The sequence below is a fragment of the Enterobacter sp. BIGb0383 genome, from assembly GCF_003751845.1.
Taxonomy (GTDB): domain Bacteria; phylum Pseudomonadota; class Gammaproteobacteria; order Enterobacterales; family Enterobacteriaceae; genus BIGb0383.
This window is the reverse complement of sequence record NZ_RJKQ01000001.1, coordinates 1-113,418: the sequence shown is the minus strand read 5'-3', so window position 1 is coordinate 113,418 and position 113,418 is coordinate 1. Positions and strand designations below refer to the sequence as shown.

Annotated in this window: 122 protein-coding genes and 1 pseudogene (1 of these 123 only partly in view); 24 read left to right on the top strand and 99 right to left on the bottom strand. The window is 51.2% G+C overall.

All coding sequences use genetic code 11. The annotated features are described in order from the left end of the window. The 5 genes in view from astE to EDF81_RS00570 are tightly spaced (at most 9 nt apart) and all read right to left on the bottom strand, a layout consistent with a single transcriptional unit that may run on beyond the window. Positions 1-847 carry the 5' portion of a succinylglutamate desuccinylase gene (astE, locus tag EDF81_RS00590; RefSeq protein ID WP_123345298.1) on the bottom strand. Its footprint begins 128 nt before the window's first position, so only the first 847 of its 975 coding nucleotides appear in the window; it begins with the start codon at positions 845-847; the stop codon falls past the left edge of the window. 9 nt (positions 848-856) lie between these two features. Next, positions 857-2,182 (bottom strand): N-succinylarginine dihydrolase, encoded by a 1,326-nt coding sequence (astB, locus tag EDF81_RS00585; RefSeq protein ID WP_123345296.1) that lies wholly within the window; start codon positions 2,180-2,182, stop codon positions 857-859. Then, positions 2,179-3,657 (bottom strand): succinylglutamate-semialdehyde dehydrogenase, encoded by a 1,479-nt coding sequence (gene astD / locus EDF81_RS00580; RefSeq protein WP_123345294.1) that lies wholly within the window; start codon positions 3,655-3,657, stop codon positions 2,179-2,181. The genes astB and astD overlap by 4 nt, the downstream gene beginning before the upstream one ends. Next, positions 3,654-4,688: an arginine N-succinyltransferase gene (astA, locus tag EDF81_RS00575; RefSeq protein WP_123345292.1), complete on the bottom strand. Its 1,035-nt coding sequence runs from the start codon at positions 4,686-4,688 to the stop codon at positions 3,654-3,656. Before astA ends, astD begins: the two co-directional genes overlap by 4 nt. After that, entirely contained in the window at positions 4,685-5,905 is a 1,221-nt protein-coding gene (locus tag EDF81_RS00570) for an aspartate aminotransferase family protein (protein WP_123345290.1), read from the bottom strand. The genes astA and EDF81_RS00570 overlap by 4 nt, the downstream gene beginning before the upstream one ends. 390 nt (positions 5,906-6,295) lie before the next feature. Here EDF81_RS00570 and xthA point away from each other — a divergent pair, with 390 nt between their 5' ends. Further along, positions 6,296-7,102, top strand: a complete 807-nt coding sequence (xthA, locus tag EDF81_RS00565; protein ID WP_123345289.1) for an exodeoxyribonuclease III — start codon at positions 6,296-6,298, stop codon at positions 7,100-7,102. Positions 7,103-7,104: 2 nt separating this feature from the next. Then, complete coding sequence (locus EDF81_RS00560) at positions 7,105-7,512, top strand: pyrimidine (deoxy)nucleoside triphosphate diphosphatase (RefSeq protein WP_123347631.1); 408 nt, start codon at positions 7,105-7,107, stop codon at positions 7,510-7,512. Here the strand turns inward: EDF81_RS00560 and EDF81_RS00555 are convergent. From EDF81_RS00555 to EDF81_RS00545, 3 genes are all read right to left on the bottom strand, one after another. Further along, on the bottom strand, positions 7,478-7,735 hold the full coding sequence (locus EDF81_RS00555; protein WP_404851461.1) for a DUF1496 domain-containing protein: 258 nt from the start codon (positions 7,733-7,735) through the stop codon (positions 7,478-7,480). The two genes, EDF81_RS00560 and EDF81_RS00555, sit on opposite strands and share 35 nt — an antisense overlap. 72 nt (positions 7,736-7,807) lie before the next feature. Then, on the bottom strand, positions 7,808-8,353 hold the full coding sequence (locus EDF81_RS00550; RefSeq protein ID WP_148049891.1) for a hypothetical protein: 546 nt from the start codon (positions 8,351-8,353) through the stop codon (positions 7,808-7,810). Positions 8,354-8,375: 22 nt separating this feature from the next. After that, complete coding sequence (locus tag EDF81_RS00545; protein WP_148049890.1) at positions 8,376-8,708, bottom strand: hypothetical protein; 333 nt, start codon at positions 8,706-8,708, stop codon at positions 8,376-8,378. A gap of 308 nt (positions 8,709-9,016) precedes the next feature. On the opposite strand from EDF81_RS00545, the gene gdhA reads away from it, so the two are divergent. Then, complete coding sequence (gene gdhA, locus EDF81_RS00540) at positions 9,017-10,360, top strand: NADP-specific glutamate dehydrogenase (RefSeq protein WP_123345282.1); 1,344 nt, start codon at positions 9,017-9,019, stop codon at positions 10,358-10,360. Between the two features lie 33 nt (positions 10,361-10,393). Here gdhA and EDF81_RS00535 read toward each other — a convergent pair whose 3' ends face one another. From EDF81_RS00535 to EDF81_RS00525, 3 genes are all read right to left on the bottom strand, one after another. Then, the gene (locus tag EDF81_RS00535; protein ID WP_123345280.1) at positions 10,394-12,349 is read right to left on the bottom strand and encodes a DNA topoisomerase III; all 1,956 of its coding nucleotides are present in this window, start codon (positions 12,347-12,349) and stop codon (positions 10,394-10,396) included. Between the two features lie 4 nt (positions 12,350-12,353). Then, the gene (gene selD / locus EDF81_RS00530; RefSeq protein WP_123345279.1) at positions 12,354-13,397 is read right to left on the bottom strand and encodes a selenide, water dikinase SelD; all 1,044 of its coding nucleotides are present in this window, start codon (positions 13,395-13,397) and stop codon (positions 12,354-12,356) included. A 177-nt stretch (positions 13,398-13,574) separates the two neighbouring features. Then, positions 13,575-14,126 (bottom strand): NAD(P)H nitroreductase, encoded by a 552-nt coding sequence (locus tag EDF81_RS00525; RefSeq protein WP_123345277.1) that lies wholly within the window; start codon positions 14,124-14,126, stop codon positions 13,575-13,577. A gap of 162 nt (positions 14,127-14,288) precedes the next feature. Between EDF81_RS00525 and sppA the strand changes: the two genes are divergently transcribed. From sppA to pncA, 3 genes are read left to right on the top strand one after another with little or no spacing between them, the layout of a single operon-like run. Continuing rightward, complete coding sequence (gene sppA, locus EDF81_RS00520) at positions 14,289-16,145, top strand: signal peptide peptidase SppA (RefSeq protein WP_123345275.1); 1,857 nt, start codon at positions 14,289-14,291, stop codon at positions 16,143-16,145. Between the two features lie 59 nt (positions 16,146-16,204). Next, positions 16,205-17,221: an asparaginase gene (gene ansA, locus EDF81_RS00515; RefSeq protein ID WP_123345273.1), complete on the top strand. Its 1,017-nt coding sequence runs from the start codon at positions 16,205-16,207 to the stop codon at positions 17,219-17,221. Between the two features lie 10 nt (positions 17,222-17,231). Next, positions 17,232-17,873, top strand: a complete 642-nt coding sequence (gene pncA, locus EDF81_RS00510) for a bifunctional nicotinamidase/pyrazinamidase (RefSeq protein WP_123345271.1) — start codon at positions 17,232-17,234, stop codon at positions 17,871-17,873. A 39-nt stretch (positions 17,874-17,912) separates the two neighbouring features. Here the strand turns inward: pncA and EDF81_RS00505 are convergent, their stop codons facing one another. Further along, positions 17,913-18,188 carry a YeaC family protein gene (locus EDF81_RS00505; protein ID WP_123345270.1) on the bottom strand — a complete coding sequence of 92 codons (276 nt, stop codon included), beginning with the start codon at positions 18,186-18,188 and terminating at the stop codon, positions 17,913-17,915. Between the two features lie 42 nt (positions 18,189-18,230). Beyond that, positions 18,231-18,644: a peptide-methionine (R)-S-oxide reductase MsrB gene (msrB, locus tag EDF81_RS00500; RefSeq protein ID WP_123345268.1), complete on the bottom strand. Its 414-nt coding sequence runs from the start codon at positions 18,642-18,644 to the stop codon at positions 18,231-18,233. 341 nt (positions 18,645-18,985) lie between these two features. On the opposite strand from msrB, the gene gapA reads away from it, so the two are divergent. Next, positions 18,986-19,981, top strand: coding sequence for a glyceraldehyde-3-phosphate dehydrogenase (gapA, locus tag EDF81_RS00495; RefSeq protein ID WP_123345266.1), 996 nt, complete (start codon positions 18,986-18,988; stop codon positions 19,979-19,981). A gap of 80 nt (positions 19,982-20,061) precedes the next feature. After that, complete coding sequence (locus tag EDF81_RS00490; RefSeq protein ID WP_123345264.1) at positions 20,062-20,946, top strand: D-hexose-6-phosphate mutarotase; 885 nt, start codon at positions 20,062-20,064, stop codon at positions 20,944-20,946. 45 nt (positions 20,947-20,991) lie between these two features. Here the strand turns inward: EDF81_RS00490 and EDF81_RS00485 are convergent, their stop codons facing one another. The 3 genes from EDF81_RS00485 to EDF81_RS00475 all read right to left on the bottom strand — a co-directional run bounded on the left by EDF81_RS00485 (position 20,992) and on the right by EDF81_RS00475 (position 23,406). After that, positions 20,992-21,846 (bottom strand): aldo/keto reductase, encoded by an 855-nt coding sequence (locus tag EDF81_RS00485; RefSeq protein WP_123345262.1) that lies wholly within the window; start codon positions 21,844-21,846, stop codon positions 20,992-20,994. A 91-nt stretch (positions 21,847-21,937) separates the two neighbouring features. Further along, positions 21,938-22,687, bottom strand: a complete 750-nt coding sequence (locus EDF81_RS00480) for a MipA/OmpV family protein (protein WP_123345260.1) — start codon at positions 22,685-22,687, stop codon at positions 21,938-21,940. Positions 22,688-23,184: 497 nt separating this feature from the next. After that, positions 23,185-23,406 (bottom strand): DUF2188 domain-containing protein, encoded by a 222-nt coding sequence (locus EDF81_RS00475; protein ID WP_221180799.1) that lies wholly within the window; start codon positions 23,404-23,406, stop codon positions 23,185-23,187. Between the two features lie 887 nt (positions 23,407-24,293). On the opposite strand from EDF81_RS00475, the gene EDF81_RS00465 reads away from it, so the two are divergent. Beyond that, positions 24,294-25,256, top strand: a complete 963-nt coding sequence (locus EDF81_RS00465; RefSeq protein WP_123345259.1) for a hypothetical protein — start codon at positions 24,294-24,296, stop codon at positions 25,254-25,256. Between the two features lie 23 nt (positions 25,257-25,279). On the opposite strand, the gene EDF81_RS00460 is transcribed toward EDF81_RS00465, so the two are convergent. Genes EDF81_RS00460 through EDF81_RS00445 form a run of 4 tightly spaced genes read right to left on the bottom strand, consistent with a single transcriptional unit; the run spans position 25,280 to position 26,902 of the window. Next, complete coding sequence (locus EDF81_RS00460) at positions 25,280-25,573, bottom strand: hypothetical protein (protein ID WP_123345257.1); 294 nt, start codon at positions 25,571-25,573, stop codon at positions 25,280-25,282. Then, entirely contained in the window at positions 25,570-25,881 is a 312-nt protein-coding gene (locus tag EDF81_RS00455; RefSeq protein ID WP_123345255.1) for a hypothetical protein, read from the bottom strand. The genes EDF81_RS00460 and EDF81_RS00455 overlap by 4 nt, the downstream gene beginning before the upstream one ends. Beyond that, entirely contained in the window at positions 25,881-26,465 is a 585-nt protein-coding gene (locus tag EDF81_RS24000) for a hypothetical protein (protein ID WP_260232626.1), read from the bottom strand. The genes EDF81_RS00455 and EDF81_RS24000 overlap by 1 nt, the downstream gene beginning before the upstream one ends. Next, the gene (locus EDF81_RS00445; protein ID WP_123345254.1) at positions 26,462-26,902 is read right to left on the bottom strand and encodes a hypothetical protein; all 441 of its coding nucleotides are present in this window, start codon (positions 26,900-26,902) and stop codon (positions 26,462-26,464) included. The genes EDF81_RS24000 and EDF81_RS00445 overlap by 4 nt, the downstream gene beginning before the upstream one ends. A 37-nt stretch (positions 26,903-26,939) precedes the next feature. Between EDF81_RS00445 and EDF81_RS00440 the strand changes: the two genes are divergently transcribed. Beyond that, complete coding sequence (locus EDF81_RS00440) at positions 26,940-27,386, top strand: glycoside hydrolase family protein (RefSeq protein ID WP_123345252.1); 447 nt, start codon at positions 26,940-26,942, stop codon at positions 27,384-27,386. Positions 27,387-27,398: 12 nt separating this feature from the next. On the opposite strand, the gene EDF81_RS00435 is transcribed toward EDF81_RS00440, so the two are convergent. The 23 genes from EDF81_RS00435 to EDF81_RS00340 form a co-directional block, all read right to left on the bottom strand. After that, entirely contained in the window at positions 27,399-27,671 is a 273-nt protein-coding gene (locus EDF81_RS00435) for a hypothetical protein (protein ID WP_123345250.1), read from the bottom strand. Between the two features lie 37 nt (positions 27,672-27,708). Continuing rightward, on the bottom strand, positions 27,709-28,269 hold the full coding sequence (locus EDF81_RS00430; RefSeq protein WP_260232625.1) for a hypothetical protein: 561 nt from the start codon (positions 28,267-28,269) through the stop codon (positions 27,709-27,711). Positions 28,270-28,357: 88 nt separating this feature from the next. Continuing rightward, positions 28,358-28,657 carry a hypothetical protein gene (locus tag EDF81_RS23845; RefSeq protein ID WP_148049889.1) on the bottom strand — a complete coding sequence of 100 codons (300 nt, stop codon included), beginning with the start codon at positions 28,655-28,657 and terminating at the stop codon, positions 28,358-28,360. Between the two features lie 43 nt (positions 28,658-28,700). Continuing rightward, positions 28,701-31,910, bottom strand: coding sequence for a fibronectin type III domain-containing protein (locus EDF81_RS00425; protein WP_123345247.1), 3,210 nt, complete (start codon positions 31,908-31,910; stop codon positions 28,701-28,703). After that, positions 31,911-32,303, bottom strand: a complete 393-nt coding sequence (locus tag EDF81_RS00420) for a DUF6950 family protein (protein WP_123345245.1) — start codon at positions 32,301-32,303, stop codon at positions 31,911-31,913. Then, a complete protein-coding gene (locus tag EDF81_RS00415; RefSeq protein ID WP_123345243.1) occupies positions 32,293-32,928 on the bottom strand; it encodes a DUF2163 domain-containing protein in 636 nt (211 codons plus the stop codon). Before EDF81_RS00415 ends, EDF81_RS00420 begins: the two co-directional genes overlap by 11 nt. After that, on the bottom strand, positions 32,928-33,485 hold the full coding sequence (locus EDF81_RS00410) for a hypothetical protein (protein WP_123345242.1): 558 nt from the start codon (positions 33,483-33,485) through the stop codon (positions 32,928-32,930). The genes EDF81_RS00415 and EDF81_RS00410 overlap by 1 nt, the downstream gene beginning before the upstream one ends. Before the next feature lie 127 nt (positions 33,486-33,612). Next, positions 33,613-36,054 (bottom strand): hypothetical protein, encoded by a 2,442-nt coding sequence (locus EDF81_RS23995; RefSeq protein ID WP_184999436.1) that lies wholly within the window; start codon positions 36,052-36,054, stop codon positions 33,613-33,615. Then, a complete protein-coding gene (locus EDF81_RS00400; protein ID WP_260232624.1) occupies positions 36,041-36,406 on the bottom strand; it encodes a hypothetical protein in 366 nt (121 codons plus the stop codon). The genes EDF81_RS23995 and EDF81_RS00400 overlap by 14 nt, the downstream gene beginning before the upstream one ends. Positions 36,407-36,438: 32 nt before the next feature. Further along, positions 36,439-36,735 (bottom strand): hypothetical protein, encoded by a 297-nt coding sequence (locus tag EDF81_RS00395; protein ID WP_123345240.1) that lies wholly within the window; start codon positions 36,733-36,735, stop codon positions 36,439-36,441. Positions 36,736-36,789: 54 nt separating this feature from the next. After that, entirely contained in the window at positions 36,790-37,242 is a 453-nt protein-coding gene (locus tag EDF81_RS00390; RefSeq protein ID WP_123345238.1) for a hypothetical protein, read from the bottom strand. Positions 37,243-37,300: 58 nt separating this feature from the next. Next, entirely contained in the window at positions 37,301-37,678 is a 378-nt protein-coding gene (locus EDF81_RS00385) for a tail fiber assembly protein (RefSeq protein ID WP_123345236.1), read from the bottom strand. A 1-nt stretch (position 37,679) separates the two neighbouring features. Then, positions 37,680-40,094, bottom strand: a complete 2,415-nt coding sequence (locus EDF81_RS23840; protein WP_148049888.1) for a hypothetical protein — start codon at positions 40,092-40,094, stop codon at positions 37,680-37,682. A 10-nt stretch (positions 40,095-40,104) separates the two neighbouring features. Continuing rightward, the gene (locus EDF81_RS00380) at positions 40,105-40,497 is read right to left on the bottom strand and encodes a hypothetical protein (RefSeq protein WP_123345235.1); all 393 of its coding nucleotides are present in this window, start codon (positions 40,495-40,497) and stop codon (positions 40,105-40,107) included. Then, positions 40,497-40,823, bottom strand: a complete 327-nt coding sequence (locus tag EDF81_RS00375) for a hypothetical protein (RefSeq protein ID WP_123345233.1) — start codon at positions 40,821-40,823, stop codon at positions 40,497-40,499. Before EDF81_RS00375 ends, EDF81_RS00380 begins: the two co-directional genes overlap by 1 nt. A gap of 10 nt (positions 40,824-40,833) precedes the next feature. After that, a complete protein-coding gene (locus EDF81_RS00370; RefSeq protein WP_123345231.1) occupies positions 40,834-42,717 on the bottom strand; it encodes a phage major capsid protein in 1,884 nt (627 codons plus the stop codon). Continuing rightward, entirely contained in the window at positions 42,659-44,185 is a 1,527-nt protein-coding gene (locus EDF81_RS00365; protein ID WP_123345229.1) for a phage portal protein, read from the bottom strand. The genes EDF81_RS00370 and EDF81_RS00365 overlap by 59 nt, the downstream gene beginning before the upstream one ends. Beyond that, the gene (locus tag EDF81_RS00360) at positions 44,185-44,733 is read right to left on the bottom strand and encodes a hypothetical protein (protein WP_123345228.1); all 549 of its coding nucleotides are present in this window, start codon (positions 44,731-44,733) and stop codon (positions 44,185-44,187) included. The genes EDF81_RS00365 and EDF81_RS00360 overlap by 1 nt, the downstream gene beginning before the upstream one ends. 9 nt (positions 44,734-44,742) lie before the next feature. Next, on the bottom strand, positions 44,743-46,647 hold the full coding sequence (locus EDF81_RS00355; protein ID WP_123345226.1) for a terminase gpA endonuclease subunit: 1,905 nt from the start codon (positions 46,645-46,647) through the stop codon (positions 44,743-44,745). Then, entirely contained in the window at positions 46,562-47,125 is a 564-nt protein-coding gene (locus EDF81_RS00350; protein ID WP_260232623.1) for a hypothetical protein, read from the bottom strand. The genes EDF81_RS00355 and EDF81_RS00350 overlap by 86 nt, the downstream gene beginning before the upstream one ends. A gap of 165 nt (positions 47,126-47,290) precedes the next feature. Next, positions 47,291-47,659, bottom strand: coding sequence for a hypothetical protein (locus tag EDF81_RS00345; RefSeq protein ID WP_123345225.1), 369 nt, complete (start codon positions 47,657-47,659; stop codon positions 47,291-47,293). A 38-nt stretch (positions 47,660-47,697) separates the two neighbouring features. Further along, on the bottom strand, positions 47,698-48,138 hold the full coding sequence (locus tag EDF81_RS23835) for a hypothetical protein (RefSeq protein ID WP_148049887.1): 441 nt from the start codon (positions 48,136-48,138) through the stop codon (positions 47,698-47,700). A 63-nt stretch (positions 48,139-48,201) separates the two neighbouring features. Then, entirely contained in the window at positions 48,202-48,621 is a 420-nt protein-coding gene (locus tag EDF81_RS00340) for a hypothetical protein (RefSeq protein ID WP_123345223.1), read from the bottom strand. A 152-nt stretch (positions 48,622-48,773) separates the two neighbouring features. On the opposite strand from EDF81_RS00340, the gene EDF81_RS00335 reads away from it, so the two are divergent. Genes EDF81_RS00335 through EDF81_RS00325 form a run of 3 tightly spaced genes read left to right on the top strand, consistent with a single transcriptional unit; the run spans position 48,774 to position 50,920 of the window. Continuing rightward, positions 48,774-49,487, top strand: coding sequence for a hypothetical protein (locus EDF81_RS00335; protein WP_148049886.1), 714 nt, complete (start codon positions 48,774-48,776; stop codon positions 49,485-49,487). Positions 49,488-49,535: 48 nt separating this feature from the next. After that, positions 49,536-50,300 (top strand): hypothetical protein, encoded by a 765-nt coding sequence (locus tag EDF81_RS23830; protein ID WP_148049885.1) that lies wholly within the window; start codon positions 49,536-49,538, stop codon positions 50,298-50,300. Further along, the gene (locus tag EDF81_RS00325; protein WP_123345218.1) at positions 50,300-50,920 is read left to right on the top strand and encodes a hypothetical protein; all 621 of its coding nucleotides are present in this window, start codon (positions 50,300-50,302) and stop codon (positions 50,918-50,920) included. Before EDF81_RS23830 ends, EDF81_RS00325 begins: the two co-directional genes overlap by 1 nt. Before the next feature lie 70 nt (positions 50,921-50,990). On the opposite strand, the gene EDF81_RS00320 is transcribed toward EDF81_RS00325, so the two are convergent. The 4 genes from EDF81_RS00320 to EDF81_RS00310 form a co-directional block, all read right to left on the bottom strand. Beyond that, positions 50,991-53,882 carry a DEAD/DEAH box helicase family protein gene (locus tag EDF81_RS00320; protein ID WP_123345216.1) on the bottom strand — a complete coding sequence of 964 codons (2,892 nt, stop codon included), beginning with the start codon at positions 53,880-53,882 and terminating at the stop codon, positions 50,991-50,993. Between the two features lie 40 nt (positions 53,883-53,922). Next, the gene (locus EDF81_RS00315; RefSeq protein WP_123345214.1) at positions 53,923-54,204 is read right to left on the bottom strand and encodes a hypothetical protein; all 282 of its coding nucleotides are present in this window, start codon (positions 54,202-54,204) and stop codon (positions 53,923-53,925) included. Beyond that, positions 54,201-54,350, bottom strand: a complete 150-nt coding sequence (locus EDF81_RS23990) for a hypothetical protein (protein WP_184999435.1) — start codon at positions 54,348-54,350, stop codon at positions 54,201-54,203. Before EDF81_RS23990 ends, EDF81_RS00315 begins: the two co-directional genes overlap by 4 nt. Positions 54,351-54,869: 519 nt before the next feature. After that, positions 54,870-56,813, bottom strand: a complete 1,944-nt coding sequence (locus tag EDF81_RS00310) for a recombinase family protein (RefSeq protein ID WP_123345212.1) — start codon at positions 56,811-56,813, stop codon at positions 54,870-54,872. Between the two features lie 78 nt (positions 56,814-56,891). Between EDF81_RS00310 and yeaG the strand changes: the two genes are divergently transcribed. The 3 genes from yeaG to EDF81_RS00295 all read left to right on the top strand — a co-directional run bounded on the left by yeaG (position 56,892) and on the right by EDF81_RS00295 (position 60,761). Then, a complete protein-coding gene (yeaG, locus tag EDF81_RS00305; protein ID WP_123345210.1) occupies positions 56,892-58,826 on the top strand; it encodes a protein kinase YeaG in 1,935 nt (644 codons plus the stop codon). A 64-nt stretch (positions 58,827-58,890) separates the two neighbouring features. After that, positions 58,891-60,171 carry a YeaH/YhbH family protein gene (locus EDF81_RS00300; protein ID WP_123345209.1) on the top strand — a complete coding sequence of 427 codons (1,281 nt, stop codon included), beginning with the start codon at positions 58,891-58,893 and terminating at the stop codon, positions 60,169-60,171. A gap of 95 nt (positions 60,172-60,266) precedes the next feature. Continuing rightward, positions 60,267-60,761 (top strand): YbaK/prolyl-tRNA synthetase associated domain-containing protein, encoded by a 495-nt coding sequence (locus EDF81_RS00295; RefSeq protein WP_123345207.1) that lies wholly within the window; start codon positions 60,267-60,269, stop codon positions 60,759-60,761. Here EDF81_RS00295 and yoaI read toward each other — a convergent pair. Then, positions 60,758-60,850, bottom strand: a complete 93-nt coding sequence (yoaI, locus tag EDF81_RS24170; protein ID WP_404851434.1) for a small membrane protein YoaI — start codon at positions 60,848-60,850, stop codon at positions 60,758-60,760. The two genes, EDF81_RS00295 and yoaI, sit on opposite strands and share 4 nt — an antisense overlap. 218 nt (positions 60,851-61,068) lie before the next feature. On the opposite strand from yoaI, the gene EDF81_RS00290 reads away from it, so the two are divergent. After that, the gene (locus EDF81_RS00290) at positions 61,069-61,515 is read left to right on the top strand and encodes a DUF441 domain-containing protein (RefSeq protein WP_123345205.1); all 447 of its coding nucleotides are present in this window, start codon (positions 61,069-61,071) and stop codon (positions 61,513-61,515) included. Here EDF81_RS00290 and EDF81_RS00285 read toward each other — a convergent pair whose 3' ends face one another. Next, a complete protein-coding gene (locus EDF81_RS00285; RefSeq protein WP_123345203.1) occupies positions 61,516-62,304 on the bottom strand; it encodes a helix-turn-helix domain-containing protein in 789 nt (262 codons plus the stop codon). It abuts the gene before it with no gap. Positions 62,305-62,412: 108 nt separating this feature from the next. On the opposite strand from EDF81_RS00285, the gene EDF81_RS00280 reads away from it, so the two are divergent. Then, complete coding sequence (locus tag EDF81_RS00280; RefSeq protein ID WP_404851459.1) at positions 62,413-63,591, top strand: CynX/NimT family MFS transporter; 1,179 nt, start codon at positions 62,413-62,415, stop codon at positions 63,589-63,591. A 39-nt stretch (positions 63,592-63,630) separates the two neighbouring features. On the opposite strand, the gene EDF81_RS00275 is transcribed toward EDF81_RS00280, so the two are convergent. Then, positions 63,631-64,338: a CTP synthase gene (locus EDF81_RS00275; RefSeq protein WP_123345200.1), complete on the bottom strand. Its 708-nt coding sequence runs from the start codon at positions 64,336-64,338 to the stop codon at positions 63,631-63,633. A 184-nt stretch (positions 64,339-64,522) separates the two neighbouring features. On the opposite strand from EDF81_RS00275, the gene EDF81_RS00270 reads away from it, so the two are divergent. Then, a complete protein-coding gene (locus tag EDF81_RS00270; protein WP_123345198.1) occupies positions 64,523-65,032 on the top strand; it encodes a DUF523 domain-containing protein in 510 nt (169 codons plus the stop codon). Beyond that, positions 65,019-65,363 (top strand): DUF488 domain-containing protein, encoded by a 345-nt coding sequence (locus EDF81_RS00265; protein ID WP_123345196.1) that lies wholly within the window; start codon positions 65,019-65,021, stop codon positions 65,361-65,363. The genes EDF81_RS00270 and EDF81_RS00265 overlap by 14 nt, the downstream gene beginning before the upstream one ends. Here the strand turns inward: EDF81_RS00265 and EDF81_RS00260 are convergent. Beyond that, positions 65,349-65,654 (bottom strand): hypothetical protein, encoded by a 306-nt coding sequence (locus EDF81_RS00260; RefSeq protein WP_123345195.1) that lies wholly within the window; start codon positions 65,652-65,654, stop codon positions 65,349-65,351. The two genes, EDF81_RS00265 and EDF81_RS00260, sit on opposite strands and share 15 nt — an antisense overlap. Before the next feature lie 75 nt (positions 65,655-65,729). Continuing rightward, positions 65,730-65,975, bottom strand: coding sequence for a DUF333 domain-containing protein (locus tag EDF81_RS00255; protein ID WP_123347626.1), 246 nt, complete (start codon positions 65,973-65,975; stop codon positions 65,730-65,732). Between the two features lie 289 nt (positions 65,976-66,264). On the opposite strand from EDF81_RS00255, the gene EDF81_RS00250 reads away from it, so the two are divergent. Next, the gene (locus tag EDF81_RS00250) at positions 66,265-67,296 is read left to right on the top strand and encodes a diguanylate cyclase (protein ID WP_123345193.1); all 1,032 of its coding nucleotides are present in this window, start codon (positions 66,265-66,267) and stop codon (positions 67,294-67,296) included. A gap of 44 nt (positions 67,297-67,340) precedes the next feature. On the opposite strand, the gene EDF81_RS00245 is transcribed toward EDF81_RS00250, so the two are convergent. From EDF81_RS00245 to EDF81_RS00235, 3 genes are all read right to left on the bottom strand, one after another. After that, entirely contained in the window at positions 67,341-67,601 is a 261-nt protein-coding gene (locus EDF81_RS00245) for a hypothetical protein (protein WP_123345191.1), read from the bottom strand. Positions 67,602-67,627: 26 nt separating this feature from the next. Further along, a complete protein-coding gene (locus EDF81_RS00240; protein WP_123345189.1) occupies positions 67,628-68,641 on the bottom strand; it encodes a LacI family DNA-binding transcriptional regulator in 1,014 nt (337 codons plus the stop codon). 153 nt (positions 68,642-68,794) lie between these two features. After that, positions 68,795-70,678, bottom strand: a complete 1,884-nt coding sequence (locus EDF81_RS00235) for a beta-glucoside-specific PTS transporter subunit IIABC (protein ID WP_123345187.1) — start codon at positions 70,676-70,678, stop codon at positions 68,795-68,797. A gap of 270 nt (positions 70,679-70,948) precedes the next feature. Between EDF81_RS00235 and EDF81_RS00230 the strand changes: the two genes are divergently transcribed. Continuing rightward, positions 70,949-71,053 (top strand): YoaK family small membrane protein, encoded by a 105-nt coding sequence (locus tag EDF81_RS00230; RefSeq protein WP_123347625.1) that lies wholly within the window; start codon positions 70,949-70,951, stop codon positions 71,051-71,053. An 87-nt stretch (positions 71,054-71,140) separates the two neighbouring features. Here the strand turns inward: EDF81_RS00230 and EDF81_RS00225 are convergent, their stop codons facing one another. Then, a complete protein-coding gene (locus tag EDF81_RS00225; RefSeq protein WP_260232621.1) occupies positions 71,141-71,746 on the bottom strand; it encodes a hypothetical protein in 606 nt (201 codons plus the stop codon). A gap of 135 nt (positions 71,747-71,881) precedes the next feature. Here EDF81_RS00225 and EDF81_RS00220 point away from each other — a divergent pair, with 135 nt between their 5' ends. Continuing rightward, on the top strand, positions 71,882-72,274 hold the full coding sequence (locus EDF81_RS00220) for a GFA family protein (protein ID WP_123345185.1): 393 nt from the start codon (positions 71,882-71,884) through the stop codon (positions 72,272-72,274). Between the two features lie 109 nt (positions 72,275-72,383). On the opposite strand, the gene EDF81_RS00215 is transcribed toward EDF81_RS00220, so the two are convergent. The 21 genes and pseudogenes from EDF81_RS00215 to EDF81_RS00115 form a co-directional block, all read right to left on the bottom strand. Continuing rightward, positions 72,384-72,980 (bottom strand): tail fiber assembly protein, encoded by a 597-nt coding sequence (locus EDF81_RS00215; protein WP_123345183.1) that lies wholly within the window; start codon positions 72,978-72,980, stop codon positions 72,384-72,386. Continuing rightward, the gene (locus EDF81_RS00210) at positions 72,980-73,873 is read right to left on the bottom strand and encodes a phage tail protein (RefSeq protein WP_123345182.1); all 894 of its coding nucleotides are present in this window, start codon (positions 73,871-73,873) and stop codon (positions 72,980-72,982) included. The genes EDF81_RS00215 and EDF81_RS00210 overlap by 1 nt, the downstream gene beginning before the upstream one ends. Before the next feature lie 12 nt (positions 73,874-73,885). Beyond that, complete coding sequence (locus EDF81_RS00205) at positions 73,886-74,467, bottom strand: YmfQ family protein (protein WP_123345180.1); 582 nt, start codon at positions 74,465-74,467, stop codon at positions 73,886-73,888. Further along, complete coding sequence (locus EDF81_RS00200) at positions 74,458-75,516, bottom strand: baseplate J/gp47 family protein (RefSeq protein WP_123345178.1); 1,059 nt, start codon at positions 75,514-75,516, stop codon at positions 74,458-74,460. Before EDF81_RS00200 ends, EDF81_RS00205 begins: the two co-directional genes overlap by 10 nt. Beyond that, positions 75,503-75,928 (bottom strand): phage GP46 family protein, encoded by a 426-nt coding sequence (locus EDF81_RS00195; RefSeq protein ID WP_123345176.1) that lies wholly within the window; start codon positions 75,926-75,928, stop codon positions 75,503-75,505. The genes EDF81_RS00200 and EDF81_RS00195 overlap by 14 nt, the downstream gene beginning before the upstream one ends. Then, positions 75,928-76,458 carry a phage baseplate assembly protein gene (locus EDF81_RS00190; protein ID WP_404851457.1) on the bottom strand — a complete coding sequence of 177 codons (531 nt, stop codon included), beginning with the start codon at positions 76,456-76,458 and terminating at the stop codon, positions 75,928-75,930. The genes EDF81_RS00195 and EDF81_RS00190 overlap by 1 nt, the downstream gene beginning before the upstream one ends. Positions 76,459-76,488: 30 nt before the next feature. Then, positions 76,489-77,526: a phage baseplate assembly protein gene (locus EDF81_RS00185; protein ID WP_123345173.1), complete on the bottom strand. Its 1,038-nt coding sequence runs from the start codon at positions 77,524-77,526 to the stop codon at positions 76,489-76,491. Continuing rightward, positions 77,523-78,827: a DNA circularization protein gene (locus EDF81_RS00180; RefSeq protein ID WP_123345171.1), complete on the bottom strand. Its 1,305-nt coding sequence runs from the start codon at positions 78,825-78,827 to the stop codon at positions 77,523-77,525. Before EDF81_RS00180 ends, EDF81_RS00185 begins: the two co-directional genes overlap by 4 nt. Before the next feature lie 62 nt (positions 78,828-78,889). Continuing rightward, positions 78,890-80,782: a phage tail tape measure protein gene (locus tag EDF81_RS00175; protein WP_123345169.1), complete on the bottom strand. Its 1,893-nt coding sequence runs from the start codon at positions 80,780-80,782 to the stop codon at positions 78,890-78,892. A gap of 120 nt (positions 80,783-80,902) precedes the next feature. Next, complete coding sequence (locus EDF81_RS00165) at positions 80,903-81,190, bottom strand: phage tail assembly protein (protein WP_123345167.1); 288 nt, start codon at positions 81,188-81,190, stop codon at positions 80,903-80,905. Continuing rightward, on the bottom strand, positions 81,190-81,546 hold the full coding sequence (locus tag EDF81_RS00160) for a phage tail tube protein (RefSeq protein WP_123345165.1): 357 nt from the start codon (positions 81,544-81,546) through the stop codon (positions 81,190-81,192). The genes EDF81_RS00165 and EDF81_RS00160 overlap by 1 nt, the downstream gene beginning before the upstream one ends. Beyond that, positions 81,546-83,042: a phage tail sheath subtilisin-like domain-containing protein gene (locus EDF81_RS00155; protein WP_123345164.1), complete on the bottom strand. Its 1,497-nt coding sequence runs from the start codon at positions 83,040-83,042 to the stop codon at positions 81,546-81,548. Before EDF81_RS00155 ends, EDF81_RS00160 begins: the two co-directional genes overlap by 1 nt. After that, positions 83,039-83,203 (bottom strand): DUF2635 domain-containing protein, encoded by a 165-nt coding sequence (locus EDF81_RS00150; RefSeq protein WP_123345162.1) that lies wholly within the window; start codon positions 83,201-83,203, stop codon positions 83,039-83,041. The genes EDF81_RS00155 and EDF81_RS00150 overlap by 4 nt, the downstream gene beginning before the upstream one ends. 8 nt (positions 83,204-83,211) lie before the next feature. Then, complete coding sequence (locus EDF81_RS00145) at positions 83,212-83,769, bottom strand: hypothetical protein (RefSeq protein WP_123345160.1); 558 nt, start codon at positions 83,767-83,769, stop codon at positions 83,212-83,214. Positions 83,770-83,782: 13 nt separating this feature from the next. After that, positions 83,783-83,947, bottom strand: a complete 165-nt coding sequence (locus EDF81_RS23985) for a hypothetical protein (protein ID WP_184999488.1) — start codon at positions 83,945-83,947, stop codon at positions 83,783-83,785. Next, positions 83,916-84,194, bottom strand: a complete 279-nt coding sequence (locus EDF81_RS00140) for a hypothetical protein (protein ID WP_123345158.1) — start codon at positions 84,192-84,194, stop codon at positions 83,916-83,918. The genes EDF81_RS23985 and EDF81_RS00140 overlap by 32 nt, the downstream gene beginning before the upstream one ends. Continuing rightward, positions 84,191-84,802 carry a glycoside hydrolase family 19 protein gene (locus EDF81_RS00135; protein WP_123345156.1) on the bottom strand — a complete coding sequence of 204 codons (612 nt, stop codon included), beginning with the start codon at positions 84,800-84,802 and terminating at the stop codon, positions 84,191-84,193. Before EDF81_RS00135 ends, EDF81_RS00140 begins: the two co-directional genes overlap by 4 nt. Beyond that, complete coding sequence (locus EDF81_RS00130) at positions 84,799-85,083, bottom strand: phage holin family protein (RefSeq protein WP_123345155.1); 285 nt, start codon at positions 85,081-85,083, stop codon at positions 84,799-84,801. The genes EDF81_RS00135 and EDF81_RS00130 overlap by 4 nt, the downstream gene beginning before the upstream one ends. Beyond that, a complete protein-coding gene (locus tag EDF81_RS00125) occupies positions 85,070-85,453 on the bottom strand; it encodes a phage holin family protein (protein ID WP_123345153.1) in 384 nt (127 codons plus the stop codon). The genes EDF81_RS00130 and EDF81_RS00125 overlap by 14 nt, the downstream gene beginning before the upstream one ends. 86 nt (positions 85,454-85,539) lie before the next feature. Beyond that, the gene (locus EDF81_RS00120) at positions 85,540-85,875 is read right to left on the bottom strand and encodes a ferredoxin (RefSeq protein WP_184999434.1); all 336 of its coding nucleotides are present in this window, start codon (positions 85,873-85,875) and stop codon (positions 85,540-85,542) included. Positions 85,876-86,346: 471 nt separating this feature from the next. After that, positions 86,347-86,706 (bottom strand): annotated as a pseudogene (locus EDF81_RS00115) (antiterminator Q family protein); the annotation flags it as partial. A 117-nt stretch (positions 86,707-86,823) separates the two neighbouring features. On the opposite strand from EDF81_RS00115, the gene EDF81_RS00110 reads away from it, so the two are divergent. After that, entirely contained in the window at positions 86,824-87,531 is a 708-nt protein-coding gene (locus EDF81_RS00110) for a S24 family peptidase (RefSeq protein WP_184999433.1), read from the top strand. Positions 87,532-87,584: 53 nt separating this feature from the next. Here EDF81_RS00110 and tssJ read toward each other — a convergent pair whose 3' ends face one another. From tssJ to tssC, 22 genes are all read right to left on the bottom strand, one after another. Beyond that, positions 87,585-88,130: a type VI secretion system lipoprotein TssJ gene (tssJ, locus tag EDF81_RS00105; RefSeq protein ID WP_123345149.1), complete on the bottom strand. Its 546-nt coding sequence runs from the start codon at positions 88,128-88,130 to the stop codon at positions 87,585-87,587. Then, on the bottom strand, positions 88,108-89,193 hold the full coding sequence (gene tssG / locus EDF81_RS00100; protein ID WP_123345147.1) for a type VI secretion system baseplate subunit TssG: 1,086 nt from the start codon (positions 89,191-89,193) through the stop codon (positions 88,108-88,110). Before tssG ends, tssJ begins: the two co-directional genes overlap by 23 nt. After that, positions 89,157-90,911: a type VI secretion system baseplate subunit TssF gene (gene tssF, locus EDF81_RS00095; protein ID WP_123345145.1), complete on the bottom strand. Its 1,755-nt coding sequence runs from the start codon at positions 90,909-90,911 to the stop codon at positions 89,157-89,159. Before tssF ends, tssG begins: the two co-directional genes overlap by 37 nt. 76 nt (positions 90,912-90,987) lie before the next feature. Beyond that, positions 90,988-94,116 (bottom strand): ImcF-related family protein, encoded by a 3,129-nt coding sequence (locus tag EDF81_RS00090; protein WP_404851433.1) that lies wholly within the window; start codon positions 94,114-94,116, stop codon positions 90,988-90,990. A gap of 277 nt (positions 94,117-94,393) precedes the next feature. After that, positions 94,394-95,539 carry a hypothetical protein gene (locus EDF81_RS00085; protein WP_123345142.1) on the bottom strand — a complete coding sequence of 382 codons (1,146 nt, stop codon included), beginning with the start codon at positions 95,537-95,539 and terminating at the stop codon, positions 94,394-94,396. Further along, a complete protein-coding gene (locus EDF81_RS00080) occupies positions 95,536-95,802 on the bottom strand; it encodes a PAAR domain-containing protein (protein WP_123347622.1) in 267 nt (88 codons plus the stop codon). Before EDF81_RS00080 ends, EDF81_RS00085 begins: the two co-directional genes overlap by 4 nt. Positions 95,803-95,815: 13 nt before the next feature. Next, positions 95,816-98,305 carry a DUF2235 domain-containing protein gene (locus EDF81_RS00075; protein ID WP_260232620.1) on the bottom strand — a complete coding sequence of 830 codons (2,490 nt, stop codon included), beginning with the start codon at positions 98,303-98,305 and terminating at the stop codon, positions 95,816-95,818. Next, a complete protein-coding gene (locus EDF81_RS00070) occupies positions 98,296-98,829 on the bottom strand; it encodes a DUF3304 domain-containing protein (protein ID WP_123345140.1) in 534 nt (177 codons plus the stop codon). The genes EDF81_RS00075 and EDF81_RS00070 overlap by 10 nt, the downstream gene beginning before the upstream one ends. 62 nt (positions 98,830-98,891) lie before the next feature. Next, on the bottom strand, positions 98,892-99,047 hold the full coding sequence (locus EDF81_RS24165; protein ID WP_260232677.1) for a DUF3304 domain-containing protein: 156 nt from the start codon (positions 99,045-99,047) through the stop codon (positions 98,892-98,894). 2 nt (positions 99,048-99,049) lie between these two features. Further along, a complete protein-coding gene (locus tag EDF81_RS00065; RefSeq protein ID WP_260232619.1) occupies positions 99,050-99,409 on the bottom strand; it encodes a DUF3304 domain-containing protein in 360 nt (119 codons plus the stop codon). Between the two features lie 58 nt (positions 99,410-99,467). Next, a complete protein-coding gene (locus EDF81_RS00060; RefSeq protein ID WP_123345138.1) occupies positions 99,468-100,007 on the bottom strand; it encodes a DUF3304 domain-containing protein in 540 nt (179 codons plus the stop codon). A 63-nt stretch (positions 100,008-100,070) separates the two neighbouring features. Beyond that, on the bottom strand, positions 100,071-100,589 hold the full coding sequence (locus EDF81_RS00055) for a DUF3304 domain-containing protein (RefSeq protein ID WP_123345137.1): 519 nt from the start codon (positions 100,587-100,589) through the stop codon (positions 100,071-100,073). Between the two features lie 63 nt (positions 100,590-100,652). Further along, positions 100,653-101,171: a DUF3304 domain-containing protein gene (locus EDF81_RS00050; RefSeq protein ID WP_123345135.1), complete on the bottom strand. Its 519-nt coding sequence runs from the start codon at positions 101,169-101,171 to the stop codon at positions 100,653-100,655. 62 nt (positions 101,172-101,233) lie between these two features. Then, entirely contained in the window at positions 101,234-101,770 is a 537-nt protein-coding gene (locus EDF81_RS00045; RefSeq protein WP_260232618.1) for a DUF3304 domain-containing protein, read from the bottom strand. A gap of 84 nt (positions 101,771-101,854) precedes the next feature. Further along, on the bottom strand, positions 101,855-104,467 hold the full coding sequence (locus EDF81_RS00040; protein ID WP_123345133.1) for a DUF2235 domain-containing protein: 2,613 nt from the start codon (positions 104,465-104,467) through the stop codon (positions 101,855-101,857). A 159-nt stretch (positions 104,468-104,626) separates the two neighbouring features. Beyond that, the gene (locus EDF81_RS00035; protein WP_260232617.1) at positions 104,627-105,397 is read right to left on the bottom strand and encodes a DUF4123 domain-containing protein; all 771 of its coding nucleotides are present in this window, start codon (positions 105,395-105,397) and stop codon (positions 104,627-104,629) included. A gap of 16 nt (positions 105,398-105,413) precedes the next feature. Next, positions 105,414-107,786, bottom strand: a complete 2,373-nt coding sequence (locus EDF81_RS00030; RefSeq protein ID WP_123345131.1) for a type VI secretion system Vgr family protein — start codon at positions 107,784-107,786, stop codon at positions 105,414-105,416. Between the two features lie 178 nt (positions 107,787-107,964). Next, positions 107,965-108,456 carry a type VI secretion system effector Hcp gene (hcp, locus tag EDF81_RS00025; protein WP_123345130.1) on the bottom strand — a complete coding sequence of 164 codons (492 nt, stop codon included), beginning with the start codon at positions 108,454-108,456 and terminating at the stop codon, positions 107,965-107,967. Positions 108,457-108,461: 5 nt separating this feature from the next. After that, positions 108,462-110,177, bottom strand: coding sequence for an OmpA family protein (locus EDF81_RS00020; RefSeq protein ID WP_123345128.1), 1,716 nt, complete (start codon positions 110,175-110,177; stop codon positions 108,462-108,464). Next, on the bottom strand, positions 110,174-110,863 hold the full coding sequence (tssL, locus tag EDF81_RS00015; protein ID WP_123345126.1) for a type VI secretion system protein TssL, short form: 690 nt from the start codon (positions 110,861-110,863) through the stop codon (positions 110,174-110,176). The genes EDF81_RS00020 and tssL overlap by 4 nt, the downstream gene beginning before the upstream one ends. Further along, positions 110,860-112,203, bottom strand: a complete 1,344-nt coding sequence (gene tssK / locus EDF81_RS00010; RefSeq protein WP_184999476.1) for a type VI secretion system baseplate subunit TssK — start codon at positions 112,201-112,203, stop codon at positions 110,860-110,862. The genes tssL and tssK overlap by 4 nt, the downstream gene beginning before the upstream one ends. A gap of 9 nt (positions 112,204-112,212) precedes the next feature. After that, positions 112,213-113,418 (bottom strand): type VI secretion system contractile sheath large subunit (gene tssC, locus EDF81_RS00005; protein ID WP_123345122.1); only part of this gene is annotated, 1,206 nt, incomplete at its 5' end.

Here is a 113,418-nt window from a genome sequence, read left to right as displayed (position 1 = left end):
GCGTACCGGCACAAAACGGGGTGAAGTTGAGGGTGTCATCGGACATATGCAGGCGAAAATCCTCGCTCGATCGCGTCAGCTGTTGCACCACCCGATAACGGATCGGCGCGGTCACTGCGCGACGTTCCATTTCCCCCGCCAGCAGCGCGGCCAGCGCCAGCTGAGTGGTGGCAAACTGATGCAGATCGTTGTGACCAAACGGCAGGGCTTTACCCAGCTCGAGCGTGCAGGACAGCGCCGAGAAGCGTTCAGCGCTAAAATGACTAAAGGTCCCGCCGGGACTCTGATGGAACACCAGCGCCTCCAGGCCCGCGCTGCCGAGCCAGTTCAGGAAGCCTTCATCCCAGGGCGACTGTCGCGCAGGCAGTACGCCAAAGCGTGGATGGAGTGAGCCACGGATCGCCGTATGCAGATCCAGATGCCAGCGCGGGCCATCGCTTTCCGGTGCAAAAAAATGCCCGACGTGCGCCTCCAGCCGGGCCGCACGGGCCGTCTCTTCGCAGGGCGGATACTGCTGCCAGCGCTCGCCGAACATGCGATTCATATCGTGCTGTAAATGACGCTTTCCGGCCCGCATCGCCAGCGGATTACCGAAGATCACCAGCAGCCGCAGATGCAGGGGCTGGGTACCGGCGAAGAGCGCCGACAGCAGCCTGTCGACCATCTCTACCGGGGCCGTTTCATTCCCGTGTACGGCAGCGGAGAGGACCAGCGATCCCTCCGCAGGCTGATGCGGGATGAGCAGCAGCACCCCTTCTTCGAGCCACTGCCAGTGAAACTGCGCCGTCTCACCGGATAGAGGATGCGGTGCGACGCCGGTCAGCGTCAGAGCCAAAAAGTTTTCCACGGTGACTCCTTAACGCTGAAAAGGGTAAACCGACCCCAGCCTGAGTATTTGCGTTAATGTATCCAGCGCTTCACGCCCTTCATGCAGCAGCCGGGGATCGGCCAGGTCGGCCTGGGTCAGCCGATCCCGGTAGTAGCGTTCCACCCAGTTATTGAGCGTATTAAAGAGTTGATCGTTCATCATTAGCGCCGGATTAAGCGCCCGCTGCTCGGCGTCGTTAAGCACCACCCGCAGACGCAGGCAGGCCGGTCCCCCGCCGTTAGCCATACTTTCGCGCAGGTCAAAAACCCGCAGTTCATTAATGGGATTGTCCGCCGCCAGGAGCTCATCAAGATAGCCCCGCACGCCCGCATGCTCTTCCGCCTCCTGAGGCAGAACCAGCATCATACTGCCGTCGGCTTTGCTTAATAGCTGGCTGTTAAAGAGGTAGGTTCTGACCGCCTCTTCCACCGATACTGCCCGCGTCGGTACCACGATTGGCATAAAGCCTGGCACCCGTTCCGCCAGCGTCTCCAGCAGCGCAGGCTGTCCGACAAAGGCCTCTTCGTGGCAGAAGAGCACCTGACGGTTACTGACCGCAATAACATCATTGTGAAAAACACCCTGGTCAATCACCGCCGGGTTTTGCTGGGCAAAGACAAGCTGGTGCGGATTGACCTGATTCAGCCGCGCCACCGCGCGGCTGGCTTCAAGGGTCTGGCGGGCCGGATAGCGCGCCGGACGCTGCGGCCCGCCCTCTTCCCGACCGTAAATAAACAGCTGGACGCCTGGCTGACCATACTCCCCGCCCAGGCGATTGTGGTTTGCCGCCCCTTCATCGCCGAACATCGCCACCTGCGGTAGCGCGGAGTGGACGCTAAAATAGTCGCGGTCGGCAAAAATCGCCCGCAGCAGCGCTTCCGTTTCCGGGGCCTCAAGATGACGGTGGAACTTGTTATTCAGGTTAGCAACGGTGAAATGTACCTTGCCGTCCAGGGCATCGGCAGACGGGCAAACGGTGGCGGCGTTTGCCACCCACATGGACGAGGCCGAACTGACCGCCGAGAGCAGCTCCGGAGCCTGGGCGGCGGCTTTCGCCAGCACCTGTTCGTCACTGCCGTCAAATCCCAGCTGGCGAAGCGCCGCGATATTAGGCCGTTCCAGAGGCGGGATCACCGCCTGCAGAAAACCGGCGTCGGCCAGGGCTTTCATTTTCAATAACCCCTGCTTCGCCGCCGTTTTCGGGCTGGAGACCTGAAAACGATGGCGGGTGGAGGCCTCGTTACCAAAGGAGAGCCCGGCATAATGGTGCGTCAGCCCCACCAGCCCGTCAAAATTCACTTCGCGGGCGCTCATGATGGTTCCTCATGGCGAAAATCGAGTCCGGGACTGAGCGTCACCGGCAGAGTCAGAGACGGCGTTTCAAGGCTCGCCATCGGCCAGGCACAGTAGTCGGCGGCATACCAGGCGCCGGGACGATGGTTGCCGGACGCGCCTACCCCGCCAAAAGGCGCGGTGCTGGCGGCACCGGTCAACGGTTTATTCCAGTTGACGATCCCGGCCCGGGCCTCCAGCAGAAGCTGGTCGAACTTTTCCCGCTCGGCGGAGATGAGCCCGCAGGCCAATCCGTAGCGGGTGGCGTTAGCCTGGCGGATGGCATCATCGAAATCGTCATAGCGCCAGACGCCCAGCAGCGGCCCGAAGACCTCTTCATCGGCAACGGTGACGCCAGCGGGAAACTCAACGATCCCCGGCGTTAAGAGTGACGTCCCTGCCCGCAACAGTTTTGGCTCAAGCAACGTCGTTCCACCGGCCTCAACGTAGCGACGCCAGGCATTAACCACCCGCTGTGCAGCCGGTTCAGATATCAATCCCCCGAGGAAAGGCTGAGGCTCTGCGTCCCACTCGTCGGGCAGCAGACGAGCAGAAATCTCCCGCAGTCGAGCCAGGAAAGCATCGCCTTTTTCGCCGCGTTTAACCAGCAGGCGACGGGCGCAGGTGCAGCGCTGACCGGCGGTAATAAAAGCAGACTGAATGGTAAGATGGACCGCGGCATCGATATCCTGCGGCTCATCGACGATCAGCGGGTTGTTGCCGCCCATCTCCAGGGCCAAAATTTTCTCCGGCTGGCCGCCAAGCTGGCGATGCAGCTGATAGCCGGTCGCGGAGCTCCCGGTAAACAGCAGACCGTCGATTTCCGCCAGCTCACTCAGGGCCTGACCGGTTTCCCGCCCGCCCTGGAGCAGATTAAGCACGCCGGGCGGCAGCCCCGCCTCTTCCCACAATCTGACCACGGCTTCGCCGCTCCAGGGCGTCAGTTCGCTGGGTTTAAACAGAACCGTGTTTCCGGCCAGCAGCGCCGGAACGATATGACCGTTCGGCAGGTGGCCAGGAAAATTATAGGGGCCAAAGACCGCCAGCACGCCGTGGGGCCGGTGGCGGAGGGTCGCTGTGCCGTCTGGCATATCATTACTCTGCTCGCCGGTGCGGCTATGATAGGAACGTACCGAAATGGTCACCTTATTGATCATCGCCGCCACTTCGGTGGCCGCTTCCCAGCGCGGCTTGCCGGTTTCACGGGCGATAATATCCGTCAGCGTCTCTTTATCGCGGCCCAGCAGCGCGGCGAACTTCTCCACAATCGCCTGACGTACGGTAAAAGGCCGACGCGCCCAGTCCTTAAAAGCCCCACGGGCTGCGTGGCCCGCCAGCGCTACCTGCTCACCGCTCGCGGCTCTGCCCTGCCACAGAGTATCGCCGCCCACCGGGTTCGTTTTGCTTATCTCAGCGCCCTGGCCAGTTACCCAGTCGCCGTTAATCCATAGCGTCATACTTTTTTCTCCTCGGGGCACAGGCGCACCAGACGTACCGGGTCGCCAGCGTGACATTTCAATGCATCCAGCTGTGCTGCCGTCAGCACCAGACGTGTGGCCTGCGGATCGGCCTGTATCAGCATGGCGCGAAATTCCTGATACCGCTCATTGGCCACCAGACAGGTCGGCCATTCACCGGGAGCGGGCTGGCCTTCCGCCGTCTCCACCAGCCGGCTTTTGCGAATGGCGCGAACGCGGTCGATGTCGCACTCCAGCGTCGGGCCGCCGTCGAAAATATCGACGTAGTTACAGTAACGAAATCCCTCTTTCTCCAGCACCGCCCGCGCGGGCGCGGTCTGCGGATGGACCTCACCGATGACTGCGCGGGCCTCCTCCGACAAAAAGTCGGTGTAGATCGGATGCTTCGGCATCAGCTCGGCAATAAAGGCCTTTTGTCCCGTGCCACACAGATAGTCCGCCCGGGAAAATTCCATTGAGAAGAAGCGGTTGCCCAGACTCTCCCAGAACGGCGAATAACCGTGCTCGTCGATAACGCCGCGCATCTCCGCCACCACTTTTTCATTAAAGCGGTCGCGAAAAGCGGCCATAAAGAGAAAGCGCGATTTTGACAGCAGATAACCGTTGCCCTCCTTGCGCCAGTCCGGATCGAGAAACAGGGTGCAGAGTTCACTGCTGCCCGTGTGATCGTTACTCAGAAAAAGCGTAGGCAGTGCGTTGTAAACATTCAACTCTTTCGACGCATGGACCAGGGTGCCGACGCGGTAGTTGTACCAGGGATCGTTCAGGCCAACGGCCACTTCGACGGCACAAATCCCCACCACGCTGCCGCTGTCGGTCTCTTCCAGCACAAAGACATAGCCCTGCTCGCTTTTCTCAAGGGTGCCCTGCCAGGTTTGCAGAGCACGCTCGATGCGGGCAGAGAGCGTCTCCCGGTCAGCCGGAAGCGAGGTCAGCCCGCCGCCGGTTTTTCCGGCCAGCGCCAGGAGTCCGTCGAGATCGTCTCGTGCCACCGGACGGATCACCATCATGATGTTTCACCCTCAAGGAAACGTTCACAGGCCCGGGCGAAGCGCGCCAGCCCTTCGCTGACCTCCTGCTGGCTGATATTCAGCGCCGGCGCAAAGCGCACCACGCTGGTCCCGGCAATCAGAACCATCGCCCCTTCTTCCGCCGCCAGCTGGCTTATCTGTTTGGCCTTCCCGGCATACGCCGCGTTCAGTTCGCAGCCAATCAGCAGACCCATACCGCGCAGAGTTTTAAACAGGCCGCAGCGCACATTGATGGCCTCCAGCTGCTCAATAAACCACTGGTGCCGCTGCTTAACGCCGTCCAGCATCGCAGGAGTATTGATGGTGCTCAGCACTTCCCCCGCCACCGCGCAGGCCAGCGGATTGCCGCCGTAGGTGGTGCCGTGGGTGCCCACGGTCATTACGCTGGCGCATTTTTCCGTCGTCAGCAGCGCCCCGATGGGGAAACCACCGCCCAGCGCTTTAGCGGTAGAGAGCACATCCGGCACCACTCCGTAGTGCATATAGGCATACAGCTCCCCGGTGCGGCCGACGCCGGTCTGCACCTCATCGAAAATCAGCAGGGCCTGGTGGCGATCGCACAGCTCGCGCAGCCCCTTCAGAAAGGCAGGATCCGCCGGAACAACGCCGCCTTCACCCTGCATCGGCTCGACAATCACCGCACAGGTGTCGTCATTGATCAGCTCGCGGGCAGAGTCCAGATCGTTAAAGACCGCGTGACGAATATCCGGCGGCAGCGGCGCAAAGTCCTGCGAATACGCAGGCTGACCGCCCGCGCTGACGGTAAAGAGCGTCCGACCGTGGAAGGCGTTGCGAAAGGCAACAATGCCGCTTTTCTGCGGCCCGACGTGGTCATGGGCATATTTACGCGCCAGCTTCAGCGCCGCCTCATTGGCTTCAGCCCCGGAGTTACAGAAAAACACCCGTTCGGCAAAGGTGGCGTCAATCAACTGCTTCGCCAGCCGCAGCGCCGGTTCATTGGTATAGCCGTTGCCGGTATGCCAGAAGCGGGATGCCTGCTCGCCAAGAATACGACATAGCCCCGGATGGGCATGTCCCAGGGCGTTCACCGCGATCCCCCCGGCAAAATCGATATACTCCTTGCCCTGCTGATCCCACAGGCGGGAACCTTCCCCGCGAACCGGAATAAAAGGTGCTGGCGCGTAGACGGGCATCATCCATTCATCGAAATTTTTACGAACCACAGGCTGGGACATAGGCACCTCTTCCGGTAAACAAAAGGTTGATTAAATGTTAATTAAAGTGATTGTTTCGCTGTAAATGTAGATTGCACAGTTCGTGCCAGCCAGCGAAAAAAGTGCATAACGAGAGGTGAGGAACGGAAAATCAACGGGTTAAACCCTATCGCTATTCACTTTAATTGCATAAAAAGTGAATATTATTATCAACGACGTGATTTACAGGGCAAATAAGAGAAAGGTTATTCATTGATAAAATATAATTCTGGAGTTGTGATCGCTCGCGGGATTTAACGGCAAAAAGCGCACCATGACGGCGCGTAACGCCACATAACAGTGCAGCAACAGCCATCCGGCGCAATTTCTGCTACCATCCCTGCACTATTCACCTGCAATGTGGAAGCGACCATGAAATTCGTCTCTTTTAATATCAACGGCCTGCGCGCCCGTCCTCATCAGCTGGAGGCGATTGTCGAGAAGCACCAGCCTGACGTGATCGGCCTGCAGGAAACCAAAGTGCATGACGATATGTTCCCGCTAGAGGACGTCGCGAAGCTCGGTTACAACGTGTTCTATCACGGCCAGAAAGGCCACTACGGCGTGGCGCTGCTGACCAAAGCGACGCCTGTTTCCGTGCGTCGCGGTTTCCCGGACGATGGCGAGGAAGCCCAACGCCGCATTATCATGGCCGAAATTCCGTCCCCCCAGGGCAATATCACCGTGATTAACGGCTACTTCCCGCAGGGCGAGAGCCGCGACCATCCGCTGAAATTCCCGGCGAAAGAGCTGTTCTATCAGAACCTGCAAAACTATCTGCAAAATGAGCTGAAGCGGGATAATCCGGTGCTGATCATGGGCGATATGAACATCAGCGCCACGGATTTGGATATCGGGATTGGCGAAGAGAACCGCAAGCGCTGGCTGCGCACCGGTAAGTGCTCCTTCCTGCCTGAAGAGCGTGAGTGGATGGATCGCCTGATGAACTGGGGCCTGGTGGATACCTTCCGCGCGGCGAACCCGGGATCCACGGACCGTTTCTCCTGGTTTGACTACCGTTCTAAAGGGTTTGATGATAACCGCGGCCTGCGTATCGACCTGCTGCTGGCCAGTCCGCCATTGGCAGAGCGCTGCATCGAAACCGGTATCGATTATGATATCCGCGCCATGGAAAAACCGTCGGATCACGCGCCGGTATGGGCCAGCTTTAAGCTGTGAGCCTGAAGATAATCGACGTCGTCGCCGCGATTATTGAACGCAACGGGCTGATCCTGCTGGCGCAGCGGCCAGCCCATGCGGATCAACCCGGCCTGTGGGAGTTCGCTGGTGGAAAAGTAGAGGCCGGAGAAACCCAGCCTCTGGCCCTGGCCCGCGAACTGCGCGAGGAGCTGGGCATTGATGCCCGGCCCGGGCGTTACGTGGCCAGCTGCGAGCGCGAGGTGTCGGGAAGGGTTATCCGTCTCCACGCCTGGCGGGTCAGCGATTTCGACGGCACCCCGGTCAACCACGAGCACAGCGCCCTGGTCTGGTGCACGCCACAGGAGGCGTTAGACTACCCGCTGGCCCCCGCCGACATTCCGCTGCTGGAAGCCTTTATGTCGTTACCCGACGCCACATCAGCGGATTAGTCCCCATCACGTTCGGATCGCGCTGGCACTGCAGCAGAATACCTTCCATCTTGATGACCGCACCTTCAGAGTAGTTCTGATTCTGATAGATACAGCACTGCTGGCAAGGCTGCGTTGTCTGGCCGCCGGAGTTAAACACTTCCGGCGGCACATTAACCTCAACATTGGGCTGACGATTGGCCTGCACCCCGACGGACAGCACCGCCAGTAACCCCGCAATCATAATCCGGTACATACGCTTACTCTCCTGAATCATTCCTGATGTTAACTATAACGGTCATTGCAGGCCTGGCCTTTAATTTCTTAGCAGAAGATCAGGGTGAAAGACCACGAGTTTACCCGTTTTTTTAAGTCCGCAGGGATAACCACCGGTTGCATACGCATGATAGAGCCTCTCCAGAAAGGTCTCGGGCCTGTTCCCGAGGATATAGCGCTGGAGAGACACCTGCATTAACTGGTACCAGGCCTCGCCGGCCACGGAAAAGTAAAAGTCATCAAATTCAGAGGCGCAGTGCCTGACTCTCTTTTTACGGTACGCCAGCGTTTTTTGATAATGCGCCGCCGTGTATCTCTCCTCAATATCACCCAGAGAGGCAAAGGCTTCATCAAAATGCGGGTCAAGGCTGAATTCAGCGACGGCATTACCGATTGCATCTTCCCAGACCGCAAATGCCTCGTGCGGATTTTGCTCCACGGAAAGCCTCATTGCCATTTTCAGGTCGTCGATAAATTCAAAACAGTCATCACAGCGGCTATGAGGTAAAACGCCCTGCATAAATCCCTCCTCCAGCGCCAGTCTGACAGGCTGGAGCACCCACACCTGCCCGGATAGTGCTTTCAACGGCAACGCCCTTCTCTTGTATTTAACATATTGGCTTAAAATCGCCGCTTACGGCGACTATTCCAATTGAGGTAATCCCAACAATCGTCGCATGATTACTCCATAAATCCAGCTCATCATGGATTGCTCCCGTAATGATCCACTGCCTGCCGAGGGTCTGAGCATAGGCAATTATCTCCACCACGGCGGCTGGCCATTCGCGGGCTTCGGCTCTGACAAGAAACCTCATATCCCCCCGACAACCGATATTGCAATCGCCATATTGCACGTCTAATAATTTTTTAACTCGCCGCGCTACTTTCTCTTTTGCGGCAGATGAACCTGCATCGGTAAAGAAATCAAAATAGATATCCAAAATAACCTTTGCGTCCTCATTGTTTTTTTTTAGTTTTCTGCAAAACCCGCTGCAGGAAGAAGGCATAGTACACCGAACGGCATCGCCTTCAGCCTACTAAACCTGCCAGCTTGCGCATATACGACAGGGTAAACCAATCCCACATCATCTGTTTTAGTTATAAATCCGCCCGGATAATGAATTTTCCTTTCTGGCGGATTTTTCCTTGCCTTACGCCACCTTGCCAGTGTTATAGTCGAAAAAGCGCGCAAAAAAGCGACGCATTCATCATAAAAACACATCCAACATCATACGAGACGCTTATAGTTATGGACCAAACTGCCTCCCTGGAATCATTTCTAAACCATGTTCAACAGCGCGACCCGCACCAGAGCGAGTTTGCGCAGGCGGTACGCGAGGTGATGAGCACCCTGTGGCCGTTCCTTGAAGAGAACCCCCGTTACCGGCAGATGTCCCTGCTTGAGCGACTGGTCGAACCCGAGCGCGTGATCCAGTTCCGCGTGGTGTGGGTCGATGACCGCAATCAGGTACAGGTTAACCGCGCCTGGCGCGTGCAGTTTAACTCCGCCATCGGACCTTATAAGGGCGGAATGCGTTTCCATCCGTCGGTGAATCTGTCGATCCTGAAATTCCTCGGCTTCGAGCAGACCTTTAAAAATGCGCTGACCACCCTGCCTATGGGCGGCGGCAAAGGCGGCAGCGATTTCGATCCCAAGGGCAAAAGCGAAGGCGAAATTATGCGCTTCTGCCAGTCTCTGATGACCGAACTCTATCGCCATCTCGGCCCGGATACTGACGTTCCCGCGGGCGATATCGGCGTGGGCGGACGCGAAGTCGGCTTTATGGCCGGGATGATGAGAAAACTCTCTAATAACAGCGCCTGCGTCTTTACCGGTAAAGGCCTGTCGTTTGGCGGCAGTCTGATCCGTCCGGAAGCGACCGGCTATGGCCTGGTCTATTTCACCGAGGCGATGCTTAAGCGCCACGGCCTGAGTTTTGAAGGTCTGAAAGTGGCGGTGTCCGGCTCCGGTAACGTTGCCCAGTTCGCCATTGAGAAAGCGATGGCCTTTGGTGCGCGCGTGATTACCGCCTCTGACTCCGCCGGTACGGTCGTGGATGAGAGTGGCTTTACGACCGAAAAACTGGCGCGTCTGACCGCGATTAAAGAGAGCCGCGATGGCCGCGTGGCGGACTATGCCCGCGAATTCGGTCTGACGTATCTTGAAGGTCAGCAGCCCTGGTCGGTGCCGGTAGATATCGCCCTTCCCTGCGCCACGCAGAACGAGCTGGACGTTGACGCGGCGCAAACGCTGATTGCCAACGGTGTTAAAGCCGTCGCCGAAGGCGCAAATATGCCAACCACCATCGCCGCAACGGATCTGTTCCTCGATGCGGGCGTGCTCTTCGCGCCGGGTAAAGCGGCTAACGCCGGTGGCGTAGCAACGTCCGGGCTGGAGATGGCGCAGAACGCAGCGCGTCTGAGCTGGAATGCGGAAAAAGTGGATGCCCGACTGCAGCATATTATGCGGGATATTCACCAGGCCTGCGTGGAGTACGGCGGCGAAGACAAACAGACCCACTATGTACGCGGCGCGAACATCGCGGGCTTTGTCAAAGTTGCCGACGCGATGCTGGCCCAGGGCGTAATTTAATCTTCCGAGCCGGGCTGCAGCGCGCAGCCCGGTTTACAGGGAAGGTGTCGCCTCATCGCCTGCCGGAGACGGCGGGCTTTTTTTCGCCCGGCTTTTCCCTTTAAACGGTTTTTTCTTGTCACCGCCGCCCGGCGCAACAAGACCACGGAACTGACGGACGGGCGTACTGCGCGCCATCTGGATAAGTTCATGCAGCGTGCCCACCAGCGGCTGCATAAAGTCCTGATAGCGGGACTGTTTCTCGCTGATTTGTGTCAGCACCGACTCCCAGTGGGCCGTCATATCCGGCCGCGCCGCCATTTCCGGCAGGGAATGGATTAACGCCCGCCCGGCGTCGCAGGAGTGAATATAACGTCCTTTTTTGGTCAGAAAACCGCGCTTAAACAGCAGTTCGATAATCCCGGCGCGGGTCGCTTCCGTCCCGAGTCCATCGGTGGCTCGGAGGATTTTTTTCAGCTCTTTGTCCTGCACAAAGCGGGCAATACCGGTCATCGCCGACAGCAGGGTGGCATCGGTAAAATGACGCGGCGGCTGAGTCTGTCGCTCCACCACTTCACCTTTCTCGCACAGCAATTCATCGCCTTTGGCAACAACAGGCAGCGGCGTACCGTCGTTGTCTTCGTCACGCTCCTTGCTGCCCAGCAGCGCTCGCCAGCCCGCTTCGGCCAGAAAACGCGCTTTGGCAATAAAGCGCCCGTTGGCGATTTCCAGATCTATCTGGCATTTGCGGAAGACCGCGTCCGGACAGAACTGCATTAGATACTGACGGGCCACCAGCTCATACACTTTTGCTTCGTTATCGGTCAGATTCACCTTTGCGCTACGCGCCGTCGGAATAATGGCGTGGTGGGCATCGACTTTTTTATCATCCCAGCAGCGGTTGCGGATTTCCGGATCCACCACCGGCTGCGGCAGCAACGATGCCGCATGAACACCAATCGCGTTCAGCACCGCATGACGCCCGGCGAAGTGTTCTTCCGGCAGATAGCGACTGTCGGAACGCGGATAGGTGATAAGTTTATGGGTTTCATACAGCTTCTGGCAGATATCCAGCACGTTCTGGGCGCTAAAACCGTAACGTTTTGCCGCTTCAATCTGCAGCGTGGAGAGGGAAAACGGCAGCGGAGCCGTTTCCGAATCACGCTTGTCATTATAGGCCGTCACCATCGCAGGCTGGCCGGCGATACGGTTTACGACATGGTCGGCGAGAGGACGATGCAGTAACCGCCCCTCTTCGTCCTGATAAGGCTCACAGGCTTCGCTCGGCTGCCAGAGGGCGACAAAACGCTCGTCCGCAGGCGTCACGATATGCGCTTTCACGTCGAAGAAGTCTTTGGCGACGAAGTTCTCGATCTCTTCGTCGCGACGCACCACCATCCCCAGCACAGGGGTCTGCACGCGCCCGACCGACAGCACGCCCTGATAGCCTGCGTTGCGCCCCAATAAGGTGTACGCACGGGTCATATTGATCCCGTAGAGCCAGTCGGCCCGGGCACGCGCCAGCGCCGACACGCAGAGCGGAATAAAATCGTTGTTAGGACGCAGGCGATCGATCGCCCGCTCCACGGCCTGAGGATTGAGGTCGTTAATCAGGCAGCGCTGCATCTGCTGGCGTTTTTCCACAGGCAGCTGTAGGTAGTCGATCACCTCATCCACCAGCAACTGACCTTCACGATCCGGGTCACCTGCATGGACCACTTCCGAGGCCTCGCCCAGCAGACGTTTAATCACGTTGAGCTGTTTAGCGACCGACGGACGCGGCTGGAGCTGCCACTTCTCCGGGACAATGGGCAGATCCATCAGGTTCCAGCGGGCATAGCGGCTGTCATAGGCATCGGGCTGGGCCTGCTCAAGCAGGTGCCCGATACACCAGGTCACCACCTGGCCGTTTCCGCACTCAATATAGCCGTCGCCGCGACGGTGCGGCTTGGGCAGCACATCGGCAATGGCACGGGCCAGGCTGGGTTTTTCCGCAATAAACAGCCGCATCGACTTAACTAATCTCAATCATCGGTCGACCTGCACGGGCTTCAACCAGTTCACCGATGGCGGTGAGCGTGACGCCTGCACCTTCGGCTGCTGCCATAACGGCGTCTTCGGATTCCGGCGAGACGGCCAGCAGCAGGCCGCCGGAGGTTTGCGGATCGCACAGCAGATTGCGCACCGCGTCCGGCATATCGCCCATCAGATGGCCGTAGCTGGCGAAGTTACGCTGGGTTCCCCCCGGCACCGCGCCGAGCGCAATATACGCTTCCACCCCCGGCAGCTTAGGGACGTCGTCGAAGCAGACACGGGCCTGCACGCCCGCGCCCTGGCACATTTCGCTCAGATGCCCCAGCAGGCCAAAGCCGGTGACGTCGGTCATGGCTTTGACGCCCTCCAGTTCGGCGAAAACGGCACCGGCCAGATTCATCTGGCACATCACTTCCGTTGCCAGGCCCTGATGCTCGGGTTTGAGCAGCGATTTTTTCTCGGCGGTGGTCAGGACGCCAATGCCCAGCGGTTTGCTGAGGAACAGTTTGCACCCGGCCTCAGCGGTACTGTTGCGCTTCACCCGCTCGGTCGGCACCACGCCGGTCACCGCCAGGCCGAAAATCGGCTCCGGGGCATCGATAGAGTGCCCGCCCGCCAGCGCTATACCGGCCTGACGACAGGCAAAACGCCCGCCCTCGATCACCTCACGGGCGATTTCCGGGGCCAGGGTGTTGATCGGCCAGCCGAGAATCGCAATCGCCATAATCGGCTTACCGCCCATCGCAAAGATATCGCTGATGGCGTTGGTCGCGGCAATACGGCCAAAATCAAAGGGGCTGTCGACTATCGGCATAAAGAAGTCGGTGGTGCTGATAACCGAAGTGCCGTTACCCAGATCGTAAACGGCTGCGTCGTCGCGGGTTTCATTGCCGACAAGCAGGTTCGGGTCGATAAACTTCGCCTGATCGCTGTGCAGGATGGTCTCCAGCACTTTGGGGGAAATTTTACAACCGCAACCGGCTCCGTGGCTGTATTGCGTTAAACGAATAGCGTGCTCGCTCATGGACATCTCCTGTCATTGCAATCCGGGCGGCTATGTTACCGCCGACGCTGCCGGGTGGTAAGTCATAGTGTCTTAAATCCAGCGTCTTTGCTCAGTAACTGCGCGATTGCTCGCCCTTTTTCGTCGACAAACGCAAAACGGCCCTGATTCAGCGATCGGGGCCGCGGACAGACGTAATCAGAAATGCGAAACGAACGGCGAACTGTCGGGCACGCTGACGGTGGTGGAGGCTTTCAGCTGGGGCGTACCGAGATAGAGGAATCCGACGATTTTATCCTGCTCGCGGCACTGCAGGCCCGCACGAACCCCCTCACTTTCCGTGAGCGGTCCGGTACGCCAGATCCCGTTGAAGCCCTGGGCCACGGCGGCCATTTGCATCGCCATCACCGCACAACCCGCGGACATCTCCTGCTCCCAGGCGGGGACTTTCGGGTTATCAACAATCTTCGCCACTACGGCAATGATCATCGGCGCACGGAACGGCGCATTACGCGCTTTATCAATGGCTTTCTCATCCTGACCGCTCTCAACGGCTCCGCGGGAGAGCAGCTCGCTAAAGCGCTCCCGGCCTTCACCTTCAATCACCCAGAAATGCCAGGGCTGGAGCGTGCCGTGATCCGGCGTGCGCATGCCGGCCTGGAGGATATTCTCCAGCTGTTCGCCCGCCGGGGCAGGCTCGGCAAGACGGGAGGCGCTGCGGCGATTCACCAGCAGTTCAAGTGCGTCCATTTGTTAACTCCTGTTATTCAATTTGCCCACGAAATTAACACGGGCTGGGATTTTGTTACAGCCTTAGCGGCGATTCCTGCTGACAAGGCGTCGCGGTATATTTAGGATAGCTTCACGATTTCGTCCAGGTTGACGATACCCATACAGTTTCAGGGAGAATACATGCGAACCCTTTGGCGATTTATTGCCGGATTCTTTAAATGGACATGGCGCCTGCTTAATTTCGTTCGCGAGATGGTGCTGAATTTGTTCTTTATTTTTCTGGTGCTGGTTGGCGTCGGTATCTGGATGCAGACGTCCACGGGCCAGACCGAGCACAGCACCCGGGGCGCCCTGCTGCTGGATATTAGCGGCGTGGTGGTCGACAAGCCCTCCAGCAGCAGCAAGCTGGGCGTACTTGGCCGTCAGCTGCTCGGCTCCAGCTCCGATCGCCTGCAGGAAAATGCCCTGTTCGATATCGTGAACACGATCCGCCAGGCGAAGAACGATAGCAACATCACCGGCATCGTGCTGGATCTGAAGAACTTTGTCGGGGCCGATCAGCCCTCGATGCAGTATATCGGCAAGGCGCTGCGCGAATTCCGCGACGGCGGCAAGCCGGTCTATGCGGTCGGCGACAACTACAGCCAGAGCCAGTACTACCTCGCCAGCTTCGCCAATAAAATCTGGCTCTCACCGCAGGGTGTGGTCGATCTGCACGGTTTCGCTACCAACGGTCTCTACTATAAATCGCTGCTGGATAAGCTGAAGGTCACGACCCACGTGTTCCGCGTCGGCACCTATAAATCCGCCGTTGAGCCGTTTATCCGTGACGATATGTCTCCCGCCGCCCGCGAAGCGGACAGCCGCTGGATCGGCGAGCTGTGGCAGAACTATCTCACAGCCATTGCAGCCAACCGGCAGATCCCGGCTCAGCAGGTGTTCCCGGGCGCGCAGGCAATGCTTGAAGGCCTGAGTAAAGTCGATGGCGATACGGCCCGCTACGCGCTGGACAACAAGCTGGTCGACGAACTGGCCAGCCATGCGCAGGTTGAGAAAGCGCTGAGCAAGCAGTTTGGCTGGAGCAAGCAGGATAACGACTACAGCGCCATCAGCTACTACGATTACGCCCTGAAGGCCCCGGCGGAACTGGGTAGCGGCATCGCCGTCATCTTCGCTAACGGTGCCATCATGGACGGCGAAGAGACCCCGGGCAACGTTGGGGGCGATACCTCCGCCGCGCAGATCCGCGAGGCGCGTCTCGACCCGCAGGTGAAAGCGATTGTGCTGCGCGTTAACAGCCCGGGCGGCAGCGTCAGCGCCTCCGAGATGATCCGCGCCGAACTGGCCGCTGCCAAAGCGGCGAATAAGCCGGTTGTGGTGTCAATGGGCGGTATGGCGGCCTCAGGCGGGTACTGGATCTCCACCCCGGCAAATTACATTATCGCCAACGCCAGTACGCTCACCGGCTCCATCGGCATTTTCGGGGTGATCAATACCCTGGAGAATACTCTCGGCTCTATCGGGGTGAATACGGACGGGGTGGCCACTTCGCCGCTGGCGGATATCTCCGTCACCAAAGCTCTGCCGCCGGAAGTACAGCAGATGATGCAGCTGAGCATTGAGAACGGCTACAAACGCTTTATCGGCCTGGTGGCGGATGCCCGTAAGAGCACCCCAGAGCAGGTAGATAAAATTGCTCAGGGCCACGTCTGGACCGGGCTGGATGCGAAAAATAACGGCCTGGTCGATAGCCTCGGCGACTTCGATGATGCGGTGAAGAAAGCCGCAGAGCTGGCGAAGCTGAAGCAGTGGCATCTTGTCGGCTACCAGGACGAGCCTACCTTCCTGGATCGCGTACTGGACAGCATGACCGGCTCCACGGTTCGCGCCATGCTTCCGCAGGCGATGCAGGCCTGGCTCCCGGCACCGCTGGCGGAAGCCGCCACGGTGGTGAAGGCGGAAAGCGACAAGCTGGCGGCCTTTAACGACCCGCAAAATCGCTATGCATTCTGTCTGACCTGCGCCAATATTCGCTAACTTCTCTCCCCTCCACACCGGAGGGGATTTTTTTCATTGATGTCTGACTGATAGTTACCATGCAAAAGAAATCGATCTACGTGGCCTACACCGGCGGCACCATCGGGATGCAGCGTTCTGAACACGGCTATATCCCGGTCTCCGGCCATCTGCAGCGTCAGCTGGCGCTGATGCCTGAATTCCACCGTCCGGAGATGCCGGACTTCACTATCCATGAGTACGATCCGCTGATGGACTCCTCGGATATGACGCCGGAAGACTGGCAGCATATCGCCGACGATATTAAAGCCAATTACGATAACTACGACGGCTTTGTGATCCTTCACGGCACCGATACCATGGCGTTTACCGCCTCGGCGCTCTCGTTTATGCTGGAGAATCTGGGCAAACCGGTAATTGTGACAGGGTCACAAATCCCCCTGGCCGAGCTGCGCTCCGACGGACAGATCAATTTGCTCAATGCGCTCTATGTCGCGGCGAATTACCCTATCAACGAAGTGGCGCTGTTCTTCAATAATCGGCTGTTCCGCGGTAACCGTACCACCAAGGCCCACGCCGACGGTTTCGACGCCTTTGCGTCACCCAATCTGGCCCCGCTGCTGGAAGCCGGGATCCATATTCGCAAACTGGGTACGCCGCCCGCCCCGCACGGCGAAGGCGAGCTGATTGTGCATCCCATCACCCCGCAGCCTATCGGCGTGGTGACCATCTATCCGGGCATTTCTGCCGACGTGGTACGCAACTTCCTGCGCCAGCCGGTGAAAGCGCTTATTCTCCGCTCCTATGGCGTCGGCAACGCGCCGCAAAATACCGAGTTCCTTAAGGAATTGCAGGAAGCCAGCCAGCGCGGGATCCTGGTGATCAACCTGACCCAGTGTATGTCCGGCAAGGTCAATATGGGCGGCTATGCGACGGGCAATGCGCTGGCTCATGCGGGCGTGATAGGCGGGTCTGATATGACCGTTGAAGCCACCCTGACCAAACTGCACTATCTCTTAAGCCAGGATCTGGATATCGACGCCATGCGCCAGGCGATGGTATCTAACCTGCGCGGCGAACTGACCCCGGACGAGTAAGGAGAAGAGGATGAAACAGCGTGCGCTGCTGCTGGTCGATTTACAGAATGATTTCTGCGCCGGTGGCGCGCTGGCGGTCGCCGAAGGCGACAGTACCGTTGAGGTGGCGAATACGCTGATCCGCTGGTGTGCCGCACGCGGCGAGCCGGTGGTGGCAACCCAGGACTGGCACCCGGCTAACCACGGCAGTTTTGCCAGCCAGCACGCGGTTCCCCCTTTTAGCCAGGGCGAACTTGACGGCCTGGCGCAAACCTTCTGGCCCGATCACTGCGTGCAGCACAGCGAAGGCGCTGAGCTACACCCTCTTCTGGAAACGTCAGGGATCGATTTTATCGTCCACAAAGGCGAGAACCCGGCAATCGACAGCTACAGCGCGTTCTTCGATAACGGCCAGCGCCAGCAAACGGCCCTTGACGGCTGGCTGAAAGCACAGCAGGTGAACGAGCTGATCGTGCTCGGTCTGGCCACTGACTACTGCGTGAAGTTTACCGTGCTGGACGCGCTTAAGCTTGGCTATCAGGTGAACGTGATTACCGACGGCTGTCGCGGGGTTAATATCCAGCCTGGCGATAGCACCAGCGCCTTTATGGCGATGTCCGCCGCCGGAGCAACGCTCTATACCCTGGCCGACTGGGTGGAAACCCAGGCGTAATCTGTGCAGGTCCTCTTCATCTGAAGAGGACCTGTGCCGTCAGGATTTGAAGGTGGCGATCGGCTTCGCCACAATGCCAAACTCTTCTTTCAGCTGCTGCTTACTCTTCATCACCATCTGACCCTGAGTGTCGATGGTCATATGCTGGGCATCGGTGTTATTGCGCGCCTGCCAGAGCATCACCAGCTGCAGACAGTTCTCTTTTTGTTCCGCCGTCAGCGCGACGCCGTCGGGCCATTTACCCAGCTCAACCGCCGTTGCCAGACGCTGATAAACGTCCTCTGTCATCCCTTCGATCAGGCTCTCAAGACTCATGGTGTCAGCCGCTCCTGTGGAATAATTTGCTGAATCGTTTCTTCAGCCTTTAACCTGCTCGCCGTTGTCGTCATCGGTAAAGCTCATCGACGCCGAATTCACGCAGTAGCGCTCCCCTGTCGGCTGAGGACCGTCCGGGAAAACATGCCCCAGATGCGCATCGCAATTGCTGCAACGGATTTCGACCCGCTGCATCCCATGCGTGTAGTCATTAATGTAACGAATAGCGTCATCGCTGACCGGCTCGTAGAAGCTCGGCCAGCCGCAGCCAGAGTCGTACTTGCTCTGGGCGTTAAACAGCGCCGCATCGCACACCAGGCAGTGGTAGACGCCATCGCGCTTGTTATGCAGCAAACGCCCGGTAAACGGGGGTTCTGTCCCTTTGTTCTGGGTGACGTAAAACTGCATTTCGCTGAGGTTTTTTTTCAACTCATCGGGGGAAGATTGATTAGCCATATGCTCACATCTCGCGTTTTATACACTCACATATCAGGCGGGATTCTAACAAATTTTTAACAGTGCCGTGCTAACTTTTGTTCTAAACTTAGTAGTCGCAAAAAGGCAGCCGGTTAATTGTGATCTGGTTCACAATTTAATCTCAGCCAGTCTTTAAAATTCCGGGCGCAGCCCCCATGTCGCGGATAGCCCAATGGAATAGTGAGGCGAGTCAGTCGTGCAAAGGTTAGACAGAGGATTGATTTGTCGCAATGATTGACACGATTCCGCTTGACGCTGCGTAAGGTTTTTGTAATTTTACAGGCAACCTTTTATTCACTAACAAATAGCTGGTGGAATATATGACTATCAAAGTAGGTATCAACGGTTTTGGCCGTATCGGTCGCATTGTTTTCCGTGCTGCTCAGGAACGTTCTGACATCGAAATCGTTGGTATCAACGATCTGTTAGACGCAGAGTACATGGCTTACATGCTGAAATATGACTCCACTCACGGTCGTTTCAAAGGCACCGTAGAAGTGAAAGACGGCCACCTGGTTGTTAACGGTAAAACCATCCGTGTCACCGCTGAGAAAGATCCGGCTAACCTGAAGTGGAACGAAATCGGTGTTGACGTTGTTGCTGAAGCGACCGGTATCTTCCTGACCGACGAAACTGCACGTAAACACATCACTGCAGGCGCGAAGAAAGTTGTTCTGACTGGCCCGTCCAAAGACAACACGCCGATGTTCGTTAAAGGCGCTAACTTCGAGAAATATGCTGGCCAGGACATCGTTTCCAACGCATCCTGCACCACCAACTGTCTGGCACCGCTGGCGAAAGTTATCAATGACAACTTCGGTATCATCGAAGGCCTGATGACCACCGTTCACGCAACTACCGCTACTCAGAAAACCGTTGATGGCCCGTCTCACAAAGACTGGCGCGGCGGCCGCGGCGCAGCTCAGAACATCATCCCGTCTTCTACTGGTGCCGCTAAAGCAGTAGGTGTTGTACTGCCAGAACTGAACGGCAAAATCACCGGTATGGCGTTCCGCGTTCCGACTCCGAACGTATCCGTTGTTGACCTGACCGTTCGTCTGGAAAAAGCAGCGTCCTACGAAGAAATCAAGAAAGCAATCAAAGCGGCTTCTGAAGGCCCGATGAAAGGCGTTCTGGGTTACACCGAAGACGACGTTGTTTCTACCGACTTCAACGGCGAAATCTGCACTTCCGTGTTCGATGCTAAAGCAGGTATCGCACTGAACGATCACTTTGTGAAACTGGTTTCCTGGTACGACAACGAAACTGGCTACTCCAACAAGGTTCTGGATCTGGTCGCTCACATCTCTAAATAATTGAGATGAACACCGATTCAAAAAGAGCGACTCCGGTCGCTCTTTTTTTTTAAACATTTGTAGAGACAGAGGATTGCATAATGATTAATAAAATTTTTGCACTTCCGGTCGTCGAACAGCTTACGCCCGTACTTTCCCGGCGCCAGATGGACGAACTGGACGTGATCGTGGTTGAACATCCGCAGGTTAAGGCATCCGTTGCCCTTCAGGGCGCACATCTGCTCTCGTGGAAACCGGCCGGGGAAGAGGAAGTACTGTGGCTGAGCGGCAACACCCCGTTTAAAGACGGCGTCGCCCTGCGCGGCGGCGTACCGATCTGCTGGCCGTGGTTTGGCCCGGCCGCTCAACAGGGTCTGCCCGCGCACGGTTTTGCCCGTAACCTGACCTGGTCCCTGAAAGCCCATAACGAAGATGATAACGGCGTGGTGCTGACCTTTGAACTGCTGAGCAGCGAGGCGTCACAGAAATTCTGGCCGCACGACTTCACCCTGTATGCCCGCTTTAAGCTCGGCAAAACCTGTGAAATCGAGCTGGAAGCCCACGGCGAGTTTGAAACGACCTCCGCGCTGCATACCTACTTTAACGTCGGTGATATTCAGGCGGTAAAAGTCAGCGGCCTCGGCGATCGCCTGATTGATAAGGTGAATAACGCGAAGGAAGATGTGCTGGCTGACGGCGTGCAGACCTTCCCGGACCGCACCGACCGCGTCTATCTGAACCCGGAAGCCTGCAGCGTGATCCACGATAGCGCCCTGCAGCGTAAAATCGAGGTGATCCACCACCACCATATTAACGTCGTGGGCTGGAACCCGGGCCCGGCGCTGTCGGCAAGCATGACCGATATGCCGGACGACGGGTATAAAACCTTCGTCTGCGTCGAATCCGCCTGCGCAACCGCACCGCAGAAAACCAGCGCTGACAAGCCGTCACGCCTGGCCCAGACGATCCGCGTCGCTAAACGCTGATCCTCTGCCCGCCCTCACCCGTTCAGGGTGAGGGTTACTCTCTGCTTACACCACGTCAAGCGGCGTTTTACGGTTCGGCGCCGGGAATGCGGCATCAAGACTTGCACGCTCTTCCGCACTCAACGTAATCGCCAGCGCGGCCGCGTTTTCTTCCACGTGTTTGATGCTGGACGCTTTCGGGATCGCCATGACGCCCTGATGGCTGATAACCCATGCCAGCAGGATCTGTGCGGCAGACGCCCGGTGAGCATACGCAACCTTATTGACCACGTCGTTATTCAACAGGCCGCTGCGCAGCCGACCGGCCTGGGCCAGCGGGCAATAAGCCATAACCGGCATGTGCTGCTGCTGACACCAGGGCAGCAGGCTGTACTCAATCCCGCGTGAGGCGAGATGATAGAGCACCTGATTGGTGGCACAGACATCGCCGCCCGCAACCTGCATCAGCTCCTGCATATCGTCATAATCGAGATTGGAGACGCCCCAGCGGCGGATTTTGCCCTGATCGACCAGGGTTTCCATCACCTCGACGGTTTCGGCCAGCGAGTAGCCCCCGCGCCAGTGCAAAAGGTAGAGATCCAGATAGTCGGTTTTCAGGCGGTGAAGGCTGGCTTCACAGGCGGCAATCGCTTTTTTACCCCCGGCATTCCACGGGTAGACTTTAGAGACCAGAAAAGCCCGGTCGCGCAGCCCCTGTAACGCCTCACCGACCACCTCTTCAGCACCGCCGTCGGCGTACATTTCGGCGGTATCCACCAGCGTCAACCCGAGGTCAATACCTGCCCGCAGGGCGGTCACTTCGGCCCGACGCTGACCGGCGCTCTCCCCCATATACCAGGTGCCCTGACCGATGGCGGGCAGCGCAATATCTCCACTAAAACGAATCGTTTTCTCTGTCATCTCATCCTCCTGCGACACTCGCTCCACCGTAAAACAAAACAGGGCGTAACGCCCTGTTTGAATGCACGGAATGCACTATGAGAATGCACAGTTAGAAACTGTAGGTGACTCCGGTTGAAAGCAGACCGCTCCAGGACTTATCGACCATCGGGCTGTCTTTAATTTCATCGGAGAGATGGGTATAACGTGCGGTACCGTAGACGCTCCAGTCGCCCAGGAAGCGGTAGGTCGCCGTCAGCTCCAGGTACGGATTCCAGCCGCTGTCCGCATCATAGCTATTCAGACCGCTGCGGCGGGATTCTGAGCCGGAAACACCATAGTAGTAGTCGTTCTGCTTGTCGCTGTTCCACTCAACACCGATGCCCGGCGTTAAGGTCAGGCCGCCGTTGGTATAGCTATAAAGCCATGCCAGATCCCAGACGAAACCGTTGCTGTTATCGAGCACGTCGGCCAGCACCGCGGTACGCAGGAAACCATATTGTTCCGTGGCATGAGTATAAGAGAAGCCAGCCATTGCGGTGCTTTTACGGCGATCCAGCTGACGCAGCTGGCGGTCATCGCTGTCGCCCGGCTTAAAGTGCATCGGTGAGTAAGCGGCCATAATAGAGAGCTTATCGCTCTGGTCATTCCACAGGTAGTAACCGCCCGCCAGGCCGCGGAACCAGAAGCTATCCCCTTCGTAGTTAACAACCGGGACGGGATACAAGTCGTTATCGTATTGTTTGTAGGGGTTTTCAACAATACCGATACCGGCTCCCAGCGTAAATTTACTTTCCGCCTGCGCAATCCCGACAGACGTCGCTGCCGCAACAGCTAAAGCCACAAGTTTGAATTTGTTCACAATCCTTTTCCCGTATCAAATAATCAGCGTCTCAAGTTTAACCGCGGTTTACCTTCAACCCAAAAATATTTTACCGATAACTTACATTGCGAAACCCTTCATTCTCCCGCGCCGGGATGACGCTCCCGTGACGGCCCGATGACAGCCTGATTAAACCCGCCGCAGCGGTATTGCGCATATATGGGAATTTATGGATGAGTTATTGATATGTCATTGAAATTAGTTTTGACCAGCATGCAAGTTTTGCAAATGCCATCTACGCTTAATTTTAAGAAGGTGTATCGCCGACCGGGCCCATGTTTCTCCCTCAACAACCTGGCATAAGGGTTGCTGGATGATGCGTATCGCCGTTCGGTTATCTCTTCCGGGAGCCTCCACTATTCATACGAACGGCTCTTTACCTGTGCTAAAAAACGAAAGGACGCATACAAAAATCAATGGGAACATTTGTGAAAAGACAAAAAAGAGGCCATAAGCCTCTTTTGTCATAATGAGCATTAACCTTTCGGTGGGTAAGGATCCTTCCCATGTGAGTCGCTATCTCGAATCTGTCCGTTAGGGCGATGAATAACTAATTCGTTCCCCTGATTACGAGAAATAACTCGCCCAGCATCTATAGCTTCTTGCTGAGTACTGTGAGTTGAAGTCACTCTTCCGTTGCCTGCACCTCTGACAGCCCATTGCCCGTTGTGAGGCACTACATGTTGGTTTTTACCCATAATGTTACTCGCTACATGAAGTACACCATATGGTGTCACCTTTAATTATAGACACTATATGTTGCGTTACGCTTGCTTGAAATCACATTTTTAGTACTCAACTGTCACTACCTCACAAATCATCGTTGTACCGTTCCAATCATCTTTGTAGATACTGATGTCGATACCGCAACCAGGATGGAATGTGTAACCGTATCATTCACGAACTTCTGGTGCTTAGATGTCTGTACTGAAGGGTCATATTACCTATGTCCAGAGTACTTAAGCCCTGCTGAACCCTGATGTACTATCCGTACCCCATATGAGGCAAAGTTACTGGCATGTTCAATCATCTTGTACTCAAACTCACTTCCCTTGAAACGGCCTGTATACGCTTCTGATGTATTGATCTTACCGAATGGTGGATTCCCATAAGCAACATCATAGAAACGGTCTGATGAGTACTGAATAGCGTCACAAGTGATCCACTCCGCCTCAGGTAGTACCTTCTTTCCAATCATCACGTATCTAGGGTTAAGTTCGACGCATGTAATGTCCGTAGGATTACTTTGGATGTGCTGGTAGTAACTGAGACGATCGGTACCCTTACGCAGTGCAATACCGTCACCTGTACAGCCTGCATCAAGTATGAAATCCCATGCAAGCATTTCAGGTGTGAAGAAAGCACCAATAGCCCCGACCCCATCGCCATTTGTAGTTGTTGAAGATAGACTCTTTATTGTCTTGCGTTAGTTGCTTATCAGAGTGGATTAGACACATCACCTGAATGTGTAATGCTGATTCCTTTTGAGTAATTCTTGTCATAAGATACCCTTTCACAGTAGTTGCACGGGTATTTATGAAATAATAGTAAAATCTCAATACACTTAATAGAGGAAAACTGAATTATGAATACAATAAAGCTGGGAGGCAATATTGGGATTATTGGAACACAATCTATCTCAAAAAGTAAACATGGTGACTCCACAAAAATTGAAATTATATCATCTGGTATTTCTCAAGCATACAAAATCCCTTCCGTCATTGTATTTTGCGAGGATAAGGTTGCAGAAGAATTAATTGCCAACGCTCTTAGCCATAAGGACATGAACGTAGGCTCTTTTAAATTCAGACGCTGCGGCTCATGGTCTAACATAATTGTATCGTTGGCAGGATGCATTCTCTACTCAGAGGAATTAATAAAATCTGGAAACACTAAAGCATTGGAAGTAATAGGAGTAATTGATGGTGACATAAGTGCTAATGACATACAACAGGTAATATCAGAGACATACGAAGGGGATTTTATTCCTGAGCAATTAAAAAACATAACTAATGCAATAAGCAGTCGCATAACCAGCTTTAAAATACCAAATGATGTTTTATCTAAAAGAAACACCAGAGGAAAACCTGAACTGAATTTAAAAAATATGGTGGAAGAGATTACTTCAGAAATGACTAAAAAACCTTTTCATAAAAGGGTTGAAGAGTTGAAAGGATATTTGGAAATAGCAAAGGATGACAACAACAAAAAACACATAGAGTTTGAGCTGGATGATATTTATAAGGAAATAGATGAAACACTAGAAATCATAAACATTTCAAAAAAAATCGCAATCCATGAAAGGGATGGAGTATTTAATTATCACCCATACTTCAAAAAGCTAGAAAAAGAAACCAATAATACATATTACATAAATTACAATTACACTCACCATCCAATTTTCTTAGTATACAAGATAGTATCTAAGTTTAATACAGAGCGTTGGGAGGAATACATAACCCCTGTCACTGAATTTTTAAAGTCCGTGGCAAAAAGACAGCAAGATACTTTTAGTCACAACACTTATAACAATACAGAAATAGATTAAGGAAAGCCCTGGTGGGCTTCCTCTTAACTACCACCTACCATAATCAATAGTACTTGCAACAATTGCCCCAATGGTACTTGTATAACCACGATACCAAAGGCATCAAGTAGCGGTACTATGATCCAGTTGTAAAGAATGATTAGCGTTAGTACAAATCCAAGAGCATTACGCCAATGGAAAGATACCTTTTCTATCTCTTCTTTGTTTACTTCAATTTGCCCTTCGGCATTAGTCTTTTTAATATCCTGTTCAATAGTTTTCTTCTTAACGAAGAAATCCATACCAGTTTTAATTAAATCTAGGATTATACTTATCATTCTACTATTCCTACACAATACGCCCAAATGTGTTTACCTTTTATAAAAAGCTTTTTAGATTCGATTAGGTAAACATCAATCTCTTCTTCTCTTAGTTTCCATTTCATAATGGTTCCTTCAGTAAAACTCTGCGACTTGTCATAGCAGACATTCATAAAGCAGTTTACTGTTAAACCTTCATTCTTTAGTATCTTCTGGAATTTCTTACCTAGAAAACACTTATTGATAGGCATACTATTAGCTATTGGTGTTTCACCACCTAGAGTAATGTATGCTGTTTGTTCTTCATAATGTCGTTCAAAATTCATTAACCATTCCTTAGTTTAAATGTACCGCGAATATCTGATAGTATCAGTACTGCCCCTTGTTCTGCTTTTTCATAGAAGTCATAGATCAATTGACGACGCTTTGATTCCTTCACACCAATGATACGTTTAGTGCGTTTCTTTGTGTCTTTCTTACTGGTATCGATCAATCTCTTCTTACCACCACTTTCAACAATGATATATCGCTTCTTAGATAAGTTATTTTTCAACCCAGAAATGTTACCCTGTTTAGTTAAACGGGCTGATGAAGTTGGTATAAATTTACCGAGTGATTTTGGTTTAACTAGTACTTCGTGTAGGTAGTTGGCTTGTACATCCTTGATTAGAATACTTGCACGTACACTACTTTTACCTGTCTTTTTAAATGTGAATAGTACAGAACGTTGTGTAAACGATACTGGACCTCTATCAACTGCATTATTCATATCAGTTTGCATCTGTACCGATAATGCCCTTGCCCTGGTAATAATTTCCTTCTGGAATTGATTACCTAACTTTTGACCAGAACGGTTAAGGTACTCCTGAGTTGTTCGTGTACCCGTTACTGTTGTCCTTACTCTAATCATGATAATTCCTCAATAATTTCCTGTAGTATATTGAATAATTCAATTCTATTTTTGGGCAATCTCGCCTTACACATGATAGCTTTATTGAGATTATCAGGATGAAGTCCAAAGAATGAAATCAATGCTGTTTCTACTATTGTTGCTTCCGCATCAGTCTTGAAACAATAAAGAATGTATTTCTCATAATCTTCACCTGCATCAATCATTGCATTAACGCTTTTACTACTACCTGTGTATGTAGGCCAGTTGGATGATTGGGTAGTACTTTTCAATTTGGCTATGTCGCGTAAGCCCTTATAAACCTGTTTTTTGCCTATATAATAACTACCATCATCAAACTTGATTACATAAACAAAACTTGCATATCTCCCACTTTCTACTTCATCTAGATTCCAGTTATCAGGATTATGCATATTCCAATTCTTATTAATTCTCATAAATACCTCTGAGTGTATTTATGAAAAGGAATTAATAATGAACCTACAAACAAGATTAGAAATATATGAAGGTACTAAAGAGTACCAACAAAAATTAGGTTACTTCCGACAAGGGAAGTTTTGGACTTATCAAGACAGCTTAGGATTTGAGACTATTGGTTATGGTCATCTAGTACTACCCGGTGAAGATTTCAGTAATGGATTAGAACCAATGGATGCTGGATTACTTCTGGCAAAAGACATTGAAAAGGCAAAAGCAGGTGTACGTTCACTGGGGCTAACAGTACCTACTGATTGGGAAGAATTTCTAGTAATAATGGTATTTCAATTAGGGTTAGGCGGAGTACGCAAGTTCCGTAGAATGCTTGAAGCACTTAAAGTACAGAATTACTCTGAAGCAGTACGACAGGCTAAGGATAGTCTTTGGTATCGTCAAACACCTAATCGAGTTAATGATATGATTAGACAACTAATCAACAAATAATAAAAGGGGCAATTAAGCCCCTTTTTTATTTTCTAAGATTGTTAGAATACGTTCAATTTTCAAATCGAGTTGGTGTATCTGCACCTCTAGATTTTTAAGTGACGTTTTCATTTCATCTTGTTCTTCTTGTAATCGTTCAATCGCACTATCATGTAAAGCTAAAGTTTTTTCAACATCAGACATACGGTCAAGTAGATCATTAGTATCTGATGTTCTATCTCTAAAGATTACCCACATAAGACCTAAACCAGCAATTACACAAGTTAATATAGTCCATACGTCCATTATTAATACCCATTATAATTATTATATAGTATTTATATTAATAACCAGTAAAGGATGCTATTGCTATGTTTAATCCATTACTACCCATTGCTTGAGTATAATTCTTTTGTAATTGATTAACATACTGTAATGAAAATGAAGTACTAGAATTCCTTCGAATTAGTATCCCCGAATAACCTACCCTATCACCATCGTCTGATAAGTTACCGGGGCATTGGCTTACGCAAATCCACGGATTAGCAAATGATGTATTGAGAGTAATAGCAGTACCTAAATTATGCGTTGGTGGTACTGTAAAGAAATCGCGTATACGTGGCATTGTACCAGCACTTGCAGCAGACCAGACCAAAGTACCGTTAGCATCATATGTATCAAGATAACCAGATACGATTGGTGTAGTGAAATCTGAAAACATAAAACGCCCAGTACCGGGATCGTACATATTCGCCCCCGGGAAGTTATAACGTCCGTCTACTGTTGGTTGAAACCAGATTAGCCCAGATGTAGGGAAGAAGTTTGCTTGCATAAATCCAAGAGTACTACCATTCCCAAAAGCACTATCGATTGAATAATAACCTCTGTCAGTAATAGTACCCATATTAGTCATTCTACTGGTTACAATTGACTTATTCGAAGAATCAATAGTCAAAAACCCCTTCGAATTATAAAGTTGAAATCCCGACATATTATTCACCGTACTTATATATATCAAAAGTTATAGTTTGTGGGTACGTTCCAGTTGTTGGTAGGTACTGAACCGCAAACGATTCATTTCCTGGAATACAATAAAATATATTGTTTGATGTAATTGTTAATCTCTGTACTGCTAACCAACCATTAACACGCATTCCGGGAAATGCAATATTCCATGATGTTATGTTTGGAGTAACATTAAGAGTACGTGTACCCATGTAACGCATATTATAATCACCAATATCAACGACCATTACACCGTTAGCATCCCAGCACTGTAATCCCTGTGCCATATCATTTCCTTTTAGTTAAGTGGGCATTACTCGCCCACTGTTATTACCACAACCCCATTCTTACACGTAGGACATTATTATTATCCCATATTTGAATGATGTTATTATTAATCGTCATTCGACCAGTACCACCAGTACCGTTAATTTGAATACTGCCAGCTTTATCAATCTGCCATCCTGATGTATTATTAACGAAGTTATTACTTTGTAGATTACCTACTTTAGCATTAGTGATTGCACCATCTACTACATTCAAGGTATTTACCGATCCATTCGCTAATTTTAAGTTTGTTATACTGGCATCCTGAATTAATCCAGTACCGATACTTGCTTGCCGTATGATTGCCGTATTTAGATATACCGAACCATCAACTAAAGAGAATGGAGGTGCTGAACCCGCCGTTACACCATCAGATGGTGTTATGATGAATTTATCAGCAGTGAAATATATTGCACTATTACTAGCTGGACCATCTGAAGCGAGTAGTTTGAAACCAGCTACAGTACCGTTAGCATTAACTGAAAGCGTATATGAACTGTTAACAGTATCAACGTCTGCTTTAGTTTCCATCAATTGGTTAACTGTTGCTACCTGATCATCAACTTCAGATTTTAACTGAATGATAGATTGAGTCTGAGCATTATTATTATCAACAATGGTTTGATTCATTTCGGTGATTTGTGCCGTAATGTTTTCATCAATATTGTTCTGTACAATTGTAATCTGAGTATTGGTATATTCGTTACTCTCATTCACTGCATTATTGAGTGTCTCATTAAGACGATCATCAAGATGTATAATGTCTTCAATCTCTGATGCATCACTTTCTGTAAACTGATACTTTGATGTAATGATTACCTGTTGTTCTGCTGAGTACTGAATGTTGTCCTGACCAAATACGTCAAAGAAACCCATCTTAACTAGATATGTACCATCAGCGATATTTGGTATTGAATCAAACTCTGGTTTATTAGAAACAAATAGAGTACTTACTGTATCTGAAGTTATGTTAATTACTGCCCCGGCATAGTCACGTTCTGTTGATTGTATCCATGTTGCAAACAAGTTACCAAAGCCACCCGTGAATGTGATAGTACCAGTAGGTGCTAAACATTGTTTGTTTTCTACTGTAATACTGACTTCATCAGAGAAAGTACCAGAATTATAACCACGTCCTGAAATCTTGATTGTTGGTTTACGAATCTTTCTTTCATTAATCGCAAGAGTAAAGTTAAAGAAGTTATCTTGTGTATAGAACGATTTAATAAACTCAGTACCATTATAAACATCAACTTGATAGTACTTGAAGTAATCAGTAAAAGTACGACCATTGATTAAAATATCCTTCTGGTTATCCCATGTAATATTAAAATCACTTGAATCCGTGATATATGGCGATGTAGTACTATTCGATAGCTGAACACTTGTAACTGACGGTAGAGCAAAATTGTATGTTGGTATAACCCCATCTAGTGAAGCCTTAGAACTTACTAATCCAAGATTATTGTATGCTGCTACAGCAAAATCATATTCTTCATCTTCTGATAATCCGTATATTTCAAAGTCAGTTTTCTGTGTTGAAGTACTACCGACATAAGACCATGATGAAGCAGTTGATAGCTTATAGTAGATGTTATAACCGCGAATGTAAGGATCTTGTGAAGCAGTCCATGAAACACTAACGGCTGAACCACTTGTTATAGTACCGAAACGTACCACTGATACATTAGATGGCGGTTGAACATTCAGAACTGGGAAATCAATAACCCCACCCGGTGAGAATACCCCATCATCAGTACCATCAAAAATATCATCAGGATATTCAACGGCACTAATGGTTACGTAACCGATGTTTTCTTGATCGGTTGATACGTTCTTAGACAGTACTTTGAACTTACCGCTAATAGCCAATTCTTCATTGGTAACTGTGATGGAGTCCCATACTGACAGATCCCATCCTTCACTAGTTGTGAAACTGATGGTACGTAGGCTGTAACGGCCCTTACGCAATTCTACGTTTACAAGACGTGCTAACGTGTCTTTGTCATATACCCAACTGTAATCCCTGCTGAGAGTGATTATCTGACCATCTGAACGTATTGCTTCATCAGTACTAATGTCTGGTGGCATCCGTAGAACGTCAGTGGTGTACATCGATTCAGTGTTAGTCCATTTAGCATCGATTGTGTTGAAGTAATCGGTGCTTCCTGACGTGCTGAGTTGCACTGAACCGAACATAGTACTTTCATCAAACGACGCTACAGGGAGCGTTTTACGGTCTGTGGTTAGGCATATCTGCCCACCATGCACGAACATGATCCCGCCGAAAGATTGTAGGATACCTTCGATATTCTCTTTGTAAGTACTTTGATAGCTCACCGAACCATTAGCATAATATTCAAGTTGTTCACAGTACGCTGCCGTTTCCTTGAATGATTCAATATTAATCAAAGCAGGATCAATACTCATTCCATAGATATTATTTGTTAGATAATCATAAATTATGGATGGTGGATTACTTGAAGCAAAACGGGTATCAGTGTTTAAATCATAAATCACTTGCCCTTTCATTTCTGCTGTCAATGTGAATCGATCATTTGTCAGTATATTGTTTTCAAGTGAATCTTGTGTCTTAAAAATGACAACACTGATACTAACGATACCTTTACCTAAAAATTGATTAGACCATTTAGGACCAGCATATTGACTAGCCAGGCTTTTAGTAGTGGTATAATCACCACCAAATCGTACCTCAAGCTGTAGATAAGGTGCAAAACGACTTGAAATAGAACTATTAGATACAATACCATCTTCTGTTACTGGATTAACCAGTACTGGTTCATTATCAATGTAAATCTGTTGAATGTGTTTTTCTACACCAGTGTATGAAACTGCTTGTTCACTGAATAGATAATATGAATCACCACCAGGGACGTTATACCAGCTAACAATTGAACCAGTGAGTATATATGATCCACCACTAATACCGTTTTTATGCGGTAGTTGACCACCGTAAAGTACTGGTAATCCGGTTGTAGGGGATGTTGAACGGCTTAGAGTATCTGTTACATCCCCGTACTGTTGAGTACCGATTTGACTCATCATACTTGTTGCTACAAGACTAAGCCCCCCTGCGGCTGCACCCCAACCTACGGCGGCTAATACTGTACCACCTGAAAAGTAGACCGCTGCCGCGACCACAATTGCAGTAACAATCGCCCCGATAAACCCCATTTTTGAAATACTGCCCATTTAGATCTTCCTTGTTCTGTAATATTTTCCTTTTGGTTTATTGATTAGTACAAACGTATCGTGTTCTTCATTAACGCCAAGTACACGCCCACTTACAACAACACCCATGATTAGGGGGTTATCATCATCAAGCCAAATATCACCATCTATTGTTACTGATACTTCATCACAATATTGATGTACTATGTCTTGAGTACTGTTAAAACCAAGTTCATTTAATTGTTTAATACCACTTCTTATAGTTTTATAATTCAAAGTAGTTGACCATTTAGTACCGGCAATCAGATCAATAATACGCATAACGATAATATTACAATCGTTCGTACCTACTTCATGTGGTTTTCCTAATGCTGTTTCGATGATTTTTATAATGTCGTTATGCTTAACTGTCATTCTTCCTATACCGCCATGTTTGAGACTGATTCACCTGTCCTAGTAAGCTAAAGTACTGATCACCACTATAATATGATTGATATACTGAGTTGGCGGCTATTACGGGGGCTTGTCTGTCTAATTTCTTATATACACTATTTACATATACTGTCATTTCGTTAATAGGTGAATTAGGATCGGCTACTGCCTGACAGTAATCAATGAATCCAGAAAACATTAACATTGAGTAGATAACAGTACTGTCAAATGGATTGAGGATTACCAGACGAATGTTCATCTTCGCATCTTTAAGAAATCCACCTAATGCAAGTTGGCGTACTGATGCATTCACATTGCTAATTTTGAAATTAATGGAATCATTACTAATGCCTTTTTCTTCACTAAATGATGGTAATGATTTTTGGATAATGTCTGGAAAGCTTGTGTAAGTGTTACCATTTAGTACTATATCAATTAGGCCATCAGTCCAGAAAAAAGCACTACTTCCATTTGGTAGAACATCAAAACACGTGACATGAACCCCCATAGACATTACATCTGTAATACTTAGCCGTGTTTTTTCTTTACCTTTCATTAAGGCCCAATACCTTAGAAGTACTGGGTTAGTTAAAATGTTATCATCCATTATGTGATGTGCTCCATTGCCTTTAGTTGAAGTACAGATACTGTTTCAACTGGCATCGAATAATCGTTCTCAGTGTCTAGTACTGCTTCAATAACTAAATTATCGTAAAATAATGGTTCAGATGCTTGAACTGAACTATTCAATGCCGGGAAGATAGTGATACTACTAGCTGATTGTTCAACTATTCGATATATCTTTTTATGATTAGTGAATTGTATCCATTCACCCACTGCTAATGTATTAGTACTGACAGGTATGATCATTGAACCTTTGTTAACACTTGTCTGTACTGTTACTGCTCCAGTTTGTGTACCTGTGTAAGTACTTAAATGACCTAATGACATTTGGAATGGTTTGCCTTGAGAGTATTCAGCAATGAACTTAGTTACTTCTGCACGTTCCTTAATGTTAAAAGATAATTGAAATTGTATTTGGTAATATTGAATTCCCGTACTACGAATGATTCGTTGACCAGTCCATGACTGATTTGAATAAATTGGTTCAGTACTTTTTATCTGGAAATTGTTTACCTTGATTTGATTTGAAAATGTAACCATGAAAACCTCTTTCTTATATGGGGTATTTATGAAAAAAAAGGCATGAAGCCCCTTTTGATGTGTTAGCGGTAGCACCCCAACAACTAATGATCTTTATAATAGAGATACTGGGGTGCTACCACTAAGATTAGGAGTTTCGTTTCTGACTGGATCGAACGGCCTGTACAACGCTGTTTTCGTGCTTCTTCAACATCTCATTGAACTTCGCATCATCCCCTGCTACATCGCCCTGGATGATCAGTGGAGCATTGACAATAATGTCACCTGCGGTTGCACCAGTACTATCCTGGCTATCGAGGAACTTAGTAAGCTTCTGGTTGGCTTCTGGCTGTACCACACGTTCCCCAGCTTTCAGTACGAACGACTTATTATCATACCCTGCTGGTAGTTCATCTATACCACCGTGGAACTGTCCAGCAGCTCCCTTGGCAGTACTGATAATGGACATACCCAAACTTAACACTTGAGCATAGGCCGCCAGTGAAGCCGGGAATGGCGTTGCCAGGGCTTGTGCTAATGCTGACTGGATAGAAAGTACTGTCTGTGCAATCGTAATACCGCGACTCAACATAAACGCCGCTTTCGCAGCACCAGACGATTCACCAAACGCGGCAACCATACCGTCAGATAATGACTGTGCCGCACCACTGAACACGCTTAACTGTGCCTGTGCGTTCTGTTGGCTGATCGTGATGGCCTGAGCATTGTACTTAGCGGTAATCTCCGCTTTACGTTTCTCATAGTCTTCATGACCCTGTAGTAACAAATCATTCTGCTGTAACTCAAGATTAAGAGCATCAGTATTATCTTTTAGCTTCTGTTCTGTATTGTCATATGCGAATGGATTATCACCATTGATACGTTGGTTTTGTTGGTCGGCAAGGAATCCAGTTTGTTGACTACTGAGATTACCACTTCCGATTAGTGCGTTAGTGTCTCTGAGTCCCTTATTAGGATCTTGATAACCAATCATACCGTTAACCATTTCAGTACGTTTAGCTGCTGCTGATACTTGTTGTTGAGATAGAAGATTAGTCAATTCACCTTGTGATAGACCTAACTGTTTAGCACTGTTTTTAATAGTCTTTACTAAAGCTTGTTGTTGTCTATCGAATTCAGATAACTGACGTGCATTACTATTAATAGTCATATCACTAATAGCTTTCTGAAGTTCCGTTTCTGCTTTAAGACGTTCGGCGGCGTTCTTCTTAGCTAAATTTTCAGCATCCTTTGCGTTCTTTTCTGCTTTCTTCTTAGCATCTTCAGCGGCTTTATCTTCTTCTGCCGTTAGTGCTTTAACCAACGCTTCACGGCTTTTCTGATACCCTGCCGTTAGCTTTTCAACATCAGCTTTCATTGCCTTTTGATCATTACCATAAGCACGAATAACACTCTTTTCAATTGCTTCTTTAGTTTGTTGGTACTGAGTATCAAGAGCATCAATCTTAGCTTGTGTTTGTTCCTTAGCTGTCTGAAAAGGTTTCATAGCCGCAGTGATAGTACTTTTCTCTATGCCAGCATTATATTGTTTGGCTAAGGTTTCCATATCGCTTTGAAGTTCTTCGGCCTGCTTTAATGCAAACTTGATATTTTCATTGAATACTTTCAGATTTGCTTTCTGATCATCTGCCAATTGCTTTCCATAAATTGAACTGTTAGATAGTAGTTCTTGTTGAAAGCCTTGCTGGTAGTTCTTAACAATCTCAATACCTTCTTTGCCTGTAGCTGTAGCTGCGGCTTCAATTGGCTTACTATTTAAAATACGTGTCATCAGGTTTAGTATTTCAGCTAGATTACCTGCTATTGGTGCGAGTACTGAATAGTTCCATTTCTCCCATGCATTAGATAGTTCATTAGTACTATCACGGTACTTTTCAAACTGACGGCTTTGTTCATCTGTTAACGCTGCCTGCTTACCTAATAGAGTATTATTGTATTCTTGCTCGTTATTATAATCTTTAAGTACTGTTAATCGTTTGGTTGCATCTGAACCCATAGTTTCAAACATATTAACCATCTGAGCTGTACTAAGACCCTGAGCTTTAGCTGCAAAGTAGATCTTTGCATAAACATCTTCACCTTGATCTGCCATCTTTTGTAGCTCAAGGATGTTCAATTTCAATGGCTGAATTACGTCCGTATACATTGATCCGGCATTGTTAGTTAATGCATCGCCTAATCGGTCCTTAATGTCCTTCTGTTGGTCTGCGATGTTTTCCATAGAAAGGCCAACCTTCGCATACATCTGTGCCATCTGTTGAATTTGGGTGATCCCCATCTGTGATAATGATGCTGCCTGAAACACTTCAAACGAGCGTTCAGCAGCATTCGCTACAGCAGCGAACGTAGCAGCCATTGACGCACCGGCAACCGCCACAACCCCAGCAACACCCGTTAACGCTAACCCAGCTTTTCCGAACGTACTAGATAGACGGCCTGCTAAGTCCCCAGCAGCCCCACCCGCATCACGACTGAAATCATCGAGTGTATCCGATGCCTCATTAAGAGCACGGTTAAGACCAGATGCATCACCATCAATATCAAATCTAATTCCATTATTTCTTGCCATTATTATTTTTCCCTAATGCCATTTTTTTCATTTGTTCGCCAAGTGCTTTAATGTCATTGGCTTGTTTCTCTTCCTTATCTTTCTTACGTTTTTCTTGTTTTTCATTAAAAGACAAATTATTTGCATTGAGAATATCCAAGAAATCGAAATCATCTACACGCAATGACTTCCGTAATGAATCAGTAATGTTTGGGTTATTAAGTGTCATGGTATAACACTGGTGAGCATGAAATAACATATCTATTCTTGTACCAGATGGTTCAATATATGCGTCATATATCATTAAGTACTCAAACAATTCAGGCTCAAGTTCATCAAATTCTGCGGGAGTAAGCCCCCGTTTATTAATCATTTTGAGATAATATTGTAAATGGGGATCACTTCTTACTTTTTTTCAATTTCATCAGTTTTATCAACTTCCAATAGTGCAATGATAGCTTCATAGATTTTCACCTGGAATGTACAATCAATACTATCGACATTAATACGCCCTTCTTCATCTTTGTCACTGAATACGGGATCACTATTTTCATCTTTAACACATAGAATTAGTGTGGATGGAATGTCAGTACATTGAGGCATATCGCGACCAGATGGACGATGAATATATAGTTCAGTACCTTCAATGTCGAACTTGTGTAGTTTTGGTTGTAGTTTTTTCTTTAACTCATTAAGATTCATTTTGTTTCTCCAATAAAAAAAGGGAAGATATTACCCTTCCCTTTATTTAGTATATTATGGTGTTACTGGTAAAATACCGCTAACGACTGCACCGCCATCTACAGCCAGGTTGAATGCCTTAGTAACTACAGCATCTTTATCACCTGCAATAGTGGTTGAAGATACGAAGCAGTTATAGACTACATAGAATCCAGTAGTATGTGTTGCATCTTCATAATAGCTAAGACGTACCTGACAACGTTTCTGAGCATCAGCTAGTGTTTCTAGCTCTTGATGAACTTCATCATCTGGTAGGTAGTTTACAGTTAGTTCAATATCGGGAATTGATTTAGTACCAAGTAATTTACGATTATAAGCACTGTTAAAAGTGACAACATCAATTACAGTACTTTCAAAGCCTGAAGTAGTGAATGCACCAACTTCCGGTACTTCTTTAAAATCCGTTGCTAAAGTAGTGCCAGCACTGCCAACCTCTACTTTTAGATTAGCACCTGAAAAAATATCCATTATTATTTCCTTATATAAGATTAGGTAAATTCCTTTTACCCATTATTTACTTTATTTATCATGCCTCCGATTTTACAGGCCACTCTTCACCATAAACAGTTGCTTTTACAGCTTTACTATAAGCCACCCAAATTGTGAGGCGTTCTTTATCTTCATCACTAATCATATCAAGAAGTAACTCAACACGTAAATCCGAAGTAATACGCACAGCTTCATCTAGCAAGAATATTTTTATTGATTCAAAGTCACGTTTCAAATCTTCTTCGGTTGGAATATAAGGAGGATCTTCAATCCAGATTTCTTTATCTGGATCATATGTTACATTCCCACCACTGAAATCATCTGATACCAGTACTGGTATGGTTTCACCACCCCATAATTCTTTATTCGTCCCGTATGATCTATAGTCACCGGTATATACATATATTAGTTTCATATTATTGTTTCACTCTCCAAATTTGTATGCGAAATTGTGTTAGACCAGAAATATTCCCTGCTTGTCCAGAACCGTCACCAGTTAGACCAGAAGATGTTCCGATAAAACTTCCGGCTTGCACTACTATTCCAGTACCTTCAATGTAACTTGCCATAACACCAAATGACTGATTGCTACTACTATTGTATATCCAGCCAGTTTTAAACCACATGCCATATACATATACTTCTGCTTCAACAATAACAGGAACACTCGCTCCATATGGATTACCAAGTACTACACGCTGCCCTGGGCTAATTGTTCCTGGTATTACTGTATGGTTAATTACTGCATCAATTTCACCTTTGCTGTATACGGAAAGATTAGTACGAGCACCTGCCGCAGTAACAGAACCAGTACCGCCACGATCAACACGAAGAGGTTTAGCTGCACCATCTGGAGCTACAATACAACCCCAATCACCGGCATTATTCACGAAAAGAATAGATGCACCATCTGGTGATGTTACTGTAGTAGTTTGTGCAGTACTACTAAATCTAGTTACACCAAGATTAGCACGAGCATCAGCAACAGACATTGCACCAGTACCGCCAGCAGTAATTGGTAGACCTATGTTATTTCCAAGTGAATTTTGGAAAAGGATTTGTCCATCACTTATGAAACCAATTCGACTTGCATTAGCTCCCGGCCCTTTGACAACTGTGTAACCATTAGTTTGCTCAAGATTATCTACCTGCAAATTCACTTTCGCATTAGAGACAGTAGTTGCACCTGTTCCACCAGAACTGATCGAAATAGGTACTGTTACCCCCGCATTTGTCTGAATGGCAAAGCCTCCACCATCTGCAAGAACTAATTGAGTACCGTTAGTATTAGTTGTACTTTGCAAACGAACGAATGTCGTACTTTGTGTAAAACGGTCAATCCCTAAATTAGATTTAGCAGTACTTACACTTTCTAAATCTCCAAGATTACTACTTATTTTCAACTGAGCATCATTAGTTACATTGCCAAGTCCTACATCACCTTTAGTAACTGTTACGTTATCTGACAATGCATGACCATTTATAGTAGTTACTTGAGCAACGAATTTATTATCAGACTCTGCTTTAGTGTATGCATCAATAGAAGGTGTAGCGTTATCGATATAATCTTTAAGTGAACCGTTGAATTCAGGGCTTGTAATATCACCAGGAAGTACTAAATCATCACCAGTCAATGTTAATGTATCAATAGTTACATCACCAGACAATGGTTGTCCATTTACTGTGGTTGTTTGTTTAACGAAAGTACTATCAGATTCTGCTTTAGTGTATGCATCAAATGTAATTGTTACATCACCTGATAGTGGTTGTCCATTTACTGTGGTTGTTTTAGGAACATAGTCCGACTCTACTGTTGTTAGTCTTGAATTAACATTAGATAATGAATCATTAGTACTTGTTTGGAATTCATCAAGATTAGTTTTTATTGAGTCAATTTCAGTACTCTGATCATTAATGTCACTCTGTATCTGATTATTGAGCTGGTCAACTTCTCCAGAGGAATAAACACCTAAATTATTACGTGCTGTTGCCTTGTTTGGTAGATCAGAAAGATTATTACTAATTGCTAGTGAACCTGTATCAGTACTATTCAGTGTAATGTTATCAGATAAAGCTTTACCGTTAACAGTTCGTGTTAGAGGTACATACTGATTAGCTATTTGTGTTGCAGTAAGTATACGTGTCCATGCTGTGTTTTGATTCTTAGCGAAAATAGACAATGAACCACTTTTCGTTAGTGCGATAGATGAAAATGTACCTTCATCAACCAGGGCAACACCCATCATATCAGTACCAGTAGGATTACTTTGCTGTGAAGCAGGGATCTTAATGAATGAGTTTCCAGTGGGTTCATCTGGTTCATATTGGGGTACAAATTGCCCATTGGAACCAACCCCATAGTCACCTTCATATAGTGGTGCTAAAGCATCGATGATCCCAGCCCTTGCTACCAAATCAGTAGTTTGGAATGTATAAGTTTTTTGAACTGCTGAATCCTTACCACCGCTAACACTAGCACCTGAGATCTGTCCGTTGACTATTGCATATGTAGTTGCTTCAGATGTTTCGCTGTACTTTAGAACTATTTGGAATTCCTGCCCTGTATCTGCCGCACTATCAAGAAACTGATGAGTACTGTCAGTTGGAATGTAATTAACTACAATTGCCAATGGTGCTATTTGTTGTTCAGCTAAAAGCTTAGTTGAATGATCATTATTATAAACTTCATATTCATTAACCTTAGAACTAACTTCAAGAGTTGGTAATGCAGCAAGTTCATTAATTTTTGTACTAAATGTAGACTGAGGGAATACATTCTCCAAGTCCGTAGTATAGGATAACGTAAAAACGTTACCAGAAAATATATCCATACATTTATCCTTATCTTGTCTTTTCTGTTACTAGTATATTTATAGAGAAGGACAAACTTACTGTGCCAGTTGTAGGATCAACGTCAACATCAGATTGTTCATATGAATATCCAAGTATGATCAAATCCGCATCTTTAAATGCTTGAGCTTTAGCAGAATCAAAAGCACTGATGATCTGATCGTATGTTACTGATGGTGCTGTATTGGTACTATCAGGATTAGGTGATACTAAGTACTGAATTGTACAATTAGCTACTTGTCTTTGTTTCCCGTATGTAATACTTTGCATATCAAAATTAAATGCAACTTCAGTGAATACATCAGCATCACGGGAAATAGTTAGATTCTTTTTGGCGTTAATCAACGTTTTCATTACTTGTCTAACTTTAGTTATGATTTGCATTAGTAGTTCTCCGCAAATGATTGTCCTTGTTCAGTGCGGTAGTAAACGTTAACCATTCCAGATAGGTCATCAACGATGTTGTAGACAACAAAGTTTTCACCTTCAATTATCAGTACTGAATTAATTGTTACTCCAGCAGTCACAATGTCTGCTTTTTTTGCACTTACATATGTTTCTTCACCTTCAATGAATCCACCACCACCCGTATCAATGGAAACGGGAATTACTTCTACAATTCCAGTAAAAGTAATTCCCGTAGAAGTTTCGATAGATTGACCAAAGGCATTTAGAAACACATTTAATTGTGATTCATTAAATGCCCTCATGGTTTTATCCTTATGCTAGTTTAACTACATAGAAAGCTTCATCGTGTGCTAGTGCATGGTCGATGTAAGCGAAGGTACGAAGTACGATACCTTGTGAAGCACGTAGAGTAGTATCATCACGGTCAACAGTTAGGCCGCCCCAGGAAGCTAGTACTACATTGCTAAAGTCACCGAATACGATTTGGCCTGCTGCTACTTGAGTAGATTCGATTACACGAACGGAATCACATAGCCAGGATTCAAAGCGGAAACCTTCAATCATGTATTTTGCTGCGGTGTTAGCACCAACTAGGGTAGAACGTAGGATAGCTGCGGTCGCTGGGTGTACGATTGCAACAACGTTATCGATACGTACATTCGCTGTTGCTAGTACTGCTAGAGCTTCTTGTACGTCTTCCTGAGTAGGAGCTGCGGTTAGAGTTGTACTAGGAGCTGCTACTACTACTTGATCCATAATTAGACGTTCAAGTTTAAGACCAGCACCACGAACCATTGCATCTTGTACGAAACGTTCTGCGGTATCTGCACTCTTAATTAGAGTACGTGTGATTGGTACGGAACCAGAGAAAGTCTGTGGTTTTAGAACTAGTTTTTCAAAGTTCGCATCAACTAGTGGTGAATCAGCATCTTCAACGATCATTGCGAACATTTGAGTAAAGTCGGTAGATAGCTTAGGTAGTACTAAATTACCTTCACCTTCTAAACCGGAATAAGTTTGAATTGGTAGTTGTGCAAAGATAGAGTTTGCACGAAGTACATCAATATAAGAATCAACATAAACTTCTTTAACCAAAGCACCACCAGTAGCCGGAGCAGTAGAGGTAGCACGTACTAATTGATTTACTGGAACCTCTAGACGGGAACCTTCAAATGGTTTACCTTCAGCGGCTGCACGAATTAGACCATTAATAATTGTTTTTTCCATTTTGTTTTCCTTAACTTGTGGATTTTTATTTGTATTTAGTTGACGTTTAAAATCAGAAACTGAAATTCCTTTTTCAATTGCCTCTGATACGTCAATGTTCATTACCTGACCAATGCTAGTTAATTCACGCTTACGTTCTTCTTCTTCACGCTTATCTTCTACTTCATCTGTCTCTTCACTATTTAGTGTTTCAGGTTCTATACCCTGTTGTAATTTCTTAAGTAGTTCTGGACGTTTAGAAACTAATTCTTCTAATTCACCATCACTTAGTTCAATGTTAGCCACACCACCATTTTCATCATTATCGACAATTAGAGCTTCCTTAATGTCGTATTCTTCATTATCAAGGCGGGTTTCTTCCATTCCCTGTTCTTCTTCCATGAGACGTTCCTCTTCAATAGTTTCATTACTACTATTTATGTTTTCGTCTTCATGGGCGGCTTCTAACTCTTCTTCTAATACATCACGAAGATTTTCATCAGAATCCATAGAGCGACCAATACCTACCGTTTCATCGGCTGGTACTGTTACAAGGGAAATTTCATATATTTCAAAGTTGGTAACGATAATATTGTTACCTTCCATACGATAATCGTAGATGTTATAGCCAATACTAATATGAGATAAGATTCCTTCCTGAATCATTTCCCACATGGTATTACCAAGACCTACTTTGCTTATCTGAAGAGTTGCACGACCTATACGATCAGAATCCATACGAGCATTAACAACTGCACCGAGTAATTTATCGCGGTCATGATTGAAAAGTACTGCACCTTTATTATTAAGACGGCGTAAATCTACGTTCTCTTCACCACATAGGAGGATTTCATAGTAGAGTTCATCATCGATAATACGGCTTACTGGTTGTTCTGAACAAAAGGCTACTTCTACTGTACGTTGTTCAGCATTAACTGCCTGTACTGGAATCGTTAGTTCCCTCTTCTGTTTGTTTAGTTTCAAATCCATTTGATTCTATTTCCTTATTATTTTCTTCCTTCTCTTTTGCTATCTCTTCCATAGTGATACGTGGATCACCGCCCATTTCACTGATGATTTGAGTTTTAGATTTAAGTCCTGCATCAAGTAGCATAATTTCAGCTTGAATATCCTTTGTAGGATCTAAACTGATTGGTTTAACTGGAATATAACGAGCACATACTAAATCGTCGAAATCAGAGAAAGAGAGATTAAGACTATTGTTATTTAGCATTTCGTTCTTCATCCATGCTAGATAGATTGGCTTTAGTACTTTACTAATAAGAGCATTAGTACGAGTACGGAATGTTGTAGCCTGTAGACGTTCTGCTAATTTGGCGGCACTAAATGAAGCATCGGCAGTACTACCCATTAGGGATTGCTTAGTAACGTTTAGACCCATACTGATTTGATTCATCAGTTCATCTGTAAACTCACCAATGCGATCAACACCACTTTGTGGATTTACAGTCTTAATGTCCTGATTCTTACCAAGTTCAAAGATGGCACCGGCTTCAAGGTATTCTGTATAGGTAGCAATTGAATCTTCTTCACCTGCCATTAAATCAACCTGGTCAGTTTCATTATTGTTATTAGTAATGAATGCTGTGGTACTCGCCGAAACACGTTTTGCAATCAATGTTGCTTCAGTGAAATTCTTCAGATCTTCCATAGTTTTTGCAGTACTGATCATATCCGGTACACCGCGTTCCTGCCCCATCGCATCAGCAATGAAGTAATGACATATTTCGCCAGCTGGAATTATTTCAAAACTAGTTGCATCGTAGGTATAGGTGATTGGATTGTAGATACAGAAGTAGTAATTAACAGGTTTATGGTACTGGTTAAATTCAATACCGTTACTGATATAGTTACCATTATCTAACCATTGGTTATTCAATTGTGTTAGTCGTGCTGCATCAATAATTTCAACTTTGATAGTACCGTTAACATTATGAATACGAATAAAGCATTCACCATCTGTTACCCGAACCTTTTCCACTGTTTGTTGAAAAAGATCGAGTGTCATTGAGCCGTCAATGCTAAAACGGTCTGCATCATATGCCCATCTGTCAAAAATCTTTTCAAGCTTCTGACTGAGTACATGGAGTTCATCGCTTTCCATGTTATCTAATGAAGGATTAGGTTTGATATAAACCCCTTCAGCACCAACAACACCATCGACACTAAGGTTCATGTACTTACGCCCAATCGGGGTTTTCATAACAGAATCACGGGATGCGTTACGCCATTCGCTTAGAAACCAACGGATGATGTTGTTTATGTTTGCTGAACCAGTACCAGACGTGAAACCAAAGCTAATTACTGGTGTACTCATACCCCGTACTGCTTGTAGGTCACGCTTTAAATTACTCTGGGGTGATTCAATGAAACGTTTTTTACTTGCCTGTGGTTTAACTACTGGTTTTTCTTCTTTTGGTTTTTTATTCCAGAACATTAGCGTGTACCCCATCTATTTGGATAGTTAGGATCACGAAACACCGTAACGCTCTTAAATGGTTTACCATTACCATTAACGGGTTGATCATTCATACTTGCCCATAAAGAATTTGCACGTTTGATATAACGGATACGCATATTCTCTAAGTTGGTTAGTGTTTCAGATACTAACGTTTTATTATTAATTGTTGTGCTGTATACGCCACCACCTGCGATTTTGACTGCAATCACTTCATCGATTTCTTTAATCAATTTAACTAACTGTGAATACTCTGTTGTGTATTTCTTAGGATCAATCAGTTCACTGACGAAGTTAGTATTAGTGCCTTTTGCATTATCAAAAAGAATACAGAATATCTTATCGTTTGCTCCAGTAATTGCGAATGTAATTAAAGTTGCTTCTTCTGTACTTGCAAAGTTATCAATAGAAGTACTATCCCCGGTAGAGAGATAGTTAACTACTAGTGTTGAATGTGGTGGCATACGTACATAAAAATCATATGGATTCATCGTCATATAGATTATTTCTGGTAAAATGTTTGCCATATTATCTCCTTATTTACCAAACCAATTACGTCCATGTGAAACTCTTTTAGGTCTATGTCGTTTTGCTGGTTCAGATGGTTTTGTTTCTGTATTATTTATCTCTACAGGTTGTGATTCTTCTTTAAGTACTGCTCTATACTCTCTTAACTTACGGAAAGGTTGATTAGTACCAAGTTTGCTCAAGGCATATTGAATGGCTATGATTGAGTAATTAAGACAATCAAGGGATTCATTACGTCTTTGACCTTGTTTAAGTCTCCAGACTAATTTACCACCAGAGGGTTTTAATTCTTCAGCCGATAGTTGTTCAAAGTAATCATGCGGTAAAGCACTACTAAAGAATAATTGAGTCGGTGCCAGTTCTGGATTATCACCTAGCATGTGATTTAACAGTTTACGAATGTTGTTCTTGCCTTCGTGAACGTTCAGTATCTGAAGTGCGTATCCTGCTTGTGTACTCTTCTTGAATAGGTCACTGGTAGTACTACTCGATCCCTTGATCGGATGGTACTTAGCCCAACGGCCTGTGAAGCGTTTTACTGTTTCTGTTGCGTTACCATTACTGGAGTCAACAAATACGGCTAGAGTTGGTATGTCACGGCCTGATGTGGTTTTAAACTGTTGCCTACAGAATCTATCAAGTTCATTCCAGGCTGGTGATTCTATCTTTGTTGTATCGTGTCCATAGAAGAACTCATGTGAGAGTACCCAAATGTTCTTTTCATCAAAACCAAGTACTGTTGCTTCAAGCCGATCTAGTTGTTGGTCAACACCAATAGCTATGCCTAATGTTTTTTCTGGTATTACATGAATGTTGAATGTGTCATCCCTTAGTTGTTCTAGTTGTAGAATATCTAGTTCTTTCTGATATTCGTCTTCCCATACTTCACCTAGTTCATTGTTATAGAACGTTTGCAGATTGAAGTTATAAAGACAGTCAGCATATACCTGTACCATCCCTTCAATAGTGTTTAAGGGCGAATACATACGGCTAATCTGATAGCCAACCACGCCTTTCTCACCTGATTGATTAGTTGCTTTCCACTTACCACCAGCTACCATCTGGTGACGTTTATGTTCGCTTATTTCTTCCTGACAATGAGGACATAATAATTTTGATGTAGTACTGTCTGGTATTGAACGACCGTTTTCTAATTGTTTATGTTTGAAAGTTACATGTTCCCATTCAAATGTGTATTCGTGACCGCAGTCATGAGTAACGAAGAAACGACGTTTATCACTTAGGTTGTATTCACTGTTGATTAAATCATTCTTGAATAGTGGAGTACTGGATACAACAACAAGACTGTCATCACCGAATGTACTTGTACGGGCTTCTGCAAGCTTGATCGGATTACCTTCTTCACCAATGTCTACGTTAGATACTTCGTCGAGTAGTACTACACGGCAGGTAACACCACGTAAGTTTCCTGGTGTGTTCAGGTTCATCCAGTAGATGAAAGTACCGTTCACCAGTTCAGTTTGTTTCGCGTTGTTCGCGGCGTTTTTGTCGTTCTTGTCGGTGACGAGAGTAGAGAGTACTGGTGAACCTTCGATGGCCGGGAGGAACTTGCCGTTCTTGAACTTCTTGATTTCATCGCCTGACGAGCTGGCAAAGGCAAAGTTACAGGGATCATTGTTCATAATCCCAAATGCGATAGATTGGAGTACGGTTGTTTTTAGGAGCTGGGAACAAGACTGGAGTACAATCTTTTTAGTACTTCTATCCTGAGCTATGTCAATTGGTTCACGTTGAAAATTGAATGGTATCCAGTCAAGACCCATTGCCGGACCATCAACCCATTTAACAACACCAGTATCTAGCCACTCACTCGTTTTCTGAATCTTCGGCGGTTGTATCGTCGGAAGGATCTTCTTCAGGAGGTTCGTTAATTTCTGTTTGTTCGTCTTCATTTATGATTTCCATATCTTCAGGTAGTTCGAATTCCATTTCGCCTAGCTGATATAAATTCTTGTCTATTTCTTCTTTCAATCGATCACGCATATCCTTAGCGTCATTCATTGCGAACAAATCTAGATATACTTTCGATGGTATTGCTCTAATACTGGTTTTAATTTTGAAGAGATAAGCAGTTATGACTTGTTCTAAGTATTCAGTACTAACTACAGTTTCTAATTGTTGTTGTAGTTCTAATTCTGCCATTTGACGTTCTGCCGTCAGCTTTTGTAATCTTTCCTGCTCTATCTTTTCTTTTACATCTGTATTGCGTAATGCGTCGATAATATTAGTACGTATCCAGTTATAGATTTCCGTTTCTGATTTAGTACAATCCAATCCCTTAGCAACCCATTCACGACTAATCACTGAAACATCAAAACCATATCGACGTGATAGTTCTGAATACGAAATTGTTAATTTAGACTTAGCCATGAATATTCCATTTGGTTATTATTGTTATGTATGATGTTTATTTTTGATATATGAATAAAATAAAACGGTGGCGAAAACTCGCTTTGCTCCGGGGCCGGGGGAGTACCTTGAAAAATTGAGAATATTTCTCATTAATTTAGTACTGAAATGTAGTTCAGATACCTCTTATATGTGAGTATCTAGTACTGACACGGTGCGATAGTCATTGACCGCCACACCGCCCATTGAATGCTCTGTAAGAAGTTCATGAAGCAGATCGTTCAGATACAATAAGTGTTTGCGTTCGCTACCCGTGAAACGTTCTAAGTCGCTAATGAGATACTTGTGCTTGCCGATCTTGAAGTACTGACCGTATTTTATTCTGATGTATTTATAGGAAATTATTATGCCATCGGGATATACGTGAACATGGTATTCACCGTGCTGTATGTTGATGGCTAGAATTGTTTCATTGCGGGATTCAGGTTCGTAACCAGTACTGCCTGAACTAGTGATATGAGTTGTGCCGTTGCGGTAGTGTTTGAAGATGTTCATGGAAATACCCCCATAGAGTGCCTATAGGGGTATTTAGGTCATTGTGTTATTAATCTATAAAATCTGCGAGTTTGCACTACAGCTACTATGAAGCACCCAATTATAAAACATATTTTGAGCATTGTATCATTACCATTAAGCCCCATAGCTATTGTGAATATAATATTAACTACGAGTAGTGTTACGTACCAATACAAAATGAAGTATATGAATGAAAAGATACGACAAAGAACAATACTACCCTTAATATCAAATAACTTAGCAGCAAGTGGTGTTATTGGTGAAAACAGCATTGCTATAAATCCAGGTAAAATAGTAAGCAGGGCAACAACACTGAACATTATGGGTAGTCTACCTACTGGAGGACTTTCATTATTCCATACGATAAGCACACCAGTTATGGCTGTTATTAACCCACCTAATAGTAACTGTCGCGTACCTTCGAACATTTGATTGATTGAATCTACTGTAATTTTCATAGCACCAGTCATCCCAAAGTAAAATCGGATGTGATGCTATCATATATGCCAGTTAGTTTCACATCACTCACAATCTGATGCAACGAAGATTCGTTTCGTCAGAGTATTAATCAAACGATATTCAAGTGTTTTATCTTTGATCACTCTCTCACGTTCAAAAATTAGTTCCTGGTTTCGAGAGGCTAGTACTATACCTTCTGCATTGTCGGCCTTGTACATGAGCACTGGAGAGTCAACGTTATATATGCTGACATTGATACTGAAACTGTTGCCATGATCAACTACTACGGCTTCATCCTCTATGGTGTCTTCATATACTGCGTGACCACCAACGATGTTGTATGTCGATAGATCACAATGTTTAACCCCTCTCTCATTTTCAGTAGGGTTGGCGGCGGCTTTCAGACGTGTCAGTTCAGTCTCATTCGAGTAAGCATTACTTGCAACAATAAATGTTAGCACTGCAATTATTTTATTGATCATTGTTCACACCTTATGCAGTTCATATGATGGTCCACGTCCCACCCACCCCAACTAACAAACCTACCCAATGTGGGGGGACGTGAATATGCAGTGTAAATGATTCATTATTTGGTGGTAAAGTACTAACACTGCACGTTTGCGTAGAAAACCACATGGAAATGAAGAAGCTCAATACCGCTCTGATCATCACGGTAATCGTTCTATTGATCGCCGCCATATTGGTACTCATCAAGATTTTGTTTTCTGACATGAAGGGTTTTGAATGGGGGAACGTTTCATCATGGGTTAGTGCATGTGGTACGTTGGGTACTTTGCTGATTGCCCTGATGGCATATCGAAAAGCCCCAGAGTGGATTAGTCAGAAGAAACACGATAGTGCCTTTGATATAGCAAAGAAAATAATAATTGAAGATCTTCCTGAGTTACAGGAATTGATTAGTACTGTATCTTCCCAGGCAAACAACCTAATATGGCAGTTTGACCTAATAAGTAATGATCCTAAAGATTTTATAACTCTCAATAATTGCACTCAGGCTTTAGCAATTTTTCATCCCCCTCAAATATCACCACGTACTTTCCGAAAGGATCTAAAAAAACTTAGAAAACTGGGATGGCGTATGAATCAGGATGCTCATCAAGAATTAGAAAAAATGAAACAATCATATATAAAAATACATAGAGCAAATGCAATGCTTTGGAATATATTGAAGAATCATGTCACTAATGAAAGTCATTCAACTAAGTCTATAAAAGAACGTACCTTAGATCTAATAAGTAGGGTCACAAAACATGAGGACGATTTCGAACAAGCATACGAAGAATTTGATAGATTACACTCAAGTTTCGATCAATACTTCGCTAAATGACTAATTTACCATCAACTTCAATTTATAGGTTTTAATATGTTAATAACAATGAACATTGAATACTTTGAGACTCTATTAGGAAGAGTACGCAATCAACATGGTTATATAGATGCAAGTCCCTCGGAAGTTAATAAGATTCATAGTGCATTTGAAAAAGCCCATGATATTCGCAAGTTTGAAATTGGTTTGTACTGGCAGCGTTCAGCTTACCTGTGGGGTTTTATTTCTGTACTGACAGCAGTATGTGCCTATTGTTTCACTAAACTTTTAGACCCGATTTCATATAACCAAAAGGCAATCATTGCTTTTATTTCACTTGTTACATCGCTTGTTGGGGTAGTATTTTCCGACATGTGGGTAAAGCTTTCTTCATCATCTAAGTACTGGCAGGAGAATTGGGAGTACCATATAAACATATTGGAGGATTACATATCTGGAAACCTACACAAGATACATTTTCACAATAATTCAAAACCATATAAACGATATTCAATACATGATATTTTCAATACAATAATTCGTAGGGTAAGTGTTATCTGGTGGTTCACTTCAATTATTTCATTCTTTACATTTATAAATTCCATAGCTCAGGGAAAAATAACAGAACGTATAATCAAAACCACAGAAATGTCCCAAGAGCTTTTTCTTGCTGCATACATTTTATTGTTGGCGGCAATATTTGTCGCACTAGCACTATTTTATATGTCTAAAGAAAAGCAATTGAAGATTAAAGATAAAAAGGAAATAGTTGATGACAGCTCCCTCACTTTCACATGTGACGATTTTACTTGCACGAAGGACATGGAGCAATAATGTACAACAAAATAGTAAAAGCATTAGTTGTGTTGATGATTGTACTCGTCATTATCACATTTACCAACATCATTCATTTTCAATTGAAGGGTTCCAATATGGAAATAGGAGCATGGAGTGATTGGGTTAGTGCGGCATGTAATTTAGTTATTGCAGGCACGGCATTATATGCCGCATACAGTGCTAAAAACTGGATTAGAGGACAGCATAATGCTACTGCATATACGAAAGTAAATGAAATAATGAGCGAGTATGATAAAATCACTCATATATTAATTAAAATGTTTCCAAAGGCAACAACAACCCTTCCAAATGATTCAGGGTTCACTGAACTGCGAATGGCTAACGAAATTAATGCGTATATGTGTATCGATGTAATTTCACGGCTCGAATCTCTCAACAGATGGCGTGTAAACTACGCTCCTGAAGTACATGATAAGTTCGAAGAACTGCTAGAATTCTGTAACACTTCCTACTATCTATTTGCTGCCGTAATAACGAAGGATTACGATTTGATAGCTGATGGCCAAGCAAAATTGAAATTAGCAATTGATAAGATTAATAAGAACAAAGAATTTTTTCAAAAAGATATACAAGAGCTATTCAGTTTTCCAAAATAATTAATTTAGACCATAACTGCCTGTCTCCTTCGCTGGAAACAGGTTGTTATGCCCTCAAGCTCTCACGTAGTTAGGCGGCTGTTTTTTGCTCAGTCTTAGCTGATAGCTGTTCTTTCAACTTCTCGATCTGTGGATGGATGAAGTTTGAGAAGTCCAGTTTACGGAAACGCAAGCCAGTGCGACTAAGGGCTTTGATTGGTAGTACTCTTACATTCTTACCCTGAATGCTTCGCGTCTTGCTCTTTGCCAGGAGGATGTACTTGCTTAGAATTTCCTTCACGGCTTTACTGGATTTGGCCTGTAACTCGCACACATGAGGATCTCTTTTATTAAGATCATTAGTACTGTAAGTGTGCGACTTGACTATTAATGAACCCCATGAACGACTTGAAAGCATCCGTTGGGCGTCACTGTTGAAGTACTCATCCAGTACCTTCTGAATGATTCCATCTGCGATGTGTTGCGATTCATGACTCTGTAGTTCAGTACGCCCCCCCACTTCAGAAATTACTAGCTCACGGATCGTGTTACCAGTCTGTACAAAATCTGCGTCTTCGTGTGCCTTAGCAAAGAATTGTTCGTCTTCGATGTAGCCCTCAATAGCTGCTGTGACATCATCCTTTTCAAGACCCTTAGCACATAGTTTAATGACACTTCCGTATGTCGCCGTGTAGAGTTCATGAGCGGTTGATTCGTCTTCAATGGTGTTAGCCTCAATGTCACTAATCAACGCCTCCAGAAGCATCTCACGCTCTTTCTTACGGGCTTCAGTAATGATGCGTTTATCTTCCTTGATGTCATCTGCTACAAGTTCATCACCATCAACCATTAGTGGATAGAGGACATTGAAACCAAACACACTTAGACGAGCACTGAAATGTGAGAAGTCGTTCCTGCTCTGTTCTGCTCTATGCTGTGCGTATTCATAGTCAACACCCGTATACGAAACACAAAAACGGCCATCATGGAAATACACAAGATCACGGGCCATATCCCCGATAAACTGGCGAATGAAACTACGTTTGAGTACATCATTACTAATACCCTCATAAAGCCCCTGTAACGACTCACAGAGTGTTGTAGCTTCATGTAGTACAACATTGCGTTCATAGTCTTCAAGTAGCTCTACGGGCTTCCTGTCAATGAAGTACCATACATTTTTAGTACTGCTCACGTTACGAAATCTGTTACAGAACTGTTCGATTCGCTCCGGTACAAGATCACCCCAAATTACAATGTCAACGTCCGATAGTTCATCTTCGATTGATAACCCTTCAACGATACTATTAGTACCAATGATAACGTCATGATCATTCATACGACGGCCCTTGAACAATTGCTGTACTTCTGGTGTGTTCTTGACATCAGCATTGACTACAAGACTTTTACAGCTAATGCGTCTGGACACTACTTCGCATAGGTCTTTGTTGTTCATCAGTACTATCGTTTTGTTAGTAAGACTATTGATATGATCAATCACTACTTCATCTTTCTTAGTACAGAACACACTTCGAATATTTTTGACTGCTTTTGATGGTTTGTGAACACGATAAACCTTATTGAATTGAATACTACTAAAGTTATCTGCCTCAACTGTACCACTCATTAGTATTGTAGATTTGAAGTACTTGAAGCTATCAATCAAACGATTAATCAACTTTGACTTATAACCATAGTCTTCAAATAGACCATGACATTCATCAACTACTAACGTTAGTTTTGCGAACTTTGTTTTGTCTTTTTCACGAATGATTGTCTCAATCTGGTTCCACGTCCCAACACCTGAGCCACTAAGCTTGTTATCATCAGTGAATGAGTTAACGATACTGGTCAATGGTGCTACAAACAGGTATCCACGCTTCGTACCAGTACATACACCATTTTCATCATAATCCATGAACTGTGTCGATTTACCAGTACCTACATCCGAGATTAGAAGATTGTTACCAGTACTGAAATCCATAAGATCAAACATATCGCTAAGATATTCATCCTGAGCAAGACGATATTCACCGTCATATATGGATGCCTCCATAACCTCCACAGGACGCACTATGCGTCGTTCAATAGCAGGGATACGTGTACCCTTTGCTACGTGCTTATAGAGTCCTTCTACGTGTGCGTAGAGCGGATTAGCACCACTTACAAGTACATTGTTTGGTGTGGTAAATCCTGGGGACGATACGGCATCCAGTACTTGTACCGCATCAAAATCATTCATACCAATGTGTTTCAAACGCTGGGCTAATAGACGGCGGTCCTCATATCCAAGACTATTCGCCTGGTGAGAAACAATTGCCGCTGCCAGTTCTTGAAACTCCGCATCTGTGAACTGGGTTTCATCGAACACAACGTTCTTCGTGACCAGTTCAAGGCTCTGTGTCTCAACATAAGGTAGGTCTTCGGGATTCTGATAATCGAACCACTGTCCGGTGTGGTGTTCCGCAATGAACTGATCCGCAAATGCCGTATTAAGCACTGGCAAGTACTGAATCTGTATTCCTTTTTTGAAACACTCGTCACTGTAGGAGAAACGTTCACTGAGACTGGTATTGAATCGCTTCCAATCACTGGCAGGCATTGGGGCGTTCAAGGGCATAATCACGCGAAAACGATCACCAGCTTTCAGGCCACTACCACCGCTACTATACATAACGTATTCGTACTTGCTCAAAGCATCACGAACATCCTGATAGGTAGCACCATCATCAATGTCCAGTACAATGGCATGGAACGCGATCACGTTGTCGGCTGTGCGACTGGTGTTAGGCTTCATTTCTGCCATAACAATGGCATCAAACTGTTCTTTTGCTTTTTGGTATGTGTCTTTGTCTGTAGCTGTAAAACTGTGCCAAGTAGACTTATCTGTGATCAGATCTACTACGTCTGACCATTCTCCTGATAAGTGACTAACACCGCCTTTAGTACTACTAAATCTGTTTTTATAGTGTGTATACTTCATACTAATTCCTTTTAGTTTTCTGGCATTCCTTGCCATTGAGTTATTTACTTTGAATGATAAAATCCTTTAGTAGTTGTTCAAGTACCTTACAATTGATACCTTTGTACATGTGTAGGTACTCTGGTTCTGAGCGTACTAACTTCCGAAAACCATCATAGAAGCACCGACTCATAAGTAAACCTGTCCATTCCTGACCTTCGTTAGCACCCATCAGGTTAAAACGAATATCATATTCACCATCTATCACATCATAGTGATACCCTACATCCGTGAACGCATAACGCCCCACTACTAAACTATCTTCATGTATTACAACATTCATTTTCTTTCTCCTAAGATTGCGTACTGTTGAACAAGGTAAATCAACGCCCCACTCTGTGAGCGTGCCTTACCTTCAGATACTAACTTTTGTAGTACTAACAAGTGTTCGTCTGATACCCGAACATTAATCTGTTTATCTTTATTCATTTGCTTCTTCCTTTTTAATGCTATACAATTCCCTCTTTCTCCCGACGAGAAAAAGCCCCAATGTCACATGGGGTACTTTTATATCAGGAGAGTTAATAATCGTATACGTGATTACTACCTATATTATACCGTAGAAAATCCGCTCGTTTCATTTATTTATCAAAATTCTTTGAGTTATCTTAGATATGATAACTGCGAAGAGTACTAACGCTAAAAACAAACAATATCCTACTATCAGATACTGGATTGCTCCAGAAACCAGAATGAACATACCTAACAATAGTAGTACTAACTCAACAAACCAAACCATCATGATATTTCCTTTTTAACTTACCATGATTATATTTAGTAGAGTAGTCATTAAAAACGGCAATAACCGATAGAGGATATTGGGATTATAGCACAAAATACTTTATCATTTCACAAAAGCACTAAGAAAGTAAGTACTAAAAACATAAGTTGATTTTAGTACTTACTTCCATCGACATTCAGAAAACTTCTAGTAAAAACACCATGTAACTAATCGAACCATTCAATCTGATCTTCATTTATTCCTGGATCAATACATTCTTTACTCAAGAAACCGATGTAACCTTGTATTTTATCTGAATATGGTTCTTCCCCTTTTCTCAGTTTTAGAGACCATAAAGACGTACTAATAGTTACCTCTGCGATGAAAACCACACCCATATCATCAGAAACTGAGTAAATACGTTCTTTTCCTTTTTCTTCAACTACCGCTTCAAAGATTACTTCACTTCTTTGACGTTTGTTATTGATAACTAGTATATGTGAATTAACATTATTGAAGTACTGTAGTTTCACTAAAATATTTTGGCCATACACCCAGTACTTAACTTCTTTAAGTACTAAACGTAATTCCTTTCGTACTTTTGCACGTAACTCAACATTCATAGGGTCAAGTACTGCTTCCATATCGAAATCTAGTTTTGGTATCTCTCTAACTTCCATCAACTGAGCTAGTTCACTTTCAACTTCGTCAATACGGTCCTGTACACCAGTCAGCCCCTCAGTATGTTGATACTGAATCCTTAACCCTTTAGCTTTACGTTCTTCAATCATCTGAGTAAAACGTACTTCTTCAGTACGTAGTTCAGATAGTTCCTCTCGCAGTACATCAATTGGTGATGTGTCGTTGCCAGTACTCTCCAACATGAGTTTTTGAAAGTCTACATTCCTTACGGTTTCTAGAATATTTTTTTCAATCTTCAAGTACTGAATTGATTTTGAATCACAAGATTTCTTTTCTTCGCGATTACGACAAATCACATACTTTGTTCTTACATGGTTGTAATGAATAGCAATGTTACCGCCACAAAAACCACATTTGAGAATCTTCGGAAACAAGTTTGTAATAAAGTCATCTTGAGCAATTGATATATCTTTTCGGATGCGATTGGCTACGCCATTCAAAGATAACTTTTGGTTTACTCGTTCAAAAGTCAAATTATCAATAATCTTCTCTTGGACAACCTTCTTATCACGCAGTACTCGCAATACATTAACAGTACTCCAACCTGCTTCTAGATCCTTAACGATAGCACCAGTACCCGTTCCTTCTTCATACAGTCGAAAAATCTTGCGGACGATTTCAGGCTCAAGTAGTAGATCTTCGCGTGGTTTCTTCTTCTCCATTCCTACACGATTCATCATGCGGTTTGCGGTTAAAAATAATTCTTCATCAATCACCACGGGGTAGACGCCAGCAAATACATCACCGTTTTCACGTTTATGCTCACCTAAGAGACGACGATCACGAACCCATGCCGATACAGTCACCATCTGAAGTTTATGTTCTTTGTGATGTTTTACAATCTCACCAGTGCTCATACCATTAGCATACATACGAAAACATGAACGAATCAGCTCTACCTTTTCTTCATTGATGCCATACTTACCATTATCATTTTTCAACCATACGGGCATACGACTTGAAATTACGTCCCCCGACCTAATGGCCTCTGTAATCTTTCTTTCCCACGCCGCCCTCGCTCGTAACGATTTCATGAGAGACTCATTGTGTGACCGCATTTGGATCAGTTCCATAATAAGCTTTGAATGAGCGTCATCTTTACGTAATACAGTACTGGCAGAAATATCGTGAACCTCAACCCCACTATTCACAATGAACCGTATCGTATCTTCTGACCAACTGGATCGGCGACTGATACGGTCAAGTGACATAACGATAAGTGCGTCGCCTTGGCCGTACTTGCGATTCTGCACATCTTGTAAAAAAACTCCGAGTTGTGACTCTGGCGAGATATTAGAATTTCTAAACGCCGACAACCCCATATCCTGAATGAAAATCCTTTCAGGGCTGAATTTATCAGAGTTATTATCTAAATACGCTTCCAAAGAAGATCTCTGGTCATCAAGACCACCACCTGCCGAAACTTGCTGTAACGAGGAAACACGTTCATAACAAATAGGACGCAGCATACTTTTTATCCCGTTGAAGAACTACGCTAAAAGTACTGTTTTCATATGTTCCCAGAGTATACAAAAGGACGGCATGCCATGAATATATTCGATCACTATCGCCAGCGCTATGAAGCTGCCAAGGACGAAGAGTTCACACTGCAGGAGTTTCTTACCATTTGTCGGCAAGATCGCAGTGCCTATGCTAACGCGGCAGAACGGCTATTGACGGCCATCGGTGACCCAGTGATGGTGGATACTGCCCTGGAGCCACGGCTTTCCCGTCTCTTTTCCAACCGGGTCATCGCACGGTACCCGGCATTTGAAGAGTTCTACGGCATGGAGGAAGCCATTGAGCAGATTGTTTCCTATCTGAAACATGCGGCTCAGGGGCTGGAAGAGAAGAAACAGATCCTCTATTTGTTGGGCCCGGTGGGCGGCGGTAAGTCATCCCTGGCCGAACGGCTGAAATCGCTGATGCAGCGGGTGCCGATTTACGCCCTGAGCGCCAACGGCGAGCGCAGCCCGGTTAACGATCATCCCCTGTGTCTGTTTAACCCGCAGGAAGATGCGCAGATTCTGGATAAAGAGTACGGCATCCCGCGTCGCTATCTCGGCACCATTATGTCGCCGTGGGCGGCCAAGCGCCTGCATGAGTTTGGCGGCGATATTACTAAATTCCGGGTCGTCAAAGTCTGGCCGTCGATTCTGGAACAGATTGCCATCGCCAAGACGGAACCGGGCGATGAGAATAACCAGGATATCTCGGCCCTGGTCGGGAAAGTGGATATCCGTAAGCTGGAGCACCATGCCCAGAACGACCCGGATGCTTACGGCTACTCCGGTGCCCTGTGTCGCGCCAACCAGGGTGTGATGGAGTTCGTGGAGATGTTTAAGGCACCGATTAAGGTGCTGCACCCGTTGCTGACCGCCACCCAGGAGGGGAACTATAACGGTACAGAGGGGATCTCTGCCCTGCCCTTTAACGGCATTATCCTCGCCCACTCGAATGAATCCGAATGGGTGACCTTCCGTAATAACAAAAACAATGAGGCGTTCCTCGACCGCGTTTATATCGTCAAGGTGCCTTATTGCCTGCGGATTTCCGAAGAGATCAAGATTTACGAGAAGCTGCTGGACCACAGCGAGCTGACCCACGCCCCCTGCGCGCCCGGCACGCTGGAAACGCTGTCGCGCTTCTCTATTCTGTCGCGACTGAAAGAACCGGAAAACTCCAGCATTTACTCGAAAATGCGCGTCTACGACGGCGAGAGCCTGAAGGACACCGATCCGAAAGCGAAATCCTATCAGGAGTATCGCGACTATGCGGGCGTGGATGAAGGGATGAACGGTCTGTCGACACGTTTTGCCTTCAAAATTCTTTCCCGCGTGTTTAACTTCGACCACGCAGAGGTCGCCGCTAACCCGGTGCATCTGTTCTACGTCCTCGAGCAGCAAATCGAGCGCGAGCAGTTCCCGCAGGAGCAAGCCGAGCGCTATGTTGAGTTTCTGAAAGGCTACCTGATCCCGAAATACGCCGAGTTTATTGGCAAAGAGATTCAGACCGCCTATCTGGAATCCTACTCCGAATACGGCCAGAACATTTTCGACCGGTACGTCACCTATGCCGATTTCTGGATCCAGGATCAGGAGTATCGCGACCCGGATACCGGCCAGCTCTTCGACCGCGAGTCGCTGAACGCGGAGCTGGAGAAAATTGAAAAACCGGCGGGTATCAGCAACCCGAAAGATTTCCGTAATGAGATCGTCAACTTCGTCCTGCGTGCCAGAGCCAATCACAATGGACGTAACCCGAACTGGACCAGCTATGAAAAACTGCGCACGGTTATCGAGAAGAAAATGTTCTCCAATACCGAGGAGCTGCTGCCGGTCATTTCGTTTAATGCCAAGACCTCAACCGATGAACAGAAAAAACACGACGACTTTGTCGACCGTATGATGGAGAAAGGCTATACCCGCAAACAGGTCCGATTGTTATGCGAATGGTATCTGCGCGTACGGAAATCATCATAACAACAGTATCTGCAGCCCCGGCTTGCCGGGGCCTGAATGATGACGACAACGTACGGAGGGGCCTATGACCTGGTTCATTGACCGACGACTTAACGGCAAAAACAAAAGCACGGTGAACCGCCAGCGCTTCCTGCGCCGTTATAAAGCGCAAATTAAGCAGTCGATTTCCGAGGCGATCAATAAGCGCTCGGTCACCGACGTCAGCAGCGGCGAATCCGTCTCCATTCCGACGGAAGACATTAACGAACCGATGTTCCATCAGGGGCGCGGTGGCCTGCGCCATCGCGTGCATCCGGGTAACGACCACTTTGTGCAAAACGACCGTATCGAACGGCCTCAGGGCGGCGGTGGCGGATCGGGAAGCGGTCAGGGACAGGCCAGTCAGGACGGTGAAGGTCAGGATGAGTTTGTCTTCCAGATCTCGAAGGATGAGTACCTTGACCTGCTGTTTGAAGATCTTGCGCTGCCCAATCTGCGCAAAAATCAGCATCGGCAGCTGACGGAGTACAAAACCCATCGTGCGGGCTATACCGCCAACGGGGTGCCGGCCAATATCAGCGTGGTGCGCTCGCTGCAAAATTCGCTGGCGCGGCGTACCGCCATGACCGCCGGTAAGCGCCGGGAACTTCGTGCGCTGGAGGACAATCTTGATGAGGTTGCCCGCAGCGAACCGGCTCAGCTGCTGGAAGAGGAACGGCTGCGTAAGGAGATTGCGGAACTGCGGGCGAAGATTGACCGGGTGCCCTTTATCGACACCTTTGATTTACGCTTTAAGAACTACGAAAAACGCCCGGAGCCGTCGAGCCAGGCGGTCATGTTCTGCCTGATGGACGTCTCAGGCTCGATGGACCAGGCCACCAAGGATATGGCTAAACGCTTTTATATCCTGCTGTATCTGTTTCTCAGCCGGACCTATAAAAATGTGGATGTGGTCTATATTCGCCATCACACTCAGGCCAAAGAGGTCGATGAGCATGAGTTCTTCTACTCTCAGGAAACCGGCGGGACGATTGTCTCCAGCGCCCTGAAGCTGATGGATGAGGTCGTGAAGGAGCGCTACGATCCCGCCCAGTGGAACATCTACGCAGCCCAGGCATCGGACGGCGATAACTGGGCCGACGACTCCCCGCTGTGTCACGAACTGCTGGCGAAAAAGATCCTGCCGGTCGTGCGTTACTACAGCTATATCGAAATCACCCGCCGCGCCCATCAGACCCTGTGGCGTGAATATGAAAACCTGCAGGCCACCTTCGAGAACTTCGCTATGCAGCATATTCGCGATCAGGATGATATCTACCCGGTGTTCCGCGAGCTGTTCCAGAAACAGAGCACCACCACCAGCTAAGCCTGACCTCAGCCTGCCTCTTTTCGCTGGCTGAGGTTTATTTCCCTTTTCCTCCCGACCGGATTACCCTTAGCGCTTTTGAGAACGGAGGCGCTATGTCAGAAATCGTTACCCGCAATGTCCATCAGCATCTTTTAGCCCTGCTCGACCAGCACCAGGCCCGCTACCGGGTGGTGGAACATGAGGCGGTGGGCAAGTGTGAAGCGGTATCCCTGCTGCGCGGTACGGCACTGGGTCAGGGCGCGAAGGCACTGGTCTGTAAGGTGAAAGGGAACGGGATTAACCAGCATGTGCTGGCCGTGCTTCCTGCCGACCAGCAGGCCGATTTATCGCGGCTGGCGCAGCATATCGGCGGTCTGAAGGCATCCCTGGCGAGCCCGGTCGAAGTGGACCAGCTTACCGCCTGCGTGTTTGGGGCGATCCCTCCCTTCAGCTTTCATCCGGCACTGCGGCTTGTTGTCGACCCGCTGCTGTTCACCCGTTTTGACGAGATCGCCTTTAATGCCGGTCTGCTGGAGAAATCGGTGATCCTGCATCGCGATGACTATCTGCGTATCGCCCAGCCGGAACAGGCACGCTTTCGCCGCTAGTCGTTGCGTTCCAGCAGCATAATCGACAGAACAATCGCCATTGCGATGGTGAAGAAACTGCCGGTGATAATCGTGGTTTCAATAAGCATCGGGTCGTTCATGGTAAAGCACTCTGTCAGGAAGATACCTCAGCAATAAACTGACCCCATGACGGTTTGATGACGCGCAGATGGCGGTTTTTAGACCGGTGCGGGTTATCTTTTCGCCCCAGGCCTAAAAAAACCGGCGGTTTATGCAAAAAAGTCTGCTAACTCACGGGATTGCGCGTAAAGTAAGCAGGCTTACTATTCGGCAAGGATCTCCCACAATGTTCGACACAACCCTGCTTATTTTACTGGGGCTGGCCGCACTCGGTTTTATCAGTCACAACACCACCGTCGCCGTCTCTGTTCTGGTACTTATTATTATTCGCGTGACGCCGCTGAACCAGTTTTTCCCGTGGGTGGAAAAACAGGGCCTGACGATCGGGATTATTATCCTGACCATCGGCGTGCTGGCCCCGATTGCCAGCGGCACCCTTCCCGCCTCGACGCTCATCCACTCCTTTACTAACTGGAAATCCCTGGTGGCGATTGCCGTAGGCATTTTTGTCTCCTGGCTCGGCGGACGCGGCGTGACGTTGATGACCACCCAGCCGTCTCTGGTCGCCGGTTTGCTGGTCGGCACCGTGCTGGGCGTGGCGCTGTTCCGTGGGATCCCGGTCGGGCCGCTGATTGCCGCCGGGATACTGTCTCTGATGCTCGGGAAACAGTAATTAGCTGACGCTCTCAAGGCCGGCCAGATAGCGCCCTGGCGTCTGGCCCAGCCCTTTTTTAAACATGGTAATAAAGGCGGTGGTGGAGTCGTATCCCAGGGCCTGCGCCGTCTGTTGTACCGACTGTCCGGCAATCAGCATCTGTAGCGAGAGGATCAGCTGGAGCTGGTGCCGCCAGCGGCGAAAACTGAGCCCCGTTTCCCGCACCACCAGCCGGGCAAGATTGCGCTCGCTCATGGCAAACGCCTGCGCCCACTGGGCCAGCGTTTGCCAGCGGGCAGGCTCTGCGGCCATGGTATCGACCATCTGACGAATTTTGGGATGACCGGAGACCGGAAGCTGTAGCTGCTGCTGTGCCGAACGCGGCAGCTCATCAAAGAGGACCTGAACCAGTCGCCCGGTCGCCGCATCCTGACGTCGTGCAGAAGAACGCGCCGCCAGGGTCAGGATCAGCTCCCGTACCAGCGGCGAGATCTTCAGCGTGCAGCAGTAGTCCGGCAGCGAAGCCGCGCCCGGTTCGATAAACAGAAAGCAGAGCTGCGCGCTCGGCGTTGCCCGATTGCTGTGCGGCAGCTGCCCGGGAACCCAGACCGCATAGTGCGGCGGCACCATCCACAGGGCGTTTTCCACCTCGCAGGTAATCGCGCCGTGCAGCGCCAGGATCAGCTGCCCTTTGCGGTGCTGATGTCGCGGAATATGCTGTTCGTCTTCGACGACCTGAATATGAAAAGCGACGGCAGGATCCTGCTCCAGGTCAGGATCGTAGCCGTCCAGTCCGAGTCCGTGCATTAAGTTGTCCGATATTAGCGATAATCTGTCATTTTAGCTTGATTCAATTCGAGGGCAAAACCGCTATCGTGTCGCCACATTTTGGCTAAAGAGAAAACCATGACCGTCATCACCCCTTCTGCCGGACGCAAAGCCCTGTGGCTTATCGCCGGTATTTTGCTGATAGCCACGACATTGCGAGTCACCTTTACCGGCGCAGCACCGCTGCTTGATATGATTCGGGCGGATTACGGCCTGACCACCGCCAAGACCGGCCTGCTGACCACGCTGCCGCTGCTGGCGTTTGGCCTGATCTCCCCGCTGGCCGCGGGCGTCGCCCGTCGGTTCGGCATGGAGCGCAGTCTGTTTGTCGCCATGCTGCTGATCTGCGCCGGTATTGCCGTACGGTCGCTGCCTTCTCCGGCCCTGCTGTTTATCGGTACGGCCATTATTGGCTGCGGCATTGCTCTCGGGAATGTCCTGCTGCCGGGACTGATTAAGCGCGACTTTGCCGGGCATATCGCGCGCATGACCGGTGCCTATTCCCTGACGATGGGTGCCGCCGCCGCCGCGGGTTCAGCGCTTGTTGTGCCTCTGGCAACGACGGGTGCTGGCTGGCAGGGTGCGCTGCTGATGCTGATGGCCTTTCCGCTGCTGGCCCTGCTGCTGTGGATCCCCCAGCTTCGCCAGCGCACCGCCGCGCAGGTTACCAGCGCGAAGAGCCTGCAAAATCGTGGGATCTGGCGTTCACTGCTGGCCTGGCAGGTCACGCTGTTTCTGGGGATCAACTCGCTGATTTACTACATCATCATCGGCTGGCTTCCGTCGATGCTGAGCGCCAACGGCTACGGCGAAGCCCAGGCCGGGTCGCTGCATGGCTTACTGCAGCTGGCAACGGCAGCACCTGGATTGCTTGTTCCGCTGATCCTCACCCGCCTGCGCGACCAGCGCGGAATTGCAGTGCTGGTTGCCATGATGTGCGCCGTCGGTGCCGCCGGACTCTGGCTCATGCCGGGACAGGCCGTGCTGTGGACGCTGATGTTTGGTTTCGGCTCGGGCGGCACGATGATCCTCGGCCTGACGTTTATCGGCCTGCGGGCAAGCAGCGCGCATATGGCGGCGGCGCTTTCGGGAATGTCGCAATCGGTGGGGTATTTGCTGGCCGCCTTTGGCCCGCCGCTGATGGGGAAAATTCACGATATCAGCGGGGACTGGCACTGGCCGCTTATCGCCTGCGCGCTGCTGGCGACGGCAATGGCCGGGTTCGGTTTTTGCGCCGGTCGGGAACAGGAAATCGGTGAGGAGTAAGGATTCTGCGGGCGCACGAGCCCGCAGAGTGAACGCCGTTTAGTCGCAGGCCGCGCGCAGCATCGCCTGTACCAGCGGCACCGGACGTCCTTCCAGCGCGCCACGCTCATGCTGGAACAGCGTCGCCACAAAGAACGGGTGGTTGGCCAGCTCTACCGCCCGGATCTCGCCTTCCGCATCCCAGCCGCTGACGCGCATATCGCTGTTTTCCAGCTCAAGAGCGAAGTCCGGCGCGATACCGTAGTTGCAGTGATACCCCTCTTCGATAGTCTCCCGGCCGTAGGCCCGGGCAATCAGGGTATTGGCCCGCAGTTCAATGGTGTCGGTTTTTTCCACCAGCGAACAGGTCAGTGGCGCAATCACCATCCGCCCAACGTGGTCGGTCTCGGCGTGGGCGGCATCGGCCCAGCCCATCACATGGCGCGCATATTCAATAATGGCGTGCTGAAAACCACCGCAGGTACCGAGGAACGGGATACCGTTCTCGCGCGCGTAGCGAATCGCAATAAAGGCACCGGCAGCATTCTGATAGGGGCTGGCGGGGACGACCCAGATAGCATCGTAGCCAATTAAGTCGTCCGCGCTCGCAATTTCGCTGGTCGCCAGCCAGTCATAATCGGCCACGCGTTCGAGCACGGCCGCAGCGTCGTCAATCGCTAACGGAATAGCCTGGTGGGCCAGCACGTCCGCGTTATAATCGCCAACTAAAGCAATGCGTAATGTCTCTTTGACCGGGGTAATTTCCATTGAGATAACCTTATGTGTGGCAATTGTCAGACAGCATAAGGAGCCTCACACTAACGATCTGTCCGCCTCATGACAATACATTAATTTCAGTGGGCAGATAAAAAGTACGTTGTACGCCCCATTGCGATATTGTCAGCATAGCATCACTCATTTGATAGCGCCGGGATCCCATAACGAAGTGAAAATGAAAACAAAAATTCTGGTCAGCGCCTGCCTGATGGGGTTTAAGGTTCGCTATAACGGCAGCCATAAAGACGAGGTCCAGCACACCCTCTCCCGCTGGCAGGAAGAGGGCCGACTGGTGGTTCACTGCCCGGAGCTGGCTGCGGGTTTGCCGGTTCCTCGCCTTCCGGCGGAGATCGTCGGGGGTGAAGGAAACGACGTCATGGCGGATCGGGCGAAAATTGTCGAGAGCGATGGCCGGGATGTGACCGCCCATTACCAGCTGGCCGCCTGGCTGGCGCTGGATGCCGCCCGCTCGGCCGGATGCGAAGCCGCGCTGCTGACCGACGGCAGCCCCACCTGCGGCAGTCGCACCATCTACAATGGACTTTTTCAGGGCGCGAAAAAACCCGGAGACGGCGTGGCCGCCGCGCTGCTGCGTCAGCATGGCATCAGGGTCTTTTCCGGCGAGCAGATCGACGAACTGATTCTGTGGGTAAACGAAAAGGAGAAGATGAATGATCCAGTGTAAACGCGTCTATGACGCGCAGAATAAGCAGGATGGTTATCGGGTCCTGGTTGACCGGCTGTGGCCACGCGGCGTGAAGAAGGAAGAGCTAAAGCCTGACGAGTGGTGCAAACTGCTGGCGCCTTCAACCGAACTGCGCAAGGCATTTCACGGCGAAGTCATTGATTTTGACAGCTTCAGCAAAGCCTACAGAGACGAACTGAATAAACAGCGTGACGAAGGCAAGCGGCTGGCGGCCCTTGCCGACGGAAAAACCGTCACGCTGCTCTATGCCGCGAAAGACACCGGGCAAAACCATGCTCTGGTGCTGGCAAAGTGGTTAGCTGAACTGTAGCGCGTCGTGCTGCTCGGGCTGGGTATCCGGCATCAGGGGCATCAGGTGTTCAGGACGCACAAAGGCAAAGCCGTGCTGGCAGCCTGGCGCGCTGACATCACCGGTAACCAGCCACAGAGAGCGCAGCGCGTCCCGAGGCAGTTCCGTCATCACGCCGTTGACCGGATTGATAAAGCGATCGCCGGGGTGGCATAGCGCAAACAGCTCGACGGATTTACCAATATTGGCCCGCCCGGCGGCGGTACGTGCACCAATAATCATCGCCACGGTGCCTGGCGTTAGCTGAAACATACTTCTCTACCCGTGAGTCACTTAATGTTTAAGATTATTCCTGGAGAGAAGTGTATCCTGGTTCAGCCCGCTCTGTCACTGCCCGCTGCGCACATGGTCTCGACGGTAGAGATCCCACTCTTCAATCGTCTCTCCGCCCGGTAGCTTACATTCCGTGCGTACGCCCTGTGGGGTCTGCACCGGGAAACGTTCACCGTGGCGCTCCAGGCAATAGACGGCGGCAGGGTTTGCCATCCCGACCTGAGCGGGAAGCGGCTTTTGCTCGGCTGGCGCGGAGCATCCTGCCACCAGCAGCGGCACAGCTATCCATAAGATCTTCATCGTTTTCTCCTTTGCGTCATTTGCAAACATCATGATATCTCCATCTTAACTGCATATTGTTCGTGTAAGGTTAGCCACGTTCACGCATAAAGATGAACATATCATTCCATATTCATTGAGTTTTGCCCCGTATCCCCATACGGGGCTTTTTTTTGTCCGCCCCTGATTTTAGGGGGAAGATACAGGATGTATTAAATTTTCCACATACATAGTTTACACTGTGCTGGTCGTCGAAAATTTCAGCATAGCGTGCGCGGTTTTTGCTCTGCGCACGGGAGTAAACCGTGTAATGTCAGATATCATCCTCGCTCGTGTATCACAAACGCTTGCCACGGAGCAGTCTCTGGAAGGACTGGTGCGTCAGCTTCTGGAAATGCTGGAGCTGGTCACTGAAATGGAATCAACCTACCTGACAAGGGTGGATACCGAGGCCCGGCTGCAGCATATCCTCTACGCCCGCAACAGCAAAGAAATGGAGATCCCCGAGGGCTTATCGGTCCCCTGGGATAACACCCTGTGCAAACGGGCAATCGATGAAGAGTGCTTTTACAGCAGTCAGGTTGCGGATCGCTGGGGTGATTGCGATGCTGCACAGGATCTCGGTATTACAACCTACCTGAGTACGCCGGTTCGGCTGGCCGACGGCTCCCTGTACGGCACCCTTTGCGCCGCCAGCACGGATGAACATGAAGTCAGCCTGCGCGGCGAACATGTTCTTCAGCTGTTTGCCGGGCTGATTGAGCAGTATATTCAGCGCGAATCCCTGGTAACGCAGCTGCGGGAAGCCAACGCGGCGCTGATCTCCCACTCCTATACCGATGCCCTGACCGGCCTGCCGAATCGCCGGTCGCTGTTTGAAAACCTGCCCACCCTCTTCTCGCTGGCGCGCCACCTGAACCGCAGCGTGATCATTGCCTATATCGATCTTGATAACTTTAAGGTTATTAACGACCACTATGGACACCAGGCCGGGGACAGTTTTTTACAGCAGATAGGCCAGCGCCTGACCTCGCAACGGGGCAGCGATGATATTGTCGCCCGCCTTGGCGGAGATGAGTTTCTGCTGGCTGCGCTCGGCGACAGCCTGGATAACCGACCCCATTCCGATCGAGTGGACACGCTGGCATTCGGCCTGGATCGGCAAATTCAGGGTGAGTACCGCCTCGGGACCAGCAGGATCTACTATCCCGGTGCCAGCATCGGCGTCATTGAAGTCGACCCGCAGAATATCGATACCGACAGCGCGCTTAGCGCCGCTGACACGGCGATGTATCAGGTGAAAAAGACGAAGCAGAAGGTGCCGCTTTCACATATCGAATAGTACAGAACGGCGTGGGGAAACCCACGCCGTTTCGGTTAGTGCGATTAAAGCCCGGTCCCAAAGGTAATCAACCCCAAAAGAATGCCCGGCGAATTGGCAATCACAATCGGCCAGTTTTTCTTTTCGCTGAGCAGTCCATAGCTCACCCACAAAATACAGTTAATGGCCGCGGCCAGCGGCTGGAGCGGGTTGGTTTTCAGACCGTGTAAATTATCCATAATCAGCGGAATATAAGAGATATACATCACGCAACAGGCGACCGTCGCCAGCCATCCCACCACGAAATGCGTTCTGTTGTCCTGCATACATCTGACCCTGTGCTCAAGGCCACTCAGACGGTGTCGCGTGACCTCACCGACTGCCGAATCACCAGCGCCCCTTCATGACGGCGAGGAGTGGATAGCGGCGTCTCTTCCTGAGGAGCAAGTATTCGTCTGACGGCATCGCGAATAATGTCATCCATGGGGATATGAATTGTGGTCAGCGCAGGGGTGAAATATTTCCCGATAACGGAATCATCGAAGCCTGCCAGAGAAATATCGTCCGGGATGCGCAGTCCGGCGTCGTGAAACGCTTTTGCCAGACCGATCGCCATATCATCATTGGCCGCCAGCACACAGCTAAACGCCTGTCCGCTGGCCAGTAGCGCACGGCCCGCGTCATAGCCGCTTTCCGTACTCCAGCTTCCCGTCACGATAAGCGCTGGATCCGGGGTGATACCGGCACGCTCAAGCGCGGCGTAGTAGCCCTGAAGACGGCTGCTGCCGGTGGGTGAACCCGCTGAACCGGCGACGAAGGCGATACGCCTGTGCCCCTGATCCAGCAAATAGTTCATCATCAGTTCACTGCTGCTGCGATGATCGATAAATACGGACTGATCGCGGTGGCGACAAAGTTCTCTGTTGATCACAACAATCGGGGTCGTGCAGGCGTCGATGATATCATCCAGCTCATCGACGCTGAGATATTTGGGGTAAATCATTATCGCTTCGCAGCGTAACTCCAGCAGCAGGTTGATCGCGTTGCGTTCATCCTGCGCACTGTGTTTGCCATCTGCCAGAACCAGCTGTCGGCTGTGAACTTCACTACAGGTCGCGGCCTGATAGATCATGCTGGAGAAAAAAGGTCCGTTATAAAGCCCGTTGGTGATCACAAGGCCCACCGAACGGGATGCGCTGGTTGCCAGCTGCCGCGCCAGTAAATTCGGCCGATAACCGGTCTCTTCGATGGCTTTGAATATTCGGGTCTTAACGTCATCGCTGACAAACACTTTGCCGTTAAGCGCCCGGGATACCGTCGCTTTCGAGACGCCGGCTTTCCTTGCGACATCCAGTATCGTAACCATACCTTTCCTCAGACAAACTTCGCTCACACAATGCGCTGTCGGCGTAACGTCTCCGGCCCGGCGCTGAAATATCACCTTTAATAATGCGTTGCCCTTCTCCACCAGCGGTGCAACTCTCTGCACCGCCGGGCCGATCCCTCTTTTTGCGCTACGTCAGGTCAGCGACATCAACGGCTGACCCACGCTAATCACGCCCTCAGACTGATGCCGGGTGAGGCGATACTCATCGCTGTTGACCACCAGCACAGGCGTCGTGAGATCGTATCCTTCACGCTCAATCTGCGCTTTATCAAATTCCAGCAGCGGCGTACCGGCGGCAACCACATCGCCCTCTTTCACCAGCGGGGTAAAATACTGACCCTGCAGGTTAACCGTGTTCAGACCGACATGGATAAGCAACTCGACGCCATTATCGCACATTAACCCAATCGCATGATGTGAATCGATTAACGTCTCCACGCGCGCCGCACAGGGCGCATACACTTTTCCATCATCCGGGCGGATGGCAATACCCTCGCCAAGCGCTCCGGAGGAGAAGGCATCATCGGCCACGCTTTCCAGCGGGATCAGTTCGCCTTTCAGCGGGCTGGCCATTTCTACGGCGCTCACCGTCGCGGTCGTTGCCACAGGGGCCGGACGGGATTCACTTTCCGTCGCCATTTCTTCTTCTACCGGATCGTCAAAACCAACAAACTGCACCATGACAATCGTCAGTACGATAGCCACACCGGCTCCGACCAGCTCCCCGATAAAGGACATTGGGGCTTCAGGGCTGATGGCGTTCACCAGGGTAAACAAACCCGGCAGCGCCGCATAGGCGTAGTAGAGTGAACCGAAGAAGCTGGCGACCACGGCCCCGATTGCCCCGCCGATACAGCCGCAAATAAAGGGCTTTTTGAAACGCAGGGTAACGCCATAAATCGCCGGTTCGGTGATCCCAAAAATCGCCGTGATACCGGCGGAGAATGCGGTACCTTTTAACTGCTTATTGCGGGTTTTCAGGAAGACACCAAATACGGCAGCCATCTGGCCGATAACGGCGATGGTCTGATAGGCCTGGAAGGAGTCGTATCCCTGGGTGTCGTAGTTGGCCATCACCACCGGGGTGATCCCCCAGTGCACGCCAAAGATAACGAAGACCTGCCAGACGCCGCCAATAACCGCAGCAGCCACCGCCGGTGCGGTTTCAAACAAGAAGTTGTAGCCACCGGCAACGCCCATCGCCGCCCAGTTGGTCAGCGGCCCGATCAGAATCAGCGTCAAAGGCACGATCACCAGGAAACAGATAAGCGGCGTAAACAGCGCGCTGACCACGTCCGGCATCCACTTCTCTACACGCTTTTCCAGCCAGGAGAGCGCCCAGACCAGGAACAGCGGCGGCAGTACCGAAGAGGTATAGACCGTTTCCGCCAGCGGGAAGAACAGGAAGTTAACGCTCTCGCCACCGGCAATTTTCCCGGCCATGACCGCCCATTCCGGGTTAATCAGCGCACAGCAGCAGAGCATGGCAATAAAGGGATTACACTTAAAATGCCGGGCGGCGGTCACGGCGATAAAGACCGGCAGGAAGCTGAACGGCGTCCAGGACATAAAGTTCAGCACGGCAAAGGTGCCGCTGGCTTTAAATTCGGGCATCAGCAGTGTGGCAACAATCAGCAGCCCCTGCAGGATCCCCGCCGCGGCAAGGATATAGACGATAGGCGCAAACACCGCAGACATGGTGGCGATCACCGCATCCAGCCAGCGGGTTTTAGGCTGCTTTGCCGAGCCGCTATTATCCTCTTTGACCAGCCCGGACATGGCGTTAAAGACATCCGCCACGTGGGTACCGATCACCACCTGAAACTGCCCGCCGCTCTCAACAACGGCGATAACGCCGGGCAGGCTCTGGATATTCTTCTTTGCCTGCTCCGGCGTGCTATGCAGCACCAGACGCAGACGTGTTGCGCAGCGGGTAAAGTTACTGATGTTCTCTTCGCCTCCCACTTCGTGGAGGATGTCACTGGCTAACTTAGTGTAATCCCTGATAACAGCCATGTTTTACCTTCTTATCATTGGAAGTTTATTGTGTGACCAATCGGTGAAACCGGTTTCATGCTAACCTGGCATCTTCGCCATGCAACCGGTTTCATGGAAATATGAGACACGAATCACTTTCAAGATGCTGAGTAATGTAAAAGTTTCTAATGAGTTGCGAGCTGGGTTGGAGATGTGCGTCTTGCAGTCGGCGGGAGAAAACGGGATGATAAGCGCCTGCGATTAACCCTGCACCGGGACTTCCCGGCAGATAACCCAACCGGTATTGCTATGAGAATTGGAATTCTCTTCCCTGTGGTAATTTTTATTGTCGCAGTGATCTTTCTGATATGGTTTTTTGTTGGCGGCTACGCGGCGCCTGGGAGCATAAAATGAGAAAAACCACGCTGATTATGCTCATCGTGGCTGTTGTGGCCATTGCGGGAAGCGGCCTGGGCTGGTGGTAACCGGCTGCCTGGCCGCTTACGCGTCAGGCCCGTTTTTACGTTTTGAGCAAACATACCAGAGGGTCGATGCGAAACAGAGTACATAGCCAAACAGCTCCACGCCCTCTTCCACCATATCCTTCACAATCCGGTTATACCCTTCCAGCATAATGTTGTGCCAGAGATGATTCATACCAAATAGCCGGGAGAAGATCAGCACGCACAGCAGACCGCTCAGCAACATGCCGTAGGCGGGGTGCCGCATAAAGGTGATCATCTGCGCCATGGCAGCAGACGCTTTATTGATGTTACACCCAATAACGACAGCGGCAGCGACCAGCGCGAACCACACCCATGCTCCGTGATGGAGTAAATCAAACACAAAGTCCATTTCACGAATTAACATGCACAAAAAGAACCCGGCAATGAGCGTCATCGCGCTACGCCGCGAGGGATTTTTCGCCTGCCACAGGTACAGCCCGACAATCATCGTCAGAATGACTTCCTGGGAAATTTCCGTTAGGGAGTTTTCTTTTATGCCGTTATTTAACCAGCTGACGTCAAGGTAGATTGCGAGAATAGCCAGAGCGGCGAGGAGAACCAGTAAAAGCGTAGAAATAATATGTTTAATAAAGAAAGACACGACAATAATAACCAATAAAATCAAAAGGTAATTATACGCCGAGGAATAATCTTATCTTTGCTATCCGTGCGTAATAGATTGTTCTATTTCTATGCTATGTTAAGCGAATGAGAGGCAATTATTAACGGTGAGAAAATGGGAAAAACCTTTTCCGGCGGGTGTTTATGCGGGCAAATACGCTTTCAGGCAACCGGCGATGCGCCAGTGCATCTGTGCTCGTGCGATATGTGTCAAAAGCATACCGGGGCATTAACCGCGGCATGGGCAGAGTTTGCTGCTGATAGCGTTCAGTGGACAGGTAAAGGTGGTCGTCCAGCGGTCTGGCGTTCATCGCCCCACTCCAGCCGGGCTTTCTGCCCACAATGCGGCAGCTCGCTGGGCGCTATCGACGATGCGCCAACCATTGCGCTACTGGTCGGCACCTTCGATCATCCGGACGACCCGACCCTGGTTGCAGAAGGTCACTCCTTTGAGGATATGGCACCTGGGTGGTGGCGGCAGCGGGTCAACGCTGGCGGTACGGAATAAGACTGGTGACAAATAGTCCTGTTGTTGCTCAATGTCAGTTGGTATCCAGTACCAGGTGTAATGACTTTTGCATGAGAGAAAGCCGTCGATAAATCGACGGCCTGTGATACTAGCTGCTTTGGTTAACTGGAGGTGTTGGCCATTTAAGATCTGCCGCAATTTCAGGATCAACAAGCTGAACTTCTTTTATATAGGCCAGCCATAGAATCAGGCTCGCCTTATCTTTATCGCTGATAATACCTAACTGTAGTTCTGTCTGCCATAGACCTATCGTTGCCTGTGCACCGATCAGTAACGCCGTTCTTTTCTGTTTTGCAGTTTCCACCTCCGCTGCATGTTGCGCTTCTGTATCGGTAGCCCACGCACTACCGCTCCAGATATCGTATGGGGTGGATGGTGACAGTGTGGTGGTATTTTTCGGGTAATCACCAGGTTTGCTTAAGGATATAGCAGCGCCATTTTCAACGTAATAAACCACCTCCCCACGATGATCAACGATCTGTTCCCAACCAGACTTATCCAATTTCCGACAAATTGCCCAGCCTTTCTTTTTCGTTGGAGGGCTATCAGTCGTAGAATACGCAGGGATTCCGACGCCTTTTGCTAAAAACTCAACTGAACTGCCAGTATATTCACGAGTGGTGGCATCATAGTTATACACAGTGATGGTTAAAGCTTCAGTTGCAATATTATTTTCATTCAACATCACACGGCCCTCACAATATAATTGTACGCAACGTTACGTGGACGAGTAGCACCATATCCAAACCCACTTTCTCCCAGCGCATATGGTGGCACTTTGATATTAAAGGGTACGAACTTTGTATTGCCATAATCTGCTGCGTCAACACTGTCAAAACCGGCATCTCTGTTCATAGACATTATTTGTTCTGTTATTGTTCCAGGGCGATTTATAGCCGATATCATCGAGCATAGGTTAAACGAGTCATATGATGGATCATGTATAGCAAGACTCCCCTTCTGCTGCGTTAGAATACCTCTGTCAGGATCAACTCTGCGCCCATCATCCCAGCCGCGAATAAATTCTCCCCGCAAGTCTGGTAGTATGAGATCGGGATAGGCCAGTGCAAGTTGAGGATATTGCGCGGCCATAAACGCCGCGCCGTTGCATTTGAGCCAGCCCGCTGGTGGCATGGCAGACGGCCATGGAACAGGGACGCCAACAGGCAATATAGAGCCTCCCCCCAAACCAAGGTATTCAAGAACCGCCGCCTTCGTCGTCGCCGCCAGAATATCCCTTCCCACCGGGGTCAGGTCCGTGAGCGATGCACCGTTGGCACCAGTGAAATACGGCAGTCGGTTAGCCGCCGGGACCAGAGCGCCCAGCGCCGAGGTGGCACCGGTTTTATTCTGGAACAGTTTGCTCAGCGCAGCGTTGAGCTGGTTGCGCTGGGTTTTATCCAGCGTATCGCCTGCCGCTTCGACGATGCCGACAATCTCTTCCTGCAGCATGTCAAAGTAGTCATCGTCCAGCTCGGTGGCCGGTACGCCGGTTTGCGGGTTCCCGCGGGTAAAACCATTCTTACCGACGCCGAATTTGTCTTTCTGCGCGGTGGAGGTATCAATTCGATGAGCCATAGTCTCTCCGTGTTACGGATAATAAAAAAGAACGTGTGTGTGGGAGGGGGAAAGTTTCTGCAGCACGCATTCGGCGACGGTATCGCCCCACATCCTCACTGGGGAGGTGCAGGTACCGGTACAGGTCATGGCGGTAATCACGGTCCGGGTTGGCATAGTGACCGCCCAGACGTAGCGCCACGCGACATCGTAAACCGCATCGGTACAGACGGAGCCACAGGTAAAGGGGCCCTTATCGTAGCGGGTGATGGTCGCTCCGGTGCGCCCCAGCGCGTCCAGCTGCGCCTGGTAGAAATCCTTGCTGATGCTGCCGGTCAGGTTCACTTTGGCATCCAGCCGCTGCTGGCGCTGGCGCAGGGTCTGGGTTCCCGCCGGGATGCACTCATCCGGCAGGCCCGTGATCTGTTCCCAGCGCCCAATCAGCTCCGAGGCTGCCCGCGGATCCAGTTCCAGGAGCAGATCGTCAAGACGCTGATGTACCCGCATAAGCGACGGAGCCAGTCCGCCAATCGCCGGATCGTTAAGCGACCAGGCGGGCCCCGGCGGCAGCAACCCCTCCAGCAAATGGCGGTAGTCGCTCAGGGCTATTTCCATTGCACATCCCCCAGCACGGCCAGCGCATTGCGGGCGATGGGGATATTCTCCGTCGGTAGCAGCAGCTGATGGCTGTACTCGCCGGTGGCAATGGAGATCGCCTCGTGGATGCGGGACAGCGCCAGCGTGCCCTCGGGCGTGCCATCCCGCAGCAGAAACGCCCGCAGCTCGGCAATCACCGCAGCGCGGACCGCTTCCGTATCCGGCGTCAGCCGAATCGAAAAGTCGACCGTCTGGCGCTGTGGGGCAAACACATACAGACTGGAACCCGCTACCGGAGCCAGCGGGGCGATATGGGCCTGTACCTCAGCCACAACCCCGGCCTCTGGCACCGGGTTTACCGGGTCGCTACCGGCCACCATCACGCCAACCGTCCCGGTCCCAAGCCAGTGGCGATAAACCCAGGCCCGCGTGACGCCGGGCACTTCCTTCGCCCAGATCACGTAGTCGCCGTCGGCACCGCCCAGCGGTGTCCATGAGTAACGCTCCAGTACCCGACCGCGCCAGGTCTCCAGCGGCTCGATATCAAAACCGCCGTTAAGCGACTCCGCCATGCCGATGGAGGGCAGGCCGCTAACCGGCGTGACCAGCCACAGAGATTCGCCGTCGTCCATATTGCCGCTCTCTCCCGCCGCACTGCAGGTAACAGGCACACGGAGTACCCCCCCGGCGCTGGTCGGCGACGCGGTCACCTGGTACTGAAGCAGATCGTCGCGCTGGATCAGGCTGCCTTCTCTGAGGGTGATGCCGTCGGTGACGCCATCCCAGCGCATATAGCCCGTTGCTGCCGTGGCCGTCTTGCGTGGGCAACGCTTCATTGCCGCATGGCGCGACAGCCACTCTTCATTGCATTTGTCCGGCAGCATATTGAGAGCCAGATGATCGATATAGCCATACAGCGTATGCAGGGCCGCGGCGTAGACCTTCGCCCGCACATCTTCGTCCATTCGCCGCAGCGTCTCGCTGATATCGAGCATGGCGAACAGGTCCGTGCGCAGCATGCTGATATTTTCCGTCAGCGTCGGTCGCTGAAATTCACTCTCCGCCATGGGTGATTGCACTCCATAAGTCGTCAAAAGAAATCGTCACCGGCCCGTCGCGACGCCAGAGCGTGATACGGTTGCCGAGTTCATTAATACCGGTACGCTGGATATCGAGATCGATGCGTGACACCACGCCATCGTCAATCAGCCAGCGCAGCGCCTCATTGATATAACCGCGCACGGTATTGACCAGCGCATTGGTCAGCGTGCTGCGCTGGAGCTGCCAGAGCCGCGAGCCGTAGCGATCGTTCTGCACCATCGGCCAGCTATCGCCCCACCAGCCCATTGGCATCTCCACGTTGTCGTCCGGCTCTGCCCGCCGCCAGGTGAAGAGCGAAATCACCACCGCGCGGGTAAGCCTGTCCAGAGGCGCGTCCGCACGGGTCCGACGGCCATCGACCGTTAACCAAAGTTCCATTAGCCCTCCATTTTCTGATTGGGTTGATCCGTATTGCTGCCCTGACCGTTTTCCCGATGCTGGTGACCGTTGTAGGCAACGCGCATGGCGGCCATGCTCAGACCATCGCCATCACACCGATCGGTAATCTGGCCCGTGGCTTCGATATCCATCTCAAAGCGGGCCTTCGGTGCATTGCGAAAAATCAACGGCATACCACCACCGTTGACCACGATGCCCTCCCGTGTCAGCGTCACCGACTGTCCTCGATCGTCATACAGCGCCACTTCGCCACTTTTCAGCCCTTTAAGCCGATAGCGACGATCGGAGACCGCGAGGGTCACCGCGTGGGATCGGTCGCCGTCAGGAAAGAGCACGATAGCTTCGGCCCCGGCATGCGCCCGGGCGGTGAATCCATAAGGCTCAATATGCTCAATGCCGCCCTTCTGCTCACCGGCGATCAGCGCCACATCCGCGCTCTGACACTTCCCCGAGGCATCCAGGCTGCTCACCACGGCCCGCTCGATAAGCCCGAGGATCTGCTGCTGCATCACATCAAATAGCCCCATTAGTCTGCCTCCTTACCCTTTCTCTTTTGGCGTCGGCAACCAGCCATCGACCGGCGCTACCTTCAGCTCGGTTCGGGTGCCATTCTGGTCCTGGATATACGTTGCCTCGGCAATCAGCAACTCACGCTTGTCGAAGCCGCAGGTGGGATCGCTGACGATAACGCGCTGATTAGGCTGCCAGAGCGTGCCATCGCCCTGCCGCCAGCCCTGCACCTCGTAGGTCACCGAGTCGGTCTTTGCCGCCCGCTTGCGGGCTTCAAACTCCGCCCGCTCAATACAGCTTGCGATGGTGGCCTGCCCGGTCTGGCGCAGGTGCAGCGGTCGATAGCGTGTAATAAGCGGATCCCCGGATTGTGCCCGCACGCCTGACGTGGTGGCTGCGGCGAAGTTGGTGTTGTTCCCGGCACTTTGACCGGCGACCTGGTAGCGGGAAAAACGTCCGCTGACGCTTTTTTCGGCTTTAGCAGAAAGAATGTTGTGACCCAACACCAGGGCGGTGTTTGCCACCTCCGCGCCCAGGCGGCCAATCACCATCTCCCCGAGCGGGCTGTCATAGATCAGCGCAGGCTGCTGGCCGAGCATTTTATTCAGCACCGCCAGCACGGTTTCTCCGTAGCCCGGCTGCACGCCCGGAATCGGTTTCTCCGGCGCACCCGCGTTCACCACCGCAATATTGAACGGCCCGGCCAGAGCTTCGGCAATCTGGATAAGCGAACGCCCGTTGAACTGGGTAGGCTGTGCCGAACAGTCGATCAGATCCGCCGTCAGGCTTCGCCCGCTGATGGCAACGGTGACGCTTTTCGCGTCATAGCTGACCGGCGTGGCTTCCACCCAGCCGGTCAGCACCCGTTCCTCGCCGATCAAAACCTCCACCCTGGCACCATTTTTTATGCCCGGCTCAAGAGTGCGGTTGCCCTCATCCCCCGGCCAGCTGCGGGTGATCCCGACGGTAAAGTCACGCGCCAGACGCTCGATACCGGCCCCGATACGCACCGTGGTCCATCCCCGCCACTCTTTGCCATTCACCCGCAGGGTGACGTTATCGTTCATCGCACCGGTACCCTCAGCGCACTGACGGGCACAAAGCCCGGATGGGCTACGCCGTTGCGCTGGATAATGTCGGTCTCACGCCCGGCAGCGTCATACCATGCCGCCGCCAGTACCAGGGCAGGTGTGACTTCCTCCGGAGTACGAACAACCGTTTTTTCGGTTTGCGCCAGCCGGGCGCTGATATCGATGTTCAGGCTGGATTTCAGGCGCCGCAGCGCCAGAAACACGCCGTCGTCGCTGGCACGCTTGATCTCCCTGTCCAGCGCCACATTCAGCGTATCGCGCAGATCCACCAGCGCATCCCAGGTGAGGAGTTCAGCCTGCGAATTTTGCGGTACGACCGCATTGTTGAGGGCCGGATGAGAGAGTGTCGGCCAGCCTGACGTCGGTGTCGTCGATTCCTGCGCCAGGCCCGCCGGTGCAGCCAGCGCGGTGACCGCCAGCGCTGCCTCGCTGAGCGCCGTGGTACGCAGAACGCTGGCCACCAGATTGCGCTGCTGCGTGGCGGCGCGGGTCGTGGCGCTGTCGGTTTTCCACAGACCGCGGGGAGCCAGACCATTATTCAGCGCGATCCCGGAAAGGTTTTTAATCCGGGTATGCAGTCTGCGGCTGTTGTCCGCCAGCCGATTACCGGCGTTCCACAGCTTTTTCACCCGCTCAACAAAACCCGTGCCGGATGAGGGCGGCGGCAGCAGAACGGAGATATCGCCTTTCAGCAAACGGATGACATCAAAAGCCGCCCTGTCAGCAAGCGTCACCGCAGCGGTGATCGTGTCGAGCATCTGACCGACATCATCGAGTACCTGGCCCTGAAGAAAATCCGGCATTCCCGCCAGCGAAAACCCCGCAAACAGCTGGTTCACCGCCTCATCAACCGCCGAACAGGAAGAGGTCAGAATATTGGCCGTGGCGGCATCCGCCTGGGGATAAGCCAGTTCACCCGCTTCAACAAAATGCAGGTCAAAGCGCACCATCCGTCCTTCATTGCTGGCGGTACTGACTTTGATCTGATCCGTCACGCAGACGATCATTTTCCCAAGCGTGGGATGAATTAAGGTGCCCGGCCCCGGTTTGTTCAGCGCTTCGAGTAAACGGTCACGCTGAGCAAGGCAGTCATCTCCCATCACGTAAGCCGTGATGTTGGGCCGCAACGCAATCCTGCCGAGATCTTCACTGTAAGGCTTGTCACGATTGGGAAATTCGTGGGTTTGTACGCGTCGACCAAAGCTGGCATTTTCACTCTCGATATGAAAGCTCACGCCACGGAACGACGCCGTTTCTAATCGTTCTTTCCAGACCATAAAATACTCCGGATATAAAAAAACCCGCCGAAGCGGGTCGTGAGTTGGATAAGCAACGCTCTCTAAAATGCCACTGCCTGGGCCGACTGGTTGTACAGGGTATAGCCGACATTGTGATCGACGTTAAGACCCTGGGCACGGGTATCGGTCACCCGCATTCCGGGGGGCGCATTCACGAAGTCCACCGTCAGACTACCGGTCGGACTGGATCCGGCGGTCTGCTGTATCTGGTACGGGTTAAAACCCTGATTCGCGACGCCGGTACCGTAAATCCCCGTGCCGCCCGGCGCCCATTGTTCAGCATTGAGATCGCCAACCATTTGCGCTTTCTCGCCGGTAAACCACTCAAAGATGGGGCGTAGCGTGGTCCACAGTCCCTTGAACCATTCAACGATGGGTCCCCAGTTATTAATAATCAGGCCAAGCGGCGACCAGTTAAAGACGGCCTGCATAACCTCCCAGCCGGCTTCGAAAAGGGGACTGATAAAATCCCAGACTTTTTTAAAGACGGGACCGACCGTCTCCCAGTTAGCCGCAATCAGGCCCGCCGCCATCGCAATGCCGCGCACGATCAGCCCAACAGGCGACATGCTGGCGATACTCGACATGATCCCAATCGCCACGCTGGTCGCCGTGGTCGCCATTCTGAGAACGGCGAAGCCTGCCGCGGCCCCCGCCAGCGCCTGCACCAGTCCTGGATGGGCGGTGATAAACTCCGTTACCACGCCAATCATCGGCATTAGCGCCTGGGTTCCGGCGTTAATCTGCGGCAGGAGCGCGTTACCGATGGCAATACCCATATGGGAAGCCTGGTTGCTGAGCAGCTGGAGCTGCGTGGCCGTCGTTGCCGTTTGCTGTTCCCAGACCTGCTGCATCGCACCACTGTAGCGGGTACTGTCGCTCACGATCTTCAGGTTGTTGTCCAGCAGCGCAAGGTTGTCGATCAGCGGCGTGATGGCTCCGGCCGACTCGCGACCGAACAGCGAATCCAGCGCCGATGACCGGCCCGACGCATCCAGCCCCGAAAGTGCGCCCAGCACCTGCTGGATAGTGCCAGCGGCATCCTGCTGCATTCCCGCCGCGACCGTTTTCGCCGACAGCCCCAGCGCCGTAAACTGCGCCTGCTGCCGTTTGCTGGCATCGCCGCCCGCCGTTAGCGCCTGCATAAAACTGGAGATGCCTGCGGTTGCCGCCTCCTGCTGCACACCCACGCCGACAAGCGTGGCACCCAGCGCGGCAACCTGCTCGCTCGCGCCACCGGCAAGCGGGCCAACGACACTGAGGATCCCGGCGACCTGCTGTCCGCCAGCGCCCCCGCTTGTGGAGAGTGCGGTGATTTTATCCGCCAGCGAAACCGCCTGCTCCTGAGTCAGACCAAAGGCCGAGCGCCAGTCCGACAGCATGGCCACCGACTGCTCCGCCGTCTGATCAAACGCGGTCCCCATCTTGACGGCATCTTCCGTAAACGCCGCCAGCTCGTCCCGAGCGATGCCCGCCTCACCCGCAGCCTGCACCAGCCGAGCCATATCGCCCGCCGCAACCGGCAGTCGGTCCGACAGGCTGAGAATATCTTCACCCATCTGCGCAAACTGCTGCGGCGTGTCGAAAGCGACGGCGCGCCGAAGCCCCACCATTTGCGCTTCAAAATCCATCGCCGAACGCGCCGCAGAGATAAACGCGTTATCGACGCCATTTAGCGCAAAATCGGCCATGCCGGTGGATTCGAGCTGCCCACTGATGTTTTCCAGACCCGCCTGCACCTTCGCTCTCGCCTCTTTAAATGAGGCAATAAGCGTGTCGAAACGGGAAACGCCATCCATGGCCCGTAGCATCTCGCCCATTGTCTGGTCCGGCGAGGGAAGCTGCATACTGCGGATCGTCTCAAGCGTGTTCGAGAGCGCTGGCAGTAGCTGGTTGATATCCGCAACCAGCTTAATCTGTTCAGTCGTCGCCATAGGCTAACTCCCTGTTGATCCGGTTAGCCTGCCCGGCCAGCAGTTCAAGCGCGCTGAATGGCTGGTCGAGCAGTTCAAGGGGATTGATGCGCCAGAATCTGGCGCAGTCAAAGTAGTGGTTCAGGAGCCGGACGGCGTCGAGGTCCCGAGGAAAAAACCCGCGACCACCCAGCTCACCGTATTGAGATCGACAGGCGACATCTCGTCCACGGCGCTGGGCGGAATGCCGCCCAGACGCGAGAGGTACTTGGCGATAACGCCCGCATCCAGCTTCAGTCCGCCTTCAGCATTGGCGTTATAGGGGAAACCGAGTTCGCGAACGTCTTTCCCTGTCGGCTCCCGCAGCTCCAGCACCCCGATATCATCGCCGTGCGCGCGCACCGGAACGGTTAATGGAATGGCTTTCATTACTGATAATCCCCCTCTTCGCCGCTAAATTTCAGCTTGATGGTGCCTTCAACCGCATTGTGGTTGGCTTCACCTTCCAGCCAGGCGTTTGACAGGACGTAGACCTGGCCGTTGGCCAGCTCTGCGGTGATAGTCATCTGGTCGCTGGTGGTGATTTTGCGTACCGGGAAGTCCTTCGGTACGGTGAAGGTGCCGCTAATATAAGGCGCGCGGTGCTTCTCTTTGTAGCCCACGCCTCCGGCAAGGTCGATCACCGACTCTTTGATGCGGGTGTTCATGGACACTTCAACGTCGCCGGTGAGCGACAGCTGCAGGCCGTCAATTTTGAAATAACAGGTGCCACCGATACGGGCCATTATGCGATCTCCTCTGAGTACTGAAGGCGGAATTGATTAACCACGGCAAAGACGCGCAGCTGGTTAATATAGTCAGGTGGATACAGGACGTTCAGGCGATTCGGGTCGCTGGCATCGCGCTCCACGACCAGGTACTGCTTGAACAGTTCGTAGTTTTCGACAACCCCGGCACGCTCCATCTGGCGGTAGGTTGCCAGCAGTTCGCCCTTGATCACCGCAGGCGTCACAATCGCCTGGCCCGGACCAAAGCGGGTACCGTCGTTGGCCAGCTTGTGGCGGCCATATTTGCTGGTGATCGTCGCGCGCAGCTTACGCATCACCCAGGCGCTGGTATGCAGGGTTTCGCTATCGCGGTAGCTGTTGTCCGCCACGCCCCAGGCATTTTTCTTCCAGGTGGTCACATCGCGCTGAATACGCAGAATGCCGCTTTCCACATAGGCGGTTGCCACGCCGTGGGTCAGCAGCGTCTGCTGTTCGGTCATGGTGAAACGCTTACCTTTAGGCGCAGGCAGCATTCCCACCAGCTCACCGGTTTGCGTCGGACGCGCCGGGTCGTTGCGCAGGAATACCGCCGCACGGGCGGTACGACTGGCGGCCAGTTCATCCGCCGGGGACTGGGTTTCCGGCTCGTAGCCTGCAAGAGTGATGTGCTGCTGGTTAAACAGATCCCCTGCGGCAACCAGCGCTGACAGCGTGCCGATTTGCGCGCTATACAGATGGCCGTATAGCTGACGGGCGTAGCTCCAGCGACCGCTGGTATCATTCATCTCCGTCGCCATGGCGTTGACCGAGGCGGCATCGCTGAAAGGCAGCGCAATATAGTCGAAAGGTTCATCGCCCATCGCAGCAATCGCACCGCTCAGATCCGGCGCGCCGGTACCGGCAGTTTTCACCGCAATGGCAATCTGCACGCCCGTCGGCAGGACTTCACCGCCGCCGGAGCCATAGAAGTTAAGCGTGACCGGAAGCGCATTACCGGACAGCCCTTTATGGCGAGCGGTCAGGGTAACCACGCCGTCCTGCGCTTCGGCGCTGAACGGCAGGGTCACATCCGCATTAATGGCGATAGTCAGGCTTGCCGCCACCGCCTCAGCATTATCCCCGGTGACCACGGCGGCCTGCACGCGGCTACGGCCAACGTAGAGGCTAACCGTGCCACTCTCACTCGCTTCGCCGGTGACGGTCAGGGAGACTACCGCCGCCGCACCGGCCGGTTCCGGTACGGCAATCACCCACACTTCACCGAAGGGATCGGTGGCACGGTATGCATCGACCATGCGAGCCAGCTGACTGCCCGCGCCGCAGACCTGCCGGGCATAATCCGCAGAGGGCATCAGCTCCAGGCTATTCATCGGGATAGATGCCCCGCTGGCCACATGCCCCAGAAGCAGCGACGGTGCGCTCTCCTGGGCCGTGCTGGCCGCCTCATTGTTCATTTCCGCATAAAACAGCGGCACCAGCGTGTTGCCGGGCACAGAATTAAAACTTACGCTCATTCGTCGTTACCTTCTTTTTGCTTGCTAACAGATTCCACATCGCCCGCCATCAGGCGACGCAGCCAGTAATTGTTCTCTTCAACATTTCGCCCGCTGGCGGGCAAAAGGTCGCCGTGGGCGGGGTCGGGAACCGACCGCCCTGCTACAGGTTTGACGTACATAGGTTTTCTCAGGTGGGAAAGGTGATAACACCGCGATAATCAACATTGCCGTCCGGTCGGCCATCTGCCGCTATCGGGTCAAGGTCAATCTCCAGCTGGTGAAATGTCTCCAGGGCCGCCAGTTCCTCATGCTGGCGGGTCATCTCTTCATCAATTTCTCTGTCGCAGGTAAAGTCGACCTGGTAACAGAGTCGCCCGTCTGTGACCTCCAGTAGCCGACAGCCTGCATAAACAATAATGTGGCCGTCCTTCTCCAGGCGCATCCCCAGCAAGGCTTTCCAGAGCTGCGTTTTTACCTCCTCCAGGGTATCGAATACGCCGTCATCGCCGTTTAACGCGGGTGCGGCATCCAGCAGCACCACTACGGCAAACGCGTCGGTTAGCGTCTGCCGGTAGTCGGTGATGGATTGCTGTGCGGCCGCGACCTCTTCACCCGGCACCACAAAGGCGGCGGGCAGCGTCGGAAACGCCGAAGGCGGATATTTCCATGCTGCAAGACCGCTTACGCGGCCCGAAAAAAAAGGGCACCGCTCGCGCAGCGCCCCAATAATCAGGGAGAGTTTCATGTCGGTTCCTGCTTCAGTGAGTGGAAGGCGCGCAGTTGCGTTCCCACACCCGGTTATGGGCGGCAATATCCCGCTTCGTTTGCCGATCCAGGGCCTGGATATCACCTGCCGTCAGATAAATTGGCCTGACCCAGTCGCAGGCGGTATCAACCACCGCCGGGACGCTGCCATTTTTCACGCAGCTCGCTGTCGATATCGTTATCAGACAAACGACCAAGACTTTGCTGAACATCGCTGGCTCCTTTTGTCACCTCAACCCGCCGCTGCGCTAACGCGATTGCGGCAGCCGTTTGCTCTTCGCTGCGCTGCCGCTCTGCATCCGCTTGCGCCCGGCGAGAGCCCCGAAACTGCCCCAGACTAAAGGCACCGATAACGGCCACTAACGCCGCAATAAAGCCTCCAAAAATCATTTTGAGGGTGCTCATACCAGCGCCTCCAGGGCGATCGCGTAGCGCCGCTGTCGGTCTTCCAGACCATTGCGGCCGCCGTTAATAATGCGGGTAACCTGCGCCACATCGCCGCGATGCTGCAGGCAGCCGTGGGCGACGTAAAACCAGGCGGCGGAGCAGGCAGCAACGCTCTCCTGCTCGAGCAGCTGCGGGCTGACAATCAGATCCTGCTTTAGCGCGGCTCCGCAGCGGCGATAGTTATCCAGACCGGTTATCTGGATAAGCCCCCTGCCGCGAAATTTCCAGCCGTCATCGGGCGCCTTATTCCCCAGCCGCCCGGCGTAGACAAGCCGGGCAATGGCCTCTTGTCGTGCCGGACGGCCACTGACGCGACCGAGCATATTTGCCTGATAAGGCGTGATCCGCCGCCCGAAGGTGGCCAGCAGCGCCTCCGGCGTATAGTTAAAACTCTCGACCAGCGCGCTAAACCCGGCGGACTCATGGCCGACCTGGGCGATAAACATGGCCCAATCCTCCGCGTCGGTAATGCCCCAGACCTGCATGGCGGCCGTGACGGGCATAAACCAGCGTGCAGCGGACTCATCACCGACAGCGGCCGCCCGTTGAAATTGTGTTTGATTCATCTTCGCCTCAGCATATCGACCAGCCGCGCCACGTTGCCTTTATGGCGCAGCAACAGTGCGCAGAAGATCAGGTTGCCCGCTACCAGCAGCCAGTGCGGCGAGGTGGACAGGCCAAAAAGAAAACCGAAGGGTGCGCTGGCCCAAATCAGCACCAGCAGATACGCCAGCAGGGAGATCGACGGCCGATGCCGTGCCTCTCCCCGTTGATAAAACATCAGTGTCAGCACGACCAGCGTGCAGATCAGCGCGTTGAGCAGCGCACAAAATTCATCGACTCCCATTGCCGTCGCCTCCTCTAAAGCGAGAGAACAGGCCGTTGAGATCCTGGCTGTTGAAGAATGTCAGCACCTTAATAATCAGCGCGGAGATCAGCACCGCGCCCAGCGCATCCAGCGGGCGTTCGCGATAGCCCGTCCAGTCGGCAAGCCTGGCGCCAACCAGCCCGGCCCCCAGCACGCCGACGGTAAATGAAGTAAAGAAGTAGCCAGCCAGCCGCACCCGGCTAATACTGGCCGCCGTGGCCACGTAGAAGACCGCCCCGGCAAAGGCGCCAAATACCACGCCATAGTCAAGGCCGGTCGCCAGGCCAAATAGACTGGCCCCCATCAGCCCCGCCGCCGCAACGGTGGTGCCGGAAACAGGATCGGACATTTAGCCTCCTCGCTATTTGTTGACTCCTCTTTAATAGAGGGAAATAAAAAGGCCACGCGATGCGTGGCCTGTAAAATGCAGATTGATTAATTCCCGTGTTGCGCTGGGAAAAACCATTTATCCGGATCGAGAGTGTATTCGTCATACAGAAGAAAAATATCCTGAGAGGCAATAACCAAATCAGTCAAAGGAAAAGACGAATCCGTCAGGAAAAAACCTGCAGCTTGTGCGTGTGGAGATAAAAAACCACTTTCATCAAGGACCTGCCCTGACAAACGTAATGCAATAGATGATAAATCACCTCCAGAGCGTCCAGAGTAAGGGTAGTCAAGACCATGATTTTCGGCAGCGTCGAGAATTAACATACCCTCGTCGCAGTCATAGGTTTCATTAAAAAAAGTATCTGTAATAGAGTATTTCATGATGCAATTTCCTTTTATATTAAGAATCAAAAATAAAAACTGAAAAATCACCTAACAAGGCAACCCGGAATTAATCATTGACTCTGATTCACAGCAACACAACGTAAAACGCCTCGTCAGAGCGAGGCGTTTTCGTGTTTGAGTTATCATGCCAACTCGGCATTTTTATAATTTACAGCGTATTTTGCGGACCGCGTTACTCTTTTTTATTTTTTTTCAGACAAACAAAAAAGAAGCTTTCGGGAGAGCACCGGTTAACGTCATGCTAAATAACCAGTGTAGTTACTTTACCCCACCTAATGCGGACCGCGTTAATGCTTTTTAAAATTAATTTCGCCCATAAAAAAGCCCCGCAATTGCGGGGCCGGATATTTATGTCGAGTGGCTAAATCACCACTTTGTATAGAGTACAGGTCTTTTCGCGGACCGCGTTACTGTTTTTTCTTGAGGAATTTCCCACTCCACTTCCGGGTCCATATCCAGACGTACATCGAGCATCGCCAGGCAGCCATCAATAAAGCCTTCCGCCATCTGAATTTCAATACGGACCAGTTTTTCATCCTTTTTACGCGCCCGCGCCATGCTGCGTTTAGACACCCGATACAGATAATAAGCCACCAGCAGCGCATGCTCCTCGGGTTTTTTCTGCCGCAGACGCGCCAGACAGCTCTCAATCACCAGCGCATCATCGTCGCTGCACGACAGCCGGGATTTGCTGGTCCAGGGCAGCAGCCCTTTAAAGCCAGCGGCAATCGGTGCATAGCCCAGGCCATTGCCGTCACTTGCCGCCCAGCCGCCCCAACGCTCCAGTACTTTTGCAATATCACGCATACTCTCTCTCCACTTCGTCAGTCGGCGCGGCGTTATGACCACAACCTGTAAAATGAACCGTTAGTACAGATTATACCGGAACTGAAAGTTCACGCAAGAGGGGTTATAATTGAACCTATGGTACAAGAAGAGAAAGCGCGTACAGAGTTCTCCCAAAGGCTGGCGCTGGCCTGTGACAACGCGGGGTTACCCGTACATGGCCGTCAGGCCGACATTGCGAAGCGCATGAAGCTCACGCCGAAAGCGGTAAGCAAGTGGTTCAACGGGGAGGCGATTCCACGTCGTGGCAAGCTGCAGGAACTGGCGGCCTTAATTGGCACGTCCTCATCCTGGCTGCTTGGCGATCGGATCGTCGGCGGATTTCCTGAGGGGCAAACTGACGTGAGAGAGAATGTGTATCGTGTTGAGGTTCTTGATTTAACCATTAGCGCCGGGCCGGGCGCCTATATGCTCTCCGACTATGTCGAAGTGCTGTTTGCTATCGAGTTCACCACCGAGCACGCCGTCTCGCTGTTTGGCAACCGTCCGTCACAGGATGTAAAAGTGATGACGGTCAACGGCGACAGTATGGCCACCACCGTCAACTCCGGCGACCGCCTGTTCGTCGATATTTCCATTCGCCATTTCCAGACCGACGGCGTCTACGCCTTTGTGTACGGCAAAACCTTCCACGTGAAGCGTCTGCAGATGCAGGGCACCCGACTTGCCGTGCTGTCGGATAACCCCGCCTATGAAAAATGGTATATCGACGAAAAAAATCAGGACCAGCTTTATATTATGGGTAAAGCGTTGCTCCACGAATCGGTGAAATATAACCGACTGTAGTCACGGCAACGGGCGGATTTCCGCCCGTCATTCCTGTCCTGAAGGCGTGGAGGTTAGTCATCTTTAACCGGCTGCAGCGTCAGATGGTTTTTCCCGGCTTCCACTATCCGCGGCCTGTCAGGCTCCAGCGCTTCACGTTCAAGCACCACCTGCCAGCTGTTCTTCTCCATATCGGGATGGCGAAACAGCCCGACGACGGCAATAAATTTTGCCTCCGCCTCCAGCGGCATATCGAGGCTGGTATCACCGCCCGGCTTAACCACCACATCCCGGCTGGCCAGCAGGTCATCTTTCAGCAGGGTATCGCCCTCCTTCAGAAGCTGCTGATAGACCGTTTTGTCAAACGTCTTGCGATCCTTCAGCTGATAGACGCGTATAACCACCGATTCCGAGAGCGAGCTGCTCTCCCGTGCGTCGGTGTTTAGCGCCCCACGGGCTGTGAAGTCCAGATGCAGTACCTTGATCTTCTTATAAAAGACGGCGTTAAATGCCGATTTAGTGCTATCCGTGACGCTCTGAGTCAGGCCACATCCCGTTAGAGTGAGCGCCAGCAGGGGCAGCAGCCAGCCCGTGGTTTTAATCAAACTTGTACGTAACACATCGGTTTCCTTGTTGTTGTGTAGCGCGCGGCAGACCGCTGTAATAGCCCAGGTCTGTGGTAAAAGTTGGCGGGATATCACCCGCAGACGCGTCATCATCGGCGCCCAGCACGCCGTTAATGCCGGGGCAGAATGCCTCGTCACCCAGAGGAGAGACGGCCAGCAGGCGGGTACTGACGGTCAGCTGAATTTTTGCCTTAAAGCGCCAGCCCAGATACACCCGCAGCATTACCAGAAAATCCTGATACAGCAGCCCCTCCGGTCTCCAGCCCCGGGCCTCCTGTTCATTCTCCGTTGTCAGGGCAACCAGCAACTGACTACCGGCATCCATCGCCTCATCGCCCAGAGGCGCATTGCCATCCAGCAGAAAATCCTCGTCGCCGTAAAAACCCAGAGGCTTGCGAATGTCCACCGGACGCAGACAGTAGGGGCTGACCTTCACCCGGGTGTCCGGGGCCAGGAGCCCCACCAGCGCCTGCATCCCTTCCTGCGTTTTACCCGGCTGACGTAATACCCCCAGCAGGGCCAGAAAGCGTGATACCGGCGTGGCAATATGGTTTGCCGTTCCCGGGATCCCCAGTCCGACCAGCCCAAGAAGCGACTGAGACAGCGCATCCGTGCCGCCGGGCTCGAAGGTTGCGGGCCAGGAGTATTTACGCCAGATACGGTAAAACTGCGTCAGAATGCGGTGGCTGAAAATGTCCAGGAATCCCTGTAACGCCTCATGCCCTTCCCTGCGCCGGGTGATGTCATCGAGATACGCGGTCGGCAGAGGCGAATCGACACCGTACAGGCCCATAAACGTGGTGCGAATCACCGGCGGTCGGCTCTCATCCTCTTCGTCATATTCGACTGCTTTCAGTTCTCCGGCCGGAAACCCCATTCCCGGATGCGGGCAGAAGCGCACCGGATCGTCGGCCGGATGGCTGGTGGAACCCAGCGGCGATTTTCCCGTCCGTTGTTTTTCCAGAAGCTGACAGAAGCGATAAAAATTAATCCGGGTCAGATCGGCTTCCAGCCCCGGGGTCAGCCGGGAATGCGGCGGTTGTGTTTCTCTTCCCATTCCAGGCGCTCTCCGGTCGGTTGCAGGATGATAATCAGACGGTTAAAGAGGTAAATATCGGTATAGAGCGCGAAGAAACGACTCAGCATCTCACCGAACAGGCAGATATCCCCTCTTCCGGCAAAACCGTAGCTGTCGAGCGTCACTTCAATCTGTACGCCGCGAACCAGATATCCCTGCTCGAACCGTTCTGTTTCGCTGTGCTTCACCTCCATGATGGCTTCCAGACGTCGGCGGTTAACCTCGCTATCCGTCCACTCGTACAGCGCCAGGGTTCCGCGCAGGACTTCCGCATTATCCATCATCGACAAAAAGCCGCTGCCCAGATGGCTTAATACCCGCCAGTGAAAGCGGTCTTTGTCAGGGGGATAACACGGCAGGGTCGGTGCGCAGAGGTTGCGTACGGCCAGGCGCGCCGTGGTGGTTTTCATCACCGTGTCCAGCAGGGTACTCTGCAAGGCCCGACGCGGCAGCTGGCCGTTAGTCCCGATCAGCGTCAGGGACAGATTTTCCTCTTCCGGCACCCGATGGTTATCGAAGGCTTCACCGCCAAGGATCAGCCAGGTGTTATGCAGCCCGGACGGCCCGCGGCGGACGCGGGTGTGATAGTAATATTCCGGCGCCTCGTGGCGCAGCATGCCGCCCTTATGGCGAAAGCTGGAAAACGGCACCCAGGAATGCTGACTGGCTGACGTCACCGAATCGACAGCATAAATCTCCGTGTGTCCGTCCTGGACGCGCATCGGACGCAGCAAATATTCGGTCTGCAGCGCGTCAGGCGTCAGCGGGTCTGACTCCAGCGGAAAGAGATTAATCACCGGTACACAGTTGAGCCGCAGATGCTTCCCGGTAAAGCTGAAGTCGTGCTCCCAGCGTCGGGCAAGCACCACGTCAATTTCAAACCACGGCAGTGCCGCCGGAAAATCAACGTGCTCAAGCCCACGCAGACCGGCAAACATAAACTTCTCGCGAAAGGTGAAATACTCCAGCAGGAGCTGGTAGCCGCTAAAACTGCTGCTGCCTTTCGGCCAGAGCGCATCATCGTCACCGAATCCCCCCGCGGTGAAATAGCCGTCGAAGGGACGCCTGTCCACATCGCCGGGCAGTCGCAGCCACAGCCGATCCACGTTAAGGGAAAAGGCTTCGTGCATGGCGCTGGCCAGCGGCGCATCGGCATCAAAATAGAGCGGAATATGACGCAGGTCGATGCGGGTCCAGTCGGCAAGACTGCTGCAGGCAAAGCGCAGGCTGACCACCGAGCGTCCCTCAGTGTCGGTGGTCAGCGCCACCTTTTCCAGCCGCAGCGGCAGCAGTTCGATCTCCTGGCAGGTCGTGTAGCGACAGCGTGTGCCTTTCTCCCCGATGGGTCGGGAGAGCACTTCGAAACCTTTGGCGACGGGCATCACCTCTTTCATTTCACGCCAGTCGGGAGTGAATTCGACAACCGACATCGACGGGATCGTGCGCAGATAGTGCGGCCAGATCAGGCTGACCAGCCCCTCGGTCAGCTCGGGCAGATCGTCGTCAAGCTTCTCGCGAAGCCGCCCCATCAGAAAGGCAAACCCCTCAAACAGTCTTTCGACATAGGGATCGCGCGCACCGGATTTATCAAGGTTTAACATTGCCGCCCGGTCCGGATGGGCGCGGGCAAACTCTTCACCTGCTTCCAGCAGGTAACGCATTTCAGCGTCGTAATAGCGGAGGGTTAGATCGTCCATAATTTCTTTTTCTGTTTATCCTGAGTATCCGCCGCAGCGTGCTGCAGCGCGTATTGAGCGACATTCTGAGAACACGTCACTCCTCTGTACCGATGTCCTCGCTGTTACCGCCCAGCGCCTGAGCCGCCGCGTCGGCATCAACGCTAAAAATCTGCGTCGGCAGGCTGAAGCCCCTCAGCGCCAGCAGGGCCAGCGGACCGTTGCCCAGCTCCGAACGCAGCACCCACTGGAGGGTAAGACCGTCCGGTGCGGTAAAACTCATCATCCACTGGCTGCTGTCCAGCTGCTGCCGCTTGCCCTGCTCCAGCCAGCGGATCAGACCCCAGGTTCCGCCATAGTCACCAAACAGGCACGCCCCGGCACGGGTGGAGGTCCAGGTCAGCATCGTCCCGGGTTTAAACGTCTCTCCCGGCCAGCGGAAGCTCTGCCAGTCGGCCATCTGGTTGAAGTAATGCAGCACCTGACCGTCGATCGTTAACCGGGTTTCCACCACCTGTGATACCGCTCGCGCCTGCAGATCGAAGCCGATCCCCTGCCTGCCGTCGGTGAAGAGAATATCCGCCAGCCGACTTAGCTGATTCACCGCCTTCAGGAACGCCGGGTTAAAGGTCAGACCCTGACCATGCACCGTATCCGGCACCCATTGGCTGCCCTCTTTGTGCAACACCCCACTCAGCTCCGTGGACAGGAACCGGTCGATACGCCCGCTGTCCCTGCGGATAAACTCTGCCAGCATCGGCAGGGAAGCGTCGCTCTGGCTGGCAGCAAACGGGAAACGCCCCTCAAAGGCCGTGTGCCAGTTCTCCACCATCGCACGATTCCAGCGCTGGTTGAGGCTGGCCGCCGACGGCTGCAGCACCGTTTCCCATGCCTGCGTCAGCGGCTGCACAAACAGCGTCCGGCCAAACCCGCTCCACTCCTCACCGAGGCTGGCTGCCATCAGGCTCCCGTACTGCTGCGTATCAGTCAGATCAAGGCTTTTTCCCTGGAAGACCGTCTGGGCCAGAGTCTGCATCCTCTCCTGCGGATCGGCGCTGCCCGCCACCTGCTGCAGCCGCAGTCGCACGCGGGTGATACGGGTGAGATACGCCTGCAGGCTCAGGGAGCTGTCCGCCGCCATCGCGCTACCGGCGCTGTTTTTGCCCATCAGCGTCAGCAGCGGCCCGAAGGTTTCATCCAGCGGTCCCTGCGGACCCGCGGCGCGCTGATCGATAGCCGGTTTGTTTTTGCTGCCTATCAGATCTTTTGCCGATTTAATGATGGAGTCCGACAATCTTTCGCTCTGCTGACCGGTCTGCCCCTGCCACGCCAGAGTATTCATCAGCGCGATCATCGGGGACTGACGCACGTCGCTCATCAACGTCAGCTGATCGGTGACATCGGCGAGATTGTGGGCCGGTTTCCAGTGCAAACCGTTAAGAAAGTTCAGCCAGCTCCCGGCAAAATCCGTAAAGTAACGCTGCGTCAGACGGGCTTTCAGCGCCTCCGGCGAAAGGTCGGCAGTCACGCTGTGTCGACTGTCGCTGAGTACCCAGTCAATCTCATCCCGACGGGTATTCGCCGCCTTCTCGATAGCCTGCTGGATGCCGCCTTCCCAGGCCTCCCGGCTGAACATCCCCGGTACGACCCGATCGGAGCTGAACAATCGACGCGCGTCGGTGTCACCGGTCATATCCTCCAGAGACAGGTCAGCAAAGTTACGCCGCACCGAGATGAGCATATTTTCATACAGAGTACTTTCGGCGTTACGGCGGCCAATCTGCTGCAGCAACACCTGGCGGCTCTGGCCGACCAGCCCTGGGTCGGGGGTGATTTTCCACTGCGGCTGGTGGGCGAGTTCAGCAAGATAAAATGCCCATAGATCCGCAGAAAGACTCTGCCACAGCCCGGTCGAGATCCCCGCCCGCGTAGGCTGTACCGCCGCCATGGTCCGCGCGTAAAATGCGCCGTCCGCTTTATCCGGACGGGCCATCATCAGCCAGGCCTTGAGCTGGTCGTACCCCGGCTTAGCCAGCGTCGCCCGCCGGTCGCTATTGGGTGCGGAGCTGACCAGCGCGGTCAGTTTCTGGTTCAGGGCCAGATTAGCCGGATCGCGGATCAGACGGTTATTCGCCAGGCCGTACCAGGGCAGCATCGCGTCCAGGAGTTGCGCATGGTGATCGAGGCCGAAGCGCAGATACCAGGGCGTCCCGTTGTTGATGCGCTGGCGCAGGCGACCGGCGTCGTTGCGGAGATCGTGCAGCGCCGTCAGCTGTTCATCCGAGACAGAAGGCTGTTCCACCAGAGCATGGGCTTTCGTCGCCACGGACGAAATCTGGTATTGGTTGAGGGTGAAGGAGAGCAACATCCCTGCCCCCCAGAGACCGATCGACGCCATCAGGGTCCAGGCCAGCGTCTGCTGCCAGGGCAAACCGACGCGGCGACCGCGCACGCGCGTGCAGTCATCGGTCACGCCCTGCCAGGTGGCCGGAAACGTCATAGCGTGCCGGTGCGCATTGTCAGCATCGTCCTCTGCCTGTGATGGTTCGGGTTCGCTCTCAAGGCTGAACATCAGCCCCCGCAGTGGAACACGCTGCTGCGCCCCATACAGCCACGGCGTCAGACGCGTTTTCCAGCCCTCGATATCCCCTTTTTCCAGCCGCTGCGCCAGGCGCAGCAGGAAATCATAACGCTGGTCTTCAGCAATCTGGGACAGCCCCTGCTCGCGCAGCTGTGGCAGCAGTTTTTTGAGCTGCGTAACAACATCGTCGGGCTCAGCCCGCAGCGGCAACGAAATCCCCACGGACTGGGATTGACGCTCCGTCTGCGGCCAGTCGCTGTCGCAAAGCTGCCACAGCCAGACTGGGGCAGAGTAACGCAGCGCCTCGCTGATTTTCTCCAGCCCGCGCAGGTCGCTGTCGCTCACGGATAGCGTAAGGTTCTGCTCCGCCTTGATCACCCGAATAATCCCGTCCAGCGGCCGACCACGGCGGAGCTTACGCAGCGCGGCGTAATGTTCGCCGTCAACGTCACCTTTCAGGCTACCGCCGTAAAGTAAAACGGTGCGGTTACCTTCCAGCCACTGGTGGGTACGCAGGTTTGGGATCAGCTGGTCAATAGCGGTTTCGTCACCGGCGATCAGGAGAATGCGGATTTTTGAGCGCCAGAAATAACCATAGCGTCCACAAAGATGCTGGCGCAGACCAGCCAGATAATGTGAATTCACATTCGAAGTCTGTCCCTGTGACGCCAGTTTTGCGCCATGGATCTTTTTAAAGGCTTCTGAACGCGCTAAAGCATTCCACCCCAGTAAAATAAATGGCGAAAGCCACATCAGTACCAGCCAGCCGCCCCCCAAACAGAACAGAAGCGTTTGTAATGTGACAGGGGGTAGCTGGAGCCTGTCCTTAAATAACCAGTACAGACATCCCAGCAGCACCAGTAATAATGTCACCGTGAGTGAATACCAGATGACCTGACGTAGGAGAGAACCTTGACGTTCCTTATTTTTTATCAACGCTAATTACTCCAGTAATATATTTGCGTTCTATATCCTGAGTTATCCATCCGCAGGGTTGTTCTATGCTCAGACTCTGGAAGGCCGCCAGCGTCATCGCAATAAAAGGCGATATCCTCTGGAGATCTCCCCAAAATGGCTCCTGAATATGTTTCAGTGTCGGCCATCCCCCCGACTGCAAATATTCAGCTGCGCTGCGATTAAACGACAGACAGTATTCTGGTGGCCCCGTGAGTTGTGCGAGCTTTTCAGCACGCCCGAGCAACAATTGTGCTGTCTCATCTGAAATATCCTGCCGCTCTGCACGCTGTACGCTCACTTTCCCCTGTGTTCCGACACTCCAGACAAAACCGGCCTCTCCCATAATCTGCGTGCTCTCTTCATGCTGCGGGCAATAAATCCCCGCGCAGAGTATGCGATTATTTTTATTCCCTGAGAGGCGATAATAATGATCGATAGCATCATCCAGCCGATCGATATCATTGAGGAGTAAAAGCGGCTGCTGGAACTGCCATCCTTTTTCCGATAGTGCCCGAATAAATCGCTGCCCTTCTTCCGGGGCACCGCACCAGTACAGGGTCGTAAATACCGGCGCAAGCGTGCTTTTTAAAGGGTAAACATCAAGCAGCGTTCGCACTAAATGCCGGGTTAACGCCGCTTCTCTGCGAGAAATATCGTTTTCCAGTATTTGTGGGCAGTGCAAAACAGGTAAACCCTGCCCGATAATCACGGGTTGCGGTGGGGGGGGATTCTCTGTCAATGCAGCCAGATGATACTCAGGTTTATCCCCGCCCGGCCCCAGCAAACACCAGGGCTCTATCGGGAGCCCGGCGGAGCGTTGCTGCCACCACTCCTCTTCCGTCTGCTGCAGAATATAACGATAGGCCCGCTGATTTCCTGACGCGACCTGATAAACCATGCTGCGTAAAGCAAACAGCAGTCCAGTGAGCAGCGTGGGGAAAATGGCAATCCAGAACCAGAACGAAAAAGTATGAATCGGTTGGTCTGCAGGCCACAACCAGAGGGTACAAAACACGCAGAATACAGTCCCCACCAGCCAGGCTACTCCCCATCGTTTTTTATCAGGGGGAATAATGACCCGATAGTCAGGGTAAAGCGGTGGATATTTCATGGCGCGATATCCACCCCCTGTAATGAACTCACCAGGGTACAGCCGCAGGCACAGCGGTGCCCATCCAGCGCCACGGCCTTTCCCTCAATCAGGGTGCCTGCAGCCCCTTCAGCGATCGTCGTCATTCCGTGCATATTGCACCGTACCGCATCCCCGACCCGTGCAATGGGTTTACCAAAGGCAAGATATTTTCCGGATAAAACGGTTCCACCGTACTCGCGCAGGGTATCGCCCTGACGCACTATTTTTTTTAACGTCCCCATCCGACTCTCCCTGTTACTGGCTGGCCTGCGCCTGACTATTCAGACTCTTTACCAGTTCATCCATTTGCTGTTGATCGCTTTCGGCTACGTGCTGGTTATAAATTTCTCGCAGCTGAGTGGCGTCGCGCACCGGGGATACCATATTGATATATACCGGCGCACGGCAAACCGCCCGACCACTGGCATCAGAAACCAGGCATGTCTCGATGGACGTCGACGGTTTTGTTTTTTCGACCACGCCACGAATAAAGGCATCCCCCAGCTCGCGGAGTTTCTCATTCCGGGCCGCGGTGATTTCAGTCTCCAACTGACGCGCCTGCTCTGACAACGCCAGACCCTTTTTCACCGAGTCACCCAGTTTTTCCAGCCCCTGTGTTGTTACAACGACGGCACGGGTACCTTTTTGCGCGGCATAAATATGTAACCCAATAAGGACTTCCCCGCTTTTTTGAGACATCTTTAATAGCGAGGTTTCCTTATTGCAATAATCGCCGCTGTAGATAGTGCGATAGCGAAAATACCCCGCCCAGATTTCGCGAGAGCCCATGGCAGAGTGCATAAACCACGCCCGGGAGTCATGAATATGGTCATCATACAGAGCACAAATCTGCGCACAGCGGCTATCATCGGTGAGGGCGCCATACTCATCCTTAAACAGCGTCCTTTTTAACGCCTCCCCCGCTTTTTTCATCAGGGTGTATTCACCGGCCTGATCGTCAGCGTCAAAAATATACGTCAGCTTCCCCAAACCAGCGTCCAGCACGGTCTGCGTCAGACCGCCGGTATTGTCACGGTTCATCCCCACCATAAAAGGCAGGAGGGACTGATAATCGGCCCGAAACTCGTTCGCCCCCTGCTGTAGTTGCTGTTGATCGAGAGCGGGTTCAAAAAGCGGTACCCCCGGCGTTTCCGGCACGGTTTTTCGCGCGTTCTCGCGCTTTTTTTGTGCCTCATCCCGTTTGTTCTCACTGGCCTTACGTTTGACCGGCTCAGCGTCCCCGCTGTTCCAGTCCGCGGCCTGATAAAAAGGCTGCCTCAGATAGCTGCCATTAACAAAACGGCCAATACGCCAGGCGGTCATCCAGGCCATCTGCTGTTCAACCACGCTTTCCAGCGGATAAGAGAGCGGAACGGGTTCATACCCCGGCTCCGGGGTTTGCGGCAGGTCCGCCTGTAGCGTCGTGCGCCAGAGATTAAAGCGCTTGCTCAAAACTCCGTCGATCTTAAACTCATCCTCAACCTGAGTGGACATAACACGGTCAGGTCCCGAAGTTTTTAGATACTCAGAGAGATACTGCGCCCTTACTCGAAAGGGAGCCCCTACAGCAAAGGCTGCAGCATACAAGTCATGCAGAACAATCTGCGACAGAATAAGCGCATCCTCGACGCCCTTCCCCTGCTCACCCCGGGCATATCCGCCCCCGACGTCCGAGTGCACCCCGGGATAGACCACCTCCCAGGTATTCGCCGGGTAGTGCCCCTCCTTGCGCCGCACGGAATCCAGCGGGAAGCACAGCCGCTGTTCATGGACGGAGACAAAATGGTAACAGCTGCGGATAAAACCGGGGTATTCACTCTCATTCGGCAGGCCCAGGTTATCATCCGCCCAGGCCATATGCCCCCTGGCCCCGGGGGCCACGCGCGCAAGCCCCACCGAGGCCACGGTATCGCACAGGCCAAGAAACTCGACGGAAATCGGCCAGCCCAGCAGTAAAGGGATATCAGGCGGCAGGGAAATCCTTTCAATGCTCCCGCCGGGACCATACACATATTGCGGGACCAGCGCCGCATCCAGGATATCCGTCAGCCAGTTGACAAAGGCCCGCGCCTCTGCGGCCCCGCGGGAAAAACCGTAGACAAAGAGTTTGATTTTAAGAATTTTAGGCTGATGGGTTTTGGCTCTGGCGCGCAGAGGGGCCAACAGCTGACTGAACACATGCTGCCGCTTTGCTTTCTTTGCCCAGGCGTCGCTGTCATTACCTACATACGCATCGGGATTTACAAATCCTTTCACCTCCTTATCCTTCACTCGTTTATTTATTAAGGTATGCCTCACGGCATCCACAATACGCAGCAGCGCCCAGTTGATACGCGCCTCTCCGCCGGTGGCATACTTCAGCCCCGCATTGCTGAAATCCATCTCCCCGATTTCCGGAAAGGCGGTTCCCACCCCGGGGATATAGTAGCGATAATATCCGCTCTCAATATCGTCCAGCGCCGCATGATACATCCGGGCAATATTGCTGGGGTTGGGGCGTGCAGCCTCAGAGCTGGCCTTTTCATTATTATTGGTACCGTCAAAAAACAGGCTGATATGCAGGCTTTTACAGCAGGGTGGCGTGTTGTTCAGCCCATTTTGGGCATTGAGTCGCAGCTTATACTCCTTCTCTTCACGGATTTGTAAATTCGCATTGGCCTGCACCTGGTCAATAGCGTCGGGTAACCGACCTTTAGAGGGGAAGAACGGCGGGGCCGATATCGGAGCAAAATTTATTACGGACATACTGCAGGTTCCTCCATTTTGTGGGGTTCTTTGATCGGATATTTAGCGGCACCATACGTCCAGCATGAGGCGGTGGCTTTAATTTGATTGCAGGGTAAAAAATGAACCGTCAGACCGCACTTCTCATCCCCATAGTCGGGAATATCAATAGTCATATTATGTTTTTGGTAGTTAGCGGCATGCCGTGCATAAGCTTCCTTTTCAAAACCAAAACCATTTTTGATACGTGGTAGTTCTTCATATGGATTTGGGTCTATCTCCCATTCAACTCTAGCCTGTAAACCTGGTCGCCATTTATTGGGCAGAGAAATACAACAAGACCCTCCTCCTTCACCAAAAGCGCCAATATTAGGCCCCCTGGAGTAGTTCACCTCAAAATAATTAATACCGTTTGCGGTATGATTAACACCGCGAAGATCTCCCCCGCTCCATTTTTCGGGTTCGTCACACCCGACCAGCAGTAGCGGACCGAACAGTAAAAGAACAGAAAGTCTTTTAAATAAGGTTATTTTGATCAAATCCATTTTAATTCCTTATTATCTTTAAGTAGAACGCTATCTGAGTGATAACAATATCGGGACGCTATTTATTTTGGACATATTGCTGGCTCCTCCATATCATAGGGCTCTTTAATTGGATACTCAGGTCTGCTTAGGGCCCAACATGAAGCGGTGACCTTAATCCGATTGCAGGATAAAAAATGAACGTTCAGGCCACATTTCTCATCGCCATAGTCGGGGATATCTACGGTCGTACGGTGCTTAACGATCCCTTCCCTGATTTTTTTTCCCAGGCTTCATATTTATCCCAGTCGGCATAGCCAGGAAATTCAACCCGGCCAGAATTTGTACTGACCTCCCACTCCACTTCAGCCTTTAAATCTGGTCGCCATTTATTGGGCAGAGAAATGCAACAAGAATTACCATTCAAACTCCCGCCATTCCCATTAACACTAAAACGGTTGATCTGCTGTTTCGTATGATTCACACCGCGAAGATCTCCCCCGCTCCATTTTTCAGGTTCGTCACACCCGGCCAGCAGTAGTGGACCGAACAGTAAAAGAACAGAAAGTTTTTTAAATAAGGTTATTTTGATCAAATCCATTTTGATTCCTTATTATCTTTAAGTAGAACGCTATCTGAGCGAGGACAATATCGGGGCGCTATTTATGCGGACATATTGCTGGTTCCTCCATCTCGCGTGGTTCCTTAATCGGATATTCAGCGGCACCATACGTCCAACAGGAGGCAGTAACCTTAATCTGGTTGCAGGGTAAAAAATGGACGGTTAGACCACACTTTTTATCGCCATAGTCAGGGATATCTACGGTCGTGCGGTGCTTAACGATCCCTTCCAGAAGGTTCTTTTCCCAGGCTTCATATTTGTCCCAGTCAGCGTAACCGGGGAACGCCATCCGGTCATAATTTGTACTGACCTCCCACTCCACGTCCGCCCTCAAATCAGGTCGCCATTTATCAGGCAGGGAGATGCAACAGGATCCACCTCCTTCACCATAAGAACCGATATTCGGGCCGCTGCGGCCATTGACCGAGAAACGCGGTATTGGCTGAGAGGTATGATTCACACCGCGTAGATCGCCCCCGCTCCAGGTTTCTGCTTTACCATATCCAGCCAGAAATGAGGCACCGAAAAACAAAATAATAGAAGGCAATTTCACTAATTTTATCTTGATCAAGTCCATTTTGATTCCCTGTTCTCTTTTCGGTTAAACGCTACCTGAGCGGGGAGAATTACGAATCGGAATTTATTCGGGGCAAATTGCAGGCTCTTCCATATCATAGGGTTCCTTAATGGGGTACTCAGGCCTGCTTAGTGCCCAGCATGAAGCGGTGACCTTAATCCGATTGCAGGATAAAAAATGAACGGTAAGGCCACACTTCTTATCACCATAATCAGGAATATCTACGGTCGTACGGTGTTTAACGAGCCCTTCCAGTATTTTCTTTTCCCAGGCTTTATATTTCACCCGATCTTTATAGCCAGGAAACGTCACTCGGCTAGAATTTGTACTGACCTCCCATTCAACGTCCGCCTTTAAGCCCGGGCACCATTGGTTGGGCAGGGAAATACAGCAGGTGTTACCATTCAAACTTCCGCCATTCCCATTAACACTAAAACGATAGATTTGCTGTTTCGTATGATTAACACCGCGAAGATCGCCCCCGCTCCAGGTTTCGGCTTCACCATATCCAGCCAGAACTGAGGTACTAAAAAGCAAAATGATAAAAGGCAATTTCACTAATTTTATCTTGATCAAGTCCATTTTGATTCCCTGTGATCTTGTCGGTTAAACGCTACCTGAGCGGGGAGGATTACGAGTTGAAATTTATTCGGGGCAAATTGCAGGCTCTTCCATATCATAGGGTTCCTTAATGGGGTACTCAGGCCTGCTTAGTGCCCAGCATGAAGCGGTGACCTTAATCCGATTGCAGGATAAAAAATGAACGGTAAGGCCACACTTCTTATCGCCATAGTCAGGAATATCGACGGTCGTACGGTGCTTAACGATCCCTTCTTTGATTTTTTTTTCCCAGGCTTCATATTTATCCCAGTCGGCATAGCCGGGAAACTTTACCAGACCATCGTTTGTACTGACCTCCCATTCAACGTCCGCCTTCAAGCCCGGACGCCATTGGTTGGGCAGGGAAATACAACAGGTGTTACCATTCAAACGTCCGCCATTCCCATTTACACTAAAACGGTAGATTTGCTGTTTCGTATGATTAACACCGCGAAGATCGCCCCCGCTCCAGGTTTCGGCTTTACCATATCCAGCCAGAACTGAGGTACCAAAAAGCAAAATAATAAAAGGCAATTTCACTAAGGTTATCTTGATCAAGTCCATTTTGATTCCCTGTTATCTTTTCGGTTAAACGCTACCTGAGCAGGAAAATTCCGGGACGATATTTATTGTGGACATATTGCTGGCTCCTTCATCTCACGTGGCTCTTTAATTGGGTATTCAGCGGCACCATACGTCCAACAGGAGGCGGTGACCTTAATCTGGTTGCAGGCCAGGAAATGAACGGTCAGTCCACACTTCTTTTCGCCATAGTCAGGAATATCTACGGTCATGCGGTGCTTAACGATCCCTTCCAGGATGTTCTTTTCCCAGGCTTTATATTTGACCCGATCTTTATAGCCGGGAAACGCCATCCGGTCAGAATTTGTACTGACCTCCCACTCCACGTCCGCCTTTAAATCAGGTCGCCATTTATCAGGCAGGGAGATGCAACAGGATCCGCCTCCCTGGCCATAAGAACCGATATTCGGCCCACTGCTGCCATTAACCGAAAAACGCGGTATTTGCTGAGAGGTATGATTAACACCGCGAAGATCGCCCCCGCTCCAGGTTTCGGCTTCACTATATCCAGCCAGCAATAACATACCGAAAAAACAAGGAGCAAAACTCCTTTTTACTGAAAACAGGTTGATAAGATCCATTTTGATTCCTCGTTGCCTTTCAAGGTGAGACGGCCCTTTGCAGGAAAATACGAACGCAGAGGTAGGGGCGTTTATCGCTGTGCGCTACTGACTGACTTCGGCAGGATTATTCAGGCTGTTTACCAGGTCATCCATCTGTTTTTTATCACTTTCTGCTACATGCTGGTTATAGATATCCCGTAGCGGGGCCATATCAAACATCGGATAAGCCATATAGTCATACGCCGGTACCAGACACACCGCTCGACCATCCGTATCGGAAACCTGGCAAGTTTCCATCGGAGGCATCGATTGAGTTATACCGGCCACTCCGCGGATAAGCGATCTTCCCATTTCACGAAGCTTCTCATTACGGGCAGCCGTGATTTCAATCTCCAGCTGGCGCGCCTGCTCTGACAACTCCATGCTATTTTTAATGCCTTCTTTGATGGTTCCCACTCCGCTTTTTATCCCTTCCAGGATTTGCTGATTTCTGGCCGCGGTAATTTCAGCCTCCAGCTGGCGCGCCTGCGCTGATAATTCCATTCCCTCTTTCACGAATGCACCCACTGGTTGCCCTACTGCTGCAATGGCTTTATTTCCCTGATAAGCGGCAAAAATAGCTACGCCAACAAAAACCTCGCCCCTTCTTCGTTCTATTGTTAACAATGACGCTCCCTTATTAGAATAATCTCCGCTATAAATGGTACGATAGCGAAAATATCCTGCCCACATTTCGCGAAAGCCCAGGGTAGAGTGCATAAACCATGCCCGTGAATCATGGATATGATCATCATAGAGCGCGCAAATCTGCGCATAATTTTTATCGTCAGTCGCGGTTCCATACTTATCTTTAAACAATTTACCTGTTAACGAGTCACCCGCTTTTTTCATCTTTTTATATTCGGCGGCCTGATCGTCAGGATCATAGATATACGCCAGTCTACCCAGCCCTCCCTCAAGTACTATCTGCTGAAAACCACCGGTATTTTCCCGAGTCATACCCACCATAAACGGCAGGAGACTTTCATAGTCGGCCCGGAACTCATTGGCTCCCTGTAGTAGCTGCTGCTGATCAAGGGCCGGTTCAAAAATCGGCACTCCCGGTGTATCCGGAACGGTTCTGCGGGCATCCTCACGCTTTTTCTGTTCATCATTTCGTTTATTCTCACTGGCCTCACGCTTGCCCGGTCCAGCATCCCCGCTGTTCCATTCGGCCGCCTGGTAAAAAGGTTGCTGCTGATAACTGCCATTAGCAAAACGACCAATGCGCCAGGCGGTCATCCATGCCATCTGCTGTTCAACCATGCTTTCCAGCGTTTGGTCGAGTGACACCGGCTCGTAGCCTGGCTCCTGGGTTTGCGGCAGGTCAGCCCGTAACGTCGTGCGCCAGATGTTAAAACGTTCGATCAGCTGTTGCTCGATATCGAATTCTCGCATTGCCTTAACCTCCATTTTGCGTGAAGGTTTACGCGACAATAAATTGGGTGGAATCACCTGCTCCGGCACACTTAAAGGGGCCCCTACTGCAAAAGCGGCGGCATACAGGTCATGCAGCACAATCTGCGAAAGAATAAGCGCATCCTCGACTCCCTTCCCCTGCTCACCCCGGGTATATCCCCCACCCACATCAGAGTGAACCCCCGGATAAATCACTTCCCTGGTCTCAAGCGGATAGTTCCCTTCCTTGCGCCGCACGGAATCAAGCGGGAAGCACAGACGTTGTTCATGGGCAGAGACAAAATGGTAACAATGCCGGATAAAATTGGGGTATCTGGCTTCGTCCGGCAAGGCCAGGTTATCATCGGCCCAGGCCATATGCCCCCGAAAACCTGGCGCCACGCGCGCAATTCCTACTGAGGCAACGGTGTCACATAGCCCAAGAAACTCGATAGCAATAGGCCAACCCAATAACGTCGGTTGCAATGTTTTCTCTTTCAGCAGTTCAGCATCGAGGATTTCTGTTAACCAGTTAACAAAGGCGCGGGCCTCAGCGGCACCGCGCGAAAAACCGTAGATAAACAGTTTGATCTTGAGGATTTTAGGCTGGTGGGTTTTCGCTTTAACGCGTAGCGGGGCAAACAGATCGCCAAACATCTTCTGTCGCTCCGCTTTCCCACTCTGCTTAGTCATGTCTATTAAAGCACTCGTCGTGTCCGCTGTATCTGTCGTGCCTGCAAGAATCTTCGTCCAAGGGTCTCTATCCAATGAAATGACGAGCCTCTTCGCCTCGCTATCGTCCAGGCGTTCTCCCGTTAAAGTATGTTTGACGCTGTCAACAATACGCAGCAGCGCCCAGTTGATCCGTGGCTCTCCTCCTTTGGCATACTTTAACCCCTCATTACTAAAATCCAGCTCCCCGATCTCCGGGAAGGCCGTTCCTACCCCGGGCATATAGTAGCGATAATATCCGCTCTCAATATCGTCCAGTGCCGCATGATAAAGCCTGGCAATATTGCTGGGATGAGGCGGCTCAGCCTCAGTATTTGCCTTTTCATTATTATTGGTGCCATCAAAAAACAAACTAATATGCAGGCTTTTACAGCAGGGCGGCGTGTTGTTCAGACCATTTTGCGCATTTAGCCGCAGTTTATACTCTTTTTCTTCACGGATTTGTAAGTTCGCATTAGCCTGCACCTGGTCAAAACTATCGGGTAAACGCCCTTCTGCGGGAAAATACGGGGGGGCCAATACCGGGGAAATTTTCATCTGGGACATTTTACGGATTCCTCCATATTATAACGTTCTTTAATCGAATACGCTGACTTAATTAGCTGCATTAGGCGGTGACCTTGCTCTGATTACAGGATAATCATGGACAGTTCAGCGACTCCTCTTAACGGGATTATCACCAATGATTTAAGAAAAATTTCACGATTACTTTACTATTCCGGATAAATACTCGATAAAAAAACTCTCACTATCCAGCACCGTTCTTCCATCCGTCTCCTGCGACCCTTGCCATAATCGCTCGAATAACAACTGCGGTGTAAATTCTGGATATTTAGTTTGATATTCACCAACAAACTCATCTATATCACTCATAATCCCTAACTGGTTATATTGTGCATCATCTATTGCGAGTAACACCGTATCCCGGAAGTCATACCCCTCATTTTCACCGGATAACCAAACGACGTGCCCATCGCGATTACGCCAGGTCCATAACCGCGCGACGGCTAAAAAATAATGTTTCTGTTGTTCGGTAAGCACGGACTCGATTAACGTTGGAAATACTCGCGTATCATAGAAACGCATTAACCCCTTTCGGCCTTCCCACTCAGCAATGGTTAATGCCTGCAGATGTTTAGCAAGCAGACTAAAGCTATTAGCAGATAGAAATACCAGTATTCGAGCAGGAGAGTAATATTGCCTGAGCAACGCAGATAGCCACTCTTTATGCTGCCATATATCAAGCCTTAGCTGCAGGAACAGCGGCGCATCATCAATGAATTCATTTTCTGGTTCATTTTCCAGCAGTGAAACCCAGTCGACTGGAGGTTTAAAACGCTTTAAATCATGAACCAAAGAGGGAATATCCCCCGCCTGATCAACAATAACATTGACTGAAAAAATGCCCAGGCGGGTACAAACCTGTTCAATCTGTGTTAGCCATCTCGATATTGAAACCTCGGTGTTGTCATCCATCTCATTTCCTTATTGATTAGCGAGGCACAAACCCGGCAGCAGCTTTTTGCGCTTTTTGCAGACACTCTTTACATATCGATTGCGGTAATTCTGGCAAAGGGAAATCCTGACTGGTCGGCCCTTCCATAACATGGTTCCCTTTCAGGTTTAATAAACCTGGTCCGTGTATTTCAATTTGACCATTGGGAGATAACCGAATATAGGCACCACCGCATGCCAGGGTAATGCCATTTTTGGCCGTCAACTGCAAATGTCCCTGTGTAGACTGGAGAGTTAAATCTTTTAATGCAGTCGCAGAAAGCGTTTCCGCGTGTGATTCCAGTTCGAAGGGACCTTTGCCCGAGACAATCCTTACCCCCTCAGTTTGTGACAGTAAAGAAATAGCCTGATTCGCATTAAGCGCAATCCGTTGACTACCGGCAATATGAACTTCACCCATACTTTGGGCATAGAGCGCTTTGCCTGCCTGTAACATGACGGTTTCTGGGCTAACAATACCCACGCCATCGGGTGCCGTAAGCAGCATAGAGGGCTGTTGAAGCCGCTCGGCCGCCTTCAGATAGCTCTGTAAGCTTTGCGCATCAGGCTGTAAGTTACGGTGGCTCTCTGCGATCTCTCCCCATTCCGTGACCTGCTGTACGGCACCTTTAATCAGGTTAATGGCCGGCTCCATCTCCAGCACCAGCCCCTGTGCCTTCGCCTGGCCGTCCGCAGAGATAAACAGCCCCTTCAGCGCCCGTATCGCCCCCCAACTGTCCGTCCTCAGCTCAAACCCCTCTCCCCGCTTCTTCTTCTCCGCATCCACCAGATGTCCGAGGCTGAGCTGGCTTTTGCCCCCATACTCCGTCGAGATCTTGATATGCTCCTGGCCCCGGCTGTCGTCGAGGCGGATTTTGTTGTTGGCCGGGGTCCGCAGGACGTTACGTTTATAGTTGCGGATGGTGACGTGGTCCGGATGGGCCGAGTCGTGGAGGACCCCGGCGATATAGGGCCGGTCCGGGTTGCCGTCTTCAAAACCAATCGCCACTTCGGTGCCCGCCAGCAGGGGCAGATGCAGGCCGTAGGTGTCGCCCGCGTACGGGCGGGACTGGCGGACCCACAGGCTTTCGTATCCCGTGTCCCAGGTCTCACGGTCAAACAGCATATTCACCCGGTAGCGGCCGTCCCTGTCGATATGACCATAGGTGTCGTTTTCGGTGGTGCTGGTCACCCGCGCGGGCAGCGTTCCCGCCATGATCGGGCGCTGGCCGGGCTGCGGCCGAAAACCGTAATCCACGCTGTCGGGGATGGCGCTGAAGTGAACCCTGAAATCTTCGTCGCGGCGCGCATGGCTGGTCATCCCGACGATCGCCACGCCCTGGCTGAAGGTCTCCGCCACTTCATACCCGCCGGTGACCTTCAGCGTCCGCCCCGGGGAGAGCATCGGGCTGCTGGTGGTGCCTGACAGCTGCGTCTGGCCGTTCAGATAACGTTCATGCCGGATGCGGGCATAAAACGCTCCCGACTCCGGGGACGGGTTGCGGTCGTAGAGACTGCCCGGCGTCAGGTAGTTGTCCGCATAGTGATACGCCTCGCCGTAGGTGGTGGCGTCGCCCCGGGTCGCATCCACCCGGGTGGTCATGTCCTCCATCGCCTCACGGTAGTTGTAGTCCCGGGTGCTGACCTCTTTTTCCACCACCCGGTGGTGGCTCTCCATCGCCCAGACCGAATCCATCCCGGCGGCGTGCTGACCGGACGGCGGGACCGACGGCAGGACCAGCCCTTTCTCGTACCCCTGGCGGGCGTCGTAAAACTCCACCACGTCGATCTTCAGCCGGGTATCGGTGGTGAAGCGGAACCAGATCCCCACCTCTCCCAGCAGACGGGTGATAAAGTGCAGGTCGTCCTCGCCGTACTGCATCACCTGCTCCCGTCGTGGATACTCCCGGGTCAGCGAGAACAGAAAGTCCTGCCCGCGCATGGCGTGCCGCTCGCGGAGGATTTTTTCCACAATCTGCGGGACGGACATATCCTGATAGATAGCGTTCTGGTGCGAGCGGTCAAGCAGCGCCAGCCGTGGCTGGAGCGTCAGGGCGTAGTGGGTCTCATCCCTGGAGGTGCCGAGGCGTTCAAACCCGGTGACCACGCCCTGAACCACCCGGACCGGCTGCTGTATTTTAATCCCGAAGCCCTTATCTACCGGGGCCTGCAGCGTCAGGGAGGCTTTTTTCATCAGCATCGTCTCCCGGGCAATCGCGTGGTCCGGGCTGGTAAATTCAATGCGATAGCTGAACGGCTGGCTCAGGGCTTCTTTCCCCTCAAAGGCCAGCACATCCAGCTCTGCCTCGCAGGCTTTGACCGTCAGCAGATGGTGGCTGTGACTAAAGCGGGTGATCGGATCGGCACTCATAAGTCTCTCCTTCTGTCCGGGACCTTCAGACACGCTACCGCCCCTCGCTGTTCCTTTAAGTAAGGGACCCAAAGCGCATCAGGTCAGATTTCTTCGATGGTGACGTCTTTACTCAGCGCCCGTTCTGGCAGACGCTCAGCAAAAAAAGACGGGCAGAGACGCTCTGCCCGTCTGAGGTTTAGGCGGTTGCGCGCTCATTCCAGGAATCGGAATGAATGATGTTGCCGTCTTTGTAGGTCCAGGTGATTTTTTCGTAGCGCAGTTCGATCTGCTCAAGGTGGTTATGCTTCTCGTAAGCGGGATCCTTGATGTCGTGCATCACCGGATTCACTTTCACCACCTTCACGTTCTCGAGTTTGGTGTTGAAGTACTCCACTTCCTGACCCGCATCGTTAATGCAGTACCATTTAAACTCCGCGGACTTCAGGGTCTGCCCGGTGGTAACGGCCTTGTAGAGATAGGGGCTGGAGGAGTCAGTCTCCTTGGTAATCAGGAACGGGGTGTGGATACGGGTGCCGGTCAGTTTGCCGGTGTTGTTGTCGGTCGGGATGTAGAGCTTATGTTCCTGTGCGACCACTTCGATACTGCCTTCACGGTCCTGAACGTCCACCGATCCTTTGATGTCCGCACCGCCGTCGTCCTTAAGCCAAAGATAAACGGGAATTGCCATCGTAATTACTCCATGTTGTGGTGAGTCACGTCATCATCCTGCGATAACGCGTGGGGAATGCCCGGTGTCAGACAGGCGTCTGCCTGCGGCACCAGGCTGATTTCGACTCGCCGGTTAAGCGCCCGCCCTTCCGGCGTATCGTTGGTTGCAATCGGGCGGCCTTCGCCATAGCCCTGTACGGCAAAACAGCTTTCCGGCACGTCGCCGGTATCGCGCATCCAGTCGCGCACCGCTTCGGCACGTTTCAGGGAGAGGGTCTGATTGAGCGGCGGATTACCGGTGTTATCCGTATGTCCGGCGACCACAATGAGCCAGCCGGGACGGGCTTTAATCCCCACCAGGGAGTTGACCAGCATTTTGGTGGAACCGGTTTTAAGCACCGATTTGCCGGAGTCAAACAGCGACATGCTGTCGAGGCGAACAATTTTCGGCACCGGCGGGCTGGACTTCTCAGGCGGAGGTGGGGGTGGGGGCGGCGGCACGTAAGTGCGAATCGCATCCAGCACGGGCATACGCAGGCGTGCTCCCTGATAGAGCCCAAGCCCCATGCGTAACGGTTCTCCGTTACGCGCCCAGGCATCAAGCCCGGCCGCATCCTGGCGCAGCACCCCGACGGCAGCCTTTTTCGGCCCGTGGTCATCCATCGGGATTCGGTCATAGTGCTGAATGTCAAAACTCAGCCGCTGCAGGAGCTGTCGGTTGTTCCAGCCGCTGCTGATCAGCGCGACGGTGGCTGCGAGAGTGAACGCCATCAGCCCACCTCGCCACATCCGCTGGCGAGGCGTCAGCCCACGGCCTTCCGGCAACAGCGGCAGGATATAGTCAGGGAACAGCGAGGTTTCAGTAGCCGATGAACCGATCGCCTGCCAGCCCGCCACGTCCCGTAGGCCGGTGCGTTCGGTCAACCAGGCGTTCCAGGCCGATGCCGTCAGGCTGCGATCCATCGACGGCCCCATGCCCCAGAGGACGAGGCCCGGCATGACCCGCGGGACGTCCGGATTTTCCCCGGTAAACACCCTTTCGACGTGCTGGTGGAACCAGTCCATCAGGCTGTTCATCAGCACCTGCTGCTGCATTGCCTCTGCGCCACCGCTGGCGACCCAGGCCGCAACAGAACGCGGGGCCGAGGATGCCTGCCAGACGCTGATACCGCCGCCAGGAGCAGCAACCTGCCAGAGCATCGCGTCCATCATGGCACTACCGACCTGGCCGTTCAGCACCAGCGGTACCGAATGACCGGTTTCCCGGCGCAGCTGGCTGATTTGCCAGCGCAGGGCCAGCAGACGGCGGGAAAGCCCTTTCGTATCGCCCTGTTGCTGCGGACAGACGTTAATCATCACCGCCAGCTGTCGCCCCCAGTCCGGCCGCTGCCAGAGCACCTGTTGGGCGACATCCTGCACATCCTGCCCCGCTTCGATGCGGATCCAGCATCCGTGGGCGGCCACGATAACCGGTGACGATTCAGGCCACGCCTGAGGCAGATCGCCGCAGACCATGACCACCGGCTGACGCCAGGTGGCCTCAGGCAGATTATCCAGGCTGAGGGTTGCGCCATGCTCAGTCCGACGACGGACGATATACCAGACCACAGCAATCACGCCCCAGACAGCAAGCAACAGCAGCGCCGCCGTAAAACGCGACAGGGGCAGAAATCCCAGACAGACCACGCCGCTCAACAGCGCGGCCCACAAGGCCAGCAGACGCCGTTGCACAGGATTCATGTCACCGTCCCGGGCAACAGAATTGCCAGCGACCGATCCAGCCAGTGATTAAGCCCCCACCAGAGTAAGGCGAGAAACAACACGCTCAGACCGAGACGAGTTGGCCACCAGGAGAGCCAGCCGCCGAGACGACTGCGCGCCTGGCTTTCCGCCAGAACGGGGCGCTCCGGCGGGCCGTTAAAAGGCGCGACCAGCTCCCCGAGAGCGTTGACCAGCCTTTGCCGCTCCGGGTCATCCAGCGTGCGAAAGCTTCCGAGAAAACCCAGCAGCATCACCCGCTGAAAGCAGGTCAGTACCACCGGCTCCGGTGCGGGTTCACGCAGGACATCGCGCATTCGGTCGCAGAGGGTATCCCCGGCTTCCATAGTGCCGAGAAAATGCCCCTGCAGAGGGATGTCATACCACTGAACGCAGGCGTCATCCTGCACGCCCCGACCTTTTACGACCTCATCCAGCAACGCACACTGGGCGGTAAGAATATGCCGGCAGCTTGCCGCATCCAGCTCAGCCTCTCTCAGCGCCTGCTGCACGCGTTCGACGTCCGCCAGGCAGCGTTCCCACAGCGTCCTTCCCTCCCCTTCGTTAAATTTAGGCCCGTGACGCAGGCTAATCACCTGTAGCCAGGTATCCTGTAGCAACGCATCGATATCAATGGGCGCGGTCATACCGCGTTTACGTTCGCTCATGTTCTCAGTACCGCATAAAGTTCAAGTTCAGGCTCGCCGAGCATGCCGGGGGTGTAGAACATGCAGCTGCCGCTTTCCAGCATCTCTTTTGCCGCCGGGTGCGACAGGTCGAGGGAGAAGTACTGATTTTCCAGACGCAGCGGAATGGCGGCCGGGACATGACGCAGCGCTTTGAGAGGGATCCCCTGACGGGAGGCATTCACCAGACTCGTGACGAAATCCGGGCTGCCCACGCGACACTGCTGCGGGAACTGCTCCTGGAGCTGCGCCACCGGGATGGGTGAACGCACGGAGAGATAATAGTCGGCCCCTTCGCGCAGGCGCGGATCCTCTAACCGGGCCTGCCACTGCCGCAGCCGTTTGTCATGGGTCAGCTCAATGAATACCACCCGCGACGGCAGACTGGCTTCCAGCAAATCACTCAGCAGGTCAAACAGCGGCGGAAATACCGCATTGAGCTGCTGATGCTGATAGGGCGGAATGGCACTCACCTGGTGGTCGAGTGAAAAGGTCAGCAGGCTACCGGCCAGACGCGCCAGCTCCGGATAGAGGCGCTCTGGCGCACTCTGCGCAGAGCGTTGAAACTGCCCGAGCACCGGCTCTGCGCTATTCAGTGCATTGAGCAGCCAGAACAGAGAGACATCCGCCACCGCGAAGTCGGCCATGCGTTCGTTGCTTTCACGGCGCATCGCCATCAGACGAGTCAGACGGGCCCGCAGCTGGACCATAAGCAATTCCAGCTGCGTCATTAGCCAGCGGCTGCTCTGGAGGGTGAGTATCGGCGGCAGATACGCGTCATTGAGAGTCCAGGTACCCTGTGAATCCTGCTGAAGGTGCGCCAGCGGACACGTCAGGTAATCGCTGTTGTCCTGATGCGCAAAACGCAGGGTCAGTTCGGGCTGCATCACGGCAATCTGGCGGGTATCGTCGCCAAACTGATTGCGAACATCGTGCCAGCGCTGACGATAGCGCACCGGCCGTTCGGCGACCTCGTCCGGCTTCAGGCAGTTACCACCGTTCGCGCGCATCAGCGGCAGTGCCAGCACAACGACAGCATCCTGTGCGTTGCCGTCCAGCGACAATACCGGAGGCAGTGCGTCGGCATTATCGGTATCAATCAGCACCCCATCCTGAAACCGAATAAGCAACCGACGGGCCTGCAGACGGCCAAGTTTCAGCGCCTCCGGTTCAAACGTAGACTCAATCACCCCCCAGGGATGGTTAAGCCCTCTTTGAGCAATACATTCAGCGGACCAGGCCGCATAAGCGGCCTGCTGCTGAAAATGCTGGGGCGAGACCATGATCCCCCTGCCCCACAACGGTTGTTCCGTTTTCATCAGCGTCCTGCCTTATGCTTTCGCCTTCGGCATCTGAGAAACCAGAGACAGGTTGACGTCCATCCCTTCGACCTGGAAATGCGGCACCGCATAGAGTTTCACCCGGAAGAAGCCCGGATTGTCCTCAATGTCCTCCACCACCACTTTCGCATCCCGCAGCGGGTGAGATGCCTGCAGTTCATCCCCCGGATCCGTCATCTCCGTCACCAGACCCCGCACCCAGGTGTTCAGCTCCAGCTCCAGCAGACGCCGGTCTTTGGTGGTGCCGATATTTTCTCGCTGGATAAGCTTCAGGTAGTGAGCAATGCGCGACAGCAGGAAGATATACGGCAGCCGGGCGTTGATACGGCTGTTCGCCGTCGCATCCGCGGTGTCGTACAGCGCCGGTTTCTGGGTCGAGTTCGCCGAGAAGAAGCAGGCGTAGTCCCGGTTTTTGTAGTACGACAGCGGGATAAAGCCGAGGTTGGCAAACTCAAACTCGCGGGTTTCCGGGATCATCACCTCTGACGGGATTTTTACCTGATTGCCGGTACCCAGATCGTACAGATGGATCGGCAGATCCTGCACCGCGCCACCCGCCTGCGGACCGCGGATCTGCACGCACCAGCCGTTGTTGATAAAGCTGCGCACCATATTCGCCGCGAAGGCGAACGAGGCGTTGGCCCACAGGTATTTGTCGTGATCCGGCCCCTTAACCTCTTCAAGATAGTTAAAGCTGCGGACCGGCACCGTATCCGGACCATAGGGCAGACGTCCGAGCACCCGCGGCATCACCAGACCGATATAGCGGGAATCGTCCGTGTCGCGGAAGGATTTCCACTTGATGTATTCCGCGCGGTCGAAGTAGTTGCCGATATCCTTGATGGCCGCCACTTCTTCCATGCTCTCTTTCAGGAAGAACGCCGGACCGGCGGAGCCGATAAACGGCATATGCGCCGCCGCCGAGACTTTGGAAATCGTGCGCAGCAGGGCCACATCCTGCGCCGAGGCGTCAAATTCGTAGGCGGAAATCAGCGCCCCAATCGGCTCCCCGCCGGGGGTGTCGTATTCCGCCACGTAGGTCTGCAGATAGAGGCCGCTCTGGATAACTTCCGGGGCATCCTCAAAATCCTGACGCAGATCGTCTTTTGACAGATCCAGCAGCTCGATTCTGACGTTCTGGCGGAAATCGGTTTTATCCACCAGCGACTTCGCGCCCCGCCACAGGGACTCCACGGC

Coding starts and splice junctions, on each gene's coding strand:
- EDF81_RS00375 (WP_123345233.1), bottom strand. CDS start 40,823: ATGAGGGCATTTAATGAATCACAATTAAATGTGTTTCTAAATGCCTTT.
- EDF81_RS00185 (WP_123345173.1), bottom strand. CDS start 77,526: ATGAACGATAACGTCACCCTGCGGGTGAATGGCAAAGAGTGGCGGGGA.
- yoaI (WP_404851434.1), bottom strand. CDS start 60,850: ATGCTTATTGAAACCACGATTATCACCGGCAGTTTCTTCACCATCGCA.
- EDF81_RS00255 (WP_123347626.1), bottom strand. CDS start 65,975: ATGAAGATCTTATGGATAGCTGTGCCGCTGCTGGTGGCAGGATGCTCC.
- EDF81_RS00345 (WP_123345225.1), bottom strand. CDS start 47,659: ATGAACATCTTCAAACACTACCGCAACGGCACAACTCATATCACTAGT.
- EDF81_RS00440 (WP_123345252.1), top strand. CDS start 26,940: ATGAACCTACAAACAAGATTAGAAATATATGAAGGTACTAAAGAGTAC.
- EDF81_RS00260 (WP_123345195.1), bottom strand. CDS start 65,654: ATGTTTCAGCTAACGCCAGGCACCGTGGCGATGATTATTGGTGCACGT.
- EDF81_RS00145 (WP_123345160.1), bottom strand. CDS start 83,769: ATGAAACTCTCCCTGATTATTGGGGCGCTGCGCGAGCGGTGCCCTTTT.
- EDF81_RS00070 (WP_123345140.1), bottom strand. CDS start 98,829: ATGGATTTGATCAAAATAACCTTATTTAAAAGACTTTCTGTTCTTTTA.
- EDF81_RS23830 (WP_148049885.1), top strand. CDS start 49,536: ATGAACATTGAATACTTTGAGACTCTATTAGGAAGAGTACGCAATCAA.
- EDF81_RS00150 (WP_123345162.1), bottom strand. CDS start 83,203: ATGTACGTCAAACCTGTAGCAGGGCGGTCGGTTCCCGACCCCGCCCAC.
- tssF (WP_123345145.1), bottom strand. CDS start 90,911: ATGGACGATCTAACCCTCCGCTATTACGACGCTGAAATGCGTTACCTG.
- EDF81_RS00460 (WP_123345257.1), bottom strand. CDS start 25,573: ATGATAAGTATAATCCTAGATTTAATTAAAACTGGTATGGATTTCTTC.
- EDF81_RS00240 (WP_123345189.1), bottom strand. CDS start 68,641: ATGGTTACGATACTGGATGTCGCAAGGAAAGCCGGCGTCTCGAAAGCG.
- EDF81_RS00430 (WP_260232625.1), bottom strand. CDS start 28,269: ATGGGTACTATTACTGACAGAGGTTATTATTCAATCGATAGTGCTTTT.
- EDF81_RS00155 (WP_123345164.1), bottom strand. CDS start 83,042: ATGAGCGTAAGTTTTAATTCTGTGCCCGGCAACACGCTGGTGCCGCTG.
- EDF81_RS23995 (WP_184999436.1), bottom strand. CDS start 36,054: ATGGCAAGAAATAATGGAATTAGATTTGATATTGATGGTGATGCATCT.
- EDF81_RS00455 (WP_123345255.1), bottom strand. CDS start 25,881: ATGAATTTTGAACGACATTATGAAGAACAAACAGCATACATTACTCTA.
- sppA (WP_123345275.1), top strand. CDS start 14,289: ATGCGAACCCTTTGGCGATTTATTGCCGGATTCTTTAAATGGACATGG.
- EDF81_RS00370 (WP_123345231.1), bottom strand. CDS start 42,717: ATGGATTTGAAACTAAACAAACAGAAGAGGGAACTAACGATTCCAGTA.
- EDF81_RS00475 (WP_221180799.1), bottom strand. CDS start 23,406: ATGGGTAAAAACCAACATGTAGTGCCTCACAACGGGCAATGGGCTGTC.
- EDF81_RS00445 (WP_123345254.1), bottom strand. CDS start 26,902: ATGAGAATTAATAAGAATTGGAATATGCATAATCCTGATAACTGGAAT.
- astB (WP_123345296.1), bottom strand. CDS start 2,182: ATGAGCGCCCGCGAAGTGAATTTTGACGGGCTGGTGGGGCTGACGCAC.
- EDF81_RS00245 (WP_123345191.1), bottom strand. CDS start 67,601: ATGCAGGACAACAGAACGCATTTCGTGGTGGGATGGCTGGCGACGGTC.
- EDF81_RS00505 (WP_123345270.1), bottom strand. CDS start 18,188: ATGAGTCTTGAGAGCCTGATCGAAGGGATGACAGAGGACGTTTATCAG.
- EDF81_RS00130 (WP_123345155.1), bottom strand. CDS start 85,083: ATGGGAGTCGATGAATTTTGTGCGCTGCTCAACGCGCTGATCTGCACG.
- EDF81_RS00365 (WP_123345229.1), bottom strand. CDS start 44,185: ATGTTCTGGAATAAAAAACCAAAAGAAGAAAAACCAGTAGTTAAACCA.
- ansA (WP_123345273.1), top strand. CDS start 16,205: ATGCAAAAGAAATCGATCTACGTGGCCTACACCGGCGGCACCATCGGG.
- EDF81_RS00320 (WP_123345216.1), bottom strand. CDS start 53,882: ATGAAGTATACACACTATAAAAACAGATTTAGTAGTACTAAAGGCGGT.
- EDF81_RS00030 (WP_123345131.1), bottom strand. CDS start 107,786: ATGAGTGCCGATCCGATCACCCGCTTTAGTCACAGCCACCATCTGCTG.
- EDF81_RS00020 (WP_123345128.1), bottom strand. CDS start 110,177: ATGAATCCTGTGCAACGGCGTCTGCTGGCCTTGTGGGCCGCGCTGTTG.
- xthA (WP_123345289.1), top strand. CDS start 6,296: ATGAAATTCGTCTCTTTTAATATCAACGGCCTGCGCGCCCGTCCTCAT.
- EDF81_RS00045 (WP_260232618.1), bottom strand. CDS start 101,770: ATGGATCTTATCAACCTGTTTTCAGTAAAAAGGAGTTTTGCTCCTTGT.
- EDF81_RS00160 (WP_123345165.1), bottom strand. CDS start 81,546: ATGGCCCGTATCGGTGGCACCTGTTATTTCAAAATTGACGGCCTGCAG.
- gapA (WP_123345266.1), top strand. CDS start 18,986: ATGACTATCAAAGTAGGTATCAACGGTTTTGGCCGTATCGGTCGCATT.
- EDF81_RS00140 (WP_123345158.1), bottom strand. CDS start 84,194: ATGAGCACCCTCAAAATGATTTTTGGAGGCTTTATTGCGGCGTTAGTG.
- EDF81_RS00180 (WP_123345171.1), bottom strand. CDS start 78,827: ATGGTCTGGAAAGAACGATTAGAAACGGCGTCGTTCCGTGGCGTGAGC.
- EDF81_RS00435 (WP_123345250.1), bottom strand. CDS start 27,671: ATGGACGTATGGACTATATTAACTTGTGTAATTGCTGGTTTAGGTCTT.
- EDF81_RS00395 (WP_123345240.1), bottom strand. CDS start 36,735: ATGAATCTTAATGAGTTAAAGAAAAAACTACAACCAAAACTACACAAG.
- EDF81_RS00220 (WP_123345185.1), top strand. CDS start 71,882: ATGGGAAAAACCTTTTCCGGCGGGTGTTTATGCGGGCAAATACGCTTT.
- EDF81_RS00300 (WP_123345209.1), top strand. CDS start 58,891: ATGACCTGGTTCATTGACCGACGACTTAACGGCAAAAACAAAAGCACG.
- EDF81_RS00035 (WP_260232617.1), bottom strand. CDS start 105,397: ATGGATGACAACACCGAGGTTTCAATATCGAGATGGCTAACACAGATT.
- EDF81_RS00380 (WP_123345235.1), bottom strand. CDS start 40,497: ATGCAAATCATAACTAAAGTTAGACAAGTAATGAAAACGTTGATTAAC.
- EDF81_RS00230 (WP_123347625.1), top strand. CDS start 70,949: ATGAGAATTGGAATTCTCTTCCCTGTGGTAATTTTTATTGTCGCAGTG.
- EDF81_RS00250 (WP_123345193.1), top strand. CDS start 66,265: ATGTCAGATATCATCCTCGCTCGTGTATCACAAACGCTTGCCACGGAG.
- EDF81_RS00310 (WP_123345212.1), bottom strand. CDS start 56,813: ATGCTGCGTCCTATTTGTTATGAACGTGTTTCCTCGTTACAGCAAGTT.
- EDF81_RS00490 (WP_123345264.1), top strand. CDS start 20,062: ATGATTAATAAAATTTTTGCACTTCCGGTCGTCGAACAGCTTACGCCC.
- EDF81_RS00385 (WP_123345236.1), bottom strand. CDS start 37,678: ATGAAACTAATATATGTATATACCGGTGACTATAGATCATACGGGACG.
- EDF81_RS00390 (WP_123345238.1), bottom strand. CDS start 37,242: ATGGATATTTTTTCAGGTGCTAATCTAAAAGTAGAGGTTGGCAGTGCT.
- EDF81_RS00290 (WP_123345205.1), top strand. CDS start 61,069: ATGTTCGACACAACCCTGCTTATTTTACTGGGGCTGGCCGCACTCGGT.
- EDF81_RS00570 (WP_123345290.1), bottom strand. CDS start 5,905: ATGTCCCAGCCTGTGGTTCGTAAAAATTTCGATGAATGGATGATGCCC.
- EDF81_RS23835 (WP_148049887.1), bottom strand. CDS start 48,138: ATGAAAATTACAGTAGATTCAATCAATCAAATGTTCGAAGGTACGCGA.
- tssL (WP_123345126.1), bottom strand. CDS start 110,863: ATGAGCGAACGTAAACGCGGTATGACCGCGCCCATTGATATCGATGCG.
- EDF81_RS00060 (WP_123345138.1), bottom strand. CDS start 100,007: ATGGACTTGATCAAGATAAAATTAGTGAAATTGCCTTCTATTATTTTG.
- EDF81_RS00175 (WP_123345169.1), bottom strand. CDS start 80,782: ATGGCGACGACTGAACAGATTAAGCTGGTTGCGGATATCAACCAGCTA.
- selD (WP_123345279.1), bottom strand. CDS start 13,397: ATGAGCGAGCACGCTATTCGTTTAACGCAATACAGCCACGGAGCCGGT.
- EDF81_RS00215 (WP_123345183.1), bottom strand. CDS start 72,980: ATGTTGAATGAAAATAATATTGCAACTGAAGCTTTAACCATCACTGTG.
- EDF81_RS00425 (WP_123345247.1), bottom strand. CDS start 31,910: ATGGGCAGTATTTCAAAAATGGGGTTTATCGGGGCGATTGTTACTGCA.
- EDF81_RS00110 (WP_184999433.1), top strand. CDS start 86,824: ATGGTACAAGAAGAGAAAGCGCGTACAGAGTTCTCCCAAAGGCTGGCG.
- EDF81_RS00275 (WP_123345200.1), bottom strand. CDS start 64,338: ATGGAAATTACCCCGGTCAAAGAGACATTACGCATTGCTTTAGTTGGC.
- EDF81_RS00325 (WP_123345218.1), top strand. CDS start 50,300: ATGTACAACAAAATAGTAAAAGCATTAGTTGTGTTGATGATTGTACTC.
- EDF81_RS00400 (WP_260232624.1), bottom strand. CDS start 36,406: ATGATTAATAAACGGGGGCTTACTCCCGCAGAATTTGATGAACTTGAG.
- EDF81_RS00555 (WP_404851461.1), bottom strand. CDS start 7,735: ATGATTGCGGGGTTACTGGCGGTGCTGTCCGTCGGGGTGCAGGCCAAT.
- EDF81_RS00205 (WP_123345180.1), bottom strand. CDS start 74,467: ATGGAAATAGCCCTGAGCGACTACCGCCATTTGCTGGAGGGGTTGCTG.
- EDF81_RS23990 (WP_184999435.1), bottom strand. CDS start 54,350: ATGAATAAAGATAAACAGATTAATGTTCGGGTATCAGACGAACACTTG.
- EDF81_RS00190 (WP_404851457.1), bottom strand. CDS start 76,458: ATGCAGCAGCAGATCCTCGGGCTTATCGAGCGGGCCGTGGTGAGCAGC.
- EDF81_RS00465 (WP_123345259.1), top strand. CDS start 24,294: ATGAATACAATAAAGCTGGGAGGCAATATTGGGATTATTGGAACACAA.
- EDF81_RS00535 (WP_123345280.1), bottom strand. CDS start 12,349: ATGCGGCTGTTTATTGCGGAAAAACCCAGCCTGGCCCGTGCCATTGCC.
- EDF81_RS00165 (WP_123345167.1), bottom strand. CDS start 81,190: ATGAAAGCCATTCCATTAACCGTTCCGGTGCGCGCGCACGGCGATGAT.
- EDF81_RS00350 (WP_260232623.1), bottom strand. CDS start 47,125: ATGGCTAAGTCTAAATTAACAATTTCGTATTCAGAACTATCACGTCGA.
- EDF81_RS00055 (WP_123345137.1), bottom strand. CDS start 100,589: ATGGACTTGATCAAGATAAAATTAGTGAAATTGCCTTTTATCATTTTG.
- EDF81_RS00135 (WP_123345156.1), bottom strand. CDS start 84,802: ATGAATCAAACACAATTTCAACGGGCGGCCGCTGTCGGTGATGAGTCC.
- EDF81_RS00085 (WP_123345142.1), bottom strand. CDS start 95,539: ATGAAATATCCACCGCTTTACCCTGACTATCGGGTCATTATTCCCCCT.
- pncA (WP_123345271.1), top strand. CDS start 17,232: ATGAAACAGCGTGCGCTGCTGCTGGTCGATTTACAGAATGATTTCTGC.
- EDF81_RS00210 (WP_123345182.1), bottom strand. CDS start 73,873: ATGGCTCATCGAATTGATACCTCCACCGCGCAGAAAGACAAATTCGGC.
- EDF81_RS00265 (WP_123345196.1), top strand. CDS start 65,019: ATGATCCAGTGTAAACGCGTCTATGACGCGCAGAATAAGCAGGATGGT.
- EDF81_RS00195 (WP_123345176.1), bottom strand. CDS start 75,928: ATGGAACTTTGGTTAACGGTCGATGGCCGTCGGACCCGTGCGGACGCG.
- EDF81_RS00285 (WP_123345203.1), bottom strand. CDS start 62,304: ATGCACGGACTCGGACTGGACGGCTACGATCCTGACCTGGAGCAGGAT.
- EDF81_RS00120 (WP_184999434.1), bottom strand. CDS start 85,875: ATGAAATACTCTATTACAGATACTTTTTTTAATGAAACCTATGACTGC.
- tssG (WP_123345147.1), bottom strand. CDS start 89,193: ATGGGAAGAGAAACACAACCGCCGCATTCCCGGCTGACCCCGGGGCTG.
- EDF81_RS00355 (WP_123345226.1), bottom strand. CDS start 46,647: ATGAAGACGAACAAACAGAAATTAACGAACCTCCTGAAGAAGATCCTT.
- EDF81_RS00235 (WP_123345187.1), bottom strand. CDS start 70,678: ATGGCTGTTATCAGGGATTACACTAAGTTAGCCAGTGACATCCTCCAC.
- EDF81_RS00525 (WP_123345277.1), bottom strand. CDS start 14,126: ATGGACGCACTTGAACTGCTGGTGAATCGCCGCAGCGCCTCCCGTCTT.
- EDF81_RS24000 (WP_260232626.1), bottom strand. CDS start 26,465: ATGATTAGAGTAAGGACAACAGTAACGGGTACACGAACAACTCAGGAG.
- EDF81_RS23845 (WP_148049889.1), bottom strand. CDS start 28,657: ATGGCACAGGGATTACAGTGCTGGGATGCTAACGGTGTAATGGTCGTT.
- EDF81_RS00075 (WP_260232620.1), bottom strand. CDS start 98,305: ATGTCCGTAATAAATTTTGCTCCGATATCGGCCCCGCCGTTCTTCCCC.
- EDF81_RS00415 (WP_123345243.1), bottom strand. CDS start 32,928: ATGGATGATAACATTTTAACTAACCCAGTACTTCTAAGGTATTGGGCC.
- EDF81_RS00340 (WP_123345223.1), bottom strand. CDS start 48,621: ATGATCAATAAAATAATTGCAGTGCTAACATTTATTGTTGCAAGTAAT.
- yeaG (WP_123345210.1), top strand. CDS start 56,892: ATGAATATATTCGATCACTATCGCCAGCGCTATGAAGCTGCCAAGGAC.
- EDF81_RS00125 (WP_123345153.1), bottom strand. CDS start 85,453: ATGTCCGATCCTGTTTCCGGCACCACCGTTGCGGCGGCGGGGCTGATG.
- EDF81_RS00410 (WP_123345242.1), bottom strand. CDS start 33,485: ATGGTTACATTTTCAAATCAAATCAAGGTAAACAATTTCCAGATAAAA.
- msrB (WP_123345268.1), bottom strand. CDS start 18,644: ATGGCTAATCAATCTTCCCCCGATGAGTTGAAAAAAAACCTCAGCGAA.
- EDF81_RS00485 (WP_123345262.1), bottom strand. CDS start 21,846: ATGACAGAGAAAACGATTCGTTTTAGTGGAGATATTGCGCTGCCCGCC.
- EDF81_RS00315 (WP_123345214.1), bottom strand. CDS start 54,204: ATGAATGTTGTAATACATGAAGATAGTTTAGTAGTGGGGCGTTATGCG.
- astD (WP_123345294.1), bottom strand. CDS start 3,657: ATGACGCTATGGATTAACGGCGACTGGGTAACTGGCCAGGGCGCTGAG.
- EDF81_RS00080 (WP_123347622.1), bottom strand. CDS start 95,802: ATGGGGACGTTAAAAAAAATAGTGCGTCAGGGCGATACCCTGCGCGAG.
- gdhA (WP_123345282.1), top strand. CDS start 9,017: ATGGACCAAACTGCCTCCCTGGAATCATTTCTAAACCATGTTCAACAG.
- EDF81_RS00050 (WP_123345135.1), bottom strand. CDS start 101,171: ATGGACTTGATCAAGATAACCTTAGTGAAATTGCCTTTTATTATTTTG.
- EDF81_RS00270 (WP_123345198.1), top strand. CDS start 64,523: ATGAAAACAAAAATTCTGGTCAGCGCCTGCCTGATGGGGTTTAAGGTT.
- EDF81_RS00065 (WP_260232619.1), bottom strand. CDS start 99,409: ATGGATTTGATCAAAATAACCTTATTTAAAAAACTTTCTGTTCTTTTA.
- EDF81_RS00200 (WP_123345178.1), bottom strand. CDS start 75,516: ATGGCGGAGAGTGAATTTCAGCGACCGACGCTGACGGAAAATATCAGC.
- EDF81_RS23840 (WP_148049888.1), bottom strand. CDS start 40,094: ATGGATATATTTTCTGGTAACGTTTTTACGTTATCCTATACTACGGAC.
- EDF81_RS00360 (WP_123345228.1), bottom strand. CDS start 44,733: ATGGCAAACATTTTACCAGAAATAATCTATATGACGATGAATCCATAT.
- EDF81_RS00295 (WP_123345207.1), top strand. CDS start 60,267: ATGTCAGAAATCGTTACCCGCAATGTCCATCAGCATCTTTTAGCCCTG.
- hcp (WP_123345130.1), bottom strand. CDS start 108,456: ATGGCAATTCCCGTTTATCTTTGGCTTAAGGACGACGGCGGTGCGGAC.
- EDF81_RS00335 (WP_148049886.1), top strand. CDS start 48,774: ATGGAAATGAAGAAGCTCAATACCGCTCTGATCATCACGGTAATCGTT.
- EDF81_RS00040 (WP_123345133.1), bottom strand. CDS start 104,467: ATGTCCCAGATGAAAATTTCCCCGGTATTGGCCCCCCCGTATTTTCCC.
- astA (WP_123345292.1), bottom strand. CDS start 4,688: ATGATGGTGATCCGTCCGGTGGCACGAGACGATCTCGACGGACTCCTG.
- EDF81_RS00420 (WP_123345245.1), bottom strand. CDS start 32,303: ATGACAGTTAAGCATAACGACATTATAAAAATCATCGAAACAGCATTA.